This is a genomic window from Pseudomonas sp. R1-43-08, assembly GCF_003852255.1.
Taxonomy (GTDB): Bacteria; Pseudomonadota; Gammaproteobacteria; order Pseudomonadales; family Pseudomonadaceae; genus Aquipseudomonas.
In genome coordinates this window covers 4,063,488-4,177,492 of record NZ_CP027734.1, presented here as the reverse complement: position 1 = coordinate 4,177,492, position 114,005 = coordinate 4,063,488, and the positions used below count along the sequence as shown (strand labels likewise).

The 114,005-nt window shown below is 60.5% G+C and carries 104 protein-coding genes, 1 tRNA gene and 3 pseudogenes (2 of these 108 cut by a window edge); 65 read left to right on the top strand and 43 right to left on the bottom strand.

Annotated features, from left to right (window positions below; genetic code table 11):
• The 9 genes from C4J87_RS19090 to C4J87_RS19050 form a co-directional block, all read left to right on the top strand.
• Positions 1–299: the end of a TatD family hydrolase gene (locus tag C4J87_RS19090; protein ID WP_124364005.1), read on the top strand. 487 nt of this gene lie to the left of the window's left edge; the window shows 299 of its 786 coding nt (coding positions 488–786); its start codon lies beyond the left edge, outside the window; its stop codon occupies positions 297–299.
• A 445-nt stretch (positions 300–744) separates the two neighbouring features.
• Positions 745–1,410 carry a TetR/AcrR family transcriptional regulator gene (locus C4J87_RS19085; protein WP_124368021.1) on the top strand — a complete coding sequence of 222 codons (666 nt, stop codon included), beginning with the start codon at positions 745–747 and terminating at the stop codon, positions 1,408–1,410.
• 139 nt (positions 1,411–1,549) lie between these two features.
• Entirely contained in the window at positions 1,550–2,518 is a 969-nt protein-coding gene (locus tag C4J87_RS19080) for a GTP 3',8-cyclase MoaA (protein ID WP_124368020.1), read from the top strand.
• A 201-nt stretch (positions 2,519–2,719) separates the two neighbouring features.
• On the top strand, positions 2,720–3,325 hold the full coding sequence (locus C4J87_RS19075) for a DUF4823 domain-containing protein (RefSeq protein WP_124368019.1): 606 nt from the start codon (positions 2,720–2,722) through the stop codon (positions 3,323–3,325).
• Between the two features lie 16 nt (positions 3,326–3,341).
• The gene (locus C4J87_RS19070; protein ID WP_124364001.1) at positions 3,342–3,902 is read left to right on the top strand and encodes a DUF1285 domain-containing protein; all 561 of its coding nucleotides are present in this window, start codon (positions 3,342–3,344) and stop codon (positions 3,900–3,902) included.
• A gap of 70 nt (positions 3,903–3,972) precedes the next feature.
• Complete coding sequence (locus C4J87_RS19065; protein WP_124368018.1) at positions 3,973–4,686, top strand: GntR family transcriptional regulator; 714 nt, start codon at positions 3,973–3,975, stop codon at positions 4,684–4,686.
• Positions 4,683–5,684 carry an ADP-ribosylglycohydrolase family protein gene (locus C4J87_RS19060; protein ID WP_124368017.1) on the top strand — a complete coding sequence of 334 codons (1,002 nt, stop codon included), beginning with the start codon at positions 4,683–4,685 and terminating at the stop codon, positions 5,682–5,684. The genes C4J87_RS19065 and C4J87_RS19060 overlap by 4 nt, the downstream gene beginning before the upstream one ends.
• A 51-nt stretch (positions 5,685–5,735) precedes the next feature.
• Positions 5,736–7,202, top strand: a complete 1,467-nt coding sequence (locus tag C4J87_RS19055; RefSeq protein ID WP_124368016.1) for a cytosine permease — start codon at positions 5,736–5,738, stop codon at positions 7,200–7,202.
• Entirely contained in the window at positions 7,195–8,112 is a 918-nt protein-coding gene (locus C4J87_RS19050) for a PfkB family carbohydrate kinase (protein WP_124368015.1), read from the top strand. Before C4J87_RS19055 ends, C4J87_RS19050 begins: the two co-directional genes overlap by 8 nt.
• 117 nt (positions 8,113–8,229) lie before the next feature.
• Here the strand turns inward: C4J87_RS19050 and C4J87_RS19045 are convergent, their stop codons facing one another.
• The 3 genes from C4J87_RS19045 to C4J87_RS19035 are packed head-to-tail and all read right to left on the bottom strand — an operon-like array spanning position 8,230 to position 9,324.
• A complete protein-coding gene (locus C4J87_RS19045; protein WP_124368014.1) occupies positions 8,230–8,607 on the bottom strand; it encodes a Rho termination factor N-terminal domain-containing protein in 378 nt (125 codons plus the stop codon).
• Positions 8,608–8,655: 48 nt separating this feature from the next.
• Entirely contained in the window at positions 8,656–8,922 is a 267-nt protein-coding gene (locus C4J87_RS19040; protein ID WP_124368013.1) for a hypothetical protein, read from the bottom strand.
• Between the two features lie 51 nt (positions 8,923–8,973).
• Positions 8,974–9,324, bottom strand: coding sequence for a hypothetical protein (locus C4J87_RS19035; RefSeq protein ID WP_124368012.1), 351 nt, complete (start codon positions 9,322–9,324; stop codon positions 8,974–8,976).
• A 191-nt stretch (positions 9,325–9,515) separates the two neighbouring features.
• Between C4J87_RS19035 and C4J87_RS19030 the strand changes: the two genes are divergently transcribed.
• The 6 genes from C4J87_RS19030 to C4J87_RS19005 all read left to right on the top strand — a co-directional run bounded on the left by C4J87_RS19030 (position 9,516) and on the right by C4J87_RS19005 (position 15,447).
• Positions 9,516–9,995 carry a GNAT family N-acetyltransferase gene (locus C4J87_RS19030; RefSeq protein ID WP_124368011.1) on the top strand — a complete coding sequence of 160 codons (480 nt, stop codon included), beginning with the start codon at positions 9,516–9,518 and terminating at the stop codon, positions 9,993–9,995.
• Positions 9,996–10,145: 150 nt separating this feature from the next.
• Entirely contained in the window at positions 10,146–10,967 is an 822-nt protein-coding gene (locus C4J87_RS19025; RefSeq protein ID WP_124368010.1) for an SDR family oxidoreductase, read from the top strand.
• Positions 10,968–10,999: 32 nt separating this feature from the next.
• Positions 11,000–11,980, top strand: a complete 981-nt coding sequence (locus C4J87_RS19020; RefSeq protein ID WP_124368009.1) for a substrate-binding domain-containing protein — start codon at positions 11,000–11,002, stop codon at positions 11,978–11,980.
• Positions 11,977–13,476: an L-arabinose ABC transporter ATP-binding protein AraG gene (gene araG, locus C4J87_RS19015; protein WP_124407937.1), complete on the top strand. Its 1,500-nt coding sequence runs from the start codon at positions 11,977–11,979 to the stop codon at positions 13,474–13,476. Before C4J87_RS19020 ends, araG begins: the two co-directional genes overlap by 4 nt.
• Before the next feature lie 19 nt (positions 13,477–13,495).
• Entirely contained in the window at positions 13,496–14,461 is a 966-nt protein-coding gene (gene araH / locus C4J87_RS19010; protein WP_124363990.1) for an L-arabinose ABC transporter permease AraH, read from the top strand.
• A 182-nt stretch (positions 14,462–14,643) separates the two neighbouring features.
• Positions 14,644–15,447, top strand: coding sequence for an IclR family transcriptional regulator (locus C4J87_RS19005; protein ID WP_124368007.1), 804 nt, complete (start codon positions 14,644–14,646; stop codon positions 15,445–15,447).
• On the opposite strand, the gene C4J87_RS19000 is transcribed toward C4J87_RS19005, so the two are convergent.
• Entirely contained in the window at positions 15,448–16,500 is a 1,053-nt protein-coding gene (locus C4J87_RS19000) for an NAD(P)-dependent alcohol dehydrogenase (protein ID WP_124368006.1), read from the bottom strand.
• Between the two features lie 183 nt (positions 16,501–16,683).
• Between C4J87_RS19000 and C4J87_RS18995 the strand changes: the two genes are divergently transcribed.
• Entirely contained in the window at positions 16,684–17,577 is an 894-nt protein-coding gene (locus C4J87_RS18995; protein ID WP_124368005.1) for an AraC family transcriptional regulator, read from the top strand.
• Between the two features lie 352 nt (positions 17,578–17,929).
• On the opposite strand, the gene C4J87_RS18990 is transcribed toward C4J87_RS18995, so the two are convergent.
• On the bottom strand, positions 17,930–19,594 hold the full coding sequence (locus tag C4J87_RS18990; protein ID WP_124368004.1) for an electron transfer flavoprotein-ubiquinone oxidoreductase: 1,665 nt from the start codon (positions 19,592–19,594) through the stop codon (positions 17,930–17,932).
• A gap of 505 nt (positions 19,595–20,099) precedes the next feature.
• Between C4J87_RS18990 and C4J87_RS18985 the strand changes: the two genes are divergently transcribed.
• From C4J87_RS18985 to C4J87_RS18920, 14 genes are all read left to right on the top strand, one after another.
• Positions 20,100–20,849: an electron transfer flavoprotein subunit beta/FixA family protein gene (locus C4J87_RS18985; RefSeq protein WP_124368003.1), complete on the top strand. Its 750-nt coding sequence runs from the start codon at positions 20,100–20,102 to the stop codon at positions 20,847–20,849.
• A 2-nt stretch (positions 20,850–20,851) separates the two neighbouring features.
• On the top strand, positions 20,852–21,781 hold the full coding sequence (locus tag C4J87_RS18980; protein ID WP_124368002.1) for an electron transfer flavoprotein subunit alpha/FixB family protein: 930 nt from the start codon (positions 20,852–20,854) through the stop codon (positions 21,779–21,781).
• A 72-nt stretch (positions 21,782–21,853) separates the two neighbouring features.
• Complete coding sequence (locus C4J87_RS18975; RefSeq protein WP_124368001.1) at positions 21,854–22,669, top strand: ABC transporter substrate-binding protein; 816 nt, start codon at positions 21,854–21,856, stop codon at positions 22,667–22,669.
• A gap of 9 nt (positions 22,670–22,678) precedes the next feature.
• Positions 22,679–23,041 (top strand): DUF4398 domain-containing protein, encoded by a 363-nt coding sequence (locus C4J87_RS18970; protein ID WP_124368000.1) that lies wholly within the window; start codon positions 22,679–22,681, stop codon positions 23,039–23,041.
• Entirely contained in the window at positions 23,038–23,850 is an 813-nt protein-coding gene (locus C4J87_RS18965) for an OmpA family protein (protein ID WP_124367999.1), read from the top strand. Before C4J87_RS18970 ends, C4J87_RS18965 begins: the two co-directional genes overlap by 4 nt.
• A gap of 268 nt (positions 23,851–24,118) precedes the next feature.
• Complete coding sequence (locus tag C4J87_RS18960; protein WP_124367998.1) at positions 24,119–25,558, top strand: PLP-dependent aminotransferase family protein; 1,440 nt, start codon at positions 24,119–24,121, stop codon at positions 25,556–25,558.
• 94 nt (positions 25,559–25,652) lie between these two features.
• Positions 25,653–26,129 (top strand): translation initiation factor 2, encoded by a 477-nt coding sequence (locus tag C4J87_RS18955; protein ID WP_124367997.1) that lies wholly within the window; start codon positions 25,653–25,655, stop codon positions 26,127–26,129.
• 159 nt (positions 26,130–26,288) lie between these two features.
• A complete protein-coding gene (locus tag C4J87_RS18950) occupies positions 26,289–26,543 on the top strand; it encodes a YkgJ family cysteine cluster protein (RefSeq protein ID WP_124367996.1) in 255 nt (84 codons plus the stop codon).
• Positions 26,544–26,584: 41 nt separating this feature from the next.
• On the top strand, positions 26,585–27,190 hold the full coding sequence (locus C4J87_RS18945) for an START domain-containing protein (protein WP_124367995.1): 606 nt from the start codon (positions 26,585–26,587) through the stop codon (positions 27,188–27,190).
• A 79-nt stretch (positions 27,191–27,269) separates the two neighbouring features.
• Complete coding sequence (locus C4J87_RS18940; RefSeq protein WP_124367994.1) at positions 27,270–27,530, top strand: hypothetical protein; 261 nt, start codon at positions 27,270–27,272, stop codon at positions 27,528–27,530.
• Between the two features lie 213 nt (positions 27,531–27,743).
• Positions 27,744–28,085 (top strand): ribonuclease E inhibitor RraB, encoded by a 342-nt coding sequence (locus tag C4J87_RS18935; RefSeq protein ID WP_057721151.1) that lies wholly within the window; start codon positions 27,744–27,746, stop codon positions 28,083–28,085.
• Between the two features lie 444 nt (positions 28,086–28,529).
• Positions 28,530–29,939, top strand: coding sequence for a circularly permuted type 2 ATP-grasp protein (locus C4J87_RS18930; protein WP_124367993.1), 1,410 nt, complete (start codon positions 28,530–28,532; stop codon positions 29,937–29,939).
• A 3-nt stretch (positions 29,940–29,942) separates the two neighbouring features.
• Positions 29,943–30,893, top strand: coding sequence for an alpha-E domain-containing protein (locus C4J87_RS18925; protein WP_124363975.1), 951 nt, complete (start codon positions 29,943–29,945; stop codon positions 30,891–30,893).
• Positions 30,890–31,693, top strand: a complete 804-nt coding sequence (locus tag C4J87_RS18920) for a transglutaminase family protein (protein ID WP_124367992.1) — start codon at positions 30,890–30,892, stop codon at positions 31,691–31,693. The genes C4J87_RS18925 and C4J87_RS18920 overlap by 4 nt, the downstream gene beginning before the upstream one ends.
• A 214-nt stretch (positions 31,694–31,907) precedes the next feature.
• Here the strand turns inward: C4J87_RS18920 and C4J87_RS18915 are convergent, their stop codons facing one another.
• Positions 31,908–32,714 carry a cytochrome c gene (locus C4J87_RS18915; RefSeq protein ID WP_124367991.1) on the bottom strand — a complete coding sequence of 269 codons (807 nt, stop codon included), beginning with the start codon at positions 32,712–32,714 and terminating at the stop codon, positions 31,908–31,910.
• Between the two features lie 646 nt (positions 32,715–33,360).
• Between C4J87_RS18915 and C4J87_RS18910 the strand changes: the two genes are divergently transcribed.
• The 3 genes from C4J87_RS18910 to C4J87_RS18900 all read left to right on the top strand — a co-directional run bounded on the left by C4J87_RS18910 (position 33,361) and on the right by C4J87_RS18900 (position 37,549).
• Positions 33,361–34,566 carry an acetyl-CoA C-acetyltransferase gene (locus C4J87_RS18910; protein ID WP_124367990.1) on the top strand — a complete coding sequence of 402 codons (1,206 nt, stop codon included), beginning with the start codon at positions 33,361–33,363 and terminating at the stop codon, positions 34,564–34,566.
• 17 nt (positions 34,567–34,583) lie between these two features.
• Complete coding sequence (locus C4J87_RS18905) at positions 34,584–36,731, top strand: 3-hydroxyacyl-CoA dehydrogenase NAD-binding domain-containing protein (protein WP_124367989.1); 2,148 nt, start codon at positions 34,584–34,586, stop codon at positions 36,729–36,731.
• A gap of 86 nt (positions 36,732–36,817) precedes the next feature.
• Positions 36,818–37,549, top strand: a complete 732-nt coding sequence (locus C4J87_RS18900; RefSeq protein WP_124367988.1) for an amidotransferase — start codon at positions 36,818–36,820, stop codon at positions 37,547–37,549.
• Here the strand turns inward: C4J87_RS18900 and C4J87_RS18895 are convergent.
• The 3 genes from C4J87_RS18895 to C4J87_RS18885 form a co-directional block, all read right to left on the bottom strand.
• Positions 37,527–38,498, bottom strand: a complete 972-nt coding sequence (locus tag C4J87_RS18895; protein ID WP_124363969.1) for a magnesium and cobalt transport protein CorA — start codon at positions 38,496–38,498, stop codon at positions 37,527–37,529. The two genes, C4J87_RS18900 and C4J87_RS18895, sit on opposite strands and share 23 nt — an antisense overlap.
• Positions 38,499–38,656: 158 nt before the next feature.
• Complete coding sequence (locus C4J87_RS18890) at positions 38,657–39,379, bottom strand: 1-acyl-sn-glycerol-3-phosphate acyltransferase (RefSeq protein WP_124367987.1); 723 nt, start codon at positions 39,377–39,379, stop codon at positions 38,657–38,659.
• 213 nt (positions 39,380–39,592) lie between these two features.
• Entirely contained in the window at positions 39,593–40,285 is a 693-nt protein-coding gene (locus tag C4J87_RS18885) for a crotonase/enoyl-CoA hydratase family protein (RefSeq protein WP_124367986.1), read from the bottom strand.
• Between the two features lie 319 nt (positions 40,286–40,604).
• On the opposite strand from C4J87_RS18885, the gene C4J87_RS18880 reads away from it, so the two are divergent.
• From C4J87_RS18880 to C4J87_RS18860, 5 genes are all read left to right on the top strand, one after another.
• Positions 40,605–40,694 (top strand) — tRNA-Ser (locus tag C4J87_RS18880).
• A gap of 251 nt (positions 40,695–40,945) precedes the next feature.
• Positions 40,946–42,529, top strand: coding sequence for a GGDEF domain-containing protein (locus C4J87_RS18875; RefSeq protein ID WP_164487671.1), 1,584 nt, complete (start codon positions 40,946–40,948; stop codon positions 42,527–42,529).
• A gap of 219 nt (positions 42,530–42,748) precedes the next feature.
• Positions 42,749–43,465: a 2OG-Fe(II) oxygenase gene (locus C4J87_RS18870; protein WP_124369009.1), complete on the top strand. Its 717-nt coding sequence runs from the start codon at positions 42,749–42,751 to the stop codon at positions 43,463–43,465.
• 99 nt (positions 43,466–43,564) lie between these two features.
• Entirely contained in the window at positions 43,565–44,668 is a 1,104-nt protein-coding gene (gene ada, locus C4J87_RS18865; protein WP_124367985.1) for a bifunctional DNA-binding transcriptional regulator/O6-methylguanine-DNA methyltransferase Ada, read from the top strand.
• On the top strand, positions 44,665–44,994 hold the full coding sequence (locus C4J87_RS18860; protein ID WP_305955277.1) for an Ada metal-binding domain-containing protein: 330 nt from the start codon (positions 44,665–44,667) through the stop codon (positions 44,992–44,994). The genes ada and C4J87_RS18860 overlap by 4 nt, the downstream gene beginning before the upstream one ends.
• A 171-nt stretch (positions 44,995–45,165) precedes the next feature.
• Here the strand turns inward: C4J87_RS18860 and C4J87_RS18855 are convergent, their stop codons facing one another.
• The 4 genes and pseudogenes from C4J87_RS18855 to C4J87_RS18840 form a co-directional block, all read right to left on the bottom strand.
• On the bottom strand, positions 45,166–45,501 hold the full coding sequence (locus tag C4J87_RS18855) for a hypothetical protein (RefSeq protein ID WP_124367983.1): 336 nt from the start codon (positions 45,499–45,501) through the stop codon (positions 45,166–45,168).
• 144 nt (positions 45,502–45,645) lie between these two features.
• Positions 45,646–46,224, bottom strand: a complete 579-nt coding sequence (locus C4J87_RS18850) for a DUF4337 domain-containing protein (RefSeq protein ID WP_124367982.1) — start codon at positions 46,222–46,224, stop codon at positions 45,646–45,648.
• Positions 46,225–46,323: 99 nt separating this feature from the next.
• Complete coding sequence (locus tag C4J87_RS18845; protein WP_164485268.1) at positions 46,324–46,680, bottom strand: helix-turn-helix domain-containing protein; 357 nt, start codon at positions 46,678–46,680, stop codon at positions 46,324–46,326.
• Positions 46,634–46,885: pseudogene (locus C4J87_RS18840) on the bottom strand (type II toxin-antitoxin system RelE/ParE family toxin); the annotation flags it as partial. The pseudogene C4J87_RS18840 and the gene C4J87_RS18845, both read right to left, overlap by 47 nt.
• A gap of 226 nt (positions 46,886–47,111) precedes the next feature.
• Between C4J87_RS18840 and C4J87_RS18835 the strand changes: the two are divergent.
• Positions 47,112–47,798: an HAD-IA family hydrolase gene (locus C4J87_RS18835; protein WP_124367980.1), complete on the top strand. Its 687-nt coding sequence runs from the start codon at positions 47,112–47,114 to the stop codon at positions 47,796–47,798.
• A gap of 128 nt (positions 47,799–47,926) precedes the next feature.
• Here the strand turns inward: C4J87_RS18835 and C4J87_RS18830 are convergent, their stop codons facing one another.
• The gene (locus tag C4J87_RS18830; RefSeq protein WP_124367979.1) at positions 47,927–48,673 is read right to left on the bottom strand and encodes a 3-oxoacyl-ACP reductase family protein; all 747 of its coding nucleotides are present in this window, start codon (positions 48,671–48,673) and stop codon (positions 47,927–47,929) included.
• A gap of 105 nt (positions 48,674–48,778) precedes the next feature.
• Between C4J87_RS18830 and C4J87_RS18825 the strand changes: the two genes are divergently transcribed.
• Entirely contained in the window at positions 48,779–49,702 is a 924-nt protein-coding gene (locus C4J87_RS18825) for a LysR family transcriptional regulator (protein ID WP_124367978.1), read from the top strand.
• 115 nt (positions 49,703–49,817) lie between these two features.
• Here C4J87_RS18825 and C4J87_RS18820 read toward each other — a convergent pair whose 3' ends face one another.
• The 3 genes from C4J87_RS18820 to C4J87_RS18810 form a co-directional block, all read right to left on the bottom strand.
• Positions 49,818–50,546, bottom strand: a complete 729-nt coding sequence (locus C4J87_RS18820) for an aspartate/glutamate racemase family protein (RefSeq protein WP_124367977.1) — start codon at positions 50,544–50,546, stop codon at positions 49,818–49,820.
• Between the two features lie 13 nt (positions 50,547–50,559).
• Positions 50,560–52,089 carry an NCS1 family nucleobase:cation symporter-1 gene (locus C4J87_RS18815; RefSeq protein ID WP_124367976.1) on the bottom strand — a complete coding sequence of 510 codons (1,530 nt, stop codon included), beginning with the start codon at positions 52,087–52,089 and terminating at the stop codon, positions 50,560–50,562.
• Between the two features lie 461 nt (positions 52,090–52,550).
• Entirely contained in the window at positions 52,551–53,291 is a 741-nt protein-coding gene (locus C4J87_RS18810; protein WP_124367975.1) for a phosphoadenylyl-sulfate reductase, read from the bottom strand.
• Positions 53,292–53,441: 150 nt separating this feature from the next.
• Here C4J87_RS18810 and thrH point away from each other — a divergent pair, with 150 nt between their 5' ends.
• Positions 53,442–54,059, top strand: a complete 618-nt coding sequence (gene thrH, locus C4J87_RS18805) for a bifunctional phosphoserine phosphatase/homoserine phosphotransferase ThrH (protein ID WP_124367974.1) — start codon at positions 53,442–53,444, stop codon at positions 54,057–54,059.
• Positions 54,060–54,126: 67 nt separating this feature from the next.
• On the opposite strand, the gene C4J87_RS18800 is transcribed toward thrH, so the two are convergent.
• From C4J87_RS18800 to C4J87_RS18775, 6 genes are all read right to left on the bottom strand, one after another.
• Positions 54,127–54,483: a type II toxin-antitoxin system HigA family antitoxin gene (locus C4J87_RS18800; protein ID WP_124367973.1), complete on the bottom strand. Its 357-nt coding sequence runs from the start codon at positions 54,481–54,483 to the stop codon at positions 54,127–54,129.
• On the bottom strand, positions 54,483–54,785 hold the full coding sequence (locus C4J87_RS18795) for a type II toxin-antitoxin system HigB family toxin (protein ID WP_124367972.1): 303 nt from the start codon (positions 54,783–54,785) through the stop codon (positions 54,483–54,485). Before C4J87_RS18795 ends, C4J87_RS18800 begins: the two co-directional genes overlap by 1 nt.
• A 222-nt stretch (positions 54,786–55,007) precedes the next feature.
• On the bottom strand, positions 55,008–56,351 hold the full coding sequence (gene pabB, locus C4J87_RS18790) for an aminodeoxychorismate synthase component I (protein WP_124367971.1): 1,344 nt from the start codon (positions 56,349–56,351) through the stop codon (positions 55,008–55,010).
• Positions 56,352–56,451: 100 nt separating this feature from the next.
• Entirely contained in the window at positions 56,452–57,438 is a 987-nt protein-coding gene (locus tag C4J87_RS18785; protein ID WP_124363950.1) for an alpha-L-glutamate ligase-like protein, read from the bottom strand.
• Positions 57,438–58,970 (bottom strand): inactive transglutaminase family protein, encoded by a 1,533-nt coding sequence (locus C4J87_RS18780; protein WP_124363949.1) that lies wholly within the window; start codon positions 58,968–58,970, stop codon positions 57,438–57,440. The genes C4J87_RS18785 and C4J87_RS18780 overlap by 1 nt, the downstream gene beginning before the upstream one ends.
• A 5-nt stretch (positions 58,971–58,975) precedes the next feature.
• A complete protein-coding gene (locus C4J87_RS18775; protein ID WP_124367970.1) occupies positions 58,976–59,512 on the bottom strand; it encodes an ATP-dependent zinc protease in 537 nt (178 codons plus the stop codon).
• Between the two features lie 266 nt (positions 59,513–59,778).
• On the opposite strand from C4J87_RS18775, the gene C4J87_RS18770 reads away from it, so the two are divergent.
• The 6 genes and pseudogenes from C4J87_RS18770 to prpD all read left to right on the top strand — a co-directional run bounded on the left by C4J87_RS18770 (position 59,779) and on the right by prpD (position 68,199).
• Positions 59,779–60,477 (top strand): GntR family transcriptional regulator, encoded by a 699-nt coding sequence (locus tag C4J87_RS18770; protein ID WP_124367969.1) that lies wholly within the window; start codon positions 59,779–59,781, stop codon positions 60,475–60,477.
• A 13-nt stretch (positions 60,478–60,490) separates the two neighbouring features.
• Positions 60,491–61,384, top strand: a complete 894-nt coding sequence (gene prpB, locus C4J87_RS18765; RefSeq protein ID WP_124363946.1) for a methylisocitrate lyase — start codon at positions 60,491–60,493, stop codon at positions 61,382–61,384.
• A 42-nt stretch (positions 61,385–61,426) separates the two neighbouring features.
• A complete protein-coding gene (prpC, locus tag C4J87_RS18760) occupies positions 61,427–62,554 on the top strand; it encodes a 2-methylcitrate synthase (protein WP_124367968.1) in 1,128 nt (375 codons plus the stop codon).
• A gap of 168 nt (positions 62,555–62,722) precedes the next feature.
• Positions 62,723–65,317, top strand: a complete 2,595-nt coding sequence (acnD, locus tag C4J87_RS18755) for a Fe/S-dependent 2-methylisocitrate dehydratase AcnD (protein WP_124367967.1) — start codon at positions 62,723–62,725, stop codon at positions 65,315–65,317.
• Between the two features lie 10 nt (positions 65,318–65,327).
• A pseudogene (gene prpF, locus C4J87_RS18750) lies at positions 65,328–66,517 on the top strand (2-methylaconitate cis-trans isomerase PrpF).
• A gap of 197 nt (positions 66,518–66,714) precedes the next feature.
• A complete protein-coding gene (gene prpD / locus C4J87_RS18745; RefSeq protein ID WP_124367966.1) occupies positions 66,715–68,199 on the top strand; it encodes a 2-methylcitrate dehydratase in 1,485 nt (494 codons plus the stop codon).
• 147 nt (positions 68,200–68,346) lie between these two features.
• On the opposite strand, the gene C4J87_RS18740 is transcribed toward prpD, so the two are convergent.
• The 5 genes from C4J87_RS18740 to C4J87_RS18720 are packed head-to-tail and all read right to left on the bottom strand — an operon-like array spanning position 68,347 to position 73,837.
• Complete coding sequence (locus C4J87_RS18740) at positions 68,347–69,078, bottom strand: alanyl-tRNA editing protein (protein ID WP_124367965.1); 732 nt, start codon at positions 69,076–69,078, stop codon at positions 68,347–68,349.
• A gap of 2 nt (positions 69,079–69,080) precedes the next feature.
• Positions 69,081–70,073, bottom strand: coding sequence for a serine O-acetyltransferase (locus C4J87_RS18735; RefSeq protein ID WP_124363941.1), 993 nt, complete (start codon positions 70,071–70,073; stop codon positions 69,081–69,083).
• Between the two features lie 37 nt (positions 70,074–70,110).
• Positions 70,111–71,025, bottom strand: coding sequence for a PLP-dependent cysteine synthase family protein (locus C4J87_RS18730; RefSeq protein WP_124367964.1), 915 nt, complete (start codon positions 71,023–71,025; stop codon positions 70,111–70,113).
• A 14-nt stretch (positions 71,026–71,039) separates the two neighbouring features.
• The gene (gene moeB, locus C4J87_RS18725; protein WP_124367963.1) at positions 71,040–72,902 is read right to left on the bottom strand and encodes a molybdopterin-synthase adenylyltransferase MoeB; all 1,863 of its coding nucleotides are present in this window, start codon (positions 72,900–72,902) and stop codon (positions 71,040–71,042) included.
• A gap of 41 nt (positions 72,903–72,943) precedes the next feature.
• Positions 72,944–73,837 (bottom strand): DMT family transporter, encoded by an 894-nt coding sequence (locus C4J87_RS18720; RefSeq protein WP_164487688.1) that lies wholly within the window; start codon positions 73,835–73,837, stop codon positions 72,944–72,946.
• A 160-nt stretch (positions 73,838–73,997) separates the two neighbouring features.
• On the opposite strand from C4J87_RS18720, the gene C4J87_RS18715 reads away from it, so the two are divergent.
• Complete coding sequence (locus C4J87_RS18715; protein WP_124363937.1) at positions 73,998–75,422, top strand: PLP-dependent aminotransferase family protein; 1,425 nt, start codon at positions 73,998–74,000, stop codon at positions 75,420–75,422.
• 287 nt (positions 75,423–75,709) lie between these two features.
• On the opposite strand, the gene C4J87_RS18710 is transcribed toward C4J87_RS18715, so the two are convergent.
• Positions 75,710–76,528 carry a pyruvate, water dikinase regulatory protein gene (locus C4J87_RS18710; protein ID WP_003193298.1) on the bottom strand — a complete coding sequence of 273 codons (819 nt, stop codon included), beginning with the start codon at positions 76,526–76,528 and terminating at the stop codon, positions 75,710–75,712.
• Between the two features lie 178 nt (positions 76,529–76,706).
• Between C4J87_RS18710 and ppsA the strand changes: the two genes are divergently transcribed.
• From ppsA to C4J87_RS18670, 8 genes are all read left to right on the top strand, one after another.
• Entirely contained in the window at positions 76,707–79,082 is a 2,376-nt protein-coding gene (gene ppsA, locus C4J87_RS18705; RefSeq protein ID WP_124363936.1) for a phosphoenolpyruvate synthase, read from the top strand.
• A 106-nt stretch (positions 79,083–79,188) separates the two neighbouring features.
• Positions 79,189–80,178: an alpha/beta fold hydrolase gene (locus C4J87_RS18700; RefSeq protein ID WP_124367961.1), complete on the top strand. Its 990-nt coding sequence runs from the start codon at positions 79,189–79,191 to the stop codon at positions 80,176–80,178.
• A 228-nt stretch (positions 80,179–80,406) separates the two neighbouring features.
• Complete coding sequence (gene rraA / locus C4J87_RS18695; protein WP_124363934.1) at positions 80,407–80,898, top strand: ribonuclease E activity regulator RraA; 492 nt, start codon at positions 80,407–80,409, stop codon at positions 80,896–80,898.
• Between the two features lie 24 nt (positions 80,899–80,922).
• Complete coding sequence (locus C4J87_RS18690) at positions 80,923–81,918, top strand: zinc transporter ZntB (protein WP_124367960.1); 996 nt, start codon at positions 80,923–80,925, stop codon at positions 81,916–81,918.
• Between the two features lie 87 nt (positions 81,919–82,005).
• Positions 82,006–82,251 (top strand): CrfX protein, encoded by a 246-nt coding sequence (locus C4J87_RS18685; protein WP_124367959.1) that lies wholly within the window; start codon positions 82,006–82,008, stop codon positions 82,249–82,251.
• 2 nt (positions 82,252–82,253) lie between these two features.
• Positions 82,254–83,078 (top strand): mechanosensitive ion channel domain-containing protein, encoded by an 825-nt coding sequence (locus C4J87_RS18680; RefSeq protein ID WP_003193288.1) that lies wholly within the window; start codon positions 82,254–82,256, stop codon positions 83,076–83,078.
• Between the two features lie 87 nt (positions 83,079–83,165).
• A complete protein-coding gene (gene sigX, locus C4J87_RS18675; protein WP_003193286.1) occupies positions 83,166–83,756 on the top strand; it encodes an RNA polymerase sigma factor SigX in 591 nt (196 codons plus the stop codon).
• Positions 83,757–83,863: 107 nt separating this feature from the next.
• A complete protein-coding gene (locus C4J87_RS18670; RefSeq protein WP_124367958.1) occupies positions 83,864–84,844 on the top strand; it encodes an OmpA family protein in 981 nt (326 codons plus the stop codon).
• A gap of 60 nt (positions 84,845–84,904) precedes the next feature.
• On the opposite strand, the gene cobA is transcribed toward C4J87_RS18670, so the two are convergent.
• From cobA to C4J87_RS18630, 8 genes are all read right to left on the bottom strand, one after another.
• Positions 84,905–85,648, bottom strand: coding sequence for a uroporphyrinogen-III C-methyltransferase (cobA, locus tag C4J87_RS18665; protein WP_124367957.1), 744 nt, complete (start codon positions 85,646–85,648; stop codon positions 84,905–84,907).
• Between the two features lie 9 nt (positions 85,649–85,657).
• Entirely contained in the window at positions 85,658–88,366 is a 2,709-nt protein-coding gene (locus tag C4J87_RS18660; RefSeq protein WP_124367956.1) for a nitrate reductase, read from the bottom strand.
• On the bottom strand, positions 88,366–88,683 hold the full coding sequence (nirD, locus tag C4J87_RS18655) for a nitrite reductase small subunit NirD (RefSeq protein WP_057721197.1): 318 nt from the start codon (positions 88,681–88,683) through the stop codon (positions 88,366–88,368). Before nirD ends, C4J87_RS18660 begins: the two co-directional genes overlap by 1 nt.
• Positions 88,680–91,133: a nitrite reductase large subunit NirB gene (gene nirB, locus C4J87_RS18650; RefSeq protein WP_124367955.1), complete on the bottom strand. Its 2,454-nt coding sequence runs from the start codon at positions 91,131–91,133 to the stop codon at positions 88,680–88,682. Before nirB ends, nirD begins: the two co-directional genes overlap by 4 nt.
• Positions 91,134–91,357: 224 nt before the next feature.
• The gene (locus C4J87_RS18645) at positions 91,358–93,028 is read right to left on the bottom strand and encodes a bifunctional protein-serine/threonine kinase/phosphatase (protein ID WP_124367954.1); all 1,671 of its coding nucleotides are present in this window, start codon (positions 93,026–93,028) and stop codon (positions 91,358–91,360) included.
• Positions 93,028–94,239 (bottom strand): NarK/NasA family nitrate transporter, encoded by a 1,212-nt coding sequence (locus C4J87_RS18640; RefSeq protein WP_124367953.1) that lies wholly within the window; start codon positions 94,237–94,239, stop codon positions 93,028–93,030. Before C4J87_RS18640 ends, C4J87_RS18645 begins: the two co-directional genes overlap by 1 nt.
• A gap of 144 nt (positions 94,240–94,383) precedes the next feature.
• Complete coding sequence (locus C4J87_RS18635; RefSeq protein ID WP_057721200.1) at positions 94,384–94,959, bottom strand: ANTAR domain-containing response regulator; 576 nt, start codon at positions 94,957–94,959, stop codon at positions 94,384–94,386.
• A gap of 13 nt (positions 94,960–94,972) precedes the next feature.
• Entirely contained in the window at positions 94,973–96,199 is a 1,227-nt protein-coding gene (locus C4J87_RS18630; protein ID WP_124367952.1) for a CmpA/NrtA family ABC transporter substrate-binding protein, read from the bottom strand.
• Between the two features lie 237 nt (positions 96,200–96,436).
• Between C4J87_RS18630 and C4J87_RS18625 the strand changes: the two are divergent.
• The 5 genes and pseudogenes from C4J87_RS18625 to C4J87_RS18605 all read left to right on the top strand — a co-directional run.
• A pseudogene (locus tag C4J87_RS18625) lies at positions 96,437–97,273 on the top strand (secretin N-terminal domain-containing protein); the annotation flags it as partial.
• A 107-nt stretch (positions 97,274–97,380) separates the two neighbouring features.
• Positions 97,381–97,602, top strand: a complete 222-nt coding sequence (locus C4J87_RS18620; protein WP_124363925.1) for a FliM/FliN family flagellar motor switch protein — start codon at positions 97,381–97,383, stop codon at positions 97,600–97,602.
• A 161-nt stretch (positions 97,603–97,763) separates the two neighbouring features.
• Positions 97,764–98,150 (top strand): winged helix-turn-helix domain-containing protein, encoded by a 387-nt coding sequence (locus tag C4J87_RS18615; RefSeq protein ID WP_124363924.1) that lies wholly within the window; start codon positions 97,764–97,766, stop codon positions 98,148–98,150.
• Between the two features lie 19 nt (positions 98,151–98,169).
• The gene (locus C4J87_RS18610; protein ID WP_256657796.1) at positions 98,170–98,604 is read left to right on the top strand and encodes a transglycosylase SLT domain-containing protein; all 435 of its coding nucleotides are present in this window, start codon (positions 98,170–98,172) and stop codon (positions 98,602–98,604) included.
• Between the two features lie 85 nt (positions 98,605–98,689).
• Entirely contained in the window at positions 98,690–99,709 is a 1,020-nt protein-coding gene (locus C4J87_RS18605; protein ID WP_124367951.1) for a quinone-dependent dihydroorotate dehydrogenase, read from the top strand.
• Between the two features lie 134 nt (positions 99,710–99,843).
• Here C4J87_RS18605 and rmf read toward each other — a convergent pair whose 3' ends face one another.
• On the bottom strand, positions 99,844–100,059 hold the full coding sequence (gene rmf / locus C4J87_RS18600; protein WP_002553055.1) for a ribosome modulation factor: 216 nt from the start codon (positions 100,057–100,059) through the stop codon (positions 99,844–99,846).
• A 532-nt stretch (positions 100,060–100,591) separates the two neighbouring features.
• On the opposite strand from rmf, the gene rlmKL reads away from it, so the two are divergent.
• The gene (gene rlmKL / locus C4J87_RS18595; protein ID WP_124367950.1) at positions 100,592–102,856 is read left to right on the top strand and encodes a bifunctional 23S rRNA (guanine(2069)-N(7))-methyltransferase RlmK/23S rRNA (guanine(2445)-N(2))-methyltransferase RlmL; all 2,265 of its coding nucleotides are present in this window, start codon (positions 100,592–100,594) and stop codon (positions 102,854–102,856) included.
• A 140-nt stretch (positions 102,857–102,996) separates the two neighbouring features.
• Positions 102,997–105,384: a GGDEF domain-containing protein gene (locus C4J87_RS18590; RefSeq protein WP_124367949.1), complete on the top strand. Its 2,388-nt coding sequence runs from the start codon at positions 102,997–102,999 to the stop codon at positions 105,382–105,384.
• 2 nt (positions 105,385–105,386) lie between these two features.
• Here C4J87_RS18590 and dacB read toward each other — a convergent pair whose 3' ends face one another.
• On the bottom strand, positions 105,387–106,847 hold the full coding sequence (gene dacB / locus C4J87_RS18585) for a D-alanyl-D-alanine carboxypeptidase/D-alanyl-D-alanine-endopeptidase (RefSeq protein ID WP_124367948.1): 1,461 nt from the start codon (positions 106,845–106,847) through the stop codon (positions 105,387–105,389).
• Positions 106,848–107,083: 236 nt separating this feature from the next.
• Between dacB and C4J87_RS18580 the strand changes: the two genes are divergently transcribed.
• The gene (locus C4J87_RS18580) at positions 107,084–107,428 is read left to right on the top strand and encodes a YggL family protein (protein WP_124367947.1); all 345 of its coding nucleotides are present in this window, start codon (positions 107,084–107,086) and stop codon (positions 107,426–107,428) included.
• 37 nt (positions 107,429–107,465) lie between these two features.
• Here C4J87_RS18580 and C4J87_RS18575 read toward each other — a convergent pair whose 3' ends face one another.
• Complete coding sequence (locus C4J87_RS18575) at positions 107,466–108,656, bottom strand: benzoate/H(+) symporter BenE family transporter (RefSeq protein ID WP_124367946.1); 1,191 nt, start codon at positions 108,654–108,656, stop codon at positions 107,466–107,468.
• Between the two features lie 214 nt (positions 108,657–108,870).
• On the opposite strand from C4J87_RS18575, the gene C4J87_RS18570 reads away from it, so the two are divergent.
• A complete protein-coding gene (locus C4J87_RS18570; RefSeq protein WP_124363916.1) occupies positions 108,871–109,635 on the top strand; it encodes a GntR family transcriptional regulator in 765 nt (254 codons plus the stop codon).
• A 138-nt stretch (positions 109,636–109,773) separates the two neighbouring features.
• Here C4J87_RS18570 and guaD read toward each other — a convergent pair whose 3' ends face one another.
• The 3 genes from guaD to xdhB all read right to left on the bottom strand — a co-directional run.
• Positions 109,774–111,078: a guanine deaminase gene (gene guaD, locus C4J87_RS18565; RefSeq protein WP_124367945.1), complete on the bottom strand. Its 1,305-nt coding sequence runs from the start codon at positions 111,076–111,078 to the stop codon at positions 109,774–109,776.
• A gap of 7 nt (positions 111,079–111,085) precedes the next feature.
• Positions 111,086–111,928: a xanthine dehydrogenase accessory protein XdhC gene (gene xdhC, locus C4J87_RS18560; protein WP_124367944.1), complete on the bottom strand. Its 843-nt coding sequence runs from the start codon at positions 111,926–111,928 to the stop codon at positions 111,086–111,088.
• A 119-nt stretch (positions 111,929–112,047) separates the two neighbouring features.
• A protein-coding gene (gene xdhB / locus C4J87_RS18555) for a xanthine dehydrogenase molybdopterin binding subunit (RefSeq protein WP_124367943.1) crosses the window boundary here: on the bottom strand, positions 112,048–114,005 show its 3' portion. The gene runs 433 nt beyond the window's last position; the window shows 1,958 of its 2,391 coding nt (coding positions 434–2,391); the start codon falls outside the window, past its right edge — the gene reads right to left on this strand; its stop codon occupies positions 112,048–112,050.

Below are 114,005 nucleotides of genomic sequence, written 5' to 3'. Positions count from 1 at the left end.
TGGCCAAGGCCGCTCTGGACCTGGGCTTCTACATTTCCCTGTCGGGCATCGTTACCTTTCGCAATGCCGATGCGCTGCGTGATGTCGCCCGCCAGGTGCCTGCCGACCGGCTGCTGGTGGAAACCGACTCGCCGTACCTGGCGCCGATCCCCCATCGCGGCAAGCCGAACCTGCCCGAGTATGTGCGTGACGTGGCGGATTATCTGGCAATGCTGCGCGGTGAGTCCTACGAGCGCTTCGCCGAGCAGACCACTGAGAACTTCAGGCGTTTGTTTCCACTGGCCCATGTGGCCTGCTGATCGCGCTCAAATCCCAGGCAAAAAAAACCCGGGTTCTGGGGGGTGAATCCGGGCTAAGACCATTAGGAGTAAAACAAGGGCACACAGTCCGTCGGTACCCAGGTCGACGCGTCACTTGGGGGAGATGTCGCGCCGACACTTGAAGTATTGATCACTATCCGATTCAGTCCAGTGTCGATTGGTCGTTTTTTAAACAGATTTGGAATACGCGCTCTTCGCTTGAGTTCTCATTGCGCAGGATGCTCGGGTCGAGTGGTGCGTATTGTTTCTGACTGATATCGCCAAAATCGTTGGCGTACTGAAAGTTAAGTGCGTAGCGGGTTCACATAGGCGTTGCCCAACGACCGTTCAGTCGGGATAATCCCTCGCATCGGGTAAATCGTATCGCCACGTATCCATGGCGCGCGAAACCCTCCCTATTCCGACCTTTGCAGACCTCTTCCTCATGCATAAAGAACCCCGTAAGGTCCGTGAGTTTCGCCGCCGTGAGCAGGAAATTCTCGACACCGCACTCAAATTGTTCCTCGAACAAGGCGAAGACAGCGTCACCGTCGAGATGATCGCGGATGCCGTGGGTATCGGCAAAGGCACTATCTACAAGCACTTCAAGTCCAAGGCCGAGATTTACCTGCGCCTGATGCTCGACTACGAGCGCGACTTGAACGAGCTGCTGCATTCGGCCGATGTCGACAAGGACAAAGAAGCCTTGTCCCGAGCCTATTTCGAGTTCCGCATGCGCGACCCGCAGCGCTACCGCCTGTTTGACCGCCTGGAAGAAAAGGTCGTCAAGGGCCATCAAGTGCCGGAAATGGTCGAGGAACTGCACAAGATCCGCGCCTCGAATTTCGAACGCCTGACCTTGCTGATCAAGGGCCGTATCAGTGAAGGCAAGCTCGAAGACGTGCCGCCGTATTTCCACTACTGCGCCGCCTGGGCCCTGGTACATGGCGCCGTCGCGCTGTACCACTCGCCGTTCTGGAGCAATGTGCTGGAAGACCAGGAAGGCTTCTTTCAGTTCCTGATGGACATCGGCGTGCGCATGGGCAACAAGCGCAAGCACAGCGCTGACTTGCCGGGCCCGGAAAAAGCTGGCGAAGCACCCACTGCCTGAGTCATTCATCACGCTGATGGCTCAATGATTTACTGCCAGGCGCAGTACCCTAGGAATATACTCAGGCAAGGATCTTGCTAAAAGCTGATTTATAAGTCAGCTTCTAGCACGCCCGAAATATCCTCTGCCGGAGTGGTTCATGATCGTTGATCGTCAAGGCAGGCGGTTTCGCAATTTGCGGATCAGCCTGACCTCAGCCTGCAATTACGCATGTACCTACTGCGTGCCCAACGGCAAGCGGCTGGTCGCTGCGCAGGACGAACTCTCGGCCCAGGCGATGGCGCGAGGCGTGGCTTATCTGATCGAAGCGGCGGGCATCGACCGCTTGCGCATTACCGGTGGTGAGCCGCTGGTAAGTCCCAAGCTGGAAGCCTTCATGGACGCCGTGGGGCAGATGGGGCTCAGCGATATCAGCCTGACCACCAACGGCCAGTTGCTGGCGCGCAAGCTGCCGCTGCTGGTAGACGCGGGTATCCGGCGCATCAACGTTTCCCTCGACACCCTGGACGCCGACGCTTTCCGCAGTATCGCCCGCGGTGGCGACCTGGCCACTGTGCTCGACGGTATGGACCAGGCCCGCGCGGCCGGGATCAAGATCAAGGTCAATATGGTGCCCCTGCGTGGCCAGAACCTGGACCAGGTGATGCCCTTGCTCGATTACTGCCTGGAGCGGGGCTACGAGCTGCGCTTTATCGAGTTGATGCGCATGGGGCACTTGGCGAAGGACTCCAACGCGTTCCTGCAGCAATTCGTCAGCCTGCAACAATTGCTCAGCCTGATCGGCGAACACCACGAATACCTGCAAGCCAATGCGCCTGTCGACGCCACGGCCGTGCGCTATGAAGTGCCGGGCAAGGGCTTCTTTGGCGTGATCGCCAATGAAAGCGTGCCGTTCTGCCGTACCTGCTCGCGCTTGCGTCTGTCCTCCACGGGCTGGTTGCACGGCTGCCTGTCGTCGAGCAACCGTCACTACGTCGGCGACCTGCTGGACCAGCCGCGCCACCAGGCACTGCCGGCGTTGCAGGGGCTGTTGATGAAGGCCCTGGGCGACAAGCAGGAAGTAGCGTTCTCGGGCGGCGCGACGGTGATGAAGATCATTGGCGGCTGATTTGCTCGAATGCCACTCAGTCAGCGCACATCCCCTGTGGGAGGGGGCTTGCTCCCGATGGCGGTGTGTCAGCTAAAGATAAGCTGGCTGATACACCGCTATCGGGAGCAAGCCCCCTCCCACATTTGATTCAAGCTGGCGCAGATTCTGCATCTCACGCCCATTCGCCGGTTTTCCGTCACCGGCTTCTGGAGGAATAGGATGCGTAGTCTGGTTTTGTTGCTGGCGTCGTTGGCGCTGAGTGGTTGCATGACCGTCAGCGATATGGCCGAAGGCACCCGCTATCAGATGAGCGACGCCGGCTTGCTCGACCACAGCGATACGCGCCGCACCGCCTCGGTCCGTGTGCAGCCGGACTCCTTTATCTTTATCGCCCAGGGCGCTTTCGTCCCGCCCGGTAGCGCGTATCCGCGACCGAACGTGGTAGCCGAAGAAGCCTTCAACGGCTTCGTCGAATATTTCCCCATGGTGCGTCGCGCCCGTCAGCCTGAAGGCCTTGAGCAGGCCATGGCCGAAGCGCGCGCGGCGGGGGCTCACTACTTGCTGTATTGCCGTTTTGCGGCAGCCGACGACCGTATCGGCAACGCCGATGAGTGGACCGACCAGCAAGCGCTGGACCGCCTTGGCCTGGACAGCGGCGTGATCCAAATCATGTTGATCGAGACCAGTACCCAGTATTTGATTGATACTGCACGTATTCGCAGTCGTGGCGGTTTACTGACGTTCCACGACAACTCGCCACAAGATCTGATCGCCCGACCCCTGGCCCAGTACGCCCGGAACTTGCTGGGCATGAGTGATCAGTAAGCCTGAGGAGACCCCCATGACCGATACCGCCAAGGCCAACGACCTGTTGGCGCAACTGCCCAAAGGTAAAGGGCCGGCGCCGGTGCATCTGTGGAACCCGGATTTCTGCGGCCATATCGACATGCGCATCGCCCGTGACGGCACCTGGTTCTATCAGGGCACGCCTATCGGGCGCAAACCCATGGTCAAGTTGTTCTCCAACATCATCCGCCGCGATGGCGATGATTATTTCCTGGTGACGCCCGTGGAGAAGGTCGGCATCCGCGTCGATGACGCGCCCTTTGTCGCCGTCACGCTCGAGGTGCAAGGGCAGGGCGAAAGCCAGGTCCTTACGTTTACCACCAATGTCGACGAACAGATCGACGCCGGCCCTGAACACCCGTTGCGTGTGGTGATCGATCCGCTCACCGAGGAACCGGCGCCTTACCTGCGGGTGCGCAGCAACCTCGAGGCCCTGGTGCACCGCAACGCGTTCTACCAATTGGTCGAGCTGGCCGTGAGCCGTCCAATCAATGGTCAAAACTGGCTTGGCGTATGGAGCAGCGGGGAGTTTTACCCAATTGGCCTGGAGCCCTGAGGCCGGTTTTCTGACTGTCCTGCAATAATTCGCTTGCTGGGAAGGTCGGCTTTCGGGTATCAATTTGTACATGATTAGACATGTTCGATTCGATAAGAAAAAACGCGTCGTTGACGAACTCATCCGCCGTATCGAGGGTGGGGTGATCGCCGACGGTTTCCTGTTGCCCGGAGAGCATCAATTGGCCGAAGAGTTTGCGGTCAGTCGTGGCACGCTGCGCGAAGCGCTGGCTGAGCTCAAACGTCGCAACTACATCGCCACCCAAAGCGGTGTCGGCTCCATCGTCACGTTTGACGGCATGGGGCTCGACCAGCGCCACGGTTGGGCCCAGGCCCTGGCGGACACCGGCGCGCAGGTGAGCACCGAGGTGCTGCGCTTCGAAGCGGTGACGCGCCCTGACTTGGCCAGCCGTTTCGGCAGCGAACACTTCATTGCCCTCGACCGCCTGCGACGCACGGCCGACGGTACGGCGGTGTCCCTGGAACGCTCGCTGATGCCCGCCACCGGCGACCTGGAAAGCCTGCCCCGCATCGGCCTGATCGACAATTCCCTGACCATCACCCTGGCGGCCTATGGCTATGTAGGCGCCGCAGGCGACCAATGGCTTGGCGCCGAGGCCCTGAGCGATGACGACGCGCTGTTGCTCGGGCGTCCGGCCGGCACGGTATTTCTCAAGGCCTCGCGCACAACCTATGACCGTCGTGAGCGTTTCATGGAGCATGTTGAAAGCTTGCTCGACCCGCTGCACTTTCGTTTGCACCTGCAATTCGGGGCTTCCAAATGACTGCTGAAATTCGCGCGCTGGGCGCTTTCTATGGCCTGGCCCTGGGCGATGCGCTGGGCATGCCCACCCAATCCTTGAGCCGTGAGCAAGTCCGGCAGCGTTTCGGTGCGATCACCGCCCTGCACGACGCTGGTCCCGATCAGCCCATCGCGCCGAACATGCCCGCCGGTTCCATCACCGATGACACCGAACAGGCGATCCTGGTCGGTGAGTTGTTAGTGGAAGGCTACGGCATTATCGAACCCAGCGTGCTCGCCCAACGTCTGATCGACTGGGAAGCGGCCATGCGCGCCAAGGGCTCCCAGGATTTGCTCGGGCCGTCCACCAAGCGTGCGATCGACATGATTCTCGCCGGGCACACTCCCGAAGAATCCGGGCGCTACGGCACCACCAATGGCGCGGCCATGCGCATCACGCCGGTCGGCATCGCCGCCGATGTCAGCGACCCGGCGCGGTTTATCCAGGCGGTGATCCAGGCCTGCCAGGTCACCCACAACACCAGCCTGGGCATTGCCAGCGCGGCAGCGGTCGCGGCGGTGGTTTCGGCCGGCATCAACGGCGTCGACCTGGGCGAAGCGCTCAACATCGGCACACAGGTTGCGCAACAGGCCGAACACCACGGCCACTGGATAGCCGGCGGACGCATCGCCACCCGCATCAGTTGGGCCCGCACCCTGAGCGTCGGCAGCGGCGACAACGCGCTGTTCGCCGACTTGCTCTATGAATTAATCGGCACCTCCGTCGCGTCCCAGGAATCGGTGGTGGTGTCGTTCGCCCTCGCGCAGCAAGTCGCGTCGGGTGACATGAACGCCTTCGAGGCGCTGTGCCTGGCCGCGAGCCTGGGGGGCGACACCGACACCATCGCTGCGATCCTCGGCGCCATGCTCGGTGCCTGTCTGGGCATGCAGTGCTGGCCGCACGCGATGGTCGAGCAGGTCAAACGCGTGAATGGCCTGGACCTGCAACCGCTGGTGCAAAGCCTGCTCGCGTTGCGTTGAGTCATTGACGCGTTGCCACAACCACAACAATAAAGCATCAGGAGCCCCTACATGAGCAGCCCTTCTTCCGGCCAAGGCGCCGGGCAATTGGAAACGCGCGGCATCGAACCGGTCCCCGAAGGCGAGTGCAACGGGCATCCGCTGCAGCTGTTCTGGGTATGGTTCGCGGCCAATATCAGCATCCTCGGCTTGCCGCTCGGCGCCACGCTGGTGGCGTTTCGTGGCCTGGCCATCTGGCAGGCGATCATCGTCGCGGTCCTCGGCGCTGCCGGCTCTTTTGCGGTGGTGGGCATCATCTCCATCGCCGGTCGCCGTGGCCGCGCGCCCAGCCTGACCTTGTCCCGCGCGATCTTCGGCGTACGCGGCAATATCGGGCCGACCCTGGTGTCGCTGATGTCGCGCCTGGGCTGGGAAACGGTCAACACCACCACGGCCGCCTTTGTGTTGCTGTCGCTGTGCTCGATCCTGTTCGGTTCCCCGGTGGAAGCGAAAAGCGCGCCGTTGCTTACCCTGATCTTCATCGGCCTCTTCGTGCTGCTGACCCTGGCCGTTTCCGGCCTGGGCCATGCCACCTTGCTGGTGATCCAGAAATGGGCGACCTACGTGTTCGGCGCCCTGAATATCCTGGTGGGCGGCTTCCTCTGCGCCACCATCGATTGGAGCGCGGTGTTCAACGCCACCCCGGCGCCGCTGAGTGCCATGATCATCGGCGTCGGCACCATGGCGGCCGGCACCGGTATCGGTTGGGCCAACGCCGGTGCCGACATGTCGCGTTACCAGCATCGCAGCGTCAAGGCGGTGCGCCTGGTGGCCTCCGCCGCGTTCGGCGCGGGCATTCCGCTGGTGTTGCTGATCACCCTTGGCGGCCTGCTGTCGGTGGGTAACAACGACCTGGCGTCGGCCACGGACCCGATCATTGCGATCCGCGACATGCTGCCGACCTGGATGGCGGTGCCTTACTTGATCACCGCGTTCGGCGGGCTGCTGTTGTCGAATAACCTGTCGGTGTATTCCGCCGGTCTTACCACCCTGACCCTGGGCTTGAAGGTCAAGCGTGTGCATGCGGTGATCGTCGACATCGTGGCGATTTTTGCCGGCTCCATTTATTTCATGCTGATCGCCGACAGCTTCTACGGCCCGTTCATTACCTTTATCTCGTTGCTGGCGGTACCGATCACCGCCTGGGTGGGGATTTTCGTGGTCGACCTGATTCACCGTCACTACTACAGCCCCACGGATTTGCTGGATGTCAGCTCGAGCAGCGCCTACTGGTATCGCGGCGGTGTGGAGTGGCGCGCGTTTGGCGCGTGGGCGTTGGCCATCGTGCTGGGGTTCAGCTTCACCACCATCGGCACCACCGCCGACAACATCTGGTTTGCCGGGCCGCTGTCCGACTCCTGGCTCGGCCATAACGGCCTCGGCTGGGTCGTCACCTTCCTGGTAGCCGGCGGGGTGTACGCAGTATTGGGCGGCGCGGCCGATCGGCGTGCGGCTTTAGTCGAGAGCCCTAATGTCTAGATTGCTGCACACCGGGCAGGTCATCGTCGACCTGGTCATGGCCCTGGATAGGTTACCGGCGAGCGGTGGCGACGTGCTGGCCAGCTCTGCCCGTTTCGAAGCCGGTGGCGGCTTTAACGTCATGGCTGCGGCGCGGCGCAATGGCCTGCCGGTGGTTTACCTGGGGCGGCACGGCAGCGGCCGATTTGGTGACCTGGCCCGCGCTGCGATGCAGGCCGAAGGGATCGAGATGGCATTGCCGGCGAGCGGCGGCAAGGACACTGGCCTGTGCGTGGCCCTGACCGAAGCCACCACGGAGCGCACGTTCATTTCCCATCTGGGTGCTGAGGGTGAACTCAGTGCCGAAGACCTCGCCGGCATCGTCCCGCGTGCCGACGATTACGTGTATGTCAGTGGTTACAGCCTGCTGCTTGAAGGCAAGGCGCAGCCACTGATCGACTGGTTGCTGGCGCTGCCGCGCAAGGTGATGGTGGTGTTCGATCCGGGCCCGCTGGTCAAGGCGCCGGACTCGGCCTTGATGCGCGCGTTGTTGCCGCGTATCGATATCTGGACCAGCAACGGCCCTGAAGCCCTGGCATTCACCGGGGCCATGGATATCGCCGCCGCGTTGCCCGAACTGAGTCGACACCTGCCGGCCGAGACGCTATTGGTGGTGCGCGATGGGCCGAATGGTTGCTGGGTGGGGCAGGTGGGCGATATCAAGCATGTGCCCGGTTTCAGGGTGCAGGCAGTGGATAGCAATGGTGCAGGGGATGCGCATGCGGGGGTATTCATTGCCGGATTGGCAAAGGGCTTGAAACCGGTTGAGGCGGCCCGTCGAGCGAATGCGGCAGCGGCGCTGGCGGTGATGCGCTGGGGGCCGGCAACTTCCCCTGGCACCGCCGAGGTCGACGCATTAGTTTCTGAATAAACACACATCAAAATGTGGGAGGGGGCTTGCTCCCGATGGCAGTGGGTCAGCTATAGATGAACTGGCTGACCCACCGCCATCGGGAGCAAGCCCCCTCCCACATTTGTTCGGTGTTTTTCAACCGGCCTTGCGTAGCGCTTCGATCAACTCATCCTTACGCATGGTCGAACGCCCGGGAATATCCTTGGCCCGCGCTTCTTTCATCAGGCTTTCCTTGGTTTGCGTGCCTAGCGACGCGCGGCTGCTGCGAGGCTGTCCCTCACGGCTGGCTGCCGCGCGCTTCGCCGAATCCTGGCGATCTTGGGCCTTCTTCGCTGGCGCTTTGCGTTTGCCGGATCCGGCCTTTTCGCCGCCGCCAGACTGCCTGTTCACGGTAGCCCAGGCACGGGCTTCGGCTTCTTCCTTGGACACGCCCTTGTGCTCATAACTGTCTTCGATATGAGCGGCCTTGCGTTTCTGTTCGGTGGTGTATTTGGCTTTGCTTCCACGAGGCATCGCTAAAACTCCTTCTGGCCCCAGCTGCGGGGCCAGACCAGAAATGAATCACTGAACGGATGGTTCTTCGAGCTTGCGCGCTTCTTCTACACCCGACGCGGTCAACTTGATCGGCAGGTTCAACGAATATTCACCGGCGTCGTCAGTGGTCACATGCCCATCCCTGATCAGCCCGCGGTCCTGCAAGTGCGCCAAGACACTGGCGACTTCTTTTTCGCCGCGGTAGTTGTCCAGCACCTCCTTGCCCAAGCCTTGCGGATGGGCATGCAGCAGGCGGGTGAGGACTTCTTTTTCAAGGTTTGTATCGACGTTCATGTGTACCTCTTCACTGGGAAATGATCGGGTGTCCGTCTTGCCGTGGATCTATCAAGGCGCTGGTTGCTTCGGTGCACCCGGCAGATTCGAGTCGTCGCCTTTATTGATCTTCGGCTCGTTGACCGAAGGGCCCATTTTGCCGTTACCGACGGCGGCAGGTGCCTGACGTTGGGTATCGTGACCCTGGGTACGAGGGTCGGCGCCTTTGGTGTTGTCGATGATCGCGCCGCCATTGGTGTCCAGGCCTGTGCCCATGGAATCCTGGGATTCCTGGGTGGCAGGGCTTGGTGGGGAGCCGACCGGGTCCGTCGTACCGGTGGACGAAGTCGCGGCAATGGCGCTCAGCGACGCTGCAGACAATAGGCCGGTGAGAGCGAGGGCAGCCAATTTGGAATTTTTCATGAGGGTGTCTCCATATGATTGATGTCCTTACCCTGTATTGGTCAGCCCCAAATTGCGGTTCGTGCCTTGATGGCGACGAACGGTCTTGCGTGACCTGTAAGATTTTGTGTGCCCGCCACATGGAAAATGCGCTGCAATCGGTCATCAAAGCGTCTTAGTATGTGGGCTTTGAACTTGCCCAAGGCGCACCCATGACCATCGAGATTCGCCCCGCCGTACCCAGCGATGCTGCGCAGATTCTGACCTTCATCACGGAACTGGCCGAGTATGAAAAAGCCCGGCACGAAGTGATCGCCAGCGTGGCGGATATAGAGCGCAGCCTGTTCAGCGAGGGCGCCACCGCCCACGGCCTGATCTGCTTGCGCAACGGCTTGCCGATTGGCTTTGCGGTGTTCTTTTTCAGCTATTCCACTTGGCTGGGCAGCAACTGTCTTTACCTGGAAGACCTTTATATCAACCCGGAACAACGTGGCGGCGGGGCGGGCAAGAAGTTGCTGCGCCACCTCGCCAAGATCGCCTGCGACAACGGCTGTGGCCGCTTCGAGTGGAGCGTGCTGGACTGGAACGAGCCGGCGATTGCCTTCTATAAATCCATCGGCGCGCAGCCCCAGGAAGAGTGGGTGCGCTATCGCATGGAAGGCGATGCGCTGAGGGATTTCGCCCAAGGCTGACAGGCGCCCCGGAGCCGGCCATTCATGGCCGGTTTTTTAATGTCTTTGCTCACATTATGGGACGTAAATTTATATATTGAGATATTTCGAGGTCTGGGTTTATAGTCGCCTGCATCAGCACTCACTGCCAAAAATAAAACAGGTGAAGCGATGCAGGCACAACCGTTGTCCTTACCCGCCGTGCCCGAGCCGACTTACGGCGAGCGCCTCAAGCACAAGGTGGTGATCATCACCGGCGCCGCACAAGGCATTGGCGAGGCAATCGTCGCCTGCTTCCAGGCGCAGCAGGCGCGGTTGGTGATCGCGGATATCCAGGCGGACAAAGTCGAAAAAGTCGCGGCCCATTGGCGCGAGCGTGGCGCCGAGATTGTCGCGCAGGCCGTCGATATCACCTCCAAGGAGCAATGGCAGGCGCTGGTCACTGTGGCCATCGAGCGCTTCGGCCGCGTGGACGTGCTGGTCAACTGCGCCGGGGTCAATGTGTTTCGCGACCCGCTGGAAATGACCGACGAGGACTGGCGCCGCTGCTTCGCCATTGACCTTGACGGCGCCTGGTACGGTTGCCGCTCGGTGCTGCCGCACATGATCGAGCAGGGCATCGGCAACATCATCAATATTGCTTCCACCCATTCCAGCCACATCATTCCCGGCTGCTTTCCTTACCCTGTCGCCAAGCACGGCCTGCTCGGCCTTACCCGCGCCCTTGGCATCGAATACGCGCCCAAGGGTATTCGCGTGAATGCCATTGCGCCGGGCTATATCGAAACCCAGCTCAACGTCGACTACTGGAACGGGTTCCCTGACCCCTCTGCGGAGCGTCAGCGTGCGTTCGACCTGCACCCGCCCAAGCGCATCGGCCAGCCCATCGAGGTGGCGATGACCGCGCTGTTTCTGGCGACCGACGAGGCGCCCTTTATCAATGCCACCTGCCTGATGATCGATGGCGGGCGGTCGGTGATGTACCACGACTAAAGCGTTTTCCAATAACAACAATGAGGTGGTCCATGTTCAAGAAAACACTCGGCGCTGTGGCGCTTGCGATGGCGTTCAGTGGGTTCGTATCCGCTGAGGAAGTGAAGATCGGTTTTCTGGTCAAACAGGCCGAAGAACCCTGGTTCCAGACTGAATGGGCCTTCGCCGAAAAAGCCGGCAAGGAGCACGGTTTCACTGTGATCAAGATCGCCGTGCCCGACGGTGAGAAAACCCTTTCGGCCATCGACAGCCTGGCGGCCAACGGCGCCAAGGGCTTCGTGATCTGCCCGCCGGATGTGTCCCTGGGCCCGGCGATTGTCGCCAAGGCCAAGGTCAACGGCTTGAAAGTAATGGCCGTGGACGACCGCTTCGTCGATGCCAAGGGCAACTTCATGGAGGACGTGCCGTACCTGGGCATGGCCGCGTTTGAAGTGGGCCAGAAGCAGGGCGCCGCCATGGCTGCCGAAGCGAAAAAACGCGGCTGGGACTGGAAGAACACCTACGCGGTGATCAACACCTATAACGAACTCGACACCGGCAAGAAACGCACCGACGGCTCGATCAAATCCCTGGAAGAAGCCGGCATTCCCAAGGACCATATCCTGACCGCCGCGCTGAAAACCCTCGACGTGCCAGGCAGCATGGACGCCACCAACTCGGCGCTGGTCAAGCTGCCCAGCGGCGCGAAAAACCTGATCATCGGCGGCATGAACGACAACACCGTGCTCGGCGGCGTACGTGCTACCGAAAGCGCCGGTTTCGCGGCGGCTAATGTGATCGGCATCGGCATCAATGGCACCGACGCCATCGGCGAATTGAAGAAAGCCGACAGCGGCTTCTTCGGTTCGATGCTGCCCAGCCCGCATATCGAGGGCTACAACACCGCGTTGGCGATGTACGAGTGGGTCACCACCGGCAAGGAACCGGCTAAATACACCGCCATGGACGAAGTGACCTTGATCACCCGCGCCAACTTCCAGGAAGAACTGACCAAAATCGGCCTATGGAAATGACCGGTGCGGCCTTGCGTTTCAACGGCATCGGCAAGGAGTTTCCCGGTGTGAAAGCCCTGGCGCAGATCAGCTTTGAAGCGCGGCCGCACTCGGTGCATGCGCTGATGGGCGAGAACGGCGCGGGCAAGTCGACGCTGCTGAAGATCCTCGGCGGCGCCTATATCCCCAGCAGTGGCACGCTGCAGATCGGCGAGCAGACCATGGCGTTCAAGAGCGCCGCCGACAGCATTGCCAGCGGCGTCGCGGTGATCCACCAAGAGCTGCACCTGGTGCCGGAAATGACCGTGGCCGAAAACCTCTTCCTCGGGCATATGCCGTCGCGCTTTGGTGTGGTCAACGGTGGTTTGCTGCGCCAGCAGGCGCTGGCGTGCCTCAAGGGCCTGGCCGATGAAATCGACCCCCAGGAGAAGCTGGGTCGCCTGTCCCTGGGCCAGCGCCAGCTGGTGGAAATCGCCAAAGCGCTGTCCCGTGGCGCCCATGTGATCGCCTTCGACGAGCCGACCAGCAGTTTGTCTGCCCGCGAAATCGATCGGTTGATGGCGATCATCACGCGCTTGCGCGATGAAGGCAAAGTGGTGCTCTACGTATCGCACCGCATGGAAGAAGTGTTCCGCATCTGCGACGCGGTGACGGTATTCAAGGATGGCCGCTTTGTGCGCACCTTCGACGACATGGGCACATTGACCCACGACCAGTTGGTGACCTGCATGGTCGGCCGCGATATCCAGGACATCTACGATTACCGGCCACGGCAGCAGGGCGACGTCGCGCTCAAGGTCGACGGCCTGCTCGGGCCGGGCTTGCGTGAACCGGTGAGTTTCCAGGTGCACAAGGGCGAGATTCTCGGCCTGTTTGGCTTGGTCGGCGCAGGGCGTACCGAGCTGCTGCGCCTGCTCAGCGGCCTTGAGCGCAAGACGGCGGGGCAGCTGGAACTCTGCGGAGAAAACCTGCACCTGCGCTCCCCGCGCGATGCCATCGCCGGTGGGGTGCTGTTGTGCCCTGAGGACCGCAAGAAGGAGGGCATCATTCCACTGGCCAGCGTCGCGGAAAATATCAACATCAGTGCGCGTGGCGCCCATGCGGCATTTGGCTGGCTGTTGCGCGATCACTGGGAGAAGGGCAACGCCGACACGCAGATCAAGGCGCTCAGGGTGAAAACGCCGAACGCCGAACAGAAAATCATGTACCTGTCCGGCGGCAACCAACAAAAGGCCATTCTCGGCCGCTGGTTGTCGATGCCGATGAAAGTGCTGCTGCTGGACGAGCCCACGCGCGGTATCGACATCGGCGCCAAGTCGGAGATCTATCAGATCATTCACAACCTCGCGGCGCAGGGCATTGCGGTGATCGTGGTGTCCAGCGACCTGATGGAAGTCATGGGCATCTCCGACCGCATCCTGGTGATGAGCGAAGGCACCCTCACCGGCGAGCTACCCCGCGAACAGGCGGATGAAGCACGGCTGTTGCAACTGGCACTCCCGCGTACGCGGGCTTGAAGAATACGAGGGTACGGGTATGTCTGAGGTAAAAACTGCAAAGGGCTTCTGGCCGGGTTTCAACCAGCGCAAATTCCTGGATGACTGGGTGATGCTATTGGCGGCGCTGGGCATTTTCGTGCTCAGCGCGCTGTTTATCGACAACTTCCTGTCGCCGCTGAACATGCGCGGGCTGGGCCTGGCGATTTCAACCGTGGGCATCGCTGCGTGCACCATGCTGTTCTGCCTGGCGTCGGGGCACTTCGACTTGTCGGTGGGCTCGGTGATCGCCTGCGCCGGCGTGGTGGCGGGGATCGTGATTCGAGATACCGACAGCGTAGTGCTCGGCGTGTCGGCGGCCTTGGCCATGGGCCTGCTGGTGGGGCTGATCAACGGCATTGTCATCGCCAAGCTGCGCATCAACGCGCTGATCACCACCCTGGCGACCATGCAGATTGTGCGCGGCCTGGCCTACATCTTCTCCAACGGCAAGGCGGTGGGGGTGATGGACGAGCGCTTTTTTGTGTTCGGCAACGGCCAACTGATGGGCGTGCCGGTGCCGATCATCATTACCGTGTTGTGCTTTGTGTTCTTTGGCTGGCTGCTCAACTACACCACCTATGGGCGCAACACCATGGCGATTGGCGGCAACCAGGAAGCGGCGCTGCTGGCCGGGGTCAACGTTGACCGTACCAAGATCATCATCTTTGCCGTGCACGGTCTGATCGGCGCCCTGGCCGGGGTGATCCTGGCCTCGCGCATGACCTCGGGCCAGCCGATGATCGGCCAGGGCTTTGAGCTGACGGTGATATCGGCGTGCGTGCTGGGCGGGGTGTCGCTGAGCGGCGGTATCGGCATGATCCGCCATGTGATTGCCGGGGTGTTGATTCTGGCGATCATCGAGAATGCGATGAACCTGAAAAACATCGACACGTTTTACCAGTACGTGATCCGGGGTTCGATTCTGCTATTGGCCGTCATCATCGACCGCATGAAGCAACGCTGATCAAATGTAGGATGAGGACTAAATGTGGGAGGGGGCTTGCTCCCGATAGCGGTGTGCCATTCAGCACATCTGCTTCTGAAGCACCGCCATCGGGAGCAAGCCCCCTCCCACATTTTGATCTCCACTGTATTGAAGATCGGTATTTGCCATAATGCCCCCGCTTTCATACCTATAGGCCCGATATGCTGGAAAACCCCCACACCCCCGTCAAAGACACCGCCCCCACCGGCACCCAGACCCTGCTGCGCGGACTGGGCGTGGTGCAAGCGGTGGCGGCGGGCGCGCGGGATCTCAAGGAGATCGCCCGGCGCATCGGCACCACCCGCAGCACCACGCACCGCCTGGCCAGTTGCCTGGTGGAGGAGCGTTACCTGCGCGTGGTGCCGCAAGTCGGTTACCTGCTGGGGCCGAAGCTGATCGAGTTGGGCTTCCAGGCGCGCGAAGAACTGCCCTTGGTCAACCTGGCGGTGCCTTACCTGGACGAGTTGTCAGCCCTCACCGGCGACACCATCCACCTGGCGATTCGCGAATACGACGAGGTGCTCTACCTGCACAAGAACCCCGGTCGTAACGGACCGGAAATGCGCTCGCGGGTGGGCCATCGCATGCCACTGGCGCGCACCGGCATCGGCAAGGCGCTGATGTTGGATGACGGTGTGGAAGAGTGGCAGCGCCTGTACCAAGTCAGCCTGCCGGCGGGGGGCAAGAACCTGCAGTGGCCGAAGCACCCCGAGCAATCCTGGGCGCAGTTCGAGCAGCGCATGCATGAATACGTGGTGGGCGGTTATGCGTTCGACCTGGAAGACAACGAACCGTCGATCCGTTGCGTCGCGGCACCGGTGCGCGATGCCAGCCGGCGAATCGTCGCCGGCATCAGCATCGCCAGTACCGTGCCCTACATGCCGCTGGAGAAAATGGCCGAGCTGATCCCTGTGATCAAACAGGTCGCGGCTCGGCTCTCGGCGGAACTGGGCGCGAAGGCCTGATCAGGCCTTCAGGGTCGCCATGTCGATGACGAAGCGATACTTCACATCACCGGCGATCATCCGCGTGTAAGCCTCGTTGATCTGGCGGATGTCGAGCATCTCGATGTCGCAGGTGATCCCATGCTCGGCGCAGAAATCCAGGACTTCCTGGGTTTCGGCAATGCCGCCGATCAGCGAGCCGGCCAGCACTTTACGGCCCAATACCAGTTTGGCGGCATTGACGGGCGGGTCCACCGGCTCGATCAAGCCGACCAGGATATGCACGCCGTCAAAGCGCAGTACATCCAGGTAGGGGTTCAGGTCGTGCTGCACCGGGATGGTGTCGAGCAGGAAGTCGAAATGCCCGGCGGCGGCTTTCATCTGCTCGGCATCGGTGGACACGATCACATGGTCGGCGCCCTGGCGACGGCCTTCTTCGGCCTTGCTTGCCGAGCGCGTGAACAGCGTCACTTCGGCGCCCATGGCCTTGGCGAACTTGATACCCATATGGCCCAGGCCGCCCATGCCGAGGATCCCGACCTTGTCGCCGGCTTTGACGCCGTAGTGTTTGAGCGGCGAGTACGTGGTGATGCCCGCGCAGAGAATCGGCGCAGCGCTGGCCAGGTCGAGCTTGGCCGGGATCTTCACCACAAAGTGCTCGCTGACCACGATGCTGTCGGAGTAGCCGCCCATGGTGTTGCTGCCGTCCACACGGTCCGGGGTGGCGTAGGTCATGGTCGGGCCTTCGAGGCAGTATTGCTCGAGGTTCGATTGGCAGGCGTCGCAGTGGCGGCATGAGTCGACCATGCAGCCCACGCCGACCAGATCACCGACCTTGTGCGCGGTAACACTGGCGCCGACGGCGGTGACCTTGCCGACGATCTCGTGGCCGGGCATCAATGGGTAAACGGCAATGCCCCATTCGTTGCGCGCCTGGTGGATATCGGAGTGGCACACGCCGCAGTAGAGAATCTCGATAGCCACGTCATCGGCACGCGGGCTGCGGCGCTCAAACGACATGGGGGCGAGGGGAGTAGTGGCCGACTGGGCGGCGTAACCGATGGCGGTGTACATGGAGAAACCTCGCAAAAAGCAATGGACAGTGAGGCGGGCCATTCTCCCTGTCGACCGAATCAGCGGCCATGGCGATTGCTCCGAGTCTCATGCCTATTCGTCCGGGAGTGCCCAGTGTTTGGATGCATCCGCAGCCAGACCTGCGATGATGTTCTCATCCCTTTTTTCGCGAAGTTTTTTGCCATGCTGCTGACCCGCCACGTCGACGCCAACGCCACGCTGGTTTCCTTGATTGAGGGGCTCGCGTCCCGCGACGGTTTTTCCCCAACCCATCTGCCTGGCGTGCAAGTGCTGCGCGCCAGTTGCGATGTGGCGCGCGGGCCGCAGATCTACGAGCCGAGCCTGATGTTCGTGGCCCAAGGCAGCAAGGTCGCCTACCTGGGCCCGCGTACCCTGGAATATGGCGCCGGGCATTACCTGATCCAGGCGATGCCCGTGCCGTTCGAATGCGAGACCTTCGCCATGGCGCCCGGCGCGCCGCTGTTGGGCGTCACAGTGGGTATCGATCGGGTGGTGTTGGGTGAGTTGGTGATGGCCATGGGCATGCAGGCCGGGCCACCGCCGGCTGCGCAGACGTTGGAGTCGATGAGTTCGGTGGTGCTCGATGACGCCATGCGCGGGTGCGTCGAACGGCTGTTGCAGTGCCTGCACGATCCGCTGGAGAGCCGGATCATGGGCCCGGCGCGGGTGCGCGAATTATTGTTCATGGCGTTGCGTGGGCCCCAGGCCGATGTGTTGCGTGCGTTGGTGGAACAGCAGGGGCAGTTTTCGCGGATTGCCACGTCATTGAATCACCTGCATGCCCATTACGCCGAGCCGCTGAACATCGAGACGCTGGCCGGTTATGCGCACATGAGCGCATCGACCTTTCACGAACACTTCAAGCGCTGCACGCTGTTGTCGCCGGTGCAGTATCTCAAGCGCTTGCGGCTGCTCAAGGCGCAGCAATTGCTGCTGGTGGACGGCATGGGCGTGGCGCAGGCGGCGCACAGCGTGGGGTATCAGAGCACCTCGCAGTTCAGTCGCGAGTACAAGCGCTACTTCCTGCGCAATCCTGGTGAAGAGCGGGCTGCCTGATTCTCCCTGGCTCAACGGGATCCAAATGTGGGAGGGGGCTTGCCCTAAAGTCAGTTAAGCGTACACCGCCGTCTGTAGGAGCGAGCTTGCTCGCGAAAAACGTCAACGATAACGCGTGCTTTCTGAATGAACGCGGTGCCTGTGAGTTTTTCGCGAGCAAGGGCTAGCCGCCCGCCTCGTTCCTACAAAAAGCCTTAACTGACTGGCATTAGGGCTTGCCCCCGATAGAGGTGTATCAGTCACAAATTGGCTGACTGATCCACCGCCATCGGGAGCAAGCCCCCTCCCACATTTTTTTTTTAATTGATGTGGGCCATAAAAAAGGCTCCCACTTGGGGAGCCTCGTTTTGGCTTACATATTCGGGTAAGTCGGCCCGCCCGCACCTTCCGGTGTCACCCAGGTGATGTTCTGCGAAGGGTCCTTGATGTCACAGGTCTTGCAGTGCACGCAGTTCTGGGCGTTGATCTGAAAGCGTTTCTCGCCGTCTTCTTTAGTCACGACTTCATACACGCCGGCCGGGCAGTAGCGCTGCGCCGGTTCATCGTAGAGCGGCAGGTTGGTGCCGATCGGGATGCTCGGATCCTTGAGTTTCAGGTGGCACGGCTGTTCTTCTTCGTGGTTGGTACCGGAGATGAACACCGAGCTCAGCTTGTCGAAGCTCAGCTTGCCGTCGGGTTTGGGGTAGTCGATCTTCTTGCTGTCTTTGGCCAGCTTGAGGCAGGCGTAGTCCGGCGTGGTGTCGCGCAGGGTGAAGGGGATCTTGCCGCCAAAAATATTCTGGTCGAGCCAGTTGAAGCCGCCGCCGAGGATGGCGCCGTATTTGTGCACCGCCGCGCCGAAATTGCGGCTGGCGAACAGTTCTTCGTACAGCCAGCTGGCTTTGAAGCTGTCGACATACGCGGTGAGTTCATCACCGCCTTCGGATTCGGCAAACAGGCGGTCGGCCACGGCGTCGGCGGCGAGCATGCCGGACTTTATCGCGGTGTGGCTGCCTTTGATCTTGGAGAAGTTCAGGGTGCCGAGGTCGCAGCCGATCAGCGCACCGCCCTTGAAGACCATCTTGGGCAGCGAATTCAGGCCGCCTTTGGCGATAGCGCGGGCGCCGTAGCTGACGCGCTTGCCGCCTTCCAGGTATTGGGCCAGCACCGGATGATGCTTGAGGCGCTGGAATTCATCGAACGGCGACAGGAAGGTGTTGCTGTAGGACAGGTCGACGATCAGGCCGACCACCACCTGGTTGTTTTCCAGGTGATAAAGGAACGAGCCACCGGTGTTCTCGTTGCCCATGATATCCAGCGGCCAACCGGCGGTGTGCACCACCAGGCCTGGCTGATGTTTGGCCGGGTCGATGTCCCAGATTTCCTTGAGACCGATGCCGTAATGCTGGGCGTCGGCGTCGCTGTCCAGATTGAAACGCTGGATCAGTTGCTTGCCGATATGCCCACGGCAGCCTTCGGCGAACAGCGTGTACTTGCCGCGCAATTCCATGCCCGGCGTGTACAGGCCTTCCTTGGGCTTGCCTTCGCGGTCGACGCCGAGGTCGCCGGTGATGATGCCACGCACCACGCCGTTTTCATCGAACAGCGCTTCCTGGGCGGCGAAGCCCGGGTAGATTTCCACGCCCAGGTTCTCGGCCTGCTGGGCGAGCCAGCGGCACAGGTTGCCCAGGGAGATGATGTAGTTGCCTTCGTTGTGCATGGTCTTGGGCACAAAGAAGTCCGGAACCTTGGTGGAGGTCTCGCTGCTGCGCAGTACATAGATGTCGTCACGCACCACCGGCGTGTTGAGTGGGGCGCCGAGAGCTTTCCAGTCCGGGAACAGTTCGTTCAGCGCGCGCGGTTCGAAGACCGCGCCAGAGAGGATGTGTGCGCCCACTTCGGAGCCCTTCTCGACCACGCAGACGCTGATTTCCTTACCGGCTTCGGCGGCCTTCTGCTTCAGTCGGCAGGCGGCGGACAGGCCAGCCGGGCCGGCGCCGACGATGACCACGTCGAATTCCATGTATTCGCGTTCCACAGGCTATCTCCTACTCAAGGCTCAACAGGCTTTTTTTCTAATGGGTGGAGGTTCGGTACGGCCCTGCTGCAACGGCAAGACCCACCTTTCTCTCTGGGTGGCGCATTATATCTACACCACTGGCAGCGTCCAATACAAACGTTTGTTTGAATTGCCCGCAGCCTAGGTAAATCAAAGCAACGCGGCTTATGACTGACCATTTTGCCGTATTGACCAGAATAGGCGTTCCGGTCAATATACGGTCGGTTTTGCGCTTACCGTAGGCAGAGTGCAGGTTTCAAGAGCACGTCCAAAAGCAAGACAGATGACGCGCGCCGTATGCTGGCGCGCAGTTTACACACTGCGATAAAGAATGACTTCTCAGTCACCCCTGACGAACGGTCATCATTTTTCCATCGCCGAGTCATCCGCTGACGTTTTTGGAGGTGCCCTTGTGTGCCGATGAGCATCAACCGCCAGGCTTGCCTAGGCGACTTTCTTTTCACCGGAGAGTAACGAGGAATCCATGAAGGTTCTTGTAGCTGTCAAACGCGTTGTCGATTACAACGTGAAAGTTCGCGTCAAGGCGGACAATTCCGGCGTCGACCTGGCTAACGTCAAGATGTCGATGAACCCATTCTGTGAAATCGCCGTGGAAGAAGCCGTACGCCTGAAAGAGAAAGGCGTGGCGACCGAGATCGTCGTGGTTTCCATCGGCCCGACCACTGCCCAGGAACAGTTGCGTACCGCCCTGGCACTGGGCGCCGACCGCGCCATCCTGGTCGAGTCCGCTGAAGAGCTGACCTCCCTGGCCGTGGCCAAGTTGCTCAAGGCCGTTGTCGACAAGGAACAGCCTCAGTTGGTGATCCTTGGCAAACAAGCTATCGACAGCGACAACAACCAGACCGGCCAGATGCTGGCTGCACTGACCGGTTACGGCCAGGGCACCTTCGCTTCCAAAGTGGAAGTGAGCGGCGACAAGGTTGCCGTGACCCGTGAAATCGACGGCGGCGCGCAGACAGTTTCCCTGAACCTGCCGGCCATCGTCACCACCGACCTGCGTTTGAACGAGCCGCGCTATGCGTCTCTGCCAAACATCATGAAAGCCAAGAAGAAGCCTCTTGAAGTGCTGACTCCAGACGCTTTGGGCGTTTCCACCGCCTCTACCAACAAGACCATCAAGGTTGAAGCACCGGCTGCACGCAGCGCGGGCATCAAGGTCAAGTCGGTGGCTGAACTGGTCGAGAAACTGAAAAACGAAGCGAAGGTAATCTAACCATGACTATCTTGGTAATCGCAGAACACGACAACAAAGTGCTGGCTCCGGCCACCCTGAACACTGTGGCTGCAGCCGTTAAAATCGGTGGCGACATCCACGTACTGGTAGCAGGTCAGGGCGCTGGCGCCGTGGCTGAAGCCGCTGCGAAAATCGCCGGTGTGAGCAAAGTCCTGAACGCTGACAATGCAGCCTACGCGCATCAGCTACCGGAAAACGTTGCTCCTCTGGTTGCAGAGCTAGGCGCTGGCTACAGCCACATCCTGGCCGCCGCCACGTCCAACGGCAAAAACATCCTGCCACGCGTTGCCGCGCAGCTGGACGTCGACCAGATCTCCGAGATCATCTCGGTTGAAAGCGCCGATACCTTCAAGCGCCCGATCTACGCCGGTAACGCCATCGCTACCGTACAGTCCAACGCAGCGGTCAAAGTCATCACCGTACGTGCCACCGGTTTCGATCCGGTTGCCGCTGAGGGTGGTTCGGCATCGGTTGAAGCGGTTGCCGCAGCCCACGACGCTGGCACTTCCAGCTTTGTCGGCGAAGAGCTGGCCAAGTCGGATCGCCCTGAGCTGACCGCTGCCAAGATCGTCGTTTCCGGCGGGCGTGGCATGCAGAACGGTGACAACTTCAAGCACCTGTACGCCCTGGCCGACAAGCTCGGCGCAGCGGTCGGCGCCTCGCGCGCGGCCGTCGACGCAGGTTTCGTACCCAACGACATGCAGGTCGGCCAGACCGGCAAGATCGTGGCACCCCAGCTGTACATCGCCGTCGGTATCTCCGGCGCGATCCAGCATTTGGCCGGTATGAAAGACTCCAAGGTGATCGTTGCGATCAACAAGGACGAAGAAGCACCAATCTTCCAGGTGGCTGATTACGGCCTGGTGGCGGACTTGTTCGAAGCCATCCCCGAGTTGGAGAAGCTGGTCTAATCCAGTCGCTTCACTTATAAAGAGCCCGGTCTTGTGACCGGGTTTTTTTTTGACGTGTGGGAGCACCTCGCCATGCAATTGCGTCCTTTGATCCTGCTGCTGGGCCTTACGCTGCTGCCGACAATGTCGCTGGCGGCCGGCAAATGCGAGCGCCTGGTGATCACCGGCAGCCCGGATGCACCGCCCTTGCTGTGGCGCGACCCGCAGGACCCGACCCACCTGATCGGCGCCACCGCCGATGTGTTGCAACAGGTGGCCACGGACCTCGGCCTGAAAATCGACCTGCTTTACGGCGGCAAGCGCTCCCTGGCTCTGGATGAAGTTCGCAGCGGACGCATGGATGTGCTCGCCGATGCGCCGTTGAACCTCGGCGAGTTGCAAACCCTCGACTACATACACCCGGCCTTGATGCAGATCGATTACCTGGTCTGGACGCGCAAGGACTCGTCTTTGATCTATAGCACCGCTGCCGACTTGCAGGGCCACAAGGGGGCCGTATCGGAGCGCGCACGCTTGAGTGCCGGGTTCGAAACCGTTGCCAGCCAGCAATTGACCCTGCAGCGTCTGCCTGGCCTGACGCCGGCGTTCCAGAAACTGTTGCTGGGGGAGGTGGACTATGTGCTCGCCAGCCGCTATTCCGGCATGGCCATGGCCCAGAGCCTGGGTATGAGCGATGACCTGGTGGCGCGCGACATACCGATCGATCAGCCCGGCCTGTACCTGGCGATTTCCCACAATTCCGCCTGCAATGATCCGTGGCTGCGCGGACAGCTGGCCAAAAAGATGACAGAATTGCCCGCGTCCGGTGTGGCGGAAACCGCGTTGCAGCGCAATCTCGAGCGCTGGAAGGCGCAATTGCAACAAGCCGTCGGCACCCCAACAAAGTAGGGATTTTCAGTGACTCTTCGACCTCTTTTCGCGGCCTTTGCCGTTGTCGCTCTGGCGGGATGCGCCACCGATCCTGCGCCGACCGAACAAATGCGCCTGACCCAGCAAGCCCTGGAGCAAGCCAGCGCGGTCGGCGCCAATGCCGATGAATCGACCGAGCTGAAACAAGCCGAAGACAAATTTGCCAGAGCCAGGGCCGACATGGCCGACCAGTCCTACAAACACGCGCGCATGCGGGCCGAACAGGCTGAGCTGGATGCGCGCCTGGCCGAAGCCAAGGTGCTGACCGGCAAGAGCCAGGAGCAATTGAACGTGGTCAACACCCGCATCGCCCGCCTGCGCAAGCAGTTGCAGCTGGGAGAAGCCCAATGAGCCCGACGATGCGTGGTTTGAGCGCTGTATTGCTGCTGAGCAGCGTAGCGTTGGGCGGTTGCGCCAGCCAGCCCACTGGCGAGCAGGCACTGCAACAGGCCAGCAGTGACTTTCAGCGGGTCAAGGAAGACGCCAATGTATTGCGTTTCGCGCCCAAGGATGTAATCCGCGCCGGTGAGTCCCTGGCGCGTGCCGATCGCCTGTCCAGCTACTGGGGCAGCGGCGCCGACGTGGTGCATTACGCCTACCTGAGCCAACGCTACAGTGCCATTGCCCATGAACACACCGAGCAGGGACTTAACGCCGAGCGCCTGGCCAAACTCGAGTTGGAGCGCCAACGCCTGCAACTGGCCTTGCGTGAGAGCAAGCTGGCCAGCGTGCAACAGCAGGGCAAGTGGGTCGAACAGCAAATCGCCAGCCTGACCACCCAGACCGACCGTGGCCTGGTGATGACCCTGGGCGACGTACTCTTCGATACCGGCGAAGCCGAGTTGCAGAACTCGGCCAACCGCACGGTGTTGAAGATCGTGCAATTCCTGCAACTGAACCCCAGGCGCAAGGTGCGCATCGAGGGCTACACCGACAACACCGGGGGCGAGCACGACAACCTGACCCTGTCCCATGACCGCGCGCAATCGGTGGCGGATGTGCTGATTGACCTGGGCATCGACGAAAAACGCATTCAGGTCGAAGGGTATGGCGACAAATACCCCGTGGAGGCCAATGCGTCCGAACGTGGCCGCGCGCAGAACCGCCGCGTGGAAATTGTGTTCTCCGACGAAAAAGGCCAACTGGGCGCCGCTCGCTGAAGTCTGGCGCAACTCAAAATGTGGGAGGGGGCTTGCTCCCGATGGCAGAGTGTCAGTCACTGAAGTGTTGACTGAACCACCGCTATCGGGAGCAAGCCCCTCCCACATTTTTCTGTATACACCTGAAAATTCTATTCACGACCCCTACAGTTTTTTCTGTCACTCCTTCCCGCGCTCGACTATTGTGGCAACTGTCCCCGTACACTTCTAAACTGTGCCGGTATGTTTCACACAAAAATAAAATACCCGTGAAATCGAGTGCTGCGTCATGACCAATCTGTTGCTCTACCAACGTATCGCCCAGCAACTGGCTGAGGACATCCGGCGTGGTGTTTATCAGCCGGGGGAGCGTGTGCCTTCGGTGCGCAAGATGAGCTCTCAGCTCAACGTGAGCCATGCCACGGTGCTGCAGGCCTACGCCAATCTGGAAGACCAGGGGCTGATCCGGGCGCGGCCGCAGTCGGGCTATTACGTGCACCAGACGCCGGCACTCACGGCGCCAACCCCAGACATTGCGCGGGTTGAACGCCCAGGGTTGGTCACCCGCAGCAGCATCATCCAGCAAGTGCTGGTCGAGTCGCGCCGTGAAGGCGTATTTCCCTTGGGCGCGGCGGTGCCGAGTGTGGATTACCTGCCGGTACGGGCGTTGCACCAGCAGTTGGCCAAGGTCACGCGTTTCCAGAGCCCGCGTGCATTCAGTTACATGTTCAGCCCCGGTTTCGAACCGCTACGCCGCCAAGTGGCGATTCGCATGCGCGATGCCGGCGTGGTGGTGGACCCGTCCGAAGTGGTGATTACCCACGGCTGCGTCGACGCGTTGCAGATGTCGCTGCGCGTACTGACGCGCCCCGGCGACCTGATCGCCGCTGAGTCACCGACCTACTACGGCTTGCTGCAACTGGCCGACCTGCTCGGCCTCAAGGTCATCGAGATTCCCAGCGACCCGGCCACCGGCATGAGCCTGGAGGCCCTGCAACTGGCCGCCAACCAGTGGCCGATCAAGGCGCTGGTACTGACCACGCGCCTGAGCAATCCGTTGGGCGGCACCATGCCCGAAGAGCGGCAGAAACAGTTGCTGCGCCTGGCCTCGGATTTCGATATTCAAATTGTCGAGGATGATATCTACGGCGAGTTGATGTTCGAACTGGGCCGCACCAAGGCCCTGAAAGCCTATGACCGTCTTGACCGGGTCATCTACTGCTCGAGTTTTTCCAAGACGTTATCCCCCGGCGTGCGCATCGGCTGGATGATCGCCGGTAAGTACCAGCAGGAAATCCAGCGTTTGCAGATGTTCAGCACCCACTCTGCGTGCAGCGTCACACAGATGGGCGTTGCTGCGTACCTGGAGAACGGTGGTTACGACCGGCACCTGCGTTACATTCGCCAGGAATACCGCAAAAACCTCAGCGCTTTCCAACTGGCGGTGCAGCAATATTTCCCCGAAGGCACTCAGATGACCCGTCCGACCGGCGGCTTCATTTTGTGGGTCAGTTTGCCGGGACGGGTCAATACCCAGGAACTGCATGTGCGTGCCCTGCAACAGGGCATCAGTATCGCGCCGGGGCTGATCTTCAGTAATACGGAACAGTTCAACCACTGTATCCGTCTCAATTGCGGCACCCCGTGGAACCGCGAGGCAGAGCGTGCGCTGATGACCCTGGGGATGCTTGCCAGCCAGTTATGCCAGGAGACGGCGGCGGGCCTTTGAGGGGCATAAAAGGGGACAAGATTGATCTCTGTGCTTGTCATGCCACGCACAACAAGCGAGCATATGGCCTTCTGCCGTTAATGCTGTTGGCGATATGACCTCTATTTTTCGCGCTGTCTGGATGGTTGGCTTGATAAGTCTATGCAACGTCGGCACTGCGCTGGCGGCCGCGCCTGTGACGGACACCAAGCCTGCTGCAAGCGTCGAACAGAAGACCGCTGCGAAAAAGCCGGCACCGCAGGCGAAGAAAAAAACCGCCAAGGTAAAGAAGCGCGCACCGATTGCGAGCAAGTCCAAGTCTGCCCACGAAGTCGCCCAGACCAAGCTGCCACCGGCACAGTTGGACCTGTCCCTGCCCTCGGACATGGTCAGGCTGCTGCAACCCATCGGCACCATGCCCAAACCCAAGAGCGTGCCGTTATTGCCGCCGATGTTCAGTGAAAAACCGTCCGACAACAGCGCGTTCCAGATCAACGGCCGCTTGCTCAGCAACGAGATGAAGCTGCAGTTGCGCAACGAAGAACGACGTGACGTGGAAGGTGCTGCGCTGGATTTTGAATTCAAGCAATAAACCCCCGACCATCAGTGAGCCGCGCCACTGACCACCGGTCGTAGACTGGTCGGTCACTTCTGTTTTGTACGAAAACCCCTGTTGGACCATTTTAAAACGGCTGTTTAAGGGCGTACTCTAGCCCGGCCATCCCATTGAGTCGTCGAGGACCTGTTGGTCATGAAATGCCGTGAAGGCTGTGGCGCTTGCTGCATCGCCCCCTCCATCAGTTCGCCGCTGCCGGGAATGCCCCACGGCAAACCTGCGGGCGAACGCTGCCTGCACTTGTCGGTCGAACACCTGTGCCAACTGTTCGGCCAAGCGGAGCGGCCAGCGGTGTGCAGTGATTTCAAGGCAGATATCGAGGTCTGCGGCAACGACCAGGCCGACGCGATCCGCCTGATCGGTTGGTGGGAGCAGATGACGGCGGCTTGATGGGCTTTACTATCGGAACTTCAACAACAAGGAATACAACGATGGGTTCGCTGAAACGAATGGCTGTGGTATGCGGTTTTACGATGATGTTCGCTGGCGCTGCCCAGGCTGAGGATTGGCAAGAAGCCAAGAATGAGGACGGCATCAAGGTGTCCCTGAGCGAAGTGGCCGGCTCCAAGTACAAGGCCTATCGCGGTGTGGCTCTGATCAAGGCGCCCGTGGCGAAGATCCAGGCCCTGCAGGAAGATGTCGCCGGCGCCTGCTCGTGGATCCATGAGTGCAAATCCCAGAAACTGGTCGACAAGAAAGGCGATGAGGCCTGGACCTACACCCAATTCAAGGCACCGTTCCCGGTGACGGATCGCGACTCGTATATCCATGTCACCACCACCAAGGCCGCTGACGGTAGCGTTACCCGCACGTTGCAAGGGGTGCCGACGTACAAGCCGGAAGAAAAAGGCTATGTCCGGGTCGCCCAGGTGGAAGGTTTCTGGAAGCTGGTGCCCAAAGGCGCCAACGAGACCGAAGTGACCTACCAGGTGCACACCGAGCCCGGCGGCAGCGTGCCGTCGTGGTTGGCCAACAAGTTCGTGGTAGAAGCACCGTTCAACACGCTCAAAGCGCTGAAGGAACACGCCGAGAAGTAAACGCGCCTGATCCGGAGCCTCCTGCCTTGAGTGGAACGTTTGGTGAAGCTTCAAGGTCCAGATAGATGTGAGCCCACACATGGGTTTTATCGAGGAGGCACCGATGCCGAAGTGGAACATTTCTTTCATCAATGACCGTGGCGAACCGGTAGTCGAGCAGTTTGACTGGGATCATGAGCCGACGCTGGAAGAAGCTGCACAGCTGGTGCGCGTGCGTGTGTCGCCGGTATTGGAAAAGTTGGACCTCAACGATCTTGCCGATCGTGTCCCTGATCCCACGGTCAAGAGCTTGCACGATCAAAATGGTATCAAAGACCTCAAGGTCGAACCCTGCGCCTGAATATTCCCTGTAAGCGATCCATGCACCTCTGGTAGAGGTGATAGCTTCGCGTTACTCTGCAATCGAGATCAGCGAATGAATCGCTAAGGTCTGGTCTTGTCAGCTACATGCTTGTTTTCCTGCGGTGTCGTTATTGCCGTGGTGCCCGCGCCAGCAGCGCGCGGGTTTCAGGAAGCACGGAAAGTCTATCCATCAGTCTGAGGAGGACGTTTCATGAGCACAGCCTATCAAGAAGACATCAGCACCAACGTTCTGCGCCGCATGAAAGAAGGCGGCTTTGACTTTTCACGTTTTCACCCCATCGAGTTCTACGCGATTTTCCCGGATGAAGAACGGGCGCGCAGGGCTGCGGGTCGATTTCGCGGAGAATCCCTGAACGCCCAGGTCAGCGCCCGCGACGATGGTGCCTGGTACCTGGAACTGAGCAAAATCATGTCTGCAACGTACGACGGCATAGGAGACTTCGAGCAGGACTTTGAAGCGGTGGTTGAGCCGTTGGGCGGAATTATCGAAGGCTGGGGCGTCAAGCAGGAGGTGCGTGGGTTACCCATGTAGCGTTTATGAGCAACACAGCGTATCGGCTGACCTTTTGGGTCGGCCGATTTTGTTTGGGCTCGGCAAACATGTTCGGAACGTGCACTTTCCTGCACGAAAAAAAAAGCCACCCGAAAGGGTGGCTGAAGGGGAAGATCGAGGAGCCGATCACACGAGCCGGCACGTTACTGGGTGTGCAAAGGGTTTAGCTGTAGGACATGTCCTGTTCAGCTGATGGGCGCGATTATCCGCAGAAGTGCGCGGGCAATGAAATCAACGCTGACTATGCTGTTGATAGTCCAACGCCGCATTGCGATGAGGCGTGTGGCAGGGCTGCTGTCATTTCGCGCACCAGGACGGTGCGAGGGGAATTCTGGGTTTATCCAATCCTTTGATTTGAAAGTGTTTATGCCGCTGGCACGGGCCTTGCGAAGGGTCTGTCGTCCGGGTGACAAGGAGTACGGCATGATCCGCACTTATTACGATGAAATGTACGATGGGGCAGGGCAGGTCCGTCCCCATTATCGCGAGTTCGCCCGTTGGCTGGCCGACACCCCTGCCGAACTGCTGGCCCAGCGTCGGCGCGAGGCCGACTTGCTGTTCCACCGTGCCGGAATCACCTTCACGCTGTATGGCGACGAGCAAGGGACGGAGCGCTTGATCCCCTTCGACACCATCCCCCGCAGCATCCCGGCGAGCGAATGGCACATGGTCGAGCGCGGCTGTATCCAGCGGGTCAAGGCGTTGAACATGTTCCTCGCCGACCTCTACCACGAACAACGCATCATCAAGGCCGGGATCATCCCCGCCGAACAGGTACTGGCCAACGAGCAATACCAGTTGGCAATGCAGGGCCTGGACCTGCACCGTGACCTGTATTCCCACGTTTCCGGGGTAGACCTCGTACGCGATGGCGACGGCACTTACTACGTGCTGGAGGACAACTTGCGTACGCCGAGCGGCGTCAGCTACATGCTTGAAGACCGCAAGATGATGATGCGCTTGTTCCCCGAGCTGTTCGCGGCCCAGCGCATCGCGCCGATTGACCATTACCCCAACCTGTTGCTCGACACCCTGAAGAGTTCCAGCCCCCTGGATAACCCCAGCGTGGTAGTGCTGACCCCTGGGCGTTTCAACAGTGCGTTCTTTGAACATGCCTTCCTCGCCCGGGAAATGGGCGTGGAGCTGGTGGAAGGCGCCGATTTGTTCGTGCGTGATGACCGCGTGTTCATGCGCACCACCGACGGCCCCAAAGCGGTGGACGTGATTTATCGCCGTCTCGACGACGCGTTTCTCGACCCGCTGGCTTTCAATCCGGCGTCCATGCTCGGCGTACCGGGCCTGCTTGCCGCCTACCGCTCGGGCAACGTAGTGCTGGCCAATGCCATCGGCACCGGGGTAGCCGATGACAAATCGGTGTACCCCTTCGTTACCGAGATGATCCGTTTTTACCTGGATGAAGAACCGATCCTGCAGAACGTTCCGACATTTCAATGCCGTAAGCCCGACGAATTGTCTCACGTACTGGCCAACCTGCCCGAGTTGGTGGTCAAGGAAACCCAAGGCTCCGGCGGCTACGGCATGCTAGTGGGCCCGGCGTCCACGGCGGCGGAAATCGAAGCCTTCCGCGCACGCATCAAGGCCAAGCCCCACGCCTACATCGCCCAGCCAACCCTGTGTTTGTCCACCTGCCCGACGTTCGTCGAAAACGGCATTGCCCCGCGGCATATCGACCTGCGCCCGTTCGTGCTGTCGGGCAAGGAAACCCGCGTGGTGCCCGGTGGCCTGACCCGGGTGGCGCTGCGCGAAGGTTCGCTGGTGGTCAACTCGTCCCAGGGCGGCGGCACCAAAGACACCTGGGTGGTCGAGGATTGACACATGTTGAGTAGAACTGCCTCGGATTTGTATTGGATGTCGCGCTACCTGGAGCGCGCGGAAAACCTCGCGCGCATGCTCGATGTCAGTTATTCGCTGTCGCTGATGCCCCAGGACGGGCGCGGCGATGGTCTGCACGAATTGGCCATGCCGCTGTTGATCACCGGCACCCTGGAGGATTACCACGAGCGCCACGGTGAACTGCATGCCGAACGCCTGCTGCACTTTTTCGCCCTGGACGCTGCCAACCCGGCCAGCATCTACAGCTGCCTTGGCGCCGCACGGGCCAGCGCCCATGCGGTACGTGGGCGGATTACCGCCGACATGTGGGAAAACATCAACGCTACCTGGCTGGATATTCGCGATATCGCCCAACAGGGCTTGAGCCGCTACGGCATGAGCCGGTTTTGCGAATGGGTCAAGGAGCGCTCGCACCTGTTCCGCGGCGCCACCTACGGCACCATCATGCGTAACGATGCGTTTCGCTTTATCCGCCTGGGCACCTTCATCGAGCGCGCCGACAACACCCTGCGCCTGCTGGACGCGCGTTACGAAATGGCCGGCGACCAGGCTGCAACGGTGAGTGATGGCACGGCCCACGCCTACTATCAATGGAGTGCGTTGCTGCGGGCATTGTCGTCGTTCGAGGCCTATACCGAGATTTATCGGGATGCGCCGGGGGCCCGGCAAGTCGCCGAACTGTTGCTGCTGCGCGCTGATGTTCCGCGCTCGCTACGGGCCTGCAGCGAAGAGATCGACCAGATCCTCGCCAGCCTGCCGGGCCTCAACGGTCGCCCGGCCCAGCGCCTGGCCGCCGAGATGGACGCGCGTCTGCGCTTTACCGCCATCGATGAAATCCTCGAGGAAGGCCTGCACGCCTGGCTGACCGACTTTATCCCCTTGGTCCGCCAGTTGGGCGACGCCATCTATAGCTCCTACCTGGAGGCGGCATGAGACTCTCCATCAGCCACGAAACCACCTACCACTACCAAGACCAGGTGCGCGCCAGCATCCAATATCTGCGCCTGACGCCCCACGACAGCGAGCGTCAGCGTGTGCTGAGCTGGCAGCTCGATCTGCCGCGCCCCGTACGGGCGCAAGTGGACCCATTCGGCAACATCCTGCATGTGCTGACCCTGGACGAACCTCACGACGCCATCATCATCGGCGCCCGTGGCCAGGTGGATATCGACGAATTGAGTGAGGCTGAACACGAGAGCCAGTCGGCCTTTCCGTTCCTGCGCGGCACGCGCCTGACCGAGCCCGACGAAGCCCTGCGCGGTTTTGCCCAGCAACACTGCCACCAGCGTCGCGACCGCACGGCACTGATCGACCTGATGCATGCCCTGAACCAATCGATGGTCTACACGCCGGGCGCCACGGACGTCGACACCTGCGCTGCCGAGGCCTTCGCCGGCCGCGCGGGCGTGTGCCAGGACCATACCCATGCGTTCCTGGCCTGTGCGCGCAGCCTGGGCATCCCGGCGCGATACGTATCAGGGTATCTGTACACCGAAGACAGCGCGCACCTGGCCAGCCATGCCTGGGCCGAAGCCTGGCTGGATAACGCCTGGTACAGTTTTGACGTGACCAACCAATTGGCCCGGCCGGAGCGGCACCTGAAACTCGCCGTGGGCCTGGACTACCTGGACGCCTGCCCGGTGCGGGGCATGCGCCGTGGGGGAGGGCATGAGCAGATGCATGCCAAGGTGTTTGTCGCACCGACGCCGGTCGTTTCCGTGCAGCAGCAATAATATTAACTACAACCCACACCCAGTGTGGAAGGCAGGCTGTGTTGTTTCAGGAAGTTTTGCAATGCGGCCTGCCGTGCGCCGGGCCGACTGACTGTACTCAATCCAAAATGTGGGAGGGGGCTTGCTCCCGATGGCGGTGTGTCAGTTACCGATAAGCTGACTGACACACTGCTATCGGGAGCAAGCCCCCTCCCACTTCTGATCTGCGCGAGCCTCAGGGCTGCTGTTTGCGCCCCGCCATATGCTGCAAATATCCCACCAGCAAATCCAGCTCATGGTCCGGCAACACACTGGCCGAGAACGCCGGCATCTTCGCCTGCGGCCAACGTCGCAGGCTCTGAGGGTCACGAATGTAACGCTTGAGAAAATCACCACCGAAATACTCGGTAGGGCTGTACGGGATATTCAAGTCCGGCCCCATCTGCGCATCGCCCGCCCCGTTTAGGCGGTGGCAGGCCAGGCAATTTTTCTGGAACACCGCGAAGCCTTGGTTGATCGGGCTATTTGCGGCCAGTTTCGGATCAGGCAGCAGCGCCGGAAAGCGCTCGGCAACGGTCTGCAGCTGCTTGATGCTGGATATCTGAAACGGCCACTGTTCCGGGCTGATATGCCCGGCCTGCGGATCGGTCCACACCAGGTAGAACGGCCCCGCGCTCGGTTTGCCATCTCCCAGCGCAGGCCATGGATGGGCCGGGTCTTCCACCGCCAGCCAGGCGCGAGCGCCGGTGTTTTCCAACAGTGGCGCGACGGCGAGTTCGGCGGCAAAACCGTCGAGGGCCACCGCTCGCACATGGCTCGCAGGTTTCAGGCCCGGTAGGAGACTCGCCAAGGGCACTGCGCGGTAGGTCATGGTGCGCTTGTAGGAAACGTCATCGACGATCTGCACCGTCCGCGCATCCGGGTGCTTGAGTAGCTCCGCCGTCTGCCAAGTCTTGCTGGCGTGGTCCAGTTCGATGGTCAGTTGCGCCGCCGAAGCGGGCAGGGTCAGCAACAGCGCGAGCAAGGCGAGGATCGATTTCAAAGGGCAGGCCGTTTCGAGGTGACGGGAGAACTACGATAGCGCAAATCTGCGCGCAAAAAGACAGCCCCTGCAACAGGACGGCTATACGCAATGCCCCGGCAGGTGCTGCCAAACGCTGTAATCCCGATGCTGTGTGCGCACGGAATAAATAGGTCGAGTCGTCACCCGATAACCTTGGTTAAATTGGGCAAGATCAGAATCAATGTGGTGGCGAACAGAATAAGTCCCGCCTGACGTACTTTCGAATGTTTGAACATGGCTGACTGCCTTTTGTTGTTATTCCTGAACGTCAAATGCGTACCGGTTGATCCAGTATCGCGACCTGGCGTGAAACTTTTCTTACAACCGCTCCAGCAAAACCCGGCAGCAGCTTCTTACAGATTCAACCTTAGAGCCGTCGTTCTTCGGCGCATAGATCCATTTCATATCAGCTAAGCACTTTATCCGCTTAAAACGGCATGAGGCGTAGTGCCATCTTGGCGCCAACCCCGAGGCTAGACAGCTAAAACGATTAACCCAGGGTTTCCCATAGCTGCCTACCGTTCGTCCGAGCGAGGGGGTCAAAAGCAATGAGCGCATCCGTCATTGAAACCGTGTCAATCGGGCTTAAGGTAGGGGCCTACACCCACTATGGTTCGAGGCCATCATGACCCAAGCTTTGATCTTTGATGCGATACGCACGCCCCGAGGCAAAGGCAAGGCCGACGGCGCCCTGTACAGCGTCAAGCCGGTCAACCTGGTCGCCGATTTGCTCAGGGCGCTGGCGCAACGCAGCGACCTCGACACCCGGCAGGTGGATGACATCGTGCTCGGGTGCGTCACCCCAGTGGGCGACCAGGGCGCCGATATCGCCAAGACCGCCGCACTTGTAGCGGACTGGGACATCAGCGTTGCCGGCGTGCAGATCAACCGCTTCTGCGCCTCGGGCCTGGAGGCCGTCAACCTCGGGGCGATGAAAGTGCGTTCCGGCTTTGAGGACCTGGTGGTGGTTGGCGGCGTCGAGTCCATGTCCCGCGTGCCAATGGGCAGCGACGGGGGCGCCTGGGTTCTCGACCCGCAAACCAACCTGCACAGCCACTTCACGCCTCAGGGCATTGGGGCCGACCTGATCGCTACCCTGGAAGGCTTCACCCGCCAGGACGTGGACACCTTTGCCCTACAGTCCCAGCAGAAAGCCGCCAGGGCACGGGCAGACGGATCCTTCAACAAATCGCTGATCGCGGTGCAGGACCAGAACGGCATTGTGTTGCTGGACCATGACGAATTTATTCGTGGCGACTCCACCCTCGAAGGCCTCGGCAAGCTCAAGCCGAGTTTCGAAATGATCGGCCAGATGGGCTTCGACGCCACCGCGTTGAGGGTCTACAGCCAAGTGGAACGCATCCAGCATGTGCACACACCCGGCAACAGCTCCGGGATTGTCGACGGCGCTGCCTTGATGTTGATTGGCTCCGAGGCCAAAGGGCGCGAGCTCGGCTTGCAGCCGCGCGCGCGGATTGTGGCCACGGCGGTGACCAGCACCGATCCCACCATCATGCTCACCGGTCCTGCACCGGCCACGCGCAAGGCGTTGGCCAAGGCCGGCCTGTGCGTCGAGGACATCGACCTGTTCGAGGTCAATGAGGCGTTCGCTTCGGTCGTGCTCAAATTCATCAAGGACATGGGCATCGACGCCGCCCGGGTCAATGTCAATGGCGGCTCCATCGCTCTGGGCCACCCGCTGGGCGCCACCGGCTGCGCGATCCTCGGCACCTTGCTCGATGAGCTGGAAGTGCGTCAGCAGCGCTACGGCCTCGCCACCCTGTGTGTCGGCGGTGGCATGGGCATCGCCACTATCATCGAACGCCTCTGAGCCTTAGGGAAACTGTCATGACCGACGCCATTCGTTACGAAAAAGGCCAGGACCAGATCGTGGTGCTGACCCTCGACATGCCCGGCCAAAGCGCCAACACCATGAACGCTGCGTACCGTGCGGCCATGGCGGCCACCATTGCACGCCTGGAGGCAGAAAAAGCCGACTTGGCCGGGGTGATCATTACTTCGGCCAAGAACACGTTTTTTGCCGGCGGTGACCTCAATGAGCTGATCCAGGTCGACACTGCCCACGCCAAGCAATTCTACGACGGCGTCGGCGTGCTCAAGGCGCAACTGCGCAGCCTGGAAACTCTTGGCAAACCGGTGGTGGCCGCGATCAACGGTGCGGCCCTTGGCGGTGGCTGGGAGATTTGCCTGGCCTGCCATCACCGGATCGCGCTGGACGACAAGTCGGTGCAGCTCGGCCTGCCCGAAGTCACCCTGGGCCTGTTGCCGGGCGGCGGCGGGGTGGTGCGCATGGTGCGCCTGCTGGGCCTGGAAAAAGCCCTGCCGTATCTGCTGGAAGGCAAGAAAGTGCGGCCGGCGCAGGCATTGCAGGCGGGCCTGATCGATGAAATGGCGGCAGACCGCGATGAGCTGCTGGCCAAATCCCGCGCCTGGATTCTCGCCCATCCCGAGGCCCGACAGCCGTGGGACAACAAGGGCTATCAGATTCCTGGGGGCACGCCGTCGAACCCGAAAGTCGCGCAGATGCTCGCCATCGCACCGTCGATTCTGCGCAACAAGACCCAGGGCTGTTTCCCGGCGCCGGAGAAAATCCTTTGCGCTGCCGTGGAAGGCGCTCAAGTGGATTTCGACACTGCGCACTTGATCGAAACCCGCTATTTCACCGAGCTGGTGACCGGACAGGTGGCGAAAAACATGATCGGTACATTCTGGTTTCAGCTCAATGAAATCAACGCCGGCCGTTCGCGACCACAGGGTTTTGCGCCTTTTGTGACGCGCAAGCTCGGTGTACTCGGCGCCGGCATGATGGGGGCGGGCATTGTGTATGCCAGCGCCTGTGCAGGGATCGACGTGGTGCTCAAGGACGTCAACCTGGCGGCGGCCGAAAAGGGCAAGGCCCATTCGGCCGCGTTGCTCGACAAGAACGTCAGCCGTGGGCAATTGACCGCCGAGCAGCGCGAAGCCACCCTGGCGCGGATTTGCCCTACACAGGATGACGCCGACCTGGCCGGCTGTGACCTGGTGATCGAAGCGGTGTTCGAAGACCGCGAACTCAAGGCCAGGGTAGCGTCCGCCGCGCAACGCGTAGTCGGGGCGGACGCCGTGATCGCTTCCAATACCTCGACCTTGCCCATCAGCGGTTTGGCGACTGCGGTGCCCGACCCAGGCAAATTCATCGGCCTGCATTTCTTCAGCCCGGTGGACAAGATGCCCCTGGTGGAAATCATCAAGGGCGCGCACACCAGCGACGAAACCCTGGCGCGAGGTTTTGACTTCGTACTGCAAATCAAGAAAACCCCGATTGTGGTCAACGACAGCCGCGGGTTCTTCACCTCGCGGGTGTTCGCCACGTTCACCAACGAAGGCATCGCCATGCTCGGCGAAGGCGTGGCCGCGCCGATGATCGAGACCGAAGCGCGCAAGGCCGGTATGCCGGTCGGGCCACTGGCGGTGTCGGATGAAGTATCCCTGAGCCTCATGAGCCATATCCGACAGCAAACCGCCAAGGACCTGCAAGCCCAAGGCGAGGTGCCGAAGGCCCACCCGGCGACGGCGCTGATCGATCTGCTGGTCAACGAATACAAGCGCACGGGCAAGGCCGCCGGTGGCGGTTTTTATGACTATCCAGCAGGCGCCCGGAAGCACCTGTGGCCAGAACTCAAGGCGCGGTTCGAACAGCCCGGTAAACAGATTTCGCCCCAGGACGTGCGCGACCGCTTGCTGTTTATTCAAGCCATCGAAACCGTGCGTTGCGTGGAGGAGGGCGTGTTGATGTCCACGGCCGACGCCAATATCGGCTCGGTCTTCGGCATTGGCTTTGCAGCCTGGAGTGGCGGTGCGTTGCAGTTTATCAACCAGTACGGCCTGAACGACTTCATCGCCCGGGCGCGCTATCTGGCCGATGCGTATGGCGAGCGGTTTGCGCCGCCGGCGCTGCTCCTGGAGAAAGCCGCCCAGGGTGAAACGTTCCGCTGATCAGGGGTGCAGGGCTTGCTTTGAACAGGTGTTTCAAGGCACGCTCTGGGTGTTCAATATTCCCATCGCCGTGTCAGGTATTTTTTATGTCGCTACGCGTCTGCATCCTGGAAACCGATATCCTGCGTCCAGGCCTGATCGATCAGTACCAAGGTTACGGGCAGATGTTCAAGCGCCTGTTTGCCAAGCAGCCGATTGCCGCAGAGTTTGTGGTTTACAACGTGGTGCAGGGTGAATACCCGCCGGATGACGAAGCCTTTGACGCGTACCTGATCACCGGCAGCAAAGCCGACTCGTTCGGCACCGACCCGTGGATCCAGACCCTCAAGACCTACGTGCTCCAGCGCTATGAGCGCGGCGACAAGTTATTGGGTATCTGCTTCGGCCACCAGTTGCTGGCGTTGCTGCTCGGCGGCAAGACCGAACGCGCCAGCCAAGGCTGGGGCATGGGCATTCACGACTACACCATCGATGCCAAGGCACCCTGGATGAGCCCGCAAGTGCCGGAACTGACGCTATTGATCAGCCACCAGGACCAGGTCACGACCCTGCCGGAAAATGCCACGGTCATTGCCTCGAGCGAGTTTTGCCCCATCGCGGCGTATCACATCGGTGACCAGGTGTTGTGCTTCCAGGGCCATCCGGAATTTGTTCACGACTATTCCCGCGAACTGCTCGAGATTCTTCAGACAACCCTGGGCGAAAAGGTCTACACCAACGGCGTGGCCAGCCTGGAGCGGGACCACCACGGCGCGACCGTGGCGGAATGGATGATGCGCTTTGTAGCGCACAACGTTAAAGCCAACCCGACCGTTTGAAGCTCGCCCACAGGCTGGTGCAGCCCACCGCAATCAACCCGAGCACTGCAAAATAGCCGTAGTGCCATTGCAGCTCGGGCATGTTCTGGAAATTCATCCCATAAATCCCCGCGACCGCCGTGGGGAACGCGAGGATCGCCGCCCAAGCGGCGAACTTGCGCTGCACCACGCTCTGGCGCGAGGCCTCCAGTAACACGCCGATCTCGATGGTCTGACTGGCGATATCGCGCAGGGTCGTCAGGTCTTCCATCTGCCGCGTGACGTGGATCTGCACATCACGGAAATACGGGCGCATGTTCTTGTCGATAAACGGGAAGCTCAGCTTCTGCAGTTCCTGGCTGATCTCCACCATCGGCGCCACATAGCGCTTGAGCCGCAACACGTCGCGGCGCAGGCCGTGTAGGTTCTGGATGTCGCGCTCGCTCAGGGAACTGCACAGCACGTTGCGCTCCAGTTCATCGATCTCGGCGTGGATCGCCTCGCTGACCGGCTGATAGTTTTCAGTGACGAAATCCAGCAAGGCATAGAGTACGAAATCTTCGCCATGCTCCAGCAACAACGGACGCGCCTCACAGCGCTGGCGTACAAAACCGTAGGAAGCTGAGTGTCCATTACGGGCGGTGATGATGTAGCCATTGCCGGCGAAGATATGAGTTTCGATAAACTCCAGCTTTCCGTTCTCCCGCACCGGTGAATAGGTGACGATAAACAGCGCGTCGCCGAAGGTTTCCAGCTTCGGGCGGCTATGCTTTTCCATGGCGTCTTCGATCGCCAGCTCGTGCAGGTTGAACTGGCGTTGCAGGTTGTTCAGCTCCTGAGCACTGGGCTCTTCCAGGCCGATCCACACAAAGTGGCCGGGTTTGGCGGCCCAGGCCGCGCCTTCGTCGAGGGTGATATCAGTGACTTTCTTTCCGGCGCTATAGACGGCGGCCGCAACGACTCTACCCATGGTGCTGATCACTTCTTATCAGGAGGACAAATGTTGGGCAGCTTAGCCTGAATGGCGTTCCGTTGTAGCGAGGGTGATCGTTCCCACGCTCTGCGTGGTAATGCCCCCCGTGACGCTCCGCGTCGCCCTGCGCGCTCCTCAGACCACGCCGCAGGCGTTCAAGCGCTTTGCAGCTCGCGATCCATCTGCGCAATGCACTCATCCATCTGCGCCTGACACGCTTGCATCAACGCCGGAACGTCATCCGCAGTCATTCCGGTAGTAGGAATCGGCGCCAACGAGCGTATGAGTACATCCCCACTGTTCCAGCGATTAAGTCGCATATGCGTGACGTAATGACTGACACACACCTGCACGATCGGCACACCGGCCGCAATCGCCATATGGAACGCGCCTTTTTTGAACGGCAACAAACCTTTGTCCAGGTTGCGCGTGCCTTCTGGAAACACCCAGATAGACGTGTCTTCGTGTTGCAAGGTGCGGGTAACGGTGAGCATGGCCCGGCGCGCCTTGTGCGCATTGCCGCGGTCGATCAACACATTGCCGGCCAGCCAGAACAACTGGCCGAACAACGGCACCCATTTCAGGCTCTTCTTGGCGATGCATACCGTGCGGTGGGGCACCACGGTACCGAGCACAAACAGATCGTAGTTGGACTGGTGGTTGGCGATCACCACGCAAGTGCCGGGCTTGTTACGCAGGGAGTCGACATCGGCTTTCACGTTCAGGCGCAGGATCCACATCGCTGGCAGCGCGTAAAGGCGTGCGCACAGACGGCTGTTGTCCGGATTGAACGGCCGGCAGATCCCCAACAGCACGCCCAGTACACCGGCGACTATAAAGTGCAGGCCCATCAACAACATACGTAACAGAAAAAGCATCGACGGGGCTCACCGAGACAAAAGGTGGCGCAGTGTACGGATGTGCACTGTATTCGGCAATTGCCCCAGCAGAGGTAGGAGATAGGCGATGTTTAAGCGTATGTTTCAACGTGCGCCGATAACGCTTGTCTAGAGCGGCCCGGGTTATTTCGGTTTGGATTGTAAGAAAAAGCCCGACTCAAGGTCGGGCTTCGGTACAGCAAGTGTGGGACGTTAAATCAGGTTATGGCCTTGGTCCTGGATGATTGCATCATCCAACGCATCCAGCAGTGCCTTGCGCACTTTCAACTTGGTGTGTTTGTGCGCATTCATATTGATCTTCTTCAACTGCCGCGCCGCTTCCAATGCCGCCGCGTGCAATTCTTCCGGCGCTACCACCTTGTCGAGGAAGCCCGCTTGCAGAGCGCCTTGCGGGTCAAACATCTCGGCGTTGATCACCGATCGATGAAATGCCGACTTGCGCAGACGATCCCGCGCCAGCTCGATACCGGCGTGGTGCATGGTCATGCCAATCGCCACTTCATTCAGGCCAATGCTGAACGGGCCTTCCACACCAATCCGGTAATCCGCCGACAGCAGCAGGAACGCACCCTTGGCCACCGCATGCCCAGGGCACGCCACAATCACCGGGAACGGATGCGCCAACAGCCGACGCGCCAGCGTCGAGCCCGACGTGACCAGGCCTATGGCCTCTTTAGGGCCGGCCGTCATCACCTTCAAATCATAACCCCCCGACAGAATCCCCGGCGTGCCCGTGATCACCACCACCGCCCGATCCTTCTCCGCCTGGTCCAGCGCCGCATTGAACGCACTGACCACGGCGGGAGAAATGGCATTTACCTTGCCGTTGCTCAGGGTCAGGGTCGCGATACCGTCTTCGAGGTGGTAGGCAATCAACTCACTCATGACGCGGTTCCTTGTAGGACTTGTTATAGAAGATGCAGCAGACGTTACCCACCACGCCCGCGCGGGTAAAGCGCCGTGACTGACTGCCCAGTCAGGCTTTCGCTTAACGCCCGGCAGCAGAGCGCCTGGGGCAGGGCACCACAGCCAGCGTAGACCATCCCGAGCCATGCCCGAGATTGGCACAATCACCACCGCGCACAGGCCGTGTTCCGGCATACCCGTCTAACCGCATGAAAATTCTGAAAAAAACCTTTGCCATCAGAAAGGCTTTCGACTACATTAGCGCGCCTCGACAGACTGAACTGGTTTGACGAGATACGGTGAAGTGTCCGAGTGGCTTAAGGAGCACGCCTGGAAAGTGTGTATACAAGAAATTGTATCGAGAGTTCGAATCTCTCCTTCACCGCCACATTCTTAAATCGCAAACCCCTGATTTTCCTAGAGAAAGTCGGGGGTTTGTGGTTTTTGGCACCCGAAAAATGGGCCTATGGGACCGCCATGGGACTGGTGCGCTTTTTGGGTGCGTAAATGGTGGCTGGTTGGCCTGCTACGAGGAGTGAAGTCTAATCTGGTCGGCGGCGCTGATAGGGCCGACGCTTGTCGAGTCCATGGACTCGGGATCTGATTGCTGTGGGTAGACTCCACCTAGATTTATGAGTTATGGAAAATTCACAGGAAGATTCAGCACTCCAAGCTAAGATGAGCTCAATGAAAACGATAACGCTCGTGTCCGGTCGATTAACACCTAAAGCCCTCTCTGTGGGCTTGATAGCGTTTATTTTCCTGGCCTGTGTCATGCTAGTGACCGCAATTGCTTGGCAGTTAAAACAATCGGCGGACGAACGACTGGCAAATGCGAAGATTGCTGCGCATAACATTGTTCGCGCTTCCGAGCAGCAAGCTCAAGACACCATACGTCAGGCTGAAAACATACTCGATAACCTTGTTGAGCGGTTTGAAAACGACGGGCTTGACGCCGAACACATGGCCCGCTTATCCAAAGTGATGGCCAGCAATGTTCAAGCAACCGACGGAATTCAAGGGTTGTTCATATACGACGAACATGGGGACCGGGTAGCGAATTCCTTTTCTTCAAAGCCGGTCGCCAAGAACAATAGTGATCGATCTTATTTTATCTACCACAAGAATCATCCTGGCACGGCCGTCCGTATAGGCGAGGTGATTTTGAGCCGAACCACGGGCGATATGATCATTCCTGTAAGCCGGCGCACCGAGCACAGTGATGGCAGCTTCAGCGGCGTCGTTTTGGCAACGTTGCCAGTTGCATATTTCCAGAGTTTTTTTAACCGGTTGGATGTCGACAAACGGGGAGTAATACTTCTCGCACTCAGTAATGGCGACTTGCTTGCGCGCCGACCAATGATTGACGCGTTAATGACAACTAATATCTCAAAGGGAGACCTGTTTAGTCGGTATTTGATACACAACGACGAGGGCACAGCGACCCTCACCTCTGTCGTGGACGGGGTTGAGCGAGTCTATGCCTACAGCCGTATACAAGGCCTACCCCTGGTCACTGCAGCCGGTTTATCGTTAGATTCAGTATTCGCCACCTGGTGGACGTACGTCTATCAAGCATCGGTTATGGTGGTGCTTATAATTTTTGTGCTGACTAGCCTGGGGTTCCTTTTTTACCGGCAAATTCAACGCGTGTTGGTGGCAGAGGAAGAACTGCGTCTTGCGCATTGCGATTTAGAACATATTGCTAAGACTGATAGCCTTACCGGTTTACCTAACCGTAGGTGCTTCGACTCTACACTCGAAAAAGAATGGTCAAGAGCATGTCGCACTGGGAATAGCGTAGCGCTCATACTTATCGATATTGATTGGTTCAAGCAGTACAACGACTATTATGGTCACGTTGTCGGTGACGAATGCCTGCGGCGAATTGCAGAACTAATAGGTACAAACATAAACCGTCCAGCCGACCTCGCTGCGCGATATGGTGGGGAAGAGTTTGTAATACTGCTTCCAGAAACAGAGCTTTCAGGAGCAGTCAAGATTGCTGAAGAAGTGCGTTCAGCTATAGAGGCCGAAAAAATTGCACATCAGGGGAGTCCGGTTGGCTTTGTCACCATCAGCGCAGGTGTAAGTTCCAACCATCAGCGTGGTGTGAATACAGCGACTGATTTGCTAGCAAAGGCTGATGGTTTTCTTTATGGCGCGAAGAAAAGAGGGCGCAATCGGGTAGAACACCAGTCAGAGGACGTCTTGGAAACATGAGACATTGGGACGAGAGCTTGAGTGCACGCTGATACTTTAATCGACTGTCCATGTTGCGAGAGCGTTGCTCATTGACATAGCTGGCTCCATTCTCTCAAACGTTGAAGCCTCCTAGAAACCCATGCCGGTTCACTGGATTAATTTGATAGCAACAAACCGGAGGCTCCCGTGGATTGCCTGCGGTATGTTGACAATCATGCAATCCACAAGGGAATGGCAATGGTCGATAGGGCATTGGAAACAAGGCTCGCTTGCGAAAACTGGAGTGAGCATCTACATCGCGTAAACGCCAGCGGCTTTACCGTCATCGAGAACCTGCTCGACCCAGACGTCTGCCAGCGTCTTATCGATAGTTACTACGAGCCGGACATCTTCAGGTCGTGTATCAATATGAGCAGGCATGGCTTCGGTTCAGGCCAATATAAATATTTTGCCTACCCGCTGCCGCCGATTATCGCCACATTGAGATCCTGTGTTTACCCGCAGATGGTCCCACTGGCCAACTATTGGAACACTAAACTTGGCCTCGAACCTCCCTATCCCGAACGCCACGAAGACTTTCTAAGCCAGTGCCACGACGCCCGGCAAGAGCGCCCCACACCGCTGCTGCTGCGCTACGGTGCAGGAGACTACAATTGCCTGCACCGCGACCTATATGGAGACATTCTGTTTCCCGTGCAGATGGCTATCCTCCTGTCTGAGCCCAATGACGACTTTAGCGGCGGCGAATTCGTGCTTACCGAACAGCGGCCACGGATGCAGTCCAGGGTCAACGTAGTGCCGCTGCGCAAGGGCGATGCAGTGATTTTTGCCGTCAACCGCAGGCCCGTGAAGGGGGCGCGGGGCTTCTACTCCGTATTTACGCGCCACGGCGTGAGCGAGGTCAGAGCGGGGCACCGGTTTACCCTTGGGGTAATATTCCATGATGCGCAGTGATGGAACGGCCAAGCGTTCGAATTTGAAAGCAAGACCCGGAGTTTTAACGCGGCTCAATAGCGATAGGCTTGTGCAAATTGCGAAGATGGGGACATTGCCATGGAATGCGTTAAAGACCAAACCACCCAGCCCGTGCTGAGGGCCGAGGACGATCCGCGCTGGAATATTCTCGTCAGCCGCCAGGCTGATGCAGACCTCGATTTCGTCTACGGCGTGCTGACCACCGGGGTTTACTGCAAACCCTTCAGTCCGACCAAGCTGCCTCGGCCGGAAAATATCGTGTTTTTTGACACCGCAGCTGAAGCCGAAAGGGCGGGCTTTCGCCCCTCCAAGCGCGACAGCAGCAACCCGGCGGCCGTCGCCCAGAAGCATGCGGCGGCTGTTGCCGAAGCCTGCCGGCTTATCGATGCATCGGACGTGGTTCCCAACCTGGGTGATCTGGCCGAACAGGTGGGCATGAGCAGCTTCCACTTCCATCGAGTCTTCAAGAAACTCACGGGCCTCACGCCTAAAGCCTACAGCGTCGCTTCGTTGCGTGCGCGCGTCAGAGACCAGCTTTCGCTCAGTGGCACCATCACCGACGCTCTTTATGAGGCGGGCTATAGCTCCAACAGCCGATTCTATGAGGCGTCGCAAAATATCCTCGGCATGAAACCCACCGAGTACCGCGCAGGGGGGGCCAATGTGGATATCAAATTCGCACTGGGCGAAAGCGCGCTGGGCTCGATCCTGGTGGCCAGAAGCGCGCGCGGCATTTGCGCGATTTTATTGGGCGATGACCCTAATGTGCTGGTGGAGAGCTTTCAGGACCAGTTCCCCAACGCCAACCTGATTGGCGGCGACGCCGAGTTCGAGGCGCTGGTGGCCACTGTCGTCGGCTTTGTCGAATCGCCGGGCACCGGTTTTGCGCTGCCGTTGGACATCCGTGGCACCGTATTTCAGGAACGGGTTTGGCAGGCGCTGAGGGATATTCCTGCAGGAACGACCGAAACATACGCCCAGGTCGCCGCGCGGATAGGTATGCCCAATGCCACCCGTGCAGTGGCTAACGCATGCGGGGCCAATAAACTCGCGGTGGCGATTCCATGCCATCGCGTGGTGCGCAGTGATGGATCTTTGTCTGGCTACCGTTGGGGAGTGGAGCGTAAGCGCAAGTTGATCGAGCGCGAGAAGAGCATGCACGCTGCACATGTTGTCGGATGACTGCACCGGACGGGGGAGGGTGCGTAATGAGGCGATGGAAAGTCATGGATTCCCACGGCAAACCCGCCCTCAGTTCCAAGCCGGGTCAGTTTGGCGGGCATAAAGGAAGCAAGATCTACGGGCGCCTGGACTGCCCGGCTGCACTACGGGCATTGAGCAAAGGCGGGTATGTGAAGGATCGTGTGTTTTTTATCGATGAACAGACCGCACGATTGGCAGGCTATCGCCCCTGCTTTCGATGCATGCCCGCCAGTTACCGTGAGTGGAAGCTGACAATTGAAGGGCACATAAGGGGGCGTGTGATAACGGAAGAATGTGAACCTTAGACTATCGGTGTATCCGCGTTTTCAACTTGATCAAGCACGCAACTTGGCAGGCCAGTACTATTAAGTAATAGGACAGCCACGATTACGTCAATACTACTGAAGTTCATGGGCCATCCCCTGAAGTCAGGCCCATGAAACGTCGCTTGCCAGGCTCTGCGCCTGGCAACTTACTTATTGCGCGGTTTTCAACTTGACCACATCACCGGAAATCTTGGTGGTGTAGCCGTTCAGTACCCAGGCCCAGAACCATTTTTCCTGCACTTGGGTGTTGATCATGGCGTCGCCGCCTTTGGCCTTGATGGCTGCATCCTGGGCGCGGACGAAGCGGCTGTTCTGGCCGATCGGGATAATACCCAGCAGCATAATGCCGGTGGCGCTGGCTTCGCTGTGGCCGAGCACGGTGTATTGGCTGGCGTCGTATTGCTGGGTTTTCATGGCGGTGCCGGTGCAACCTGCCAGGGTGAAACCAAGAACGGCTGCTGCAACTACTTTACTGATGTACTTCACGCGTAACTCCATGGGCTGAATATCGAGATTCAATTCTCGAGGCGCGATACTTTAATCGCTCAGAGGGCGGATTGAAATCAGCGCGCCAAGGTTTCATTTTATGTGGCGACAGTCAGGCCGCCTCCCACATTTGCCCGCGCTCGGTCAGAGATGCAGCCATGCCAGGCTACCCAGCACCACGGCCACACCGCCGGCCGAATACGCCATGCGCTTGAGCCATTCCTTGCGCGTGAGCAAGGTGATCGCCGCCAGTGAGATCGCGATCTGAATCGCCGTCATCGCCTGGGCCCAACGATGGTGCTGGTGCAGCGCTTCTTCGGATTTGCGGTCCCATTCCAGGGAGGTCGCTTCAAGCTTCTCGGCTTGTTTGCGCACCTCTTCCTTCTGGCTTTTATAGCGCTGGATTTCGTCGTTGTAGTGGGCGGCATCCACGCCGGGAATGTGCGTGGCCAGTTCTGCCAGATTCTGGCGGCTGGATTTGGCCTGATAGTAATTCCATTGGTTGGCGGCTTCGGTCTTGATGATAGCGGCGTTGTTCTTGTCCATCGCCGCCTCGCTTTCGCTGGAGCCGGCCTGGTAGCTGAGCATGGCGCCAACGGTGGCCATGATCGCGGTCATCACCGCGATACGGCTGGCAAAGGTGTCGCCGCGGCCGTGGGCATGTTCGGTGGTGTGCTCGAGGTGTTTTTCGTGGGGGCTGGGAACGTCGAAGGCTTCGGACATGGCTTCGTCTATGAAGGGGCAGAGGGAGCCTGATTCTTCACCAGTGCAGCTGTCTCAACGCTGTCGATAACGTCGGATCAGGGCACGTGCAGCACGAGGTCATAGCTCAAGTTGACAGGCGTTTATACCAAATGCCTTGGCAATCTTTTCCCGCGTGGTCCGACGCGGTTTGTTTACCGCTTCTTGCTGGGCGAATGCAGATTGTGAAATGCCCAGTCGCTTGGCGACTTCTTCCTGGGTGAGGTTCAGGTGCTCGCGCCAGGCACGTATAGGCGTAGCTCCATCCACCAAGCGACTGACGACAGCATGAGGAATAAGATTCGGGTCGTTTTGCTGGGCCACATAGTGTTCATAGGGAATCACCACGAAGGCTGGCTTGCCCTCGGTATTGTGGATGATCTGTACGGCAGTAGGTTCGCTCGTCACGTTTCTTGACCTCTTGAATGCTGACCACATGAATGTCCCCGTCCCAGTCGAACACTACGCGGTAATGACCTACCCGAAGCCGATAGCCGTGAGGGTAATTAACCAGCTTCTTGACATTGACTGCGTCGGGCATGCGCTCAAGCGCCGACACCGCATCGCGTACCTGTTGCTGATGATAGGTATGCAGCCGAAGTAGCTGTTTGACGGATTTACGAGTCCAGTGGATCGAATTCATTGGAGGTTAATAAGTCTTTTATAAGGTTTGCAAGGTGTATTTTCGGGCCCTGGTCAAAGACTGGTCGCTCCCACACACAAACCCTAGACGTGCGCCGCGCGCGCCGGTTGATAAAACTGTTGCCTGGTATGAATATCCGATCCAGGCTTCAGGAAGGTTGCCTGCAAGCAACCAGGGCCGTTATTGTGCTGAATCCTTTTAGTCCTTCCTCCAGGGTTCTGTTGTGATGAATGCACCGCGTACCGCTGTCCCGATCAAGGCTGTGATTTTCGATATGGACGGGTTGTTGCTGGACACCGAAGGCATCTACACCGAAGTCACGCAGATCATCGCCGAACGCTATGGCCGCACCTATGACTGGAGCATCAAGCAGCACATAATTGGGCGCGGTGCCCAGGACTTGGCGGACTATGTGGTCAAGGCGCTGGACTTGCCGATCACGCCGGCTGAGTTTCTGCAGATTCGCGAACCGCTGATGAGCGAGCGTTTCCCCAAAGCCCTGGGCATGCCCGGCGCCGAGGCGTTGGTGCGGCATTTGAAGGCGCATAACATCCCGATTGCGGTGGGCACCAGTTCGTCGCGCAACTCGTTCGGCCACAAGACCACCTTGCACCGCGATTGGTTTGGCCTGTTCGACACCATCGTGACCGCCGACGACCCGGAAGTCGGTGCCGCCAAGCCTGCGCCGGACATCTTTCTCACTGCCGCGCGCCGCCTGGGTGTGGCGCCCGAGGATTGCCTGGTGTTCGAGGACTCGCCGTTCGGCGTGACGGCAGCGAAAGCGGCGCACATGACCGCCATCGCCGTGCCCGATGAGGCCATGGCCGACAGCAAGTATCAGCATGCCGACCAGATCATCCGCAAACTTGCGGATTTCGACCTGGCTGCCTACGGCCTGCCGCCCATGACTTGATTCAACCCGGAAAAATGTGGGAGGGGGCTTGCCCCCGATAGCGGTGTATCAGCCAACTTATCAATAGCTGACCCACCTCAATCGGGGGCAAGCCCCCTCCCACATGGGTTGTGCCGTGTTGCTACATATCAGGCGCTGAAGCCACCGTCGATGGTCAAGCTGGCACCTGTGATGTACCCGGCTTCCGGCCCGGCAAGGTACGCCACGAAGCTGGCAATTTCCTCCACATGCCCATACCGACCCACCGCCATCAGCCCAATCAAGCTATCGGCAAAATCACTGTTTGCCGGGTTCATATCGGTATCCACCGGGCCTGGCTGCACGTTATTGATGGTGATACCTCGTGGCCCCAGGTCGCGCGCCAGGCCTTTGGTCAAACCGACCAACGCCGCCTTGCTCATCGCGTACGGACCACCACCGCCAAACGGCATGCGCTCGGCGTTGGTGCTGCCGATATTGATCACCCGGCCGCCTTCGCCCATGTGCTTGGCAGCCTCCTGAGTGGCGATAAAGACGCTGCGCACGTTGATTGCCAGGGTCTGATCGAAGTCTTCCAGCTTGAACGCTTCCAGCGGCGCGATGGCCAGCACTCCTGCATTGTTCACCAAAATATCCAGGCGCCCGAAGGTGTCGACTGTGACGTTGACTGCGTTGCGAATCGCCGTGGCATCGGCGCTGTCGGCCTGAATCGCCAGGGCTTTGCCGCCTGCGCTGATCACGCTGTTCTGCAAGGCTTCAGCCTTGGCGGCCGAGTTGATGTAGGTAAAGGCAACGGCGGCGCCTTGGGCGGCGAGGCGCTTGACGATGGCCGCGCCGATGCCGCGGGAACCGCCTTGAACCAAGGCGACTTTGCCAGTGAGGGTAGATGGGGTCATGTCGATCTCCAAGTAGTTGATGAGCCGAGTATCGACCTCGCCCACCGATACCGGTAGAGCATGATTGCTATAGTCTGTGTAAACCAAAAGTTTAGAGTAGGCGATATGGAAAGCTTTGGGAGTATCGAATGCTTTGTGCGCAGCGCCGAAGGCGGTAGCTTCGCGGAGGCTGCGCGGCACCTGAGCCTGACGCCGGCAGCGGTCGGCAAAAGCGTGGCCAAGCTGGAAGCGCGCCTGGGCGTCAGGCTGTTTCAGCGCAGCACCCGCCGCCTGACCTTGACCGAAGCCGGCAAGCTGTTCCTCGGCGAAGTCAGCGGCAGCCTCACCACGATTCAAAACGCCGTGGCCAACCTGGCCAGCGCCGAAGGCCGGCCGGTGGGCACGCTGAAGGTCAGCATGGGCACCGTATTTGGCAATCGGTATGTGGTGCCGTTGCTGGGTGAGTTCATGCGCCGCTTCCCGGCTATCAGCCCGGATTGGCATTTCGATAACCGCCAGGTCGACTTGATCGGCCAGGGCTTTGACGCCGCCGTTGGCGGCGGCTTTGAACTGCCCCAAGGCGTGGTGGCGCGCAAGCTGACGCCGGCGCACCGGGTGCTGGTGGCTGCGCCGGCTTACCTGGCGCAACGCTCTGCGGTACGTACGCCCGAGGATTTGTCGCGCTGCCATGGCATCCTGATCCGCTCACCGCAAACCGGCCGGGTGCGCTCATGGCAACTGACCCACCGCGAGCGTGAGCACAGCCCCCTGGTGCTCAAACCCGCGATGACCATGAGCGATTCTGAAGCCGCCTGCTGCGCAAGCGCCCAGGGCCTGGGCATTGCGTTGGTCAGCATGCCGATGGCTGTGCCGTTCCTCGACAGCGGTGCGGTGGTGCGAGTGTTGCCGGACTGGTATGTGGACGACGGCAATATCTCCATCTACTACGCCGAGCACAAACTGCTGCCGGGCAAGACCCGGGCGTTTGTGGATTTTGTGATCGAGCAGTTTGTCGAGCGACGGTTGGGGCAGCGATTCAGTGCGATCTAACTGCCGTGCAGTGAACAAAATGTGGGAGGGGGCTTGCTCCCGATAGCGGTGGGTCAGCTATAGATAAGCTGGCTGATACACCGCAATCGGGAGCAAGCCCCCCCACAGTTGATCCTCAGTGCCCGAACTTGCCGGGCCAACCGATGACTTTCTTTGACCTGGGCGTTGCATAGGTCCTGATCTTTGACGTCGACAAACCCAACCGCACCAGCGACTCGGCGATGGTCACCGCCGCCGTCACCCCATCCACCACCGGCACCCCGGTGCGCTGGCGAATCTGCTCGTCCAGCCCGGCCATGCCGCCGCATCCCAGGCAGATCACTTCTGCCTTGTCCTCAAGGATGGCCAGTTCCGCCTGGCGCACGATGGCTTGCATGGCGGCCAGTGGGTCTGCTTCCAGCTCCAGCACCGCCATGCCGCTGGCGCGCACTGAGGCGCAGCGCTGGTACAGGCCGGCGAGTTTCAGCCGGTCTTCGATCAACGGCACTGTGCGGTCCAGTGTGGTCACAACCGAATAGGCATGGCCCAGGAACATCGCCATGCTGGCCGCGGCCTCGGTGATATCCACCACCGGCACGTTGAGCAATTCCTGCAGGCCTTCGCGGCCATGCTCGCCGTAGCCGGCCTGGATCACCGCATCGAATGGCTGGTCGTAGGCCATTACGCGATCCATTACCGCGATTGCGGCCAGGTAGCTTTCAAAGTTGCCCTCCACCGACTCGGCGCCGAAGTAGGGCGTGAGCCCGACAATCTCGGTGCCCGGCGAGGCCACGCTGCGCGCCTGCTGAGCGATGGTTTGTGTGATGGATTCAGTGGTGTTGACGTTGACCACGAGGATGCGCATGGAAGCTCCTTGTTTAATGACTGGCGTTATCGACTGCAATGCTTTCGCCGCTGACATCGGCGTAGAACGGCTGGCGCTTGGCGATCAGCAGGTACAGCAACCCTGCAATACCGGCGCCAAACAGCCAGGAGAACGGCGAGACGCTGGCGAACCCAGGCAACAAAGCCAACAGGATGGCGATCACCGCTGCCGGAACGAACGCCGCCACCGCGCGCAGATTCACGCCCCGGCTGTAGTAATAAACGCCCTGCGCGTCTTCGCTATACAGCTGCGGCACATCCACCTGGCTTTTGCGGATCAGCCAGTAGTCAACCATGATCACCCCATACAACGGCCCGAGCAGTGCGCCCAGTCCGGAAAGGAAATACACGATCACCAGCGGGCTGTTATAGAGGTTCCACGGCAGGATCAGCACCGCCACGGTGGCGCTGATCAGGCCCGCGCGGCGGAAGTTCAGGTACTTGGGCGCCAGGTTGCTCAGCACAAACGCCGGTGCGACGAAGTTGGCCATGATATTCACCGCCACGGTAACGATCAGGAAGGCCAGGCAGCCGAGCACCAGAAAGAAGGTATTGGGAATGGCGGCGATGATTTCAGTCGGGCTTTCGATCACCCGGCCATTGAGCTGGAACTGCCCGCCGCACAGCAGCACGGTGATGGCGGCGAATATCAGGATATTCACCGGCAGGCCCCAGAAATTACCCACCAGGATCGTCCTGCGGCAAGGCGAGGAGCGGGCGAAGTCGCAGAAGTTAAGGATCAGCGTGCCGTAAATCGCCAACCACAGCGCACCGCCGGCAAAGATATTGCGCCACATCTCGCCGCCGCTCAGCGGTTCGCGGATCGACCAGGCAATGTTGCCGCCTGCCTGGAAGTACATCCAGCCGGCCAGCGAGGCCACGGTGAGCAGAATCACCGGTCCGGCAAACCCCTCATAGCGACGTACCATTTCCATGCCATAGGCCAGGATCACCAGTTGCACCAGCCAGATCGCCACGAAGCACGCCCAGCCGAGCGATGACAGGCCGAGGATCGCGTTGTGATCATAGTCGGCAAACCCTGGATGAACCGCCGTCAACAACACACGGAAAACCACCGAAGCCAGGTAGGTCTGGATACCGAACCAGGCAATCGCAATCACGGCGCGGATCAACGCCGGAATCTGTGCTCCATGAATACCGAAGCTGATACGGCTGATCACGGGAAACGGCACGCCGGTCTTCTGGCCCATGTACCCCGACAAGTTCATGAAAAAGTACACCAGTGCCGCACCGATCCCCAGGGACAACAGGATCTGCCAGCCGCCCAGGCCCAATGCATACAAGCCGATGGCAAATGAATAGTTGGCGATGTTGTGCACGTCATTGGTCCATAGCGCAAAGATGCTGTAGCGCCCCCAGCGACGGCCTTCGATCTTGGTCGGGGCGAGGTCTTTGTTGTGCAGGCGTGAGCTGAGTACCAGCGGGCCGGGGCTTGCCGCCTCGGGATTCAAGACGGAGGAGGGCAGATCCAGTGCGATGTCATTCGAGAGGCTTGTACGCATTCCGGCAGGCTCCAGCGCATCCGCAGCAAAGCGGCAGATGGCAAAGTGTATGTAGGTTTTGTATTTATTGTATACAAAGCGCATTTCACCTTAAGCCACATGCGTGCCAGTTTTCGGACTATCAACACTCCGGTAAATCTTGTTTTTATCGCCGATTGAAATAACTAGCTGAATTAAAAGCGATATAAATTGACCGTTCGAACAGCTATTTATTTTTATGGGGAAGGGGGCAGACTCAGGAGGGCAAAAATAGAGAGGAAAGAAGTGTTACGTTTTGGTGCGATTCATATTGGATTGCACACATAAATGGCACCGATGGTTACAACTATGTGTACATTTTCATCGCGAACACAGAACAAATGTGGGAGGGGGCTTGCCCCCGATAGCGCCGGGTCAGTCACCCCATACAGTGCCTGACACTACGCCATCGGGAGCAAACCCCCTCCCACAGGTTAACTGTGTCAGACTTTTGTCTTGCTGATGATATTCCCCGCATGCAGCCCGCATTCCTTCTGCGTGGCTTCCTCCCACCACCAACGGCCTTCGCGCTCATGCTGGTTCGGCAGCACAGGACGGGTGCAGGGCTCGCAGCCGATGCTGATAAAACCGCGTTCATGCAGGCTGTTATAGGGCAGCTCCAGCATGCGGATATAACCCCAGATCTCCTCGCTGGTCATCTGCGCCAGCGGGTTGAATTTGTACAAGGTACGTTCAGGGGTAGAAAACGCCGTATCGATTTCCAACGCAGCCACCTGGCTGCGTGTGCCCGGGCTCTGGTCGCGGCGCTGGCCGGTGGCCCAGGCACGCACGCCTGCCAGTTTGCGGCGCAGCGGTTCGATCTTGCGTATGCCACAGCACTCGCCATGACCGTCCTTATAGAAGCTGAACAGGCCCTTCTCTTTGACGAAGGGTTCCAGCTTGCTCTGGTCCGGCGAAATCAGTTCGATGTCGATCTTGTAGAACTCACGCACCTGTTCGATGAACCGGTAGGTTTCCGGGTGCAGGCGGCCGGTGTCGAGGCTGAACACCTTGACGTTCTTGTTCAGTTTCCAGGCCATGTCCACCAGCACCACATCCTCGGCGCCGCTGAAGGAAATCCACAGGTCGTCACCGAACTGGCTGAACGCCAGCTTGAGGATGTCCTGAGCGGACTTGTTGGCATAGGTCGTGGCGAGTTCAACGACGTCGAAGGCTTGGTTCATCAGGACGGTTCCTACAGGTCAGTGGCGCTGAGCGCTCTATAGGGGGCGATGGTATCAAAATCTACCCTGCGTTGCGGCGGCGTGCTTGAGTCGCTAGAGTTCGCCAGTCCTTTTGCTCGCTCAACTTGAATAATACGAACGGAGTGTCCTGTGGAAATTGCCTGTCTCGACCTGGAAGGGGTACTGGTTCCGGAAATCTGGATCGCCTTCGCCGAAAAAACCGGTATCCAATCCCTGCGCGCCACCACCCGTGACATTCCCGACTACGACGTGTTGATGCAGCAGCGCCTGCGTATCCTCGATGAGCACGGGCTCAAGCTTGCCGATATCCAGAAAGTGATTGCCACCCTCAAGCCACTGGACGGCGCCATCGAGTTCGTCAACTGGCTGCGCGAGCGCTTTCAGGTAGTGATCCTCTCCGACACCTTCTACGAATTCTCCCAGCCGCTGATGCGCCAGCTGGGCTTTCCGACCCTGCTCTGTCATCGCCTGATCACGGATGAAAACGACCGGGTGGTCAGCTACCAACTGCGCCAGAAAGATCCCAAGCGCCAGTCGGTATTGGCGTTCAAGACGCTGTACTACCGAGTGATTGCGGCGGGGGATTCCTATAACGACACCACCATGCTGGGTGAGGCAGACCGGGGGATTCTGTTCCATGCGCCGGAGAATGTGATTCGCGAGTTCCCGCAGTTTCCGGCGGTGCATACGTTTGAGGATTTGAAGCGGGAGTTTATCAAGGCGTCCAGCCGACAGTTGAGCCTGTAAATTATCTGGCGCGGCTGATGGCCTCATCAGGAGCAGGCCCCCTCTCCCAAGGCCCTCCCAGCCCCGCCTAAATGCCCGCCAGCAACCGCTCATAAGGGATACACAATCCCTCATGCAGGCGTTTGATCATCGCCAGGCTCAGCTTGCGCTTGCCGTTCAACACTTCTGAAACGCGCCCGCTGGGGCCGATGAATGGCTCCAGATCGCGGGCAGTCAAGCCCATTTGTTCCATGCGGAATTTGATCGCTTCCACTGGGTCCGAAGGCGGCATCGGAAAGTGCTCCGCCTCGTACTTCTCAATCAGAACAGCGAGAATTTCCAGCTCGTCACCTTCGGCACTGCCGCTGGCCGCTCCCCAAATTTGCTCGACGCGCGCGAGCGCAGCGGCCAGGTCTTCCTGAGAGTGAATAGGTTTGATGTTCATTACACGGTCTCCGCATTGATTGTGTCGTACTGCGCGTGGGTGCCGACAAAGCGGATGAAGCCAAGCTGTCGCTCATAATCGATCGCCATGATCACCCGGTACTTGTTGCCGCCCACGTTGAATACAACCCTGCCGCTTTTGAGGATGCTTGCAGTCCTGAGCTCGGCCTTGAGTGCCTGTGGTGTTGGGTAAAGGGTCTTTTCCATATGGCGATACCACTCGACCAAGGGCGTTTTTGCATCGGCAGTAGCCGGGTGGCTTTCCCAGAACCTTCGTAAGGTTGAGAGGGCGATTATTCGCATCGCTCATTCCTCCCATATTGGGAGATAGTAGGCCCGAGTGGGTGAGCATGCAATCCCTGAAACAAGCTCTGACGATTGAGTGGCATATGTGATCCTTCACAGACGGCGGTGGGCGGCGGAAGTCGGACGCTATCGCGCCGCTCACTGTTGGTCCATTACCGTTCTGATTCAGGTTTTTTCGTGCCGAACTCGCTGCCCTCAGCGGCAGGAGTGGCTTGGGTGCTAGAGGCTTTCCAACGTGTGTAACAACACCTGTACCTTGGTCAGCGACTCCTGATATTCCGCCTCCCACTGCGAGTCCGCTACGATCCCGCCGCCGCCCCAGCAGCACACCTGCGCGTCCTTGACCAGCAAACTGCGGATGGCGATAGAGCTGTCCATTTCGCCGCGCACGTCCAGGTACATCAGCGAACCGCAGTACAGGCCGCGTCGGGTCGGTTCCAGTTCGTCGATGATCTGCATCGCGCGGATCTTCGGCGCACCAGTGATAGAACCGCCTGGGAAGCTGCCGGCGATGAGGTCGAGGGCATCTTTATCGTCGGCCAATGTGCCGGTGACGCTGCTCACCAGATGGTGCACGTTGGGGTAGCTTTCCAGGCTGAACAATTCGGGTACTTTTACCGAGCCGATACGGCAACTGCGGCCGAGGTCGTTGCGCAGCAGGTCGACGATCATCAGGTTTTCTGCGCGATCCTTGGGACTGGCCAAGAGTTCGGCGGCGTGTGCCGCATCTTCTTGCGGCGTCGGGCCGCGGGGGCGGGTGCCTTTGATCGGGCGGGTTTCAACCTGGCGCTGGCTGACCTTGACGAAGCGTTCCGGTGACAGGCTGAGCACCGCGCCACCTTCCGGCAGGCTCTGGAACCCGGAAAACGGCGTTGGGCAGGCCTCGCGCAGCGCGCAATAGGCGGACCATGGATCACCGATGCAGGGCGCGCGAAAGCGCTGGGCGAAGTTGACCTGGTAGCAGTCGCCGGCCTCGATATAGTCCTGAATACGCACGATGGCCTGCCGATAGGCCTCGGCCGTCAGGTCCGGTGCCATGGGACCTTGCAACTTGAACGCCGCAGACCTGTCGCCGACGCCGGCGCTGAACAGGCTGATCAGGCGTTGCCGTTCGCTGTCTGCGAGACTGGGGTGGAATACCAGTTGGCTGGACTGCGCAGCGTGATCGCTGATCAGCGCCCAGGCATACAGTCCGAAGCGCGCGTCCGGCAGGTGCAAGTCGTCTACCGCCAGGTGCGGCATCTGTTCCAGGTGTCGGCCGAAATCGTAACTCAGATAGCCGATCAAGCCACCGGCAAACGGCAGCTCCAAGCCAGCGGGCAATGCCGCTTCGCCCAAGTGCGTCAGGCTTTTGCGCAAACGTTGCAGGAAATCGCCGCCGCTTTCGTCAGGCGCAACCGCCAAGGTCGCCTCAGGCCAGGCGCTGAGCAGGTCATAACGGCCACGCTCGGCCGCCGGGCGGCCGCTGTCGAGCAGCACCGCACCGGGCGCATGGCGAATCGCCGCAAAATACTCGGCGGGGTTGGCTCGATAGGGCAACGGGTAAACGGAACAGGTCGGCATGCGGGGGTGGATCAGCCAGTGGCGCGGGGGAGGGGATTGTAGTCCCCTGTAGGATTTGCTCCTAGAGGGGATGTCGGGGATAGACAGTTCGAAGGCCGGATCAGCCTTCCACGGGCGGTATATGGCCAAACATCTCTTGCACGAACTTCACCCGTTCTTCCGGGGTTTCGCTCACGCCAGCGGCTTTCAGTTCTTCCAGTCGCGCCTCCACCGCATGGGTGCGCAGGGTCAGGCCGCAGTCGTTGGCAATCTGGATATTCAGCCCCGGCCGCGCGTTCAATTCCAGGATCAGCGGGCCTTTTTCCTGGTCCAGCACCATGTCCACACCGATATAGCCCAGGCCGCACAGTTCATAGCAGCCGGCCGCCAGCTTCATGAAACCGTCCCAGTTGGGCAGTTGTACGCCGTCCACCGCATTGGTGGTATCGGGGTGCTTGGTGATGATGTTGTTCAGCCAGGTGCCACGCAACGTCAGGCCGGTGGCGAGGTCGACGCCCACACCTATCGCGCCCTGGTGCAGGTTGGCCTTGCCACCGGACTGGCGCGTCGGCAAGCGCAGCATCGCCATCACCGGATAGCCCATCAGCACGATGATGCGGATGTCCGGCACGCCTTCGTAGCTGATGCTCTTGAAGATCTGGTCGGGTACCACGCGGTATTCGATCAAGGCGCGATCGCGGTGGCCGCCCAGGGAGTAGAGGCCGGTAAGAATGCTGGAAATCTGGTGCTCGATTTCCTCATGGCTGATGATCTTGCCGGACACCGTGCGATAGCGCCCCTCAAAGCGGTCCGCCACCACCAGGATGCCGTCGCCGCCGGCGCCCTGGGCGGGCTTGATCACGAAGTCGCTGCGCCCGCCGATGATTTCGTCGAGCTTGTCGATTTCCTTCTCGGTGGAGATGACTCCATACATTTCAGGTACGTGAATACCGGCCGCCATGGCCCGTTCCTTGGTGATGATCTTGTCATCCACGATCGGGTACAGGCTGCGCTTGTTGTACTTGAGCACGTAGTCGGCGTTCCGCCGGTTGATGCCCATGATCCCGCGCGCTTCCAGGGCCTTCCAGGTCTTCCAGAAGCCGAACATCAGGAGTCAGCCTTCAGGAATGCCTTGAAACGTACCAGTTCGGTCAGGCGGTAGCCGCGATAACGGCCCATGGCCAGCATGAAACCCACCAGGATCAGCAGGATCGCCGGGAAGGTGAACACGAAGTAGATCAGCTCCGGCACGCTCATGATGATGTGCGCCAGGGATGCCGCGAACAGCGTGCCGATTGCCACTTTCAGCGCATGGTTGGCGCCGCGCTCTTCCCAGGTGATCGACAGGCGCTCGATGGTCATGGTCAGGATCACCATCGGGAACAGCGCCACCGACAGGCCCCGCTCCAGGCCCAGCTTGTGGCTGAACAGGCTGATGGCGGCAATCAGCACCACCACGAAGGTCAGCACCACCGACAGCCTCGGCAGCATCTGCAGCTTCAGGTGTTCCAGGTAGGACCTGAGCGACAGCCCCAGCGCGGTGATGATTGTAAACAGCACAATCCCGAAACCCAGTTGCGTCTCGCGGAAGGCCAGGGCGATCAGCACCGGGGTAAAGGTGCCGAGGGTCTGCAGGCCGATCAGGTTGCGCAGGATCAGGATCACCAGCACGCCAATCGGGATCATCACCATGATCATGAACGTCTGTTGGGTTTGCAGCGGCAGGCCGTACAGCGAGTATTCGAGGAAGTTGGCGTCGGTGTTTTCGTCGGTCAGCTTGGCCAGGCGAATCGCGTTCATTTCGCTGTTGTTCAGGCTGAAGGTCACCATGGCTTTCTTGCCGCCATCGACCGTGATCAGGTTTTCATCGCCGGTCCACCACAGCAGGCGGTCGGCGGGCAGGCCTTGTTCACCGGTTTCCGGGTTGAAGTACAGCCAGTCATTCCCATTGAAGCTGCGCAGCCACAGTTCCGGAGATTGCGGCTGGTCGGCGACGAGGCGAATGGTGTGGACTTTTTCCACCGGTACGTGGGCGATGGACAGCAGCAATTCAACGATCTTGGCCTTGTGCGACGTCGACGGGTCGCCCGCCAGCAGCAGTTTCACATTGTCGTCGTTGAGGTTGTTGGTGCGCTTGATGGCTTCGGTAATAAAGGTCTCGACGTCTGCCGAGTGCTGGCGAATCGGCGCGAGCAAGGCTTCGGCGGCGATTTTTTCCGGGCCCTCCACGGCGATGCTGTCGCGGAACGTCGGGCCCTTGATCTTGACCTTTTCACCGCTGTAGCGCTTGGTCAGCACCAGGCGGTAATACAGGGTCTGGTTGCCCTTGGCGCGGCGCGCCGACCAGGTGACCTTGCGGTTGCCATCGGCGCGATTGACGCTCACCCCGTAGTTGTTCGAAATAAAGCTCTCATTGAGGCTGACGAAGTCGCGGCTCAACGGCGGCACGAACATCGAAACCTTCACCGGGTCCTTGGGGTTGGCGACGAACTCGACCTTCGCGTCGATGTTCCACAAGTCATCGGTGGCGTCCTCGGTGACAGGGATGCCCAGCACGAAGATCTGGTAGGCGGTGACCGAAATACCCAGCACCACCAGAATGGTGATCAGGATTTTCAGGTGCAGGGTCAGAGAGCGCATTCGGTTTACTCGGCGGTATGAGCGTCGGCGGCGCAGGCAGGTTTGCCTGCTGCATATTTTAGGCTGGGGTCGATCAGCGCATCAAAGCGCTTCAGCGCTTCGGAGCCGATCAGCAGCGGGTATTGGAAGGTGCTGCGGTCAGTCAAGTTCACTTCGATGCTGCGTAAAGCGCTGCCCATGCAGATATCCAGGGCAATCACCGGACGAGCGGTGTACTGCTTGTCCTCCTCAGGATCGTAATCACCGGCGCGGCGCTTGATCTTGCTGACGCGGGCCAGTGGACGTTCGATGGGGTGGGAATGGGCGGCATCGATGGCCAGGTAGAAGCGTACCCAGGACTCCCCGTTGCGCTTGAAGCGTTTGATATCGCGCGCACTCAGCGAGGCGGTCTTGGCGCCCGTGTCGAGCTTGGCCGCGACTTCCAGGTCGAGGCCCGCCAGCTTGGCGTATTCATTCAGGCCATACACCGTCTTCTCGGCGGCAACGCCAAGGCTCGGCAGGGACAGTAGGCATAACAGTAGGGGGAAGGGCTTGAGTCTCATAATTCCTGAGGCGATGCAGTGCGAAATTCAAGGCGACTGGCATTACTGCGCAAGCTCCCTCGTGCGCCATTTCATCTAGCGATGTCAGGCAAATGCGGCGGGCATTCTAACATGATGCTTTTTTGGCGCCAGCGCTGGCAGGCGGCCATGCTCTTGGATCCACGCCGGAGGTTATTAGACGATTGTCGACAATGTTGATTTATTCTTTGACTAAGCAGGGGTAATTGGCTAGTTTTTGCAGCATTGCTTTTAAAGGTGTCGACAATATGCTGGATCAAACGGACTCTCCGCCGGCGCTGTCGGACGAATCCCAAACTATGTCGGAAAACGTCTTCCGGCGAATCCAGGCCGCCATCGTCAAGGGCGAGATCGCCCCGGGCTCCAAGATTTCCGAACCGGAGCTGGCGCGCACCTATGGCATCAGCCGTGGCCCGCTGCGCGAGGCGATTCACCGCCTGGAAGGCCAGCGCCTGCTGGTGCGGGTGCCCCACGTCGGCGCCCGCGTGGTGTCGTTGAGCCACGCCGAGCTGATCGAGCTCTATGAAATCCGCGAGTCATTGGAAGGCATGGCGTGCCGGCTGGCGGCCGAGCGCATGACCGACGCGGAAATCGAAGAGCTGCGCCAGGTATTGCACACCCATGAGCGGGATGCCGCGTTTCAGGCCGGTGTCGGCTATTACCAGCAGGAGGGCGACTTCGATTTTCATTACCGGATCATCCAGGGCGCCGGCAACCGCACCCTGACCCAGATGCTCTGCGGCGAGCTATACCAATTGGTGCGCATGTACCGCATCCAGTTTTCCGCCACCCCCAATCGTCCACGCCAGGCCTTTGCCGAGCATCACCGCATTCTTGACGCGATTGCCGATCGCGACGGTGAACTGGCCGAACTGTTGATGCGCCGGCATATCGGCGCTTCCAAACGCAACATCGCCCGTCACTTCCCGGACGGCGCTCCCCAATAAATAGAGGTGAGTCATGAGTTCCACGAACAACAGCACCCCAGGCCAGCGTTTCCGTGACGCGGTCGCCAGTGAACAGCCGTTGCAGGTGGTCGGCGCAATCAACGCCAACCACGCCTTGCTGGCCAAACGCGCCGGCTTCAAGGCGATTTACCTGTCCGGTGGCGGCGTGGCTGCAGGCTCCCTGGGGGTTCCGGACCTGGGCATCACCGGCCTGGATGACGTCCTGACCGACGTACGCCGCATCACTGACGTATGCGACCTGCCGCTGCTGGTGGACGTGGACACCGGTTTCGGTTCCTCGGCGTTCAACGTCGCGCGCACCGTCAAGTCGATGATCAAGTTCGGCGCGGCGGCCATCCACATCGAAGACCAGGTCGGCGCCAAGCGCTGCGGCCATCGGCCCAACAAGGAGATCGTGTCCCTGCAGGAAATGGTCGACCGCATCAAGGCCGCCGTGGACGCGCGCACCGATGACAGCTTCGTGATCATGGCCCGCACCGATGCCCTGGCCGTGGAAGGTTTGGAATCCGCCCTGGAGCGTGCCGCTGCGTGCATCGAGGCCGGTGCCGACATGGTGTTCCCGGAAGCCATCACTGAACTTGAGATGTACAAACTGTTCGCCTCGCGGGTGAAAGCGCCGATCCTGGCCAACATCACCGAGTTCGGCGCGACCCCGCTGTTTACCACCGAACAGTTGAAATCTGCCGATGTTTCCATCGTGCTGTACCCGCTCTCGGCCTTCCGCGCCATGAACAAGGCTGCCGAGAACGTCTACACCGCGATCCGCCGCGACGGTACGCAACAGAACGTGATCGACACCATGCAAACCCGCATGGAGCTTTACGATCGTATCGACTACCACACCTTCGAGCAGAAGCTCGACGCGCTGTTTGCCGCGAAGAAGTAGCAAGCGCGCCTCCTTGAATAACGACAAAATTGGAGAAGAACCATGGCTGAAGCAAAAGTATTGAGTGGTGCCGGCCTGCGTGGCCAGGTGGCCGGGCAGACCGCACTGTCGACCGTCGGCCAGGCCGGCGCCGGCTTGACCTATCGCGGCTATGACGTGCGTGAACTGGCCGCCGATGCGCAATTTGAAGAAGTCGCCTACCTGCTGCTGTACGGCGAACTGCCGACCAGCGCCGAACTGGCGGCCTACAGCGCCAGGCTGAGCCAGCTGCGCGACTTGCCGCAAGCGTTGAAAGAAGTGCTGGAACGCATCCCCGCCGACGCCCACCCAATGGACGTGATGCGCACCGGTTGCTCGTTCCTGGGCAATATCGAGCCGGAAAAAGACTTCAGCGTGCAGCGTGACGTCACCGATCGCCTGCTCGCCGCGTTCCCGGCAATCATGTGCTACTGGTACCGCTTCAGCCACGACGGCAAGCGCATCGACTGCGTCACCGACGAGCCCAGCATCGGCGGGCACTTCCTGCACCTGCTGCATGGCAAGAAGCCGAGCGATCTGCACGTCAAAGTGATGAACGTGTCGCTGATCCTCTATGCCGAGCACGAATTCAACGCCTCGACCTTCACTGCCCGGGTGTGCGCGTCGACCTTGTCCGACCTGTATTCCTGCGTCACCGCCGCCATCGGTTCCCTGCGCGGCCCGCTGCACGGCGGCGCCAACGAAGCGGCGATGGAGATGATCGAGCGTTTCGGTTCGGCCGAAGAGGCCGTCGAAGGCACCCTCGGCATGCTGGCGCGCAAGGACAAGATCATGGGCTTTGGCCACGCCATCTACAAAGACAACGACCCGCGCAATGAAGTGATCAAGGGTTGGTCGAAAAAACTCGCTGACGAAGTGGGCGACACGGTGTTGTTTGCGGTTTCCGAAGCCATCGACAAGACCATGTGGAAGCAGAAGAAGCTGTTCCCCAACGCCGATTTCTACCATGCCTCGGCGTACCACTTCATGGGCATCCCGACCAAGCTGTTCACGCCGATCTTCGTTTGTTCGCGGCTCACCGGCTGGGCGGCGCACGTGTTCGAGCAACGCGCCAATAACCGCATCATCCGTCCAAGCGCCGAGTACACCGGCGTTGAGCAGCGCAAGTTCGTGCCAATCGAACGTCGCTGAATTGCAGGCGTAACCCTGCTCTCTGTAGGAGCGAGCTTGCTCGCGAAGGTCGTCAACGATAACGCGGGCATACTGAATGATCGCGATGCCTGGACGTTTTTTGCGAGCAAGCTCGCTCCTACAGGGGCTGGTTCCCGCAGCACCCTATACCGTGACCGAGTCCTGACGATGAACACTGAATTTCGCAAACCGCTTCCCGGCAGCCGCCTGGATTACTTCGACGCCCGCGCGGCTGTCGAGGCAATCACTCCCGGCGCCTACGCCACCTTGCCGTATACCTCCCGCGTACTCGCGGAAAACCTGGTGCGTCGTTGCGACCCGGCCAGCCTCAATGCCTCCCTGAGCCAGTTGATCGAGCGCAAGCGTGACCTCGATTTCCCATGGTTCCCGGCCCGCGTGGTGTGCCATGACATCCTCGGCCAGACCGCCCTGGTAGACCTCGCCGGCCTGCGCGACGCCATCGCCCTGCAAGGCGGCGATCCGGCGCAGGTCAACCCGGTGGTGCCGACCCAGTTGATTGTCGACCACTCCCTGGCCGTCGAAGCCGGTGGCGCCGACCCGCAGGCGTTCGAAAAGAACCGCGCCATCGAAGACCGCCGCAACGAAGATCGCTTCCATTTTATCGAGTGGACCAAGAAGGCCTTCAAGAACGTCGACGTGATCCCGCCCGGCAACGGCATCATGCACCAGATCAACCTGGAGAAAATGTCACCGGTGATTCAGGTTCGCGACGGCGTGGCCTTCCCGGACACCTGCGTCGGCACCGACAGCCACACCCCGCATGTGGATGCCCTGGGCGTGATCGCCATCGGGGTCGGCGGCCTTGAAGCCGAAAGTGTGATGCTCGGGCGTGCGTCATGGATGCGTCTGCCGGAAATTGTCGGGGTGGAGCTGACCGGCAAGCTGCAGCCGGGCATCACCGCCACCGATATGGTGCTGGCGCTGACCGAGTTCCTGCGCCAACAGAAAGTCGTCGGCGCATGGCTGGAGTTCTTCGGTGAAGGCGCTTCGGCCCTGACCTTGGGCGACCGCGCGACCATCTCCAACATGGCCCCGGAATACGGCGCCACCGCAGCGATGTTCTACATCGACCAGCAGACGATCGCCTACCTGAAGCTCACCGGTCGCGAAGAGGAACAGGTCGCCCTGGTGGAACAGTACGCACGCCACACCGGGCTGTGGGCCGACGAGCTGAAAGGCGCGCAATACGAGCGCGGCCTGACGTTCGACCTGTCCAGCGTGGTACGCAACATGGCGGGCCCGAGCAACCCTCACGCCCGTGTCGCCACGCGTGACCTGGCGGCCAAAGGCATCAGCGGCCAGTGGGACGACGTGCCGGGGCAAATGCCTGACGGCGCCGTGATCATTGCCGCTATCACCAGTTGCACCAACACCAGCAACCCGCGCAACGTGATCGCCGCCGGCCTGCTGGCGCGCAACGCCAACCGGCTCGGGCTGACGCGCAAGCCGTGGGTCAAGTCGTCCCTGGCGCCGGGTTCGAAAACCGTGGCCATGTACCTGGAAGAAGCCGGCCTGGGGCATGAACTGGAAAAACTTGGTTTCGGCGTGGTGGCTTTCGCTTGCACGACCTGCAACGGCATGTCCGGCGCGCTCGACCCGGTGATCCAGCAGGAAATCATCGATCGCGACCTCTACGCCACCGCTGTGCTGTCAGGTAACCGCAACTTCGATGGGCGTATTCATCCGTACGCCAAGCAGGCCTTCCTCGCTTCGCCGCCGCTGGTGGTGGCCTATGCGATTGCCGGCACCATTCGTTTCGATATCGAGAAAGACGTGCTGGGGCTGGACGTCGACGGCAAGGAAATCCGCCTGCAGGACATCTGGCCGAGCGACGAAGAGATCGACGCAGTGGTCAAGGCCTCGGTCAAGCCGGAACAGTTTCGCGCCGTGTATATCCCGATGTTCGCGATTCACGAAGACACCGGCCCCAAAGTCACCCCGCTGTACGACTGGCGCCCGCAAAGCACCTATATTCGCCGCCCGCCTTATTGGGAAGGCGCCTTGGCGGGCGCACGTCCGCTCAAGGGCATGCGCCCGCTGGCCGTGCTACCGGACAACATCACCACCGACCACCTGTCGCCCTCCAACGCGATCATGCCGGGCAGCGCCGCCGGCGAGTACCTGGCGAAAATGGGCTTGCCGGAAGTTGACTTCAACTCCTACGCGACCCACAGGGGCGACCACCTGACCGCGCAGCGTGCCACCTTCGCCAACCCGAAACTGTTCAACGAAATGGTGCAGGAAAACGGCAAGGTCAAGCAGGGCTCCCTGGCGCGTATCGAGCCGGAAGGCACGGTCACGCGCATGTGGGAAGCCATCGAAACCTACATGGAACGTAAGCAGCCGCTGATCATTATCGCGGGCGCCGACTATGGCCAAGGCTCGTCCCGCGACTGGGCGGCCAAGGGCGTGCGCCTGGCCGGTGTGGAAGCGATCGCCGCCGAAGGTTTCGAGCGCATTCACCGCACCAACTTGGTCGGCATGGGCGTGTTGCCCCTGGAATTCTTGCCGGGCACCGATCGCCACACTCTCAAGATCGACGGCAGCGAAACCTATGATGTGGTCGGCGAACGCACGCCGCGCGCGCAATTGACCCTGGTGATCAACCGCAGGAATGGCGAGCGTGTCGAAGTGCCGGTGACCTGCCGTCTGGACACCGCTGAAGAAGTGTCGATCTACGAGGCGGGCGGCGTGTTGCAACGTTTTGCCCAGGACTTCCTGGAATCGGCGGCGACGGCCTGAGGGGTTAACCATGGCACACGTAGCGCAAATCAAGATCCCCGCCACCTATATGCGTGGCGGCACCAGCAAGGGGTTTTCTTCAGCCTCGAGGACCTGCCGCCCTCGGCGCAAGTACCGGGCGCTGCCCGCGACGCCTTGCTGTTGCGGGTGATCGGCAGCCCCGACCCCTATGACAAGCAAATCGATGGCATGGGCGGCGCCACGTCCAGCACCAGCAAAACCGTGATCCTGGCCAAGAGCACGCGTGCCGGGCACGACGTGGACTACCTGTTCGGCCAGGTCTCCATCGACAAGCCGTTTGTCGATTGGAGTGGCAACTGCGGCAACCTCTCGGCGGCGGTCGGTTCGTTCGCCATCAGCGGCGGCCTGGTCGACCCAGGCCGCGTGCCCCACAACGGCGTGGCCGTGGTGCGCATATGGCAAGCCAATATCGGCAAGACCATCATCGCCCATGTGCCGATCACCGACGGCGCCGTGCAGGAAACCGGCGATTTCGAGCTGGACGGCGTGACCTTTCCAGCCGCCGAAGTGCAGCTGGAATTCATCGACCCGGCGGCGGAAGAAGAGGGCGGTGGTGGCTCGATGTTCCCCACCGGCAACCTGATCGATGAGCTGGAAGTGCCCGGCATCGGCACCTTCAAGGCCACCCTGATCAACGCCGGCATCCCGACGATTTTTATCAATGCTCAAGATTTAGGCTACACCGGCACTGAGTTGCAAGGCGCGGTCAACGGCGACCCGAAAGCCCTGGCGATGTTCGAGACCGTGCGTGCCTACGGCGCGTTGCGCATGGGCCTGATCAAGCACCTGGACGAAGCAGCCCTGCGCCAGCACACACCGAAGCTGGCGTTTGTGGCCAAGCCTGCGGATTACGTGGCGTCCAGCGGCAAGGCGATCAAGGCCGGCGATGTGGATTTGCTGGTGCGGGCGTTGTCCATGGGCAAATTGCACCACGCAATGATGGGCACGGCGGCGGTGGCGATCGGCACGGCGGCGGCGATTTCCGGCACCCTGGTCAACCAGGCGGCAGGTGGCATGGAGCGCAATGCCGTGCGCTTCGGACATCCGTCGGGCACCTTGCGCGTGGGTGCCGAGGCGACTCAAGTGAACGGTGAATGGGTGGTGAAGAAAGCCATCATGAGCCGCAGTGCGCGAGTACTGATGGAAGGTTTCGTGCGCGTGCCTGGCGACGCCTTCTAAAGCCCAACTCTGAGCTTTATGTGGGAGGGGGCTTGCCCCCGATGGCTGAGTGCCAGTCGACATATTCATCAACTGATACACCGCTATCGGGGGCAAGCCCCCTCCCACAAGGGATCTCTATTCCAAGGCAGGCAACCAGACCTGCCCTGATGATCAACCGTGACCCTGAGGAATAACCACCTTTTTGGAGAACTGCCATGAGCGCCAACGTCGACCAGAACAATCGCCCCGACTACGATCAGGTCCTGCAGGACATTGCCGACTATGTCCTCACCTACCGGATCGAGTCCGAGGCCGCACTGGACACCGCCCGCAACTGCCTGATGGACACCCTCGGTTGCGGCCTGCTGGCCTTGCGCTTCCCTGAGTGCACCAAGCACCTGGGGCCGCTCGTCGAGGGCACGGTGGTACCGTTCGGGGCACGGGTGCCGGGCACTTCGTTGCGGTTGGACCCGGTCAAGGCTGCCTGGGACATCGGCTGCATCGTGCGCTGGCTCGACTACAACGACACCTGGCTCGCGGCTGAATGGGGCCATCCTTCGGACAACCTGGGCGGCATCCTCGCCGTGGCCGATCACCTGTCGCAAAAACGCGTGGCCCATGGCGACGCACCGCTGAACATACGTGCCGTGCTGGAAGCCATGATCATGGCCCACGAAATCCAGGGCGTGATTGCCCTGGAAAACGCTTTCAATCGTGTCGGCCTCGACCATGTGCTGCTGGTGAAAGTCGCCTCGACGGCAGTCACCGCCAAGCTGATGGGCGCCAACCGTGAGCAATTGCTCGCGGCGTTATCCCATGCGTTCGTCGATGGGCAGGCGTTGCGCACTTACCGCCATGCGCCGAACGCCGGTTCGCGCAAATCCTGGGCGGCGGGCGATGCGTCGAGTCGCGGGGTGCGGCTGGCCGACATCGCGCTGCGCGGCGAGATGGGCATCCCCGGTGTGCTGAGCGCGCCACAGTGGGGGTTCTACGACGTATTGTTCAGCCATACCAACAAGGATCTGGCCCTCAAACCTGAAGAGCAACGCAGGTTCAGCCTGTCCCAGCCCTACGGTACCTACGTGATGGAAAACGTGCTGTTCAAGATCAGCTTTCCCGCTGAATTCCATGCGCAGACGGCCTGCGAAGCGGCGGTGACCTTGCATCCATTGGTGAAGAACCGCCTGCATGCAATCGAGCGCATCGTGATCACCACCCACGAGTCGGCGATTCGTATCATTTCCAAGGTCGGGCCGTTGGCCAACGCCGCGGACCGCGACCATTGCCTGCAATACATGGCCGCCGTGCCGTTGGCCTTCGGCGACTTGGTGGCCGAGCACTATGAGGATCAATTCCATGCCGCCCACCCGATCATCGATGAGCTGCGCGGGAAAATGGTGATCGTCGAAGACCCTCGTTACAGCCGCGAATATCTGCAGGCCGACAAGCGCTCCATCGCCAATGCGGTGCAGGTGTTCTTCAGCGACGGCACCTGCACCGAGCAGGTGGCGGTGGAATATCCGATTGGCCATCGTCGTCGTCGAGAGGATGGAATCCCGCTGCTGGAAGACAAGTTCAAAGCCAACCTGGCGACGCGGTTTACCGCGCAGCGCAGTGCCGAAATCTTTGCGTTGTGCGAGGACCAGGCACGGCTGGAAGCGACCCCCGTCAACCGCTTCATGGACTTGTTCATGATCTGAAAAACACCACACAACCCGATGTGGGAGGGGGCTTGCTCCCGATAGCGGTGGATCAGCCAATGAACCTGTTGACTGACACTCTGCTATCGGGAGCAAGCCCCCTCCCACATTGTTTTTGCATTGTTGCAACTGTCAAGTCAGGCTCAGTTATGACTCAAACCGCAAAATCACCCTGCGGTTATGCTTGCTCTTCTTCTCGATTTTCTCGCAGAACACCCGGCCGATTTCCTCGGTGTTGAGCACATGGGTGCCACCGCACGGCTGGATGTCGATGCCGGGAATTTCAATCACGCGTACCGAGCCTTGGATCACCGGCGGTGCTACCGCCTGGGTGCGGGTGATCTGCAGCAGCGTCGAATATTCCGTAGCAGGCATCGACAGGGTTTTCACCGCGTGGGCCTGTTCGATCAAGGCGTTAAGGTCGCGGGTAATGGTGTCTTTATCCAGGGTCATTTCCGGCAGGTCGAAATCCAGGCGTCCCTTGTCCGCGCTGATGCTGCAGCCCGTTACGGGCGCATCGATGATGGAACACAGCAAGTGCAGGCAAGTATGCATCTTCATATGCTGGTAGCGCCGCTCCCAATCCAGGCCGGCGTCCACCTGGACGCCAGCGGTCAGGTGCGCGGGGCACTGTTCCACCTGATGCCAGATGATCGAGCGCAGCACCGGATCGCGCACCGTGCCGGTGACTGCCACGCGGGTGCCATCGGCCAGGGTGAGGTGGCCAGTGTCACCCGGTTGCCCACCGCCAGTGGGGTAGAACAGCGTGTGCTCCAGGGCGACGCCATGCTCGCTGACCGCAATCACCCGGGCGCTGAAGGCGTTTTGATAAGGTGCGCTGTCGAACAGCGCCAGGGTTTCCATGGTATGCACGGACATGTTCAACCTCCGACGATCAGTGGGCTGGCTTGCAACAGGTGACGCACCATTGCACTCAAGCCAGGGGGTGAGAGCAGGGTGATTTCAAACGCCGGCCCGCAAACTTTCAGGTTCAGCGGCAGGCGCGGCAGTTGCTCGCCGGTATCGAGGCGGCGCAGGCGAAACTGCAGGTGATGACGCTCTTTCACCGTGGGTTCGAGCATCAGCCCTGGCAGCGGATGGAAGTCGGCGTCCAGCACCGTGACCTTATGGCCGGCATCCACCTCGCCGACCACGTGCAGGCGCTCATCCAGGGCGAATGCGCCGAGGTAGCTGCTGTGATCCGATTCATCGTTTTTCTGCAACTGGATCTGGTTGACCACCTTGACCTTGGTGCCCGCCGGCACGTCCTGGGTAATGACACAGGAGGGGCTGATAAATACGTTGTCGCCGATCTGCACATAGCCCAGCACCCGTGCCCCGGCGCCGACCTCGACATTGTTGCCCAGGCGTGGATGGCGCTTGCCGTCCGGGTTGTTGGCGATACCGCGCGCGCCCAGGGTCACGCCACACAGGATGTAGCAGTCGTTACCGATCTCGCAGGTTTCGCCGATGACCGTGCCGTAGCCATGGTCCAGCACGAAGCGCCGGCCGATGCGCGCAGCCGGGTGAATCTCGGCCCCGGAGAGGATCTTGCCCTGGTTGCTGAGCTTGAGGGCGATGCGGGTAAAGACGCCGGGGGCGGGCTCCGGGAAATTCCACACCAGGTGCGCAAGCCGGTAGAACAACACCGCCTTGAACGAGGCGTAGGATTCCAGGATCAATTCGCCGCGCCCGCGCGAGGCCGGGTCGCGATAGGCGTAGGCGATCAAGTCCTCGGCCACCGCCTGGGCGGCAGTCTGGATCAGCGGCGCCAGGTGCGGTTCCAGTTGCTTCATCTGCGCAGGCGTCAGGGTTTGGATGAGGTGGGTCAGCAACTCATCGTGCAGCTGTTGCATGTCGATAAAGCCTCCCATGGAGGCACCCCCGCATTCTGGTTGGTTGGGTAACCGGTTATTCGAAACTGGGCAGGTAGCTGTCGGCATTGTCGTAGACCATGGTCAGCACCACCGTTTCGGGCGGCAGTTCCGGGGCGAGTTGGGCGATGGCGACCATGTTGGCGGCTGAGGACAGCCCCAGGCTGATGGCGTCGGTGCGCATGATGCGTTTGATCATTTCCAGGCACGCCGAGTGCGACACCTTGAGCATGCCGTCCAGTACGTCCAGGTTGAGAATGCTCGGGATCAGCCCAATCGACAGGCCCTGGATGGCGTGCGAGGCGTGCTGGTCCTTGAGCAGGTCGCATTCCTCCGGCTCCACGCCCATCACGCGGATCGCCGGCCAGGCGGCCTTGAGGGTTTCGCCGATACCGGTGATATGCCCACCGGTGCCGATGCCGCTGACGAAGTAGTCCACACGCCGCTCACCGAAGGCGCGGATGATTTCCGGCGCGGTGGTGTCGCGGTGGGTTTGCGGGTTGGCGCCGTTGCGTTGCTGGTTGAGCATCACGTAGTTGGGGTTTTCCAACTGCAGCTCCATGCACTTTTCGCCGTGGGAATTGTTACCGAGGCGGCTGTCCGACAGCACCACCCTGGCGCCGTACAGGCGCAGCAGCTTCTGTTTTTCGGGGCTGTAGTTGTCCGGAATCACCAGCACCACTTTGTAGCCAAGCACATTGCCCGCCATCACCAGGCCGATGCCGGTATTGCCACCGCTGGGTTCGATGATGGTCTGCCCGGAATCGCGCATCAGCACGCCACGGCGTTCGGCGTCGAGGATCATGCCCAGGGCGATGCGCGCCTTGTGGCTGCCGCCCGGATTGAGGGATTCCAGCTTGGCATAGACCTCGATGCCGAGGTCTTCGGAAAACTGCGCCAGACGTACGATCGGGGTATGGCCGATCACCTCGAGAATGGAGTTATGCAGCATCAGTCGGCCCCCGATCAGTACAGCGGCATGTCGGGTTCGACGTCGCGCACCCAGTGTTTCATGCCGCCCTGCAGCACTTTGGTATTGGCGAAGCCTGCTGCCAGCAAGGTGCTGGCGGCCTGCTCGGCACGCGTCCCGGCATAGCAGATCAGGTAGTGGGTGTTGTCGCGGCTCAGGCTGTCGAGCTGCTCATCCAGCTCTGCCAGGGGTATGTGCACCACCCCCGGCAATTTGCACACTTCCAGTTCGCTGGCGTCGCGCACGTCGAGCAAGACGTCGGCGCTGCGGTGGTTGTCGATCACTTGCTTGAGGACGCGAGGCTTGATGTAGCGTTCTTCGCTCAGGGATGGCTGGCTCGGCACCGCATCCGCGCACAGCGTCGGTGCGACGGCTTCGCTGTGGCGCCTTTCCGAGCAGCAGGGGCAGTCGGCACGGCGCTTGAAGCGGATCTCGCTGAATTTCATCGCCAGCGCATCGAAGCGCATCAAGCGGCCGGACAAGGGTTCACCAATACCGATGAGCAATTTGATCGCCTCGGTCGCCTGGATCATCCCGACCACCCCCGGCAGCACGCCGATCACCCCACCGGCGTTGCAATTGGGCGCCAGTTCCGCAGGCGGTGCACTGGGAAACAGGCAGCGGTAGCAAGGCCCACCTTTATAGTTGAGTACGCTGATTTGCCCGTCGAAACGGTAGATGGCGCCGTACACCAAGGGTTTGCCCAACTGTACGCAGGCGTCATTGACCAGGTAGCGGGTCTCGAAATTGTCCGTGCCGTCGATCACCAGGTCATAGGCGCCCACCAGCTCCAGGGCGTTGTCGGCAGTGAGCGCGGTGTTGTGCGCGTTGATCTGGATGTGGCGGTTGAGGTCTTGCAGGCGTTGCTTGGCGGATTCCACCTTGGGCATGCCCAGGGTGCTGTTGCCATGCACGATCTGGCGTTGCAGGTTGCTGCTTTCCACCACGTCGAAGTCCACCAGCCCCAGGGTGCCGATGCCGGCCGCCGCCAGGTAAAGACTGATGGGCGAGCCCAGGCCACCGGTGCCGATGATCAGCACCTTGGCTTTTTTCAGGTTCAACTGACCTTCACGGCCGACGCCGGGCAGGGTGATATGGCGGACGTAGCGTTGCACTTCTTCGTTGCTCAGGGTGTCGACGTCGATGCCGCCGGAGGTAGCGAGCAGCACTTCGATCCGGGCCTTTGCCGGCAAGCTGTCGTCAGCGTCGATCAGCTCCTCCTCGGCGGTGAACAGGAAGTGTTCCTTGAGCTGGTTGTTCTTCTCGTGAAACAGGTGCTGGCGCAACTGTGGGTGACTGTCGCAGAGGTTTTCAATGACTTCGCGCAATGTCGATCCGGCGCCCTCGAGGGTCGATTCCGGCAGCTTGGCCACGCGAACCAGAATGTCAGGGAAAGAGACAGCGTTCATGGACAACTCCGTGTGCAGGTCGTTGAAAGGTTGAAGGGCGAAATGCTTGCCATCCCAGGCAAACAGCTGTGACCCCAGGGCCTGGCCTTGGCGAACATCCACCACCAGGTAACTGACGGGATAGATCGGCTCGCCCAGGAACAGCGCCTTGTCCTGGTCTTCATCGCTGAAATAGGCACCGACATCCGGGTGCGAGTGGTAGATCACCACCACCGGGTTGTCGCTGCGAAACGCTTTGTTCATCAACAAGGTGTCGGCGACTGAAAAGGTGTAGCCGCTGGCCGCGCTGCGCGGGTACATCTGCGGGTTCTTGCGGTGCAACTCGTTCTGGATATTGCTGCCCAGGTACACACTGCCATCGGCGAAGATGAAGCCACAGCATTCCTCGGGATAGCTGCCGCTTGCGTGGGCGTAGATCTGTTCCAGGGCTTCGGGGCGCAGGACGTCCATGTTTCTCTCGCGTCGCTGGGTGGGAGTGGGAGGTGGCGTACTCAATTTTTCTTGGCCAGCAGTTTTTCGATCGGCAACTTGGTGATCGCAAAACCGGCCAGCAGGATCGCCGAGTACAGCATCAGGTCACGGGAAATTTCCACGCCTTCGTACCAGGCGCCGATGATGACGGCGAACACCGGAAAGATGATGAACACGAAGGACAAGATGATCGGGCTCAGCCGCTTGAGCAGCATGAAATACACAATGAAGCCGCCCACCGACGCCACCAGCCCGAGGTAGAACAGCGCGCTCCAGGAGCGCAGGGTGATGTCGTCGAAGGTCGGGGTCTCGAACCACAGGCCGGCCACGAACAGCATCAGCCCGGCAATGCCGATGGGCAGGGTGTTGTAGGTGATGACACTGATGGCGCTGCCTTTTTGCTTGGTAATCACGTAGCACAACGCGTGCATGATCGCGGCGGTCAGAATCGCCAATACGCCGAAAAAATCGGCGTGGTCCAGGTGCAGGCCCTGGCTCTTGATGATCATGTAGAGGCTGCCGAACCCGATACCGATGCCGACCACCTGGGAGAGGTAGATGCGCTCACGCAGGAACAGCGCGGAGAAGATCAGGATGAACACCGGCATGCAGCTGAACAGCAGGGCGGTCAGGCCGGACGAGACATGCATCTCGCCGTAGTTGAGCAGGTAATAGGGAATGCTGAAGTAGGACAGGGTCACGAACACGAAGAACCAGCGGCTTTCTCGCGGAAACAGAATCGGCTCGCGGCGCACCATGGCAAAACACAGGAACAACGGGAAGGCGATCAGGAAGCGCAGGCCCGCGGAGGTCAGTGGCGGCACGCTTTCCACTGCGATCTTGATGCCCAGCCAGGTGGTGCCCCAGCTCAGGCACACGATCAGGAACATGACGCTCGTGATCAGGCCGGCCAGCCACTGTTTGTGGGTTTTGGTTTTTGCGGTGTTTTCAAGAACGGCGGACATTGGCATCGTTTATTGCTTCCCTGAGCCGGAATTGAACTCTATATTGAACTTGTTATAAGTGATTCAATCCGGTGATTGAACCCGCAAAAGCACACTATTAGGGCGAATGATGACTGTCAAAACAAATATTGACATGGTGTCAATTATGCGTGAGGGGTTGTCCAACGGTCAGGGCGTGAAGTACAAGCGCCTGTCCGATGTCATGGAAAGGGGCATCCTCGAAGGCACGATTGAACCGGGAAGAAAACTGCCGCCCCATCGGGTGCTTTCCGACAATCTGGGTGTCACCATCGGCACCATCAGCCGGGCCTACGGTGAGCTGGAGCGGTTAGGGTTGGTGGTGGCGCGTGTGGGTGACGGCACATTCGTGCGCAAGCGTGGGATGGAGCGCCAGCGTGATGAGGGCTTTCGCAATTTCAGCGAGGAGCCACGCCAGTACTTCGATATGAGCCGCAACATGCACATTCCCGGGCAGGAAACGGTGTTTCTCGCCCAGAGCTTCCAGACCCTGTCGACCAACGGCAAATTCCTCCAGGACATCAGCGCCTACACCCCGGACGCAGGCCTGCCGCGCTACCGTGAGGCCGGTGCGCAATGGCTGGTGCAACGCGACTTCCATCCGATTCCCGAGCAGGTCATCTGCGTCAATGGCGGCCAGCACGGCCTGCTCTGCGCGATGATGGCGTTGCTGCGCGCCGGCGACACGGTGGTCACCGAGCAACTGACTTACCCAGGGCTGATCACTGCCGCGCGCATGCTGGGTGTGCGGCTGATCGGGCTGGAAATGGACGAAGAAGGTGTGTTGCCGGGCGCACTGGATGAAGTCTGTCGTAATCACCGGGTTTCGGCGCTGTACTGCACACCGACCATCCAGAATCCTACGACGGCGGTGTTATCGGTGGCGCGCCGGGAGGCCTTGGTCAAAGTCTGTCGCGAACACAATCTGCTGATTCTCGAGGACGAGGCCCATGGCGTTTTGGTGGAAGACCGCCCGCCACCGTTGAGCGCCTTTGCGCCCGAGCGGACGATTTTGATCAGCAGCCTGAGCAAAGCGGTGTCGGCTGGGCTGCGCGTTGGCTACGTGCATGCGCCACCGGCGCTGGTCAGTCGGGTGTCGGCGGCGTTGCGTTCGACCTGCTGGATGGCCACCCCGGTGACCCTGGAGTTGGCGACCCAGTGGATCGAAAACGGCACGGCCGAATACCTGCTGCGCCAGCAGATCAACGAGATCAGCCGGCGCAAGGCGTTGGTCGAAGGCTTATTGAATGGACTGGCCTACCGTACTCACCTCAACAGCCCACACTTCTGGATCGAAGTGCCTGAACCCTGGCGCGCGTCGGAAATCGAGGCGGAACTCAAACAGAACAATTACCTGATCGCGACCGCCGAGGCGTTTGCCGTGGGGCAGACGGCGGTGCCGCAGTTCATCCGTGCGAGTATCTGTAATACGTCGGGGGATGATCAGCTGTTGCGCGAGGGCTTCGATGCGCTGGCGACCGCGCTGGGGCAGGGTGGCGGCAGGTTTCACCTGTAGACCTGATGTACACCGGCCAAATGTGGGAGGGGGCTTGCCCCAATGCCAGTCAGTTAAGAAGTAGAAAGGGTAAAAAGTAACCTGTGGCGAGGGAGCTTGCTCCCGCTGGACTGCGCAGCAGTCCCATTTCTGGGGCCGCTTCGCGGCCCAGCGGGAGCAAGCTCCCTCGCCACAGGTACAGTGTTCGCCCTTAACTGACTGGCATTGGGGCTTGCCCCCGATGGCGCTGGATCAGCCGGTTAATTCGCCAACTGGCACACCTCCGTCAAGAGCAAACCTCCCAAAGGCTACTTGAACCGGCGCTCCACACCTTTCTCCACCAGAATCTTCGCGGAAATCTCTTCCACCGAAAAATGCGTGGAATTGATGTGCGCAATATTCTCGCGCCGGAACAGATTTTCCACTTCACGCACTTCAAATTCGCATTGGGCGTAGCTGGAATAGCGGCTGTTGGGCTTGCGTTCATTGCGGATCGCAGTGAGCCGGTCCGGGTCGATGGTCAGGCCGAACAGCTTGTGCGAATGCGCACGCAGCGCGGCTGGCAGCGTCAGGTGTTCCATGTCGTCTTCGGTCAGCGGGTAGTTGGCCGCGCGGATACCGAATTGCATGGCCATGTACAGGCAGGTAGGTGTCTTGCCGCAGCGCGACACGCCAACCAGGATCAGGTCGGCTTTGTCATAGTAATGCGTGCGAGCACCGTCATCATTGTCGAGGGCGAAGTTCACCGCCTCGATCCGCTCCATATAGTTGGAGTTATGCCCAATGGAATGAGACTTTCCGACGGAGTAAGAGGAATGTTCGCTCAGCTCCTGTTCCAATGGCGCCAGGAACGTGGAGAAAATGTCGATCATGAAACCATTCGACGTTGCGAGAATCTCACGAATGTCTTGATTGACGATGGTGTCGAAAATGATCGGGCGAAAGCCGTCTTTTTCAGCCGCCAGATTGATTTGTTGTACCATGGCCCGCGCTTTGTCCACGCTGTCTATATAAGGCCGTGTGAATTTGGCGAAGGTAATGTTTTCGAACTGCGCGAGCAGGCTCTGGCCTAGTGTTTCGGCCGTGATGCCGGTGCCATCGGAAATAAAGAAAGCAGATCGTTTCATTTGAGCCCTGGGCCTTAAGCTGATGGCGAATCTTGGATATGATAGGCGCGATTTTGCCGTCCCGCAGTGGGCCGCATTCTCACTTATTTTCCAGGTCCAGGCCACAAGCGCTGGCGTTCGCTCCTACTGAGCAAGCCGCGTCCTGAGCTTTTCCAACACAGAAAGTGGAGAGATCACCTTGGTAGAGTACGTAGTTTCCCTCGATAAGCTCGGCGTCCATGATGTAGAGCATGTGGGGGGCAAGAACGCATCCCTCGGCGAGATGATCAGTAATCTTGCAGGCGCCGGTGTCTCGGTACCGGGTGGTTTTGCCACCACGGCCCAGGCTTACCGTGATTTCCTCGAGCTGAGCGGCCTCAACGCCCAGATCCACGCCGCGCTGGACGCCCTGGACGTCGATGACGTCAACGCCCTGGCCAAAACCGGCAGCCAGATCCGCCAATGGATCATGGACGCCGAGTTCCCCGAGAAGCTCAACGAAGAGATCCGCACCGCCTTCGCCACCTTGTCCGCCGGTAACCCGGATATGGCCGTCGCCGTGCGCTCCTCGGCCACCGCCGAAGATTTGCCGGACGCCTCGTTCGCCGGTCAGCAAGAGACCTTCCTCAACATCCGCGGCGTGGAAAACGTGATTCGCGCGGCCAAGGAAGTGTTTGCCTCGCTGTTCAACGACCGCGCCATTTCCTACCGCGTGCACCAGGGTTTCGACCACAAGCTGGTGGCCTTGTCTGCCGGTGTGCAGCGCATGGTGCGTTCCGAAACCGGCACCGCCGGCGTGATGTTCACCCTCGATACCGAATCGGGCTTCCGTGACGTGGTATTCATCACCGGCGCCTACGGCCTGGGCGAAACCGTCGTACAAGGCGCGGTGAATCCGGATGAATTCTACGTGCACAAGCACACCCTTGAGGCCGGCCGCCCGGCCATCCTGCGCCGCAACCTGGGCAGCAAGGCGATCAAGATGATCTACGGCGACGAGGCCAAGGCCGGTCGTTCCGTTAAAACAGTGGACGTCGACAAGGCCGAGCGCGCGCGTTTCTGCCTCTCCGACGCTGAAGTCAGCGAATTGGCCAAGCAAGCGATGATCATCGAGAAGCACTATAAGTGCCCGATGGACATCGAATGGGCCAAGGACGGTGATGACGGCAAGCTGTACATCGTGCAGGCCCGTCCCGAGACCGTTAAGAGCCGCACGTCGGCCAACGTCATGGAACGCTACCTGCTGAAAGAAACCGGCACGGTGCTGGTGGAAGGCCGCGCCATTGGCCAGCGCATCGGCGCCGGCAAGGTACGCATCATCAAGGACGTGTCCGAGATGGACAAGGTCCAGCCGGGTGACGTACTGGTCTCCGACATGACCGACCCGGACTGGGAACCGGTGATGAAACGCGCCAGCGCCATCGTCACCAACCGTGGCGGGCGCACATGCCACGCGGCGATCATCGCCCGTGAGCTGGGCATTCCTGCGGTCGTCGGTTGCGGCAACGCCACCCAGCTGTTGAAAGACGGCCAGGGTGTGACCGTGTCCTGCGCCGAAGGCGACACCGGTTTCATTTTCGAAGGCGAGCTGGGCTTCGACATCAAGCAGAACTCCATCGACGCCATGCCGGACCTGCCGTTCAAGATCATGATGAACGTCGGCAACCCGGACCGCGCCTTCGACTTCGCGCAGTTGCCGAACGCCGGTGTGGGCCTGGCCCGCCTGGAGTTCATCATCAACCGCATGATCGGCGTGCACCCCAAGGCCCTGTTGAACTACGACGGCCTGCCGCTGGACATCAAGGAAAGCGTCGACAAGCGCATCGCCGGCTACAACGACCCGGTGGGCTTCTATGTCGAGAAGCTGGTGGAAGGCATCAGCACCCTGGCGGCAGCGTTCTACCCGAAAAAGGTCATCGTGCGCCTGTCGGACTTCAAGTCCAACGAATACGCGAACCTGATCGGCGGCAAGCTCTACGAGCCGGAAGAAGAAAACCCGATGCTGGGCTTCCGTGGCGCCTCGCGTTATATCAGCGAAGCGTTCCGTGACTGCTTCGAACTCGAATGCCGCGCCCTCAAGCGTGTGCGCAACGAGATGGGGCTGACCAACGTCGAAATCATGGTGCCGTTCGTGCGCACCCTGGGTGAGGCGAGCCAGGTGGTCGACCTGCTGGCTGAAAACGGTTTGACGCGCGGCGAGAACGGCCTGCGGGTCATCATGATGTGCGAGCTGCCGTCCAACGCCATCCTGGCCGAGGAGTTCCTGGAATTCTTCGACGGTTTCTCCATCGGCTCCAACGACCTGACCCAGCTGACCCTGGGCCTGGACCGCGACTCCGGGATCATCGCTCACCTGTTCGACGAGCGAAACCCTGCGGTCAAGAAGCTGCTGGCCAACGCTATCCAGGCGTGTAACAAGGCCGGCAAGTACATCGGTATCTGCGGTCAGGGCCCTTCCGATCACCCTGACTTGGCTAAGTGGCTGATGGAACAGGGCATCGAAAGCGTCTCGCTGAACCCCGACTCCGTGCTGGAAACCTGGTTCTTCCTCGCCGAAGGCCAAGCGCCCGCTTAACGTCGCTACGTCAAAAGTGCCGGTCACTCGTTGAGGGTGACCGGCATTCTTATCTGTACAGGGCGGAACTCCTACCGGACGCCGCCCTTTTTTGTGCAAGAAGATTATGCAAAGCAGCAGTAACCTGTTTCCCGTCGCCCTGATCAGCGCTGAGCGTCGTGGCGACCTGAGTGAAGATGTGTACCGCCTCAAACCCGGTAACAGTCCCGACGGTACCGTCGAGCTGGCGGTTACCCGTCTGGGCCTGGCCGATGTCCCGGAAAACCGGGGCACGCCGGTTATTTTCTTACATGGCAGTTTTTCCAATCGGCGCTTCTGGTATTCGCCCAAGGGCATCGGCCTGGGGGCTCACCTGGCACGCCAGGGGTTTGATGTATGGATCCCGGAAATGCGCGGCCATGGCCTGTCCAAGCGCAACCACGACTACGCCCGCAACCGTGTCGCAGACTACGCCCGTTACGATTTGCCGGCCATTGGTGCATTTGTGCACGAGCAAAGCGGGCAGGCTGCGCACTGGATCGGGCATTCCCTCGGCGCCACCACGTTGGTTGCCGCGCTGGGCGGGCAATACCTGAGCGCGCAGTGGGTGGCTTCGGTGGCGATCTTTGGTTGCCAGGTCAGCCGCACCCATTGGCCGTTGAAAATCCCTCCGGTGGAATGGGGCGGTCGATTTATCTTGAAGCGTCTTGCCCAGGTGTCCGGCCCACGATTCAAACGCGGGCCCGAGGACGAGCCGGCCGGCGTGATGATCGAAGCCATGCGATGGAATGGCCTGTTCGGCCGCTTTGGCGACGCCGAGCGTGATTGGTGGAAAGGCCTGGCAGAAGTCGACGTGCCGCTGTTGGCGGTCAGCGCGGCGGGCGACCAGCAAGATCCGGACTGGGCGTGTCGCAAGCTGTTCGAGCAATTCGGCAGCGAACATCGCCAATACCTGTGCCTGGGGCGTCGGCAGGGTTTCAGCGAGGATTTCGGGCATGTACAAATGCTGGTCAGCAAAGCCGCACAGGCCGAAGTGTGGCCGTTGGTGGAACGTTGGTTGAAAGACCCGTTGACACCTTTGTTTGGCTCCCGGCCCGAGGTGGCTGTTGCGGTTTAACGAAGCGCTCTACCGGGGCGTTTCACTCTTATGTGGTTGCGGCTAAGATATGACGCCTCAGGCGCCTCTGGTCATATTCAGTCGCGTAACGGCCATTGCGTTACGCGCAGGTGAGTCTGATCATGGCCGCCATACCGGCCAAGCCCTTAAAGAATGCCTGTTGCAAGACGTTTTTCTGATGTACACCGTGGGATGTCCGACCTCATTTTTGACGACTGGAGTTTCTCGATGAACCATTACGTGACCCCCGACCTGTGCGACGCGTACCCGGAGCTGGTACAGGTGGTCGAGCCGATGTTCAGCAACTTCGGTGGCCGAGATTCCTTCGGCGGCGAAATTGTCACCATCAAGTGCTTCGAAGATAACTCCCTGGTTAAGGAACAGGCCGAGCAGCCCGGCACCGGCAAGGTGTTGGTGGTCGATGGCGGTGGTTCGCTGCGGCGTGCTTTGCTGGGTGACCTGATCGCCGAGAAAGCCGCGAAAAACGGCTGGGAAGGCATGGTGATCTACGGGTGCATCCGCGACGTCGATGTGATTGCCCAGACCGATCTGGGCGTGCAGGCCCTGGCTTCCCATCCTATGAAAACCGACAAGCGCGGCCTTGGCGACCTGAACGTGGTGGTGACCTTTGCGGGCGTGACGTTCCGCCCAGGCGAATACGTGTATGCCGATAACAACGGTGTGATCGTCTCGCCCAGCCCACTGAAAATGCCTGAATAAACGCAGTAGCCGAAAGGGGTGAGGATGTTCGAGGAAGAAAACGCGCAATGGGGGCTGGTGCATGCCCTGGTGCTGGACGGTAAAGGCGGTGCGCGTTCGATTGCCCGGACTGAGCTTGACGCGTTGCAACTGCAGCCTCAGGAGAGCCTATGGCTGCATTGGGACCGCAGCCACCCTCAAACCCAGACCTGGCTGCGCAAATCCAGCGGTTTGAGCGAATTTGCGTGTGACCTCCTGCTGGAAGAAAACACCCGCCCGCGGCTGCTGCCGTTACCGGATGCCGAACTGCTGCTGTTTTTGCGTGGGATCAATCTCAATCCCGGCGCGGAACCGGAGGATATGGTTTCGGTACGTATCTTCGCAGCTGCCAATCGTGTGATTTCCCTGCGTTTGCGCCCGCTACGCGCCACCGATGAGCTGCTGGTGCAACTGGCCGAGGGTAAGGGGCCAAGAACTGCGTCTGAACTCATCCTTTATATGGCGCAGTACCTGACCAACAAAGTGCAGGATCTGGTCACCGGGCTGTCCGAAATTGTCGATTCCGAGGAAGAAAAACTCGATGCCGACGAACGGTATACGCCGGAGCACGGCAGCGTCTTGCAGATCCGTCGGCGAGCGGCCGGGCTCAAGCGTTTTCTGGCGCCGCAACGGGATATTTTCGCGCAACTGACGCGGATCAAACTGGCGTGGTTCTGTGAAGACGACGCCGACTACTGGAACGAATTGCACAACAGCCTGACCCGTTACCTGGAAGAGCTCGAATTGGCCAGGGAGCGCGTGGGGCTTGTGCTTGAGGCAGAAGACCGGCGCTTGAGCCTGCGCATGAACCGCACGATGTACCGTTTCGGAATCATCACCGGCATCTTCTTGCCGATGAGTTTTTTGACCGGCCTGCTGGGCATCAATGTGGGGGGGATACCGTTTTCCAGCAGCCCCTACGGATTCATGATTGCCTGCCTGCTGATGGTCTGCGTGGCCTTGGGGCAATGGTGGTTGTTTCGACGGTTGCGCTGGGTTTGAACTGAATATGAGCTGAACGTAGGAAAGGGCCGATGTGACCCGATGAATTTTACCCTCGTCTTTTAAATCACTTGCGAGAGGTCTCTTATGCACGATCCGTTCGAACAGTCTTTGCGTGACATGCTCAATGCTTCGCCATCCAACCGTGATGACGACGCTTGCCTGGGTCGCGTACTGAAAACCGCCAACCGTCAGGTAGGGGCGGGTGACCTGTTCGGTCTGCTCGGGCGCTGGGTGCCGGCATTGATGATGGCCCTGAACAACGGTTCGGCCCATGTGTCACCGGTTTCCCGTAGTAAACCTCTTGCTCGCACTGCTGATAAGGCTGACTGAATATGGAACTTGATCTCTGGACCCAGAGCCTGGTCACCGCGATGACCGCATTGTGGACCAAGGTGGCGAATTTCATTCCCAACCTGTTTGGTGCCCTGGTCCTGGTATTGCTGGGCTTTGTCGTGGCCAAGTTGCTCGACACCCTGCTGTCCAAATTGCTCGCCAAACTCGGGCTGGATCGCCTGATGGCCGGCACCGGCCTGACCAAGCTGCTGGGCCGCGCCGGGCTGCAAGTGCCTATCTCTACGCTGATCGGCAAGATCGTTTATTGGTTCGTTCTACTAATTTTCCTGGTTTCTGCGGCTCAGTCCCTTGGACTTGAGCGAGTTTCAGCTACGCTCGACATGCTGGCACTGTATTTGCCGAAAGTTTTCGGCGGCGCGCTGGTGTTGCTGGTAGGTGTTTTGCTCGCGCAACTGGCCAATGGCCTGGTGCGCGGAGCCGCTGAAGGCGTCGGGCTGGACTACGCGGCAGGCCTGGGGCGGATTGCCCAGGGGCTGGTGATCATCATCAGCATTTCCGTCGCGATCAGCCAATTGGAGGTCAAGACTGACCTGCTGAACCACGTTATTGTGATCGTTTTGATTACCGTTGGTCTGGCCGTTGCGCTGGCCATGGGGTTGGGAAGCCGGGAAATTGCCGGTCAGATTCTTGCGGGAATCTATGTGCGTGAGCTATATCAAGTTGGGCAACAGGTGCGTGTGGGCGAGGTTGAAGGGCAAATCGAGGAGATCGGCACAGTCAAGACGACCGTGCTGACCGATGACGGAGAACTGGTGTCGCTGTCCAACCGGATTCTCCTGGAGCAGCAGGTCAGTAGCCGCTAAACCGGCAAACCCTGCTAATGTACGCCGCCGCAAACCCGGCTGACCGGGTTGCAGCGGACATTGACCTGACTGCCGGCACGACTTGTTTTGAATAAAGCCCAAACGCTGTCCACGCGCTATGACCCCCGTGAGCTCTCTGATGAGGAGTTGGTCGCGCGTTCGCACACGGAGCTGTTTCACGTTACACGCGCGTACGAAGAATTGATGCGCAGGTATCAACGCACTCTGTTCAACGTTTGTTCAAGGTATTTGGGGAACGATAGAGATGCCGATGATGTCTGTCAGGAAGTGATGCTCAAGGTGCTGTACGGCCTGAAGAACTTCGAGGGCAAATCGAAGTTCAAGACCTGGCTCTACAGCATCACCTACAACGAGTGCATCACGCAGTATCGGAAGGAACGGCGAAAGCGTCGCTTGATGGACGCTTTGAGTCTGGACCCCCTTGAGGAGGCGTCTGAAGAAAAGGCGCCGGCACCCGAGGAAAAGGGCGGACTCGACCGCTGGCTGGTGCATGTGAACCCGATTGACCGTGAAATTCTGGTGCTACGTTTTGTCGCAGAATTGGAATTTCAGGAAATCGCTGACATCATGCACATGGGTTTGAGTGCTACAAAAATGCGTTACAAACGTGCTCTTGATAAATTACGTGAGAAATTTGCGGGCGAGACTGAAACTTAGTGCGTAGCAAATATCTCTTACGTGTAGGCAAGTTCTGTTAGACTTGTCGCCGAGTTGTCCCCCGGTTTGTGGGACTGCTTTACAATCACCAGATGGGGATTTAACGGATGAAACTGAAAAACACCTTGGGCTTGGCCATTGGTTCTCTTATTGCCGCTACTTCTTTCGGCGTTCTGGCACAAGGCCAAGGCGCAGTTGAAGGCGAGCTGTTCTACAAGAAGCAGTACAACGATAGCGTCAAGCACATCGAAGACGGCTTCAATCCTGGCGCTCGCATCGGTTACTTCTTGACCGACGACCTGTCCTTGAACCTGTCCTACGACAAGACTAACCACACCCGTTCGAACGACGGTACTGGTAGCCAGAAGATCAAAGGTGATACCGGCAGCCTGGTTGCCCAATATCACTTCGGTCAAGCTGGCGTTGACAGCCTGCGTCCATACGTTGAAGGCGGTTTCGGCCACCAGAGCCGTGGCAACGTAAAAGCTGACGGTCACAGCGGTCGCGATCAGACTACTTTCGCTACCATCGGTACCGGCGTGAAGTACTACTTCACCAACAACCTGTACGCTCGTGCTGGCGTTGAAGCTGACTACGGTCTGGACAACGGCAAGTGGGACTACTCCGCACTGGTTGGCCTGGGTGTGAACTTCGGCGGTAACGCTGGCGCAGCTGCTCCAGCTCCTACCCCAGCACCAGCTCCAGAGCCAGTTCCAGAGCCAGAAGCTCCGGTTGCTCAGGTTGTTCGTGTTGAGCTGGACGTTAAGTTCGACTTCGACAAGGCCGTTGTTAAGCCTAACAGCTACGGCGACGTCAAAAACCTGGCCGACTTCATGGCTCAGTACCCAGACACCAACGTAGAAGTTGCTGGTCACACTGACTCCGTAGGTCCAGACGCTTACAACCAGAAGCTGTCCCAGCGTCGTGCTGACGCTGTTAAGCAAGTCCTGGTTAAAGATGGCGTAGCTCCTAGCCGCATCACTTCCGTAGGTTACGGCGAATCCCGCCCAGTTGCTGACAACGCAACTGAAGCTGGTCGCGCTGTTAACCGTCGCGTAGAAGCAGCGGTTGAAGCTCAAGCTAAGTAATTAGCCGAGCTTCACAAAAAGCCCGGCTTAGGCCGGGCTTTTTTTTGCCTGTGATTTGCCTCAGGCGCTGGCGGCTGCCGCGACGCAAGCCATCTGGGCTGCGCTGGCAACACGGCCAATCACCAGGATCGCCGGGCTCTTCAGCGCAAACGCCTGCGCGTCTTCATGCATGGCGGCGAGGTCGCTACGGCATTCGCGCTGCTCGGGCAACGACGCATTTTCGATCATCGCCACCGGCATATCCGCAGCCATGCCACCTTCCAGCAACTGTTGCCGAATCTCTTCCAGCTTGGCGACGCCCATATACACCACCAGCGTCGTTCCCCCCTCCGCCAGTGCACGCCAATTCAGGCTGCTGTCGTCCTGGGTATGCGCCGTGATCAACGTCACGCCACGGCTTACGCCGCGCAACGTCAACGGGATATCGCAATTCGTCGCTCCGGCCAGCCCTGAGGTGATGCCATTGACTAACTCCACCTCGACTCCACGCTCGCGCAGCCAGGTTGCTTCCTCACCACCCCGGCCGAAAATGCACGGGTCGCCACCTTTAAGCCGCACCACGCACTTGCCCTGGCGCGCGTAACGCAGCATCAGGCGGTGAATAAAATCCTGCGGCGTGGAACGACAGCCGCCGCGCTTGCCGACAGTGATCACTCGCGCATCGGCGCAGTGCTCCAGCACGGCCGCGTTGACCAGATCGTCGATCAACACCACGTCGGCTTCATGCAGGGCCCTTACCGCTTTGAGGGTGAGCAATTCCGGATCACCGGGCCCGGCGCCTACCAGCCAAACTTTTGCGCTCATGTTGTTACCTCACAGACTGATTGCGATTGGCTGCGGGCTGGCGGCCAAAAGACGTTTGATTTCTGGCACGCAGGAGCCGCATTGCGTGCCGCACCCCAGTTCTTGTTTGAGTCCACTCAGGTCCAGGCCACGGGCGATCCCGGCGCACACTGCGTTTTCGCTGACATTTATGCAGTTGCACAGGACCTTGCTGCTGGCTGCGGCACCCCCCGGTGGCGCGCTTAACGGCGCCAATAGCCAGCGGCGTAATTGATCGTCGGCGCGGCCTTCCAGCCAGAGGCCCTGCAGCCAATGGCGGGCGAGGGTTTCGCCGGCCAGGCGCAACGCGGTAATGCGGCCTTTTTCGATTTTTACCCGTTTACCGATGGAACGGCGCGGGTCGTCATACGCCATCACCGGGCCGTCATTGAGCCCAAGCAACTGGTCGATGCGGTTCAGCAACTGCAGGTCTGGCGCCTCGGTATGGGCTGCACGCACCAGCAACGCGGGACGCTCACGTCCGGACAGGCTCAGGCTGACGTAGGAAAAACCCTCACAGAGCGGGCGCAGGGCTTCGAAATGTCGCTGCACATCGCCCTCAATCAGCGCAAACAGCTGCCACGGCAGTTGCACCGCTTCCAGGCGCACACCGCTGTGTTTGAGTTCCGGCTGTTTCGACAACGGGTCGCACGCCGGCTGGGTCAGCACGTTGACGCCGCCTTTGAGAAAACGGTCGCCCCAATGCATGGGCAGGAACGCTTGGCCGGGGCGCACGCTGTCATCGCTGGTGACCGCGACGATCACATTGCCTCGACGGCTTTTCAGGTTGACCAAGTCACCTTCTTTGAAGCGATGACGGCGCAACTCGTCCGGGTGCAGGCTCAACAGCGCCTCGCTGACATGCCCGAACAACTGCGCTGCCGTGCCGGTACGGCTCATGCCGTGCCATTGGTCGCGCAGGCGGCCGGTGATCAGGGTCAAGGGGAAGCGTGCGTCACGCTGCTCCTTGGCGGCGCGGTAAGGGTCGGCGACAAACTGCGCACGGCCATTAGCGGTGGGGAAAATGCCATCCACGTAGAGGCGCGGCGTTCCGGCTTGTGCACCCCTGGGAAACGGCCACTGTTGCGGGCCGAGCCGGTCCAGCAGGGCATGGCTGATGCCCGACAAATCCAGGTCGCGGTCCTGCGTCAACAGCTTGAACTCGTCAAAAATCTGCGCAGGTTGCTCGAAGGCAAACAGGCTGTTCAGCCCCGGCCGCAGACGACGCTCCAGGCGTCGGGCGAAATCCACCGTAATCGCCCAATCCGGCCGCGCTTCTCCCGGTGCGCTGATGGCGCGTCGCACGTGGGAAATACGCCGTTCGGAGTTGGTCACCGTGCCTTCTTTTTCACCCCAGCTGGCGGCGGGCAACAGCAGGTCGGCGTAGGCGGCGGTCTCGGTGGTTCGAAACGCCTCCTGCAACACCACAAACGGACATGTCGCCAAGGCGGCACGCACGGCATTCTGGTCCGGCAATGATTGGGCGGGGTTGGTGCAGGCGATCCACAACGCTTTGATCTTGCCCGCCTGCACCTGCTCGAACAGTTCGATGGCCGTGAGGCCGGTGCTAGCGGGCAGTTGATCGACGCCCCAATAAGCGGCGACTTCCGCGCGGTGTTCGGGGTTGGCGGCGTCGCGATGCCCAGGCAGCAAATTCGACAAGCTGCCGGTCTCGCGCCCGCCCATGGCATTGGGTTGGCCGGTCAGGGAAAACGGCCCGCAGCCTGGCCGGCCAATCGTCCCGGTGGCCAGGTGCAGGTTGATCAGCGCGCTGTTTTTTGCACTGCCCGCAGTAGATTGGTTCAACCCCATGCACCACAGCGACAAAAAGCTATTGGAGGTGCCCACCCACTGCGCGCACAGGCGCAACTGCTCCACGCTGATCCCGCACAGTTGCGTGACCATCTGCGGGGTGTAGTCATGCACCAGGCGTTTCAGCTCGGCCAGGCCGTCGGTATGCGCCTGGATAAAATCGCGGTCGATCCAGTCTTCCCACAACAGCAGATGCAAAATTCCATGGAACAGCGCGACGTCGGTCCCCGGCAGGATCGCCAGGTGCAGGTCAGCCAGTTCGCAGGTGTCTGTGCGCCGTGGGTCGATCACCACGACTTTCATCTGTGGGCGGCGCGCCTTGGCTTCTTCCAAACGTCGGAACAACACTGGATGAGCGTAGGCCATGTTACTGCCGACGATCATCACGCAGTCGCTGGTGTCCAGATCTTCATAGCTGCAGGGTGGGGCATCGGCGCCCAGGCTGCGCTTGTATCCAACGACGGCTGAGGACATGCACAGCCGCGAGTTGCTATCGATATTGTTGGTGCCCACCAGGGCACGCGCCAGTTTGTTGAAGCTGTAGTAGTCCTCGGTCAGCAATTGCCCGGAGATGTAGAAGGCCACGCTGTCCGGCCCGTGCGCGGCGATGGTCTCGGCAAATACCGTGGCCGCATGTTCCAGGGCGGTATCCCAGTCGGTACGGGCGCGGGCCAGGTCTTTGCCCAAGCGCAACTCCGGGTACAAGGCGCGGGCGTCGAGGTCACCGGTCAGATGCAGGCTGGCACCCTTGCTGCACAGCTTGCCGAAGTTGGCCGGGTGGTCCGGATCGCCTTGCACGCCAAGGATTCGGGTGCCGTCATGCTCAATCAGCACGCCGCAGCCCACCCCGCAATAACAGCAGGTGGATGCGGTGACCTGGCGGTCCATCACCCTGCGTCCCGCAGGGCCAGCATCACTCGGCCGTTTTCCACGCGGGCGAGGTGATGATGGGCGCAACCGATATCCGGCGCCTGGGCTTCGCCGGACGCCAGGTCGATCTGCCAATTGTGCAGCGGGCAGGCCACGCGCTTGCCATAGATCAAGCCTTGGGACAGTGGCCCGCCTTTGTGCGGACAACGGTCATCGAGGGCGAAGACCTCATCGTCGCTGGTGCGAAAAATCGCAATGTCGCCCTTGGGCCCGTTGATGATGCGCGAGCCCAATGCGTTGATTTCTTCCAGGGCGCAGATATCCAGCCAGTTCATGCTGGCACCTCCAATTGCTTGACCGGGATGACGTCGAATTCCTTTTTCAGCAGCGGCTGTTCCAGGCGTTCTTTCCAGGGGTCTTGCTCGAACGACAGCGAAAACTGCAGGCGCTCGTTGAGGGCCTGGCGCCGGGCCGGGTCTTCGAGCACGGCTTTCTTGATATGGTCCATGCCCACCCGCTGCAGGTAATGCACGGTGCGCTCCAGGTAGAAGGCTTCTTCGCGGTACAACTGCAGGAATGCGCCGTTGTATTCGCGCACTTCCTCGGCGGTCTTGAGCTTGACGAAGAACTCCGCGACTTCGGTTTTGATCCCGCCGTTGCCGCCGATGTACATCTCCCATCCCGAGTCCACACCAATGATTCCCACGTCCTTGATGCCTGCTTCCGAGCAATTGCGCGGGCAACCGGACACCGCCAGCTTGACCTTGTGCGGCGACCACATATTGAACAGGTCGTGCTCCAGCTCGATGCCCAGTTGCGTGGAGTTTTGCGTACCGAAGCGGCAGAACTCGCTGCCCACGCACGTCTTCACGGTACGGATGGATTTGCCGTAGGCATGCCCGGACGGCATGTCGAGGTCTTTCCAGACGCCGGGCAAGTCCTGCTTCTTGATGCCGAGCAAGTCGATGCGCTGGCCGCCGGTCACCTTGACCATGGGCACGTTGTACTTGTCGGCCACATCGGCGATACGGCGCAGCTCCGACGGATTGGTCACACCGCCCCACATCCGTGGGACGACGGAATAGGTGCCGTCTTTCTGGATGTTGGCGTGGGCGCGCTCGTTGATCAGCCGCGATTGCGGGTCGTCCTTGGCTTCGCCCGGCCAGGTGGAGATCAGGTAGTAGTTCAGCGCCGGACGGCAGGTGGCGCAACCGTTGGGCGTGCGCCAGTTCAGGTAGCTCATGGTGCCGGCGATGGTCAGCAGGTGCTGGTCGCGAATGGCCTGGCGGATTTGCCCGTGGTTGAGGTCGCTGCAACCGCAGATGGCTTTTTCGCTCTTGGGTTTGACGTCGGCGGCACCGCCCACGGTGTTGATCAGGATCTGCTCCACCAGCCCCGCGCAAGACCCGCACGAGCTGGCGGCCTTGGTGTGCTTTTTCACCTCATCGACGCTGAACAGCCCTTGTTCCTGGATCGCCTTGACGATGGTGCCCTTGCACACGCCGTTGCAGCCGCAGACCTCGGCGCTGTCGGCCATGCTCATGGCTTTGTCCTGGCCCTGGTGGCCTACGTCGCCCAGTGCATTTTCGCCAAACATCAAATGGTCACGGATCTCGCCAATCGCGTGGTTCTCACGGATCTGGCGGAAATACCAACCGCCATCGGCGGTATCGCCGTACAGGCAGGCGCCGACCAGGATGTCATCCTTGATCACCAGTTTTTTGTACACGCCGCCGATGGGGTCGGAGAGGGTGATGGTTTCAGTGCCTTCGCCGCCCATGAAGTCTCCGGCAGAGAACAGGTCGATGCCGGTGACTTTCAGCTTGGTGGAGGTCACCGACCCTTTATAGGTGGCAAAACCGAGCTGGGCGAGATGGTTGGCGCAGACCTTGGCCTGTTCGAACAGCGGTGCCACCAGGCCGTAGGCAATCCCACGGTGGCTGGCGCATTCGCCGATGGCGTAGATGCGCGGGTCGTAGGTTTGCATGGTGTCGTTGACCAGAATCCCACGATTGCAGGGGATGCCGGACTTTTCCGCAAGTTCGGTGTTGGGGCGGATACCGGCGGCCATCACCACCAGGTCGGCGGGGATGATGTCGCCATTCTTGAACTGCACCGAGCCGACCCGGCCGTTGCCGGCATCGTGCAAGGCCTGGGTCTGTTCGCACAGGCGGAACACCAGGCCACGGCTTTCCAGTTCGGTTTGCAGCAGTTGGCCGCTGGTCTTGTCCAGTTGCCGCTCCAGGAGCCATTCACCGATGTGCACCACGGTCACCTGCATGCCGCGCAGCATCAAGCCGTTGGCGGCCTCAAGGCCCAGCAGCCCGCCACCGATAACCACGGCGTGCTTGTGGGTCTTGGCGGTGTCGATCATGGCCTGGGTGTCGGCGATATCGCGGTAGCCGATCACGCCCTGCAAGGTGTTACCGGGAATGGGCAGGATAAACGGAGTGGAACCGGTGGCGATCAGCAGGCGATCGTACTCGGCTTCGGTACCGTCTTCGGCGATGACCCGGCGCTTGATCCGGTCGATCTGCACCACCTTGCGGTTGAGCAGCAGCTTGACGTTGTTATCGAGGTACCAGTCCAGGTCGTTGAGCACGATCTCTTCGAAGGTCTGCTCGCCGGCCAGCACCGGCGACAGCAGGATGCGGTTGTAGTTGGTGTGGGGCTCGGCGCCGAACACGGTGATGTCATAGAGGTCGCTGCTGAGCTTGAGCAGTTCTTCCAGGGTGCGAACCCCGGCCATGCCGTTGCCGATCATCACCAGTTTGAGTTTTTTCATGTCGCTCTCCGACCAATCACGCGCAAACAAAAAAAGGCGTCCCCGCTAGTTACCTAGCGAGGACGCCTTTGTCCTGGTCCCGTTCTCTCGGGAAGCTCGGCCCTTCGACGTTGAAGGAGCGGCTATATGTGGGTTGTTGGGATAGCTAATGCAGCAGCTGTGCCAAGTGCCGATGTCCCTGGTTTTATTGAGCGTTTAACCCGAATGCCGCAGGGTTTTGCCCGTTAGTGGTGCAATAGCCAGTAGAGCAGCACCAGATTGATCAGCAGCGAAGCCATCGCCAGGGTTTGCCAGACCTTCAGCGGTTCACGCTCCAGCAAGGGGCGGGCGCGCACGCTCAGCTCACGGCGGTCGGCCTGTTCCAGCACCAGCAGCCATTCTTCGGCGGTTTCATAACGTTGCTGCGGTTGCGCGGCCACGGCCCGTTCGAGGCTCGCGGGCAACCAGTCGGGCAAGTCGGGACGGTAGCGGCTGGCGCTGACCGCCTGAGTGAAGCGCGGACGTTGGAAGGCTTCGATTTCGCCGTAGGGATAGTGGCCGGTCAGCAGGTAATAGAGCGTGACGCCGACGCTATACAAATCCTGTTGCGCCGTAGGCCGCTCGCCATTGAACGACTCCGGCGCGATAAAACTCGGGGTGCCGGGCAGCACATGCGCACGGTCTTCGGACAGCCCTGGGCAGTAGGCCAGGCCGAAATCCAGCACGCGCAGTTCGCCATCGTCCCCCAGCAACAGGTTTTCCGGCTTGATATCGCGGTGCAGGATCTGCCGCCGATGCAGCAGGCCGATCGCGCGCAGCAAACGCTCGGCGATGGACTGCCATTGAGCCAGGGGCAAGGGGCCCTGGCGCTTGAACAGCTCGGCCAGGGTTTGCCCCGGATATTCACGCATCACGTAGTACAAATGCTGACGCCCGCTGGCGGCATGCACTTCAGGGAACGCGCGGCCGGCGACCCGGCGCAGAAACCATTCTTCCGAGAGCAGGGCCTGGGCGGCGTCCGTATCGGTTTCGCGATTGAGCGGCAAGGTTTTCAGCAACCAGGGGCGCTGCTGATCATCCTCTACCCGATACAGCAATGACTGTCGGCTCTGCGCCAACAGGCTGTGCACCTGCCAACCTTCGAAGCGTTGCCCGGCCTTGAGCAGCGGCGGCAGCGGCCACTGCTGCAACTGCACCAGTGCATCGCCCAGCGTGGCGGCGCCGAGTGCGTCGATGCGTACCAGCAAGGCGCTGGCATTGTCCTGGCTTCCTGCCAAGTGCGCGGCATTCACCAGGGTGTTGACCGCCAGGTCCAGGTCGCTTTGTTCGCGCAGAATCGCGCGGATGCTGTGGTCGCCCAACGTGGCCCAGACCCCGTCACTGAGCAGCAGGAAGCACTCGCCGGCGCGCAGTTCCCCGTCGAGAAAATCCAGCACCAAATGTTGGTCCAGGCCGAGGGCACGCTTGAGCACATGCTGCATGCCCGGTTGTTCCCACACATGGTCTTCGCTGATGCGCTGCAGCTCGCCGTCCAGCCAGCGATAGGCGCGGCAATCGCCGACGTGGGCCAGGGTGAAACGCTGGCCGCGAAACACCAGGGCGCTGAGGGTGGTCAGCAGCGGCTGACCGCCGCCATTGGCTTGCAGCCAGCGATTCTGCGCGACCAGTAAACGTTCCAGCGCCTGGGCCACGCCCCAGGTCTGCGGCGTGGCGTAGTAGTCCAGGGCCAGCGCCTGCAAGGTCGAGCGTGCGGCCAGGCCGCCATCGGCGCATTGGCTGACACCGTCGGCCAACGCGCACAGGTAGCCTTTGCTCGCCGCCAGTTCCGCCATGGGCGTGACCACCCGCAGCGCGTCCTGGTTTTCTGCCCGTGGGCCGATCGCACTGGCCTGGGCGACGCTCAGTTGCAGGCTCATCAGACGCGCGCGGCGGTCACGGCAGCCGAGCCCCAGGTGGTTCTCCAGCGACGCTTGACGCCGTGCAGGCCAAACCAGGCCAGCACGCCGAGGCTGGCGAACAGCCACAGGGCCACCTGGTAACTGCCGGTACTCTGCTTGATCGCACCCATGCCGGCCGCCAGCACAAAGCCGCCAATGCCGCCGGCCATGCCGATCAAGCCGGTCATCACGCCGATCTCACTGCGAAAACGCTGTGGCACCAGTTGGAATACCGCGCCATTCCCGGCGCCAAGGCCGAGCATGGTGCAGACGAAAAGCGCCAGCGCGGCGTAGGAACTGGGCAGGTTGAAACCCACCGCCGCGATGCAGATCACCGCCACGCTGTACATGCCGAGCAGGGTCTTGATCCCGCCGAAACGGTCCGCCAGGGCACCGCCCAAGGGGCGCATCAGGCTGCCACCGAAGACACAGGCCGCGGTGTAGTAGCCGGCGGTCACCGGGCTCAGGCCGTACTGGTCGTTGAAGTAGCCGGGCAGGGCACTGGCCAGGCCGATGAAGCCGCCAAAGGTCACGCTGTAGAAGAACATGAACCACCAACTGTCGCGATCACCCAAGGCTTTGAAGTAGTCGGCCATCGACTTGGCTTTCGGGCGTTGCGGGGCATTGCGGGCGAGCCAGGCGAACACGATCAGGGTAAGAATCAGCGGAATCAACGCGAAGCCGAACACATTGCTCCAGCCAAAGGCCGCCGCCAGTACCGGTGCCAGCAACGCGGCAAACACAGTGCCGGAGTTGCCGGCGCCGGCGATGCCCATGGCTTTGCCTTGGTGCTCGGCCGGGTACCATTGCGAGGCCAGCGGCAGGGCGACGGCAAACGAGGCACCGGCCATGCCGAGGAACAGGCCCAGCAGCAGGGCTTGCTCGTAGCTGTGAATGCCCAGCTTCCAGGCGCAGAACAACGCGACAATGACAATCACCTGGCCGATCAGCCCGGCGGTCTTGGGCGACAGCTTGTCGGCCAGCATGCCCATGAGAAAGCGCAACACCGCGCCCGCCAGGATCGGCGTGGCGACCACCAGGCCGCGCTGTTGAGTGGTCAGGTGCAGGTCGGCGGCAATCTGTACCGCCAGCGGGCCCAGCAGGTACCAGACCATGAAGCTCAGGTCGAAATACAGGAACGCGGCAAACAGGGTCGGGGTGTGCCCGGATTTCCAGAAGCTTGATTTCATCACGCACCTCAACGGTTGGGTCTAAAACGAAAAAACGCCGCCACCGGGTTCGCGAGGGCAAACCGGGTGTGCGACGTCTTTGTCGTGGATTGGGCAACCGCCGTTGGCTACCTGTAGAGGTTCTTTAGCAAGAGCCGCGCCACATCACCCGAGCAATTCGCTCATGGCAATAATCTGTTCGGCGACCTGGATCAGTTTCTGCTGGCGGCTCATGGCCTGGCGGCGCATGAGGGTGTAGGCCTCTTCCTCATTGCAGTCCTTCATTTTCATCAGCAGACCTTTGGCCAGCTCGATGCGCTTGCGCTCCGCCAACTGTTGATCACGGGCGTGAAGCTGGGCGCGCAGGGCCTGGTCGCTTTCGAAGCGTGCCATGGCCACATCGAGGATCGGTTGCAGGCGCTGGGCCTGGATGCCTTCGACGATGTAGGCACTGACCCCGGACTTGATCGCCTGGCGCATGACATTCGGGTCGTGCTCGTCGGTAAACATCACGATAGGGCGGGGTTGATCGCGGCTGACCAGCACCACCTGTTCCATCACATCGCGGCCGGGTGACTCGGTATCGATCAGGATCACGTCAGGGCGCACCGTTTCGACGCGCGCGGGCAAGTCGATGGTCAGGCCCGATTCATCGATCACCTCGAAGCCGGCCTCGGTCAGCGCGGCCTTGAGCCGGCCGACTTTGCGCGGGGTGTCGTTGATCAACAGGATTCGCAGCATGGTCGTGCTCCTGTCAGCGCAGCGCTTGGCGGCTGGTGTCGTCCGCCATGGCGTGCAGACGGAAGCTGCGGGCATAGCCGGCGGGGTCGGAGCCGTCCCAGACCTTGCCGTCGATCAACTGGCTGCTGCGCATGTCTTCGTCATGGGGTGGGACGCCGACGGCGCTGGCGGCTTGACGGTACACCTCCAGTTGTTGCACCTGGCGGGCAACGTCGAGGTAGTCCGGGTCTTCGCGCAACAAGCCCCAGCGGCGAAACTGGGTCATGAACCACATGCCGTCGCAGAGGTAGGGCAGGTTGACCGCGCCATCGTCGAAAAAACGCAGCGCATGCGGGTCCTGCCACTGGTTGCCCAGGCCATCGTCGTAATTGCCCAGCAGGCGAGGTTCGATACAGTCCAGCGGCGCGTCGAGGTACTCGCGGGCGCTGAGCAGCTGGGCGGTGGAGCGACGGTTTTGCGTGCTCGCTTCGATAAAGCGGCTGGCTTCGAGAATCGCCATCACCAGCACACGGGCGGTATTGGGGTATTGGTCGACGAAGGCTTGGGTACAGCCCAGGACCTTTTCCGGATGATTCGGCCAGATCGACTGGCTGGTCGCCAGGGTGAAGCCCTGGTTCTGCTTGACGGCGCTGGCGCACCAGGGTTCACCGACGCACAGGCCGTCGATACGACCGGCTTGCAGGTGCGCAACCATTTGCGGCGGGGGGACCACCACGCTGTCCACGTCCCGCAGCGGGTGGATGCCCTGGCTTGCCAGCCAGTAATACAGCCACATGGCGTGGGTGCCGGTGGGAAAGGTCTGGGCGAAGGTGAGTTTTGTGCGGCTTTGGTGCACGTGGCGCTCCAATGCCTCAGGAGTGACCACGCCTTGCTGTTGCAGCCCACGGGACAGGTTGATGCTCTGCCCGTTCTGGTTCAGCCCCATCAGCACCGCCATCGGGCTCGGAGCAACGCCGCCGATGCCCAGGTGCACGGCATAGATCAGCCCGTACAGGCTATGGGCGGCGTCCAGCTCACCGCTGACCAGTTTGTCGCGCAAGTTGGCCCAGGACGTTTGACGCTTGAGGTTCAGCGTGAGGCCGTAGGGTTGCGCAAATCCCTGGGTGGCGGCGACCACCAGCGAGGCGCAATCAGTCAAGGCCATGAACCCCAGGTCGAGACTGCTCTTTTCCGGCGCGTCACTGCCGTTTACCCAGGCCAGCGCCGGGGTCACCGGGCTGTTGCCGACCGAATCGTTCATCCACACCTACCTTTTCTCTCAAAAAAAAGCGTCGCTTCCTCGGATGGCGATACCAGCCATTACAGGGAAACGACGCCTTTGTCCGTAGGCCCGCTCCGTCGTTGGCGCGCGCCCTGATAGAGAGTGCATAGCAAGGCACATGCCATGGGGCAGCCGTCAGCTTTTCATCATGATTGAACCTCGCCTGCCTCTCAGTATGGCCGCTCTTTCGCGTTCTACCGCCCCAGGAAAACCAAGGTGCATGCTGAATCTCCCATTCCGACGAACCGCCACTGCCTCGGTAGCACGCTGCTGTGGGTGGTGCTGTTGCTGCTCAGCCGGGTTGCCTGGGGCGAGCCGTATCAGGCCAGCGATGAAAGCCTGGACAGTTTTTTCGCTGCATTGTCGGTGCCCCTGGGTCTGCCTGTGGTGGTCAGTCGGGAGGCGGCGCCCAGGCGTGTCAGCGGGACCTTCGATTTCGAGGCGCCCCAACAGGTCCTTGAAGCGCTGGCCCGGCGTGAAGGCCTGATCTGGCACAGCGACGGGCAATCGGTGCACGTCTACAACGCAACCGAAGCGAGAACCTCCGTGGTGGCGTTGCGGTACATCTCAGTCAACCGACTGCGCGGCATCCTGCGCCGAACGGGGCTGGATGAATCGCGCTATCCCTTGCGCGACAGCGGGGTGCGTACCTTCTACGTGTCCGGGCCACCCAGCTATGTCAACCAAGTGCTGCGGCTGGCGCAATTGACAGACCGCCAACGCAGTGAGCTGCGCGTGGGCACGCACGCCTTCGGGGTGGTGCAGGTATTCAATACCCACGTCGAGGATCGGCAGTATGGCAGCGGCGCGAGCAAGGTCAGCGTGCCGGGGATGGCCTCCATCATTCAAGGCCTGCTGGCCAGCGAGCAGAAGGGCCCGCTGGCGGACAAGAACCTGACGCTGATCGCCTATGCGGACACCAACAGCCTCTTGATCAAAGGCAAGCCGGCCCAGGTAAGCCTGATCGAGAAGCTGGTAGATGAATTGGATGTTCCCAAACAACTGAATGAAATCTCGTCATGGCGGGTGGATGTGGGCCGTGACGAATCGAAGCCTCCGGCCGGGCCGCCGCCGTTGACGGCTGCGCAATATGAGCGTGTGCAACGTGCGTTCGTAAGGCCGGGCCGCGAGCGTTCCCCCTGAATAAAAGGCGTTTGTCCATGTACCTGGAAATACTGCTGCAGGAGCAATTGATCAGCCGTAAGCGTCTGGCTGCGTTTGCGCCGGGGAAAGTGTTGCCGTTGGCGCCTGAGGTCATCCACTGCGTGGAGGTGCGGGTCAACGGGCAGTTGATGGCTGTGGGTGAGTTGGTGCAGCTGGAGGACCGGTTAGGCGTTGAGTTGCATGAGGTGTATCAGGAATGGATACCTCGTTCGGGTTGAGTGGTGAACTGTCTTACAACGAGACGCTGAAAAACGCTGACTGAATAGGGTTTTTCCTAGCGTGATATGCGAGACAGGTTTTTATAGTCATGGCATCGGGCGAGTGAGCCGTCACAGCAAGAAGGATTTGAATGTCAGCAGTCGAATGTGCAGGACGCCTTATGGACATCGGGATTGAAGAATCGACAAATTCCCTGGTTTTCGCTCACTGGACCTTGCATGAAGATGGTCGGCTCACGGGTAGGGAAACCGATATTCAACTGCCGCCCAAAGAGGGGAGCGTGCTCCGACTGTTGCTGGTTTCCGGCGGTTCGTTGATGACCAAGGACCGCTTGTTGGCGCTTGCCTGGCCCCGGGGCGAGGTGGCTGATGAGTCATTGACACGTTGCATCTACGCCTTGCGTAGACACTTGAAGGCCGACAAAGGGTTTATCAAGACCGTGTATGGCAAGGGCTACCGTTTTACCTGCCCTGTGCAGGTCCGGAACGCTGAGCCCAAGCACGTCATGCACGTGTGTTCGGCGTGCGGGCAGATCAGCAGTGTTTAAAGTGTGGGGCAGGGGCCTGATGCTGGGCTTGTTGATGGGCAGCAACCAGGCCCTGGCCTACTGCTGGGATGAAGTGGCGCGTCGTTACGACTTCGAGCCAGAGTTGCTGCAGGCCATCGCAGCGGTAGAGTCGGGGTACCGCGCAGAAGCGATCAACTATGCCAACGCTAATGGCACGCATGATATCGGCTTGATGCAAATCAACAGCAGTCACCTGCCTCGCCTGCTCAAGCTGGGCATTACCGAAGAGCGGCTGTTGAGCGAGCCGTGTTTGTCGGTGGAGGTCGGTGCCTCGATTCTTGCCGGGTTCGTTCAGCGTTTCGGCTATAACTGGACAGCGGTGGGTTCTTACAATGTGGGAGCGGGCGCCGGGGCGGAGCGTGACGCGTTGCGCATGCGCTACGCCGAAAAAGTCTGGGCCCGTTATGAGGCACTGATGGCCCATCGTAATTGACGATTGGGCGGCACGCCTCGCATGCAGCGTGTGTCCCCGGCTATAATCGCGCCACCTTTCGCCGCCATCCGAGTCTAGCCCGCCCATGTATACCCTGGCCCGCCAGCTGTTGTTCAAACTCTCCCCGGAAACCTCCCACGATCTGTCCCTGGACCTGATCGGTGCCGGTGGCCGCCTGGGGCTCAATGGCCTGGTATGCAAGGCTGCGGCGAAAGTACCGGTGTCGGTGATGGGCCTTGAATTTCCCAATCCGGTCGGGCTGGCGGCCGGCCTGGACAAGAACGGTGCGGCAATCGACGGGTTTGCGCAGTTGGGTTTCGGTTTCGTCGAAATCGGCACCGTGACGCCTCGGCCGCAACCGGGCAACCCCAAGCCCCGGATCTTCCGCCTGCCGGAAGCCGAGGCGATCATCAACCGCATGGGCTTCAACAATCTGGGTGTGGACCATTTGTTGTCACGGGTTCAGGCGGCGAAGTACAAGGGCATCCTCGGTATCAACATCGGCAAGAATTTCGACACGCCGGTAGAGCGTGCGGTGGACGATTACCTGATCTGCCTGGACAAGGTCTACGCCCACGCCAGCTACGTCACCGTCAACGTCAGCTCGCCCAATACCCCGGGCTTGCGCAGCCTGCAGTTCGGCGACTCCCTCAAGCAATTGCTCGAAGCATTGCGTCAGCGCCAGGAAGACCTGGCAGTGCGCCACGGCAAGCGGGTGCCATTGGCGATCAAGATCGCTCCCGATATGAGCGATGAAGAAACCGTGCTGGTGGCCCAGGCCCTGATGAACGCGGGCATGGATGCGGTGATCGCGACCAACACCACCCTCAGCCGTATGGGCGTCGAAGGCCTCGCTCACGGTGACGAGGCGGGCGGTCTGTCCGGCGCGCCGGTACGGGACAAAAGCACCCATATCGTCAAGGTGCTGGCGGCCGAACTGGCGGGGCGCTTGCCGATCATCGCTGTGGGGGGGATCACCGAAGGCAAGCACGCGGCTGAAAAGATCGCGGCGGGCGCAAGCCTGGTGCAGCTGTACTCCGGTTTCATCTACAAAGGCCCCGCGCTGATTCGCGAATCGGTGGACGCGATCGCCGCCCTGCGCTGAGGGCGCTTGTCTGACACGGGCAATAAAAAGGGCTCCATAAAGGAGCCCCTGGGCCGAAGCCCGCCGCCCGGATAGGACGTGCGTGGTTAAATCGCTACATATTCAAGTTGATGTGTCGGAATTAAGTGCCCTGATTAGCCGACGGCGTGAAGTTCGTTGAGTCTGTGGATACCCGCAGTGCCAGTCATACCGTCCCAGTTGTCGCCTCGTCCTTCTCGCCAGCCATTGATCCAGGCTTGGCGCACCGACGGTAGAGTAAATGGGCAAAGCTCACGGGATTTTCCATGAACGCCATATTGATATCCGCGTAAAAATGCTCTTTCCAACGGATCACGCTTAAGTCTTCTCATAGGGTGTTTCCCTCACTTGTTGACTGTCTAGATATCCTTCGGCCTCGTGTGAGGCCGGGCAGAGTTTTTCTGCCGTTGGTGGGCTCGCTGCCGGCGTGGCGAGCCGATGTGTCGGCGTCGTTACGGCGCCAACCTGTGTTGAGTTCTAACCAATAGGTCACATGGATTCAATGATCGTTTTGTCATAAGCACGTAACGATAACGATGCTATAGCCATAAGCTGGGATGGCTTTTCGCCCCTTTTCCTAGGCAAAGCCAGCTATGATGTGCCCTGCGAAGAGAATGTGTTTAATCCTTGGGTGAGAATGCCCACCTGTTGCAGTCGGTTATTATTCGACGAAGGGTCGGAATATTTCTTTTTGTTGCTTCAAATTCTTCTTCTGCCCCGTCAATAAAGGCCCAAAGGCCCGTCAGACGAGGTGGAGCGGCACATTCGTGCCACGCGAGCACTCTTCAAGAAAAGTGCTTGATTGAAAACCGAACCGGCGATGCGTCGCCCGTTCATTGATTGCTGAAAAGCCTGGAATACCCCATGTCGGACCGTTTTGAACTCTTCCTCACCTGCCCCAAGGGCCTCGAAGGCCTGCTGATCGAGGAAGCCGTCGGGCTTGGCCTTGAGGACGCCCGCGAGCACACCTCGGCCGTGCGCGGCATGGCCGACATGGAAACCGCCTACCGCCTGTGCCTGTGGTCGCGTCTGGCCAACCGGGTGTTGCTGGTGCTCAAGCGCTTCCCGATGAAGGACGCCGAAGACCTCTACCACGGCGTGCTGGATATCGAATGGGCCGACCACATGGTCAGCGACGGTACGCTGGCGGTGGAGTTCAGCGGTCACGGCTCGGGCATCGACAACACCCACTTCGGCGCGCTGAAGGTCAAGGATGCAATCGTCGACAAGCTGCGCACCCCGACTGGCGAACGTCCGTCCATCGACAAGATCAACCCGGACCTGCGCATCCACCTGCGCCTTGACCGTGGCGAAGCCATCCTGTCCCTGGACCTGTCCGGCCACAGCCTGCACCAGCGCGGCTACCGCCTGCAGCAGGGTGCCGCGCCGTTGAAGGAAAACCTGGCGGCCGCGATCCTGATCCGCGCCGGCTGGCCGCGCATCGCTGCCGAAGGCGGCGCATTGACCGACCCGATGTGCGGCGTCGGCACCTTCCTGGTCGAAGGCGCAATGATCGCCGCCGACATGGCGCCCAACCTCAATCGCGAACTGTGGGGCTTCACCACGTGGCTCGGACACGTCCCGGCGTTGTGGAAGAAGCTGCACGCCGAGGCCACCGAACGTGCCGCTATCGGCATGAACAAAACCCCGCTGTGGGTGCGTGGCTATGAAGCCGATCCGCGCCTGATCCAGCCGGCCCGCAACAACATCGAGCGCGCCGGCCTGAGCCACTGGATCAAGGTGTACCAGGGCGAAGTCGGCACGTTCGAGCCGCGCCCGGACCAGAACCAGAAAGGCCTGGTGATCTGCAACCCGCCGTACGGCGAGCGTTTGGGGGACGAGGCCAGCCTGTTGTACCTCTACCAGAACCTTGGCGAGCGTCTGCGCCAGGCTTGCATGGGCTGGGAAGCCGCAGTGTTCACCGGCGCGCCGGACCTGGGCAAGCGCATGGGCATCCGCAGCCACAAACAGTATTCGTTCTGGAACGGCGCGTTGCCGTGCAAATTGTTGCTGATCAAGGTCAACCCGGATCAGTTTGTCACCGGCGAGCGTCGTACCCCGGAGCAGCGCCAGGCTGAACGTGAGCAAGCGGCTTACGACCAGGCCCCGACCGAGCCGGTGGAGCGTCAGTACAACAAGAACGGCAACCCGATCAAGCCAGCCCCGGCCCCGGTGGTCGAGCAGGCCCGCTTGAGCGAAGGCGGGCAGATGTTTGCCAACCGTCTGCAGAAGAACCTCAAGCTGCTGGGCAAGTGGGCCAAGCGTGAGGGCGTGGATTGTTACCGCGTGTACGACGCCGATATGCCGGAGTACTCCATGGCTATCGACCTGTATCACGATTGGGTGCATGTGCAGGAATACGCCGCGCCGAAGTCCATCGACCCCGAAAAAGCCTCGGCGCGCATGTTTGACGCGCTCGCGGCGATTCCCCAGGCACTGAACGTCGACAAAAGTCGCGTGGTGGTCAAGCGTCGCGAGCGTCAGAGCGGCACCAAGCAATACGAGCGTCAGAGCGCCCAGGGCAAGTTCACCGAGGTCAGCGAAGGTGGCGTGAAGCTGCTGGTCAACCTCACCGACTACCTGGACACCGGCCTGTTCCTCGACCACCGCCCGATGCGCCTGCGCATTCAGAAGGAAGCGGCGGGCAAGCGTTTCCTCAACCTGTATTGCTACACCGCCACCGCCAGCGTACATGCGGCCAAGGGTGGCGCGCGCAGCACCACCAGTGTCGATTTGTCCAAGACCTACCTGGACTGGGCGCGTCGCAACTTCTCCCTCAACGGCTTTTCCGACAAGAACCGCCTGGAACAAGGCGATGTAATGGCGTGGCTGGAAGCCAGTCGCGATGAGTTCGACATGATTTTCATCGACCCGCCGACCTTCTCCAATTCCAAGCGCATGGAAGGCATTTTCGACGTGCAGCGTGACCACGTGCAATTGCTCGACCTGGCCATGGCGCGCCTGGCGCCGGGCGGCGTGCTGTACTTCTCGAACAACTTCCGCAAGTTCCAGCTGGAAGACAACCTCAGCCAACGCTATGCGGTCGAGGAGATCAGCGACAAGACCATCGACCCGGATTTCGCGCGTAACGCCAAGATCCACCGCGCCTGGAAAATTACCGCACGCTGATACGTGTGGCGAGGGGGCAAGCTCCCTCGCCACAGCAGGCGCCCGCCGTATTTACGCTGGTCAAACCCCCGACCGATGGCTATAACTTAACGTCCAGCCAAAGTGAAAAACCCCGCACGCTGGCGTTGTGAGTATCGCCTATGCCAATGCAAGCCGTACGCCCGAAGATCCTTGGCTTTATCAGTGAACAGGCATCGGCTTGGCTGGTGGCATTGGTGGTGCTGGCAATCGGTGGCGCGCTGACCCTGGTTATCGCGTGGGCCGCTGCCGACTTTAACCAGCAGCAGGTGCGCCAGCGCTTCCAGTTGCTGGTTAACGAGCGCTACAGCCGGATTCAGGAGCGCTTCGAAGACCAAGAGCTGCGCCTGGATAGCCTGCGCCGCTTCTTCGTCAATTCCAGCGAGGTATCGCGCAGCGAATTTGACGGCTTCGCCCAGCCTTTGTTGTTGCATGCGCGTGCCTATGCCTGGGCGCCGCGTGTGCCTCGGGATCAGCGCAGCCGGTTTGAACAGGACATCTCGCGCCAGCGCGGCGTACCTTTCAACATCCGTGAACTGAATTCGGCAGGTGAGTTGGCGCCCGCTTCCGAGCGCGATGAATATGTACCGGTGTTATACAGCCAGACTCAAAGTCTGTTGGGCTCGCCGTTGGGTTTTGATCTGCTGGCCCAACCCCTGCGGCGCGCTGTGCTGGAGCGTGCGCAAAAAAGCGGCAAGGTGGCGGTGTCCCAGCCCATGCAATTGGTGGGCGTGGAACCGGCCTATGCCGCAGGGGTACTGTTGGTGGCGCCGGTCAGCAAGACGGTCGATGCCCAACCGGTTGGCTATGTCATGGCAGTGATCAGCATTCGCCAGCTGGTGGCCGATGGGATGCCTAAGGCAAACCGGGATAACCTGGCGATGCAGTTCGTCGACACCTCCGACACTGAGCAGCGTGTGCTGTATGCGTCCAGCAATGCGCCGGGCGGCAGCGACCTTGTCGCCGCCCGACGTCTTACCCTCGGTGACCACGTCTACGCGCTGAGCCTGCGTGCCAGTGAGGTATTCGACAAGGCCAACCATTCCTCGACCAACACCATACTGATCATGGGCGTGCTGCTGAGTGTGCTGCTCAGTGCCTTGCTTTATGTGTTGGTCAGCCAACGCCAGCGGGCGCTGACCCTGGTGGAGCAGCGTACCGCTCAGTTGCGCCTGCGTGAACAGGAACTGCGGGGCGCGCACGGTCAATTGCGCAGCGTGCTGAATGCGGCGACGCACGTTGCAATCATTGCCACGGACTTGCGCGGTGTCATCAACATGTTCAATGCCGGGGCCGAGCGGATGCTGGGGTTCAAGGGCGAGCAAGTGGTGGGCCGCCTGACGTTGGAGCGCCTGCACCTGGCCGCCGAGCTCGAGACCCGCGCCATGCGTTTGAGTGTGGCGCTGGGCAAGCGTATCGCGCCGAGCCAGGCGATGCTGGTGGAAAGTCCCGACGGTCAACAGGATGCCCGCGAGTGGACGCTGGTGCGCGAGGACGGCAGCCCGTTGACCGTAAATATGCTGGTCACGGTGTTGCTGGATGACCATGGCCTGTGGGTCGGGCACTTGGCGATTTACCTGGATGTCACTGAGCAGAAGCGCGCCTATGAAGCGTTGGCCGCGCGCGATCGCTTGCTGAAAAAGCTCAGTGCCCATGTGCCTGGCGGCATCTTCCAGTTCACCCTGGAGCCCCGCAACAGCTGGCGCTTCATTTACGCCAGCGAAGGCATGCGCGATATCTATGAGATCGAGCTTGGCGTGTTGCAGCAGGATGCGGGCAAGGTCCTGGAACGCATTCACCCCCTGGACCTTGAGCGGGTACGCGCGTCGATACGTTTGTCGGCGCTGCAATTGAGCCATTGGCGCGAAGAGTATCGCGTGCAGTTGCCCCAGCGCGGCCTGCGCTGGATTCGTGGCGAGGCCACGCCGGAGGAATTACCCGGCGGCGGTACGTTGTGGCACGGTTATGTGTCGGATATTTCTGACCTCAAGCGCGTGGAAGAAGAGTTGCGCACGCTGTCCATCACTGACTCCCTGACGGGCATCCACAATCGCCGCTATTTCCAGGACCGCATGAAAGCCGAACTGCTGCGCCACACCCGTACGTCTGGGGCGCTGTCGGTGATCATGCTGGATGTCGACCACTTCAAGCGGGTCAACGACCAGTACGGGCACGGCGCCGGGGACGGTGTGTTGCAGGAGCTGTGCAGGCGAATCAGCCAACGCTTGCGCCGCACCGACGTGTTCTGTCGGTTGGGTGGGGAAGAATTCGTGGTGCTATGCCCGCACACCGATGGCGCCCAGGCTTACCACTTGGCGACGCAGTTGTGGCAGTCGTTGCGCAGCACGCCGATGGCGCCGGCGGGCATCGTCACCGCCAGCTTTGGGGTGGCCAGCTGGCGTGTCGATGAAGGCATTGACGGGTTGCTGCTGCGCGCGGACTCGGCGGTGTATACCGCCAAGCAGACGGGCAGGGACCGGGTGGAGCTCTGTGGCAGCGGCGTTGAATAACGCTAGAGCACTGGCGCGGCTGCAACCGCCTTCGGCTGGCGATACAGGTCCAGCAGCACTTGGTCCAGCACCGACGACGCGCCCCACGGCTTGGAGTCGTTGAGAATCGCCACCACCGCCCAGGTGTTGCCGTTGTTGTCACGGCTGAAGCCTGCGATGGCGCGCACGGTGTTCAAGGTTCCGGTCTTCACATGGGCTTCGCCGCGCATGGCGGTGGTCTTCAGGCGTTTACGCATGGTGCCGTCGGTGCCGGCAATCGGCAGCGAGCTGATGTACTCGGCGGCGTAGGGGCTTTTCCAGGCCGCTTGCAGCATGGCCGCCATTTCGCGGGCGCTGATCCGTTCGGCGCGGGACAGGCCGGAACCGTTCTCCATCACCAGGTGGGGTGCGGTAATGCCTTTTTTCGCCAGCCACTGACGTACTACGCGTTGCGCGGCCTTCGCATCGTCGCCATCGGCATCGTTGCGAAACTGCGCGCCCAGGCTCAGGAACAGTTGCTGGGCCATGGTGTTGTTACTGTATTTATTGATGTCGCGGATGATTTCCGCCAGGTCCGGCGAGAATGCCCGGGCCAGGACCTTGGCATCCTTGGGCACTGGCGCCTGGATATCGCGACCCTGGATGGTGCCGCCCAATTCCTTCCAGATCGCACGCACGGCGCCGGCGGTGTAGGTGGCATGGTCGAGCAGCGACAGATAGGTCTGCGAACTGCAGCCGTCCGCCAACTGGCCACTGACGGTCACGGTCATACTGCCATCGGCGGCGGTCATCGGGCTGTAGCGCACGTCGCCAGTGCACTGTTTGGCGTTGGAGACTTTCACCTGGTTGTCGATGCGAATGCTCGCAATCGGCGGCTCGACCGACACGATCACCCGCCCGGCATCGTTGCGTGTCACGAAGCGCAGGGCTTTGAGGTTGACCAGCAGCGCATCGGGCTTGACCAGGAACGGCTTGTTCTCGTCGTTGCCGTCGTCATTGAACTCCGGCAATTGCGGCTGGTGGAAGAAGTTGCGGTCCAGCACCAGGTCGCCGGTGACCTGCTGTACGCCATTGGCGCGCAGGTCGCGCATCAACAGCCAGAGTTTTTCCATATTCAGCTTGGGATCGCCGCCGCCCTTGAGGTACAGGTTGCCGCGCAACACGCCGCCGCTGAGTACGCCGTCGGTGTAGAACTCGGTTTTCCACTGGTGGTTGGGGCCGAGCATCTCCAGGGCCGCGTAGGTCGTCACCAGTTTCATGGTGGAGGCCGGGTTCACCGACACGTCGGCATTGAACACGGTCGGCGTACCGGGGCCGTTCAAGGGCAGCATCACCAGGGACAATGCGGTGTTTTGCAATTTTGCCTTCTGGAGGGCCTGGGCAACGCTGGGGGGCAGGGTGTTGTTGACGGGTGCGGCGGTGGCGCAAACGGCCAGTGGCAGGAGAACACCGGCGAGGAAAACAGAACGTAAAGATTTGATCATAAGAAATAAAACCCTACTGCTGAGAAGGGTGAAAAAGGCGAGGGGTATGGAAGAAAATCCCTCATTGGTCATGAAAGTGTCGGCATTATGCCCCAAGCGGAGCTTACGTGTAGCTGAACGATAGCGGGGAATCGGGGTTTTTTTATCGCTTAAGCGCCGCCCGTCCCAGAGAGTCGGGCAATTGCCGCCTTAAACTGCTAAAGTGCCGCCCGTTATTACTTATGAGGATTGTTCCAATGGCGACTAACCGTTCCCAGCGTCTGCGCAAAAAACTGTGCGTTGATGAATTTCAAGAGCTGGGTTTCGAACTGAACCTGGACTTCAAAGAAGGCCTGAGTGAAGAAGCTATCGACGCTTTCCTCGAAGCATTCATCAAAGAAGCCATGGAAGCCAACGGTCTGGGCTATGTGGGCGGCGATGACTACGGTCTGGTTTGCCTGCAGAAGCGCGGCTCGGTCTCCGAAGAGCAGCGTGCTGCTGTCGAAGCCTGGCTGAAAACCCGTTCCGAGCTGACCAAGGCTGACGTCAGCCCGTTGCTGGACGTGTGGTATCCGGAAAAGCCGATCAACGCGGCTAAGTGATACTGAAAAAAACGGCGACGTGAGGGTCGCCGTTTTTTTATGCCTTGCGTCCGTTCAGGATCAACAGCGTCAACACCCCCGCCACAATTCCCCAGAACGCCGAACCGATGGAAAACAGCGTCAAGCCTGACGCGGTGACCATGAAGGTAATCAGCGCCGCTTCCCGTTCCTTCGGCTCATTCATGGCGATGCTCAGGCCATTGATGATCGAGCCAAACAACGCCAGGGCCGCGATCGACAGCACCAGTTCCTTGGGCAACGCTGCGAACAGTGCCGCCAAGGTGGCGCCGAACACCCCGGCAATCCCGTAGAACACCCCGCACCATACGGCGGCGGTGTAGCGCTTGTTGCGGTCTTCATGGGCGTGCGGCCCGGTGCAGATCGCCGCGCTAATCGCCGCCAGGTTGATGCCGTGGGAGCCAAAGGGCGCCAACACCAGTGAGGCGAGGCCGGTGGTGGTGATCAATGGCGAGGCCGGCACGCTGTAGCCGTCGGCGCGCAGCACGGCGATACCCGGCATGTTTTGCGAGGTCATCGCCACCACGAACAGCGGGATGCCGATACTGATGGTCGCCGCCAGTGAGAAGTGCGGCGTGGTCCACACCGGTGCCGCGACTTCCAGGTGAAAGCCGCTGAAGTCCAGCAGCCCCATCAAGCCCGACAGCAGGGTGCCGATCACCAGTGCAGCCAGCACGGCATAACGCGGCGACAGGCGCTTGATGACCAGGTAAGTGAAAAACATCCCCAGCACCAGGCCGGTGCGATGCTGTGCGGCGACGAAAATTTCGCTGCCGATCTTGAACAGAATCCCCGCCAGCAACGCCGCCGCCAGTGAGGCGGGGATGCGCTTGACCAGTTTCTCAAAGCTGCCGGTCAGCCCGCAGATCGTCACCAGCACCGCGCAGGTGATGTAGGCGCCGATGGCCTCGCCGTAGGTGACCCCGCCCAGGCTGGTGATCAACAGTGCCGCGCCGGGGGTGGACCAGGCAATGGTGATCGGCGTGCGATAGCGCAGGGACAGGCCGATGCTGCACACCGCCATGCCGATGGAAAGCGCCCAGATCCACGACGAAATCTGCGCCGTGGTCAAACCGGCGGCCTGGCCGGCCTGGAACATCAGCACCAGCGAGCTGGTGTAGCCGGTCATCATGGCGATGAAGCCGGCGACGATGGCCGAAGGCGAAGTGTCGGCCAGCGGGCGCAAGGGCGCTTGGGTGGCGTCGGTCATGGAAAGATGTTCCTTGTGCAAGAGAAGTTGCGGATTCAAGCCTAAACTCAAACGCAACGACTCATTGCAATACAGCCGACGCCGCAAACAGCCGTACAGTGTGTTGGCGCAGTGGGTTGTGTACAATGTGCCCTGTTTTCAGGTGATACTTGCCAGCGACCCGCTGTTGCCGTATTACCGTTAATTCGCCGCCGTTCTCCAAACCCGAGTGCCCATGAACGAACAGTTGCAACCTCTCAAGAAACAACCGCGAGCCGGCAAGGCCGGTCGCAGCGGAACCCAGGACGATATCGTGTATGCGCATATCTTCGAGGCGATCCTCGAACAACGCCTGGCACCCGGCACCAAATTGAGTGAAGAGGCACTGGGCGAAATCTTCGGCGTGAGCCGCACCATCATTCGCCGCGCCTTGTCGCGCCTGGCCCATGAAGGCGTGGTGCTGCTGCGGCCCAATCGTGGCGCGGTCGTCGCCAGCCCGAGCGTCGACGAGGCCCGCCAAGTGTTCATGGCGCGGCGCCTGGTGGAGCGGGCGATCACCGAGCTGGCGGTGCAGCACGCTACCGCTGAGCAACTGGCCCAGTTGCGCCAGATGGTCAACGACGAACGCGACAGTTTCTCCCGTGGCGACCGCGGCGCCGGCATCCGCCTCTCCGGCGAATTCCACTTGAAGCTGGCTGAAGCGGCGAAGAATGCGCCGCTGATCAGCTTCCAGCGCAGCCTGGTGTCCCAGACTTCCTTGATCATCGCCCAGTACGAAAGCGGCAACCGCTCGCACTGTTCCTACGATGAACACACCCAACTGATCGACGCAATCGAAGCCCGGGACGCGGTACTGGCGGTGGATTTGATGATGCATCACATGGATCACATCGACAGCAAGCTCAACCTCGATGAGGAGAGCGCGTCGGATGATCTGCATGCGGTGTTCTCGCATTTGTTGCAGACCAAGAAGCCAGGGCGCTCGTCGGTAAAACTGTAACTTCCCTGACTCACCTGGGATAAAAATGTGGGAGGGGGCTTGCTCCCGATTGCGGTGTGTCAGACAACATATTTGTTACTGACCGACCGCTATCGGGAGCAAGCCCCCTCCCACATTTGTTTTGTGGTGTCGCTGAGATCAGCGCTGGTGCACCAGTTGCCCCGCCGCATAGGTCTGCAACACCGTCCGATCATCCCCCAGGGTCATCAACACAAACAACGTCTCGGCAATGTTATTCGCCTGTTTCAAGCGATAGCTCAGCAACGGCGTGGCGTTGTAGTCCAGTACCAGGAAGTCCGCATCCGTGCCCGGTTGCAAGGTGCCGATCTTGTCTTCCAGGCGCAGCGCGCGCGCACCGCCCAGGGTGGCCAGGTACAGCGACTTGAATGGACTCAACCGCGCACCCTGCAACTGCATGACCTTGTAGGCTTCATTCAAGGTTTGCAGGAGCGAGAAGCTGGTGCCGCCGCCCACGTCGGTGCCCAGGCCCACATTCAATTTGTGCTTCTCGGCCATCGGCAGGTTGAACAGGCCACTGCCGAGGAACAGGTTCGAGGTCGGGCAGAACGCCACGGCCGAGCCGGTTTCTGCCAGCCGCGCGCATTCGTCGTCGCACAGGTGCACGCCATGGGCAAACACTGAGCGTTCGCCGAGCAGTTTGTAGTGATCGTACACATCCAGATAGCCGTTGCGCTCTGGAAACAACGCCTTCACCCATTCGACTTCCTGCTTGTTCTCACTGATGTGGGTCTGCAGGTACAGGTCCGGGTATTCCCCCAGCAGTTGCCCGGCCAATGCCAGTTGCTCCGGCGTGCTGGTGGGGGCGAAACGTGGCGTGACCGCATAATGCAGGCGGCCCTTGCCGTGCCAGCGCTCGATCAGTGCCTTGCTTTCCTGGTAGCCGGATTCCGGCGTGTCGGTCAGATAATCCGGCGCGTTGCGGTCCATCATCACTTTGCCTGCGATCATGCGCAGGTCGAGTTTTTCGGCGGCTTCGAAGAACGCGTTCACCGACTGCGGGTGCACGCTGCCGAACACCAGCGCGGTGGTGGTGCCGTTGCGCAGCAGTTCCTTGATGAAAATATCCGCCACTTCGTCAGCGTGCGTCTTGTCAGCGAATTGGCTTTCACACGGGAAGGTGTAGGTGTTGAGCCAGTCCAGCAACTGCTCGCCATAGGCGCCGACCATGCCGGTCTGTGGCAGGTGGATATGGGTGTCGATCAGGCCGGGGGTGATCAGCGCATCCTGATAGTGGGTGACGTCGATATCGGCAGGCAGGGTCGGCAGCAGGTCGCTGGCGTGGCCAAGCGCGCTGATCCGGCCGTTGTCGATCACCAGCAGGCCGTCTTCGAAATATTCATAGGACGCGTCGATGCCAACCTCGGCGGGGTCGGCGATGCTGTGCAGGATGGCGGCACGGTAGGCTTTGCGGGTCAAAGGCATGCTGATCTCAATTCTTGGCTTGGCTGCGGCGTGACACCGGCAGCAATTTGGCGATGGGCTCGGCGCTGGCGGTGTGCTGGCCGAAATGGGCGTTGTAGGTGGCGATGATTTCGCCGGCGATGGAAATGGCGATCTCTACCGGCAATTTGCCCTTCACCTCGCTGAGGCCCATCGGGCAGCGCAGGCGTTGCAGGTGCGCGGTGTCGAAGCCGCGATCGCGCAGGCGATGTTCGAACTTGACCCGTTTGGTTTTGGAGCCGATCAGGCCGAAGTAGGCAAAGTCATTGCGCTTGAGCAGGGCGGCGGTCAGCTCCAGGTCCAGTGCGTGGTTGTGGGTCATGACGATGCAGTAACTGCCCGCCGGCAAGTCGGCGATTTCGTCGACCGGCTCTTCGCTGACGATTTTACGCACGCCCTGGGGGATGTGTGACGGAAACTCCTGCTCGCGCGAATCGATCCAGCGCACCCGGCACGGCAGGCTCGCCAGCAACGGCACCAGCGCACGCCCCACATGGCCGGCGCCAAACACCGCGATCTGCGCCTGCACCTGGCCCATGGGTTCGAACAGCAGCACCGTCACGCCGCCGCAGCACTGGCCCAGGCTCGCGCCGAGGCTGAAACGCTCCAGATGGGTGTTCTGCTGGCCACGGGCAAGCATGTCGCGGGCGATGTGCGTCGCCTTGTATTCCAGGTGCCCGCCGCCGATGGTGTCGAAGGTGTGGGCGGCGCTGATCACCATCTTCGAGCCGGCGTTGCGCGGCGTGGAGCCAAGCTCTTCGATGATGGTGACGAGCACGCAGGGTTCGCCTTGGTTCTGCAGGTCGGCGAGGGCGCTGATCCAGTTGTTCATGGTCACCTCAGTTAGATCGTTCCCACGCTCCGCGTGGGCATGCATACCGTGACGCTCTGCGTCACAAGAGCGGACGCTCTGCGTCCAGGCCGGCATTCCCACGCAGAGCGTGGGAACGATCAAGCCAGCTCGGTTGCAGCTTGAGTGGCGTTTGTTTGCAACCGCCGCATCTGCTCGCAGCCCCACAACACCCGCTCCGGCGTGGCCGGCGCATCGATCCTGGGTTGATGCCGATAGTCACCCAGGCTCGCCACTGCATCCTTGATCGCGCACCACGAGGCAATCCCGAGCATGAACGGCGGTTCACCCACGGCCTTGGAATGGAACACCGTGTCTTCGGGGTTCTTGCGGTTCTCCACCAGCTTGACCCGCAGGTCCAGCGGCATGTCCGCCACGGCCGGGATCTTGTAGCTGGCCGGGCCGCAGGTCTCTAGCTTGCCCTTGTTGTTCCACACCAGCTCTTCCATGGTCAGCCAGCCCATGCCTTGGATAAACCCGCCTTCCACCTGGCCGATGTCGATGGCCGGGTTCAGCGAGGCGCCCACGTCGTGGAGGATGTCGGTGCGCAGCATCTTGTATTCGCCGGTCAGGGTGTCGACGATCACTTCGCAGCACGCCGCGCCGAAGGCGAAGTAGTAGAACGGCCGTCCGCGTGACTGGCTGCGGTCGTAGAAGATCTTCGGGGTTTTGTAGAAGCCGGTGCTCGACAGCGAGACCTGAGCGAAATACGCCTGCTGGATCAGCGCCTCGAAGCTCAGGATGTGTTCACGCACGCGCACATGACCGTTGCGAAATTCCACGTCCGCCTCGCTGACGTCGTACTTGCGCGCGGCAAATTCCACCAGGCGTTGCTTGATGGTTTCGGCGGCATTCTGCGCGGCCTTGCCGTTCAGGTCGGCGCCGCTGGAGGCCGCCGTCGGCGAGGTGTTGGGCACCTTGTCGGTGTTGGTGGCGGTGATCTGCACGCGGTCGATATCCACCTGGAACACTTCGGCCACCACCTGGGCGACCTTGGTATTCAGGCCCTGGCCCATTTCGGTACCGCCATGGTTGAGGTGGATGCTGCCGTCGGTGTAGATGTGGATCAGCGCGCCGGCCTGGTTGAGGAAGCTGGCGGTAAACGAAATGCCGAATTTGACCGGGGTCAGCGCCAGGCCTTTTTTCAGGATCGGGCTGTGGGCGTTGTACAGGCGGACCGCTTCGCGGCGCTCGGCATATTGGCTGCTGACCTCAAGCTCGGCGGTCATTTCTTCGAGCATGTTGTGCTCGACGGTCTGGTAGTAGTGGGTGACGTTGCGCTCGGTCTTGCCATAGTAGTTGGCCTTGCGCACGGCCAGCGGGTCCAGCGCCAGATGGCGGGCGATGGCGTCCATCACTTCCTCTATGGCGACCATGCCTTGCGGGCCGCCGAAGCCGCGATAGGCGGTGTTGGACGCGGTGTTGGTCTTGCAGCGATGGCCGTTCACCGTCGCGTCGCCCAGGTAATAGGCGTTATCGGCATGAAACATCGCGCGGTCGACAATCGAGTTGGACAAGTCCGGCGAACAGCCGCAGTTGCCGGCCAGGTCCAGGTTGATGCCGTGCAAACGGCCGGCGTCGTCGAAGCCCACGTCGTATTCGATGTAGAAGGGGTGGCGCTTGCCGGTCATCAGCATGTCTTCGACCCGCGGCAGGCGCATCTTGGTCGGCTGGCCGGTGAGGCGCGCCACCACCGCGCACAGGCAGGCGGGGCTGGCGGCCTGGGTTTCCTTGCCGCCGAAGCCACCGCCCATGCGGCGCATGTCGACGACGATCTTGTTCATCGACACGTCGAGCACTTCGGCGACAAGCTTCTGCACTTCGGTGGGGTTCTGCGTGGAGCAGTAGACAATCATCCCGCCGTCTTCGGTGGGCATCACCGAGGAAATCTGGGTCTCCAGGTAGAAATGTTCCTGGCCGCCGATGTGCAGCGTGCCCTGGATGCGGTGTTGAGCCATTGCCAAAGCGCCGGCCGAATCACCGCGTTGGTGGGTGTGGCTGTCGAGCACGAAGTGTTTGTTGCGAAACGCCTCGACCACATCCAGTACCGGCTCCAGGT

Coding starts and splice junctions, on each gene's coding strand:
- C4J87_RS19085 (WP_124368021.1), top strand. CDS start 745: ATGCATAAAGAACCCCGTAAGGTCCGTGAGTTTCGCCGCCGTGAGCAG.
- C4J87_RS19080 (WP_124368020.1), top strand. CDS start 1,550: ATGATCGTTGATCGTCAAGGCAGGCGGTTTCGCAATTTGCGGATCAGC.
- C4J87_RS19075 (WP_124368019.1), top strand. CDS start 2,720: ATGCGTAGTCTGGTTTTGTTGCTGGCGTCGTTGGCGCTGAGTGGTTGC.
- C4J87_RS19070 (WP_124364001.1), top strand. CDS start 3,342: ATGACCGATACCGCCAAGGCCAACGACCTGTTGGCGCAACTGCCCAAA.
- C4J87_RS19065 (WP_124368018.1), top strand. CDS start 3,973: ATGATTAGACATGTTCGATTCGATAAGAAAAAACGCGTCGTTGACGAA.
- C4J87_RS19060 (WP_124368017.1), top strand. CDS start 4,683: ATGACTGCTGAAATTCGCGCGCTGGGCGCTTTCTATGGCCTGGCCCTG.
- C4J87_RS19055 (WP_124368016.1), top strand. CDS start 5,736: ATGAGCAGCCCTTCTTCCGGCCAAGGCGCCGGGCAATTGGAAACGCGC.
- C4J87_RS19050 (WP_124368015.1), top strand. CDS start 7,195: ATGTCTAGATTGCTGCACACCGGGCAGGTCATCGTCGACCTGGTCATG.
- C4J87_RS19045 (WP_124368014.1), bottom strand. CDS start 8,607: ATGCCTCGTGGAAGCAAAGCCAAATACACCACCGAACAGAAACGCAAG.
- C4J87_RS19040 (WP_124368013.1), bottom strand. CDS start 8,922: ATGAACGTCGATACAAACCTTGAAAAAGAAGTCCTCACCCGCCTGCTG.
- C4J87_RS19035 (WP_124368012.1), bottom strand. CDS start 9,324: ATGAAAAATTCCAAATTGGCTGCCCTCGCTCTCACCGGCCTATTGTCT.
- C4J87_RS19030 (WP_124368011.1), top strand. CDS start 9,516: ATGACCATCGAGATTCGCCCCGCCGTACCCAGCGATGCTGCGCAGATT.
- C4J87_RS19025 (WP_124368010.1), top strand. CDS start 10,146: ATGCAGGCACAACCGTTGTCCTTACCCGCCGTGCCCGAGCCGACTTAC.
- C4J87_RS19020 (WP_124368009.1), top strand. CDS start 11,000: ATGTTCAAGAAAACACTCGGCGCTGTGGCGCTTGCGATGGCGTTCAGT.
- araG (WP_124407937.1), top strand. CDS start 11,977: ATGACCGGTGCGGCCTTGCGTTTCAACGGCATCGGCAAGGAGTTTCCC.
- araH (WP_124363990.1), top strand. CDS start 13,496: ATGTCTGAGGTAAAAACTGCAAAGGGCTTCTGGCCGGGTTTCAACCAG.
- C4J87_RS19005 (WP_124368007.1), top strand. CDS start 14,644: ATGCTGGAAAACCCCCACACCCCCGTCAAAGACACCGCCCCCACCGGC.
- C4J87_RS19000 (WP_124368006.1), bottom strand. CDS start 16,500: ATGTACACCGCCATCGGTTACGCCGCCCAGTCGGCCACTACTCCCCTC.
- C4J87_RS18995 (WP_124368005.1), top strand. CDS start 16,684: ATGCTGCTGACCCGCCACGTCGACGCCAACGCCACGCTGGTTTCCTTG.
- C4J87_RS18985 (WP_124368003.1), top strand. CDS start 20,100: ATGAAGGTTCTTGTAGCTGTCAAACGCGTTGTCGATTACAACGTGAAA.
- C4J87_RS18980 (WP_124368002.1), top strand. CDS start 20,852: ATGACTATCTTGGTAATCGCAGAACACGACAACAAAGTGCTGGCTCCG.
- C4J87_RS18975 (WP_124368001.1), top strand. CDS start 21,854: ATGCAATTGCGTCCTTTGATCCTGCTGCTGGGCCTTACGCTGCTGCCG.
- C4J87_RS18965 (WP_124367999.1), top strand. CDS start 23,038: ATGAGCCCGACGATGCGTGGTTTGAGCGCTGTATTGCTGCTGAGCAGC.
- C4J87_RS18960 (WP_124367998.1), top strand. CDS start 24,119: ATGACCAATCTGTTGCTCTACCAACGTATCGCCCAGCAACTGGCTGAG.
- C4J87_RS18955 (WP_124367997.1), top strand. CDS start 25,653: ATGACCTCTATTTTTCGCGCTGTCTGGATGGTTGGCTTGATAAGTCTA.
- C4J87_RS18950 (WP_124367996.1), top strand. CDS start 26,289: ATGAAATGCCGTGAAGGCTGTGGCGCTTGCTGCATCGCCCCCTCCATC.
- C4J87_RS18945 (WP_124367995.1), top strand. CDS start 26,585: ATGGGTTCGCTGAAACGAATGGCTGTGGTATGCGGTTTTACGATGATG.
- C4J87_RS18940 (WP_124367994.1), top strand. CDS start 27,270: ATGGGTTTTATCGAGGAGGCACCGATGCCGAAGTGGAACATTTCTTTC.
- C4J87_RS18935 (WP_057721151.1), top strand. CDS start 27,744: ATGAGCACAGCCTATCAAGAAGACATCAGCACCAACGTTCTGCGCCGC.
- C4J87_RS18930 (WP_124367993.1), top strand. CDS start 28,530: ATGATCCGCACTTATTACGATGAAATGTACGATGGGGCAGGGCAGGTC.
- C4J87_RS18925 (WP_124363975.1), top strand. CDS start 29,943: ATGTTGAGTAGAACTGCCTCGGATTTGTATTGGATGTCGCGCTACCTG.
- C4J87_RS18920 (WP_124367992.1), top strand. CDS start 30,890: ATGAGACTCTCCATCAGCCACGAAACCACCTACCACTACCAAGACCAG.
- C4J87_RS18910 (WP_124367990.1), top strand. CDS start 33,361: ATGACCCAAGCTTTGATCTTTGATGCGATACGCACGCCCCGAGGCAAA.
- C4J87_RS18905 (WP_124367989.1), top strand. CDS start 34,584: ATGACCGACGCCATTCGTTACGAAAAAGGCCAGGACCAGATCGTGGTG.
- C4J87_RS18900 (WP_124367988.1), top strand. CDS start 36,818: ATGTCGCTACGCGTCTGCATCCTGGAAACCGATATCCTGCGTCCAGGC.
- C4J87_RS18895 (WP_124363969.1), bottom strand. CDS start 38,498: ATGGGTAGAGTCGTTGCGGCCGCCGTCTATAGCGCCGGAAAGAAAGTC.
- C4J87_RS18890 (WP_124367987.1), bottom strand. CDS start 39,379: ATGCTTTTTCTGTTACGTATGTTGTTGATGGGCCTGCACTTTATAGTC.
- C4J87_RS18885 (WP_124367986.1), bottom strand. CDS start 40,285: ATGAGTGAGTTGATTGCCTACCACCTCGAAGACGGTATCGCGACCCTG.
- C4J87_RS18875 (WP_164487671.1), top strand. CDS start 40,946: ATGGAAAATTCACAGGAAGATTCAGCACTCCAAGCTAAGATGAGCTCA.
- C4J87_RS18870 (WP_124369009.1), top strand. CDS start 42,749: ATGGTCGATAGGGCATTGGAAACAAGGCTCGCTTGCGAAAACTGGAGT.
- ada (WP_124367985.1), top strand. CDS start 43,565: ATGGAATGCGTTAAAGACCAAACCACCCAGCCCGTGCTGAGGGCCGAG.
- C4J87_RS18860 (WP_305955277.1), top strand. CDS start 44,665: ATGACTGCACCGGACGGGGGAGGGTGCGTAATGAGGCGATGGAAAGTC.
- C4J87_RS18850 (WP_124367982.1), bottom strand. CDS start 46,224: ATGTCCGAAGCCTTCGACGTTCCCAGCCCCCACGAAAAACACCTCGAG.
- C4J87_RS18845 (WP_164485268.1), bottom strand. CDS start 46,680: ATGTGGTCAGCATTCAAGAGGTCAAGAAACGTGACGAGCGAACCTACT.
- C4J87_RS18835 (WP_124367980.1), top strand. CDS start 47,112: ATGAATGCACCGCGTACCGCTGTCCCGATCAAGGCTGTGATTTTCGAT.
- C4J87_RS18830 (WP_124367979.1), bottom strand. CDS start 48,673: ATGACCCCATCTACCCTCACTGGCAAAGTCGCCTTGGTTCAAGGCGGT.
- C4J87_RS18825 (WP_124367978.1), top strand. CDS start 48,779: ATGGAAAGCTTTGGGAGTATCGAATGCTTTGTGCGCAGCGCCGAAGGC.
- C4J87_RS18820 (WP_124367977.1), bottom strand. CDS start 50,546: ATGCGCATCCTCGTGGTCAACGTCAACACCACTGAATCCATCACACAA.
- C4J87_RS18815 (WP_124367976.1), bottom strand. CDS start 52,089: ATGCGTACAAGCCTCTCGAATGACATCGCACTGGATCTGCCCTCCTCC.
- C4J87_RS18810 (WP_124367975.1), bottom strand. CDS start 53,291: ATGAACCAAGCCTTCGACGTCGTTGAACTCGCCACGACCTATGCCAAC.
- C4J87_RS18800 (WP_124367973.1), bottom strand. CDS start 54,483: ATGAACATCAAACCTATTCACTCTCAGGAAGACCTGGCCGCTGCGCTC.
- C4J87_RS18795 (WP_124367972.1), bottom strand. CDS start 54,785: ATGCGAATAATCGCCCTCTCAACCTTACGAAGGTTCTGGGAAAGCCAC.
- pabB (WP_124367971.1), bottom strand. CDS start 56,351: ATGCCGACCTGTTCCGTTTACCCGTTGCCCTATCGAGCCAACCCCGCC.
- C4J87_RS18785 (WP_124363950.1), bottom strand. CDS start 57,438: ATGTTCGGCTTCTGGAAGACCTGGAAGGCCCTGGAAGCGCGCGGGATC.
- C4J87_RS18780 (WP_124363949.1), bottom strand. CDS start 58,970: ATGCGCTCTCTGACCCTGCACCTGAAAATCCTGATCACCATTCTGGTG.
- C4J87_RS18775 (WP_124367970.1), bottom strand. CDS start 59,512: ATGAGACTCAAGCCCTTCCCCCTACTGTTATGCCTACTGTCCCTGCCG.
- C4J87_RS18770 (WP_124367969.1), top strand. CDS start 59,779: ATGCTGGATCAAACGGACTCTCCGCCGGCGCTGTCGGACGAATCCCAA.
- prpB (WP_124363946.1), top strand. CDS start 60,491: ATGAGTTCCACGAACAACAGCACCCCAGGCCAGCGTTTCCGTGACGCG.
- prpC (WP_124367968.1), top strand. CDS start 61,427: ATGGCTGAAGCAAAAGTATTGAGTGGTGCCGGCCTGCGTGGCCAGGTG.
- acnD (WP_124367967.1), top strand. CDS start 62,723: ATGAACACTGAATTTCGCAAACCGCTTCCCGGCAGCCGCCTGGATTAC.
- prpD (WP_124367966.1), top strand. CDS start 66,715: ATGAGCGCCAACGTCGACCAGAACAATCGCCCCGACTACGATCAGGTC.
- C4J87_RS18740 (WP_124367965.1), bottom strand. CDS start 69,078: ATGTCCGTGCATACCATGGAAACCCTGGCGCTGTTCGACAGCGCACCT.
- C4J87_RS18735 (WP_124363941.1), bottom strand. CDS start 70,073: ATGGGAGGCTTTATCGACATGCAACAGCTGCACGATGAGTTGCTGACC.
- C4J87_RS18730 (WP_124367964.1), bottom strand. CDS start 71,025: ATGCTGCATAACTCCATTCTCGAGGTGATCGGCCATACCCCGATCGTA.
- moeB (WP_124367963.1), bottom strand. CDS start 72,902: ATGGACGTCCTGCGCCCCGAAGCCCTGGAACAGATCTACGCCCACGCA.
- C4J87_RS18715 (WP_124363937.1), top strand. CDS start 73,998: ATGACTGTCAAAACAAATATTGACATGGTGTCAATTATGCGTGAGGGG.
- C4J87_RS18710 (WP_003193298.1), bottom strand. CDS start 76,528: ATGAAACGATCTGCTTTCTTTATTTCCGATGGCACCGGCATCACGGCC.
- C4J87_RS18700 (WP_124367961.1), top strand. CDS start 79,189: ATGCAAAGCAGCAGTAACCTGTTTCCCGTCGCCCTGATCAGCGCTGAG.
- rraA (WP_124363934.1), top strand. CDS start 80,407: ATGAACCATTACGTGACCCCCGACCTGTGCGACGCGTACCCGGAGCTG.
- C4J87_RS18690 (WP_124367960.1), top strand. CDS start 80,923: ATGTTCGAGGAAGAAAACGCGCAATGGGGGCTGGTGCATGCCCTGGTG.
- C4J87_RS18685 (WP_124367959.1), top strand. CDS start 82,006: ATGCACGATCCGTTCGAACAGTCTTTGCGTGACATGCTCAATGCTTCG.
- C4J87_RS18680 (WP_003193288.1), top strand. CDS start 82,254: ATGGAACTTGATCTCTGGACCCAGAGCCTGGTCACCGCGATGACCGCA.
- C4J87_RS18670 (WP_124367958.1), top strand. CDS start 83,864: ATGAAACTGAAAAACACCTTGGGCTTGGCCATTGGTTCTCTTATTGCC.
- cobA (WP_124367957.1), bottom strand. CDS start 85,648: ATGAGCGCAAAAGTTTGGCTGGTAGGCGCCGGGCCCGGTGATCCGGAA.
- C4J87_RS18660 (WP_124367956.1), bottom strand. CDS start 88,366: ATGGACCGCCAGGTCACCGCATCCACCTGCTGTTATTGCGGGGTGGGC.
- nirD (WP_057721197.1), bottom strand. CDS start 88,683: ATGAACTGGCTGGATATCTGCGCCCTGGAAGAAATCAACGCATTGGGC.
- nirB (WP_124367955.1), bottom strand. CDS start 91,133: ATGAAAAAACTCAAACTGGTGATGATCGGCAACGGCATGGCCGGGGTT.
- C4J87_RS18645 (WP_124367954.1), bottom strand. CDS start 93,028: ATGAGCCTGCAACTGAGCGTCGCCCAGGCCAGTGCGATCGGCCCACGG.
- C4J87_RS18640 (WP_124367953.1), bottom strand. CDS start 94,239: ATGAAATCAAGCTTCTGGAAATCCGGGCACACCCCGACCCTGTTTGCC.
- C4J87_RS18635 (WP_057721200.1), bottom strand. CDS start 94,959: ATGCTGCGAATCCTGTTGATCAACGACACCCCGCGCAAAGTCGGCCGG.
- C4J87_RS18630 (WP_124367952.1), bottom strand. CDS start 96,199: ATGAACGATTCGGTCGGCAACAGCCCGGTGACCCCGGCGCTGGCCTGG.
- C4J87_RS18620 (WP_124363925.1), top strand. CDS start 97,381: ATGTACCTGGAAATACTGCTGCAGGAGCAATTGATCAGCCGTAAGCGT.
- C4J87_RS18615 (WP_124363924.1), top strand. CDS start 97,764: ATGGACATCGGGATTGAAGAATCGACAAATTCCCTGGTTTTCGCTCAC.
- C4J87_RS18610 (WP_256657796.1), top strand. CDS start 98,170: ATGCTGGGCTTGTTGATGGGCAGCAACCAGGCCCTGGCCTACTGCTGG.
- C4J87_RS18605 (WP_124367951.1), top strand. CDS start 98,690: ATGTATACCCTGGCCCGCCAGCTGTTGTTCAAACTCTCCCCGGAAACC.
- rmf (WP_002553055.1), bottom strand. CDS start 100,059: ATGAGAAGACTTAAGCGTGATCCGTTGGAAAGAGCATTTTTACGCGGA.
- rlmKL (WP_124367950.1), top strand. CDS start 100,592: ATGTCGGACCGTTTTGAACTCTTCCTCACCTGCCCCAAGGGCCTCGAA.
- C4J87_RS18590 (WP_124367949.1), top strand. CDS start 102,997: ATGCCAATGCAAGCCGTACGCCCGAAGATCCTTGGCTTTATCAGTGAA.
- dacB (WP_124367948.1), bottom strand. CDS start 106,847: ATGATCAAATCTTTACGTTCTGTTTTCCTCGCCGGTGTTCTCCTGCCA.
- C4J87_RS18580 (WP_124367947.1), top strand. CDS start 107,084: ATGGCGACTAACCGTTCCCAGCGTCTGCGCAAAAAACTGTGCGTTGAT.
- C4J87_RS18575 (WP_124367946.1), bottom strand. CDS start 108,656: ATGACCGACGCCACCCAAGCGCCCTTGCGCCCGCTGGCCGACACTTCG.
- C4J87_RS18570 (WP_124363916.1), top strand. CDS start 108,871: ATGAACGAACAGTTGCAACCTCTCAAGAAACAACCGCGAGCCGGCAAG.
- guaD (WP_124367945.1), bottom strand. CDS start 111,078: ATGCCTTTGACCCGCAAAGCCTACCGTGCCGCCATCCTGCACAGCATC.
- xdhC (WP_124367944.1), bottom strand. CDS start 111,928: ATGAACAACTGGATCAGCGCCCTCGCCGACCTGCAGAACCAAGGCGAA.